Raw genomic sequence first — 114564 nt, forward strand, 5'->3', positions numbered from 1 at the left:
TCCGCCTTGAGGAAGTCGCGCAGCACTTCTTCCTGGTTGTAGGCGGCCTCAAGGGTCATGCCCACTTCAAACGGGATCATCTTCGACAGGCGGTCGGCCAGGCCGTAGGACTTGCCCTGCACCCGAGCCACATCGCGTACCACCGCCTTGGCCGCCATGGAGCCGAAGGTGATGATCTGGCTCACCGCGTTACGGCCGTACTTGTCCGCCACGTAGTCGATCACCCGGTCACGGCCGTCCATGCAGAAGTCGACGTCGAAGTCGGGCATGGAAACCCGTTCGGGATTGAGGAAGCGCTCGAAGAGCAGGTCGTAGGCGAGCGGATCGAGGTCGGTGATCTTCAGCACATAGGCCACCAGCGAGCCGGCACCCGAGCCCCGTCCCGGGCCTACCGGCACACCGTTGTTCTTGGCCCACTGGATGAAGTCCGCAACGATCAGGAAGTAGCCGGGGAAGCCCATCTGGATGATGGTGCCGAGCTCGAACTCCAGACGGTCGATGTAGAGCTGGCGCTTTTCTTCATAGTCCGGTGTGGTTTCCTTCGGCCAGAGCACGGCCAGACGCTCTTCCAGGCCCTCGTAGGACGCATGGCGCAGGTAGTCGTCGATGCTCATGCCGTTGGGCGTGGGGAAGTCGGGCAGGAAGTGTTTGCCCAACTGCACCTCGATATTGCAGCGCTTGGCGATCTCGACGGTGTTCTCCAGCGCCTCGGGGATATCGGCAAACAGCGCGGCCATCTCCTCGGGGGACTTGAGGTACTGCTGGTCGGAGAAGTTGCGCGGCCGGCGCGGATCATCGAGCACACGGCCTTCGCCGATGCAGACGCGGGTCTCGTGGGCCTCGAAATCGCCGGACTTGATGAAGCGCACGTCGTTGGTGGCCACCAGCGGGGCACCGCAACGGTCGGCCAGGGCGACGGCGGCATGCACATGCTCTTCGTCATTAACGCGCGCGGTGCGCTGCAGCTCCAGGTAGAAGCGGTCGGGGAAGACCGCCTGCCATTCGGCCAGCAAGGCCTCGGCGCCGACCTGGTCGCCGTTGAGCAAGGCCATGCCGACCTCACCTTCCTTGGCGCCGGACAGGGCAATCAGGCCTTCGGCGGCCGCTTTCACCCACTCACGCTGGATGATGACCAGGCCATTGCTCTGCCCCTCGGACCAGCCACGGGACACCAGCTCGGTCAGATTGCGATAGCCCTTGGCGTTCATCACCAGCAGGGTCATGCGGCTGAGGGGGCCATCCTCGAAGGGGCTGGCCAGCCAGACATCGGCACCACAGATGGGCTTGATGCCGCCGCCCATGGCGGCCTTGTAGAACTTCACCAGCGAGCACATGTTGCTCTGGTCGGTGATCGCCACCGCCGGCATGCCCGCTCCCGCCACGGCCTTGACCAGCGGCTTGACCCGTACCAGGCCGTCTACCAGGGAGTACTCGGAATGCAGACGCAGATGGACGAAGGAAGCGGTCATGGAAGTCCTATGCATAACGCGAAAACGACAAGGCCCGGATTGTACCGGGCCCTTGGGCAAAGCTACAGGTTTGGGGCGAGGTCGCGGATGGGCGCGACCGGAGCCGTCAGAGCTTGTTCACGACCTTGCGAGCTAGAGCCATGCAAGGCAAAGCAGGCGAGGAAGAGGACTGGGCTCGCACACGAGTTTACGAGCTGTAAATGAGCATTCTGACCGGGCTGGCGCTCCAGCCTGCTTTTAACGCAGTAGGGCCGACGCGCAGCTGGTCGTGAGCAAGCTCTCAGCGGCTGCCTTCGATGAGCTCCCGAACTGGGCCGAAAGAGCGGCGATGGATCGGGGTCGGCCCCAGGCGGCGCAAGGCTTCCAGATGGACCGCGGTGGGATAGCCCTTGTGCCCGGCGATGCCGTAGCCGGGGTATAGCGCATCCAGCTCGGCCATCTCCCGATCGCGGCTGACCTTGGCCAGGATGGAGGCAGCGGCGATGGCCGGCACCTGGCTGTCACCCTTGACCACCGGCGCGCTGGGCACCTTGAGCTTGGGGCAGCGGTTGCCGTCGATCAAGGCCAGCTTTGGCGTCACGCTGAGACCTTCCACGGCGCGCTGCATCGCCAGCATGGTGGCGTGAAGGATGTTCAGCTGGTCGATTTCTTCCACCTCAGCACGCGCAATGCACCAGGCAAGGGCCTTCTCGCGAATCTCGTCAAACAGCGCATTCCGACGAGCCTCGGAGAGCTTCTTCGAATCGTTCAGACCGAGGATCGGCCGCGCCGGGTCGAGGATCACCGCGGCGGTTACCACCGGACCACAGAGAGGGCCACGGCCGACTTCGTCGACGCCGGCGACCAGCTCTTCCACCAAGCTGAAATCCAGACCGAGCTGCATCAGGGCACTCCAACCAGTTGCAGGATGGCATCGGCCGCGACGCGCGAGGCGTCCTGGCGCAGCGCGCGATGGATAACGTCGAAGCCGTGAGTCTGCACGTCGCCATCGTCCAGCAGCGGCGACACGGCCTGAGCCAGGGCGCCTGGCGTCGCAGCGTCCTGCAGCAACTCGGGCACCAACAGGCGCTGCGCGAGGAGGTTGGGCAAAGACACGTAAGGGCTCTTCACCAGGCGCTTGAGGATTCGATAGGTGAGCGGCGCCACCTTGTAGGCCACCACCATGGGCCGCTTGTACAGCAGCGCTTCCAGGGTGGCGGTTCCGGAAGCGATCAGCACCGCATCGCAGGCCGCCAGCGCTTCGTGGGAGCGGCCGTCGAGCAACTTCAGCGGCAGGTCGCGACCGGCCAGCATCGTCTCGACCTGGACGCGCCGTTCCGGCGTGGCACAGGGCAGGACGAAACGGATACCCGGACGAATCGAGCGCAATCGCTCCGCCGCATCGAGGAAGAGCGCGCCCAGCTTGCCAACCTCACCGCCCCGGCTGCCCGGCAACAGCGCGACCACGGGAGCGTCGTCGGGCAGATCGAGTACGGCACGAGCAGCAATGCGGTCAGCTTCGAGCGGAATGGCATCGGCCAGCGGGTGACCGACAAAGCGCACAGGCACGCCCTGCTCTTCGTAGAAACGCGCTTCGAAGGGGAAGAGCGTGAGCATCAGATCGCAACCTTCGCGAATCTTCAGCACACGCTTCTGCCGCCACGCCCAGACCGAGGGACTGACGTAGTGCACGGTCTTGATGCCGGCGCGGCGCAGCTTGAGTTCGACGCCCAGGTTGAAGTCAGGGGCATCGATTCCGATGAAGACATCGGGACGCTCGTCGATCAGCGCCTGGATCAACCTTTTGCGGCGGGCGAGCAGTTCGGGGAGGCGCCCCAGCACCTCCACCAGGCCCATGACCGCCAGGCGCTCCATCGGGAAGTAGGAATTCAGGCCTTCCGCTTGCATGCGAGGGCCGCCAACGCCGATGAACTGGGTATCAGGATAGCGCGCCTTGAGCGCTTGCATCAGGGTGGAGCCGAGGATGTCGCCGGACGCCTCGCCGGCAACCAGCGCGATGCGCAGGGGACGATTCATGGGCTCAGCGGGTAATGCCGCGGGTCGAGGACTGGATGGAGTCGCGGAACACCGCCACTTCAGGGAACTGGGCAGACGTCTCGGCGAGTTCGGCCAGGGCCTGATCCACGGTCAACCCCTGGCGGTAAACCACCTTGTAGGCGCGACGCAGGGCGGCGATGGCCTCGGCACTGAAGCCACGGCGACGCATACCCTCGAAGTTCATGCTGCGGGCCTCGGCCGGATTACCGAAGACGGTGACGTAGGCCGGCACATCCTTGCCAATGGCAGTCCCCATGCCGGAGAAGCTGTGCGCCCCGATGCGGCAGAACTGATGCACGAGGGTGTAGCCGGACAGGATGGCCCAGTCATCGACATGCACGTGGCCGGCCAGCGCGGTGTTGTTCACCAGGATGCAATGATTGGCAATCACACTGTCATGACCGATATGCACATAGGCCATCAGCAGGTTGTGGTCGCCAATAGTGGTCTCAGAGCGGTCCTGCACCGTACCACGGTGAATGGTCACGCCTTCGCGGATCACATTGTGGTCGCCGATCACCAGGCGCGTGGGCTCGCCCTTGTACTTCAGGTCGGGCGTGTCCTCACCTACCGAAGAGAATTGGTAGATGTGGTTGTGCTTGCCGATACGGGTCGGGCCCTTGATGACCACATGGGGTCCGACGACTGTCCCCTCGCCGACTTCCACATCGGGCCCAATGATCGACCAGGGGCCGACCTGGACACCATCCGCCAGCTTTGCCGACGGATCGATAATGGCGCGAGGGTCAATCAAACTCATAGTTTGCGTTCCGCACAAATGATCTCGGCCGAGCAGACTTCCTTGCCATCGACGCTGGCACGGCAGTCGAACTTCCAGATACCACGTTTCACGCTGAGGAACTGCGCTTCGAGGATCAGTTGATCGCCCGGCAGAATCGGCTGGCGGAATCGCAGCTTATCGGAACCCACGAAATAGTAGAGGGTACCGTCAGCGGGTTTGACATCGAGCATCTTGAAACCGAGGATGCCAGCCGCCTGCGCCATGGCCTCGATGATCAGCACACCCGGCATGATCGGGTGCTGCGGGAAGTGGCCGTTGAAGAAAGGCTCGTTGATGCTGACATTCTTGTAGGCGCGAATGCGCTTGCCTTCAACATCCAGTTCCACCACTCGATCCACCAGGAGGAAAGGGTAGCGGTGCGGCAGATATTCGCGAATCTCGTTGATGTCCATCATGTTCCTGGAGCCTTTTGAGAGGATTGGGGATGCACGGCGCTGCGTGAATCACGCTTCTGATGAAGCATCCCCGCCCGGGGTCACTGCCGCCAGGCGTTTTTCCAGTTGCTGCAGACGACGCGCCATGTCATCCAACTGGCGAATCCGGGCAGCGCTCTTCTTCCAGTCCGCGGCAGTCTGCATCGCGGTGCCGGAGGAATAAGCGCCCGGCTCGGTAATATTGCGGGTCACCATGGTCATGCCGGTGACGAACACGTTGTCGCACACTTCAATGTGGCCAACCATGCCCACACCGCCGGCAATCATGCAATTGCGACCAATCCTGGTGCTACCGGAAATGCCGACACAGCCGGCCATGGCGGTGTTGTCACCGACCTGTACGTTGTGCGCGATCATGATCTGGTTATCCAGCTTCACGCCATTGCCGATCAGGGTATCGGACAGGGCGCCGCGGTCGATGGTGGTATTGGCCCCCACTTCCACGTCATCGCCCAGGGTAACGCCGCCGATCTGTGCGATCTTCTGCCAGACGCCCTTCTCGTTGGCGAAGCCGAAGCCTTCACCACCGATTACGGCACCCGACTGGATCACCACGCGCTTGCCGATCTTCACATCGTGATAGAGGGTGACACGCGGGGCCAGCCAGCCACCGTCACCGATGACGGTGCGTGCGCCGACCACGCAGTGAGCGCCCAGGGTCACCCCGGCACCAATCTGCGCGCCGGATTCAATCACCACATAAGCGCCGATGCTGGCGCTCGGATCGACCTTGGCATCAGCCGCAACCACGGCAGTCGGGTGAATACCCGGCTGCGCCTTGGGCTTGAGATCGAACAGGTGGGAAAGCTCGGCGTACGCGAGGTAAGGGTTCGGCACCAGCAACGCATTACCGGCGTAGCCTTCTGCGTCGGCAGGGGTCAGCAGGACAGCTGCGGCCTGCGTGCTCGCCAGGAACTTGCGGTACTGCGGGTTGGCCAGGAAAGTGAGCTGGCCGGGACCCGCCTCCTGCAAGGTGGCCAAACCGCTGATCGGCTGGTCAGCGGAGCCACGCAAGGTGGCTCCGAGACGCTCGGCCAACTGGCCGAGGGTAAAGACCGGGGCTGCCATCATTAACGCTGCTGGTTCATGCGCTCGATGACCTGGCGGGTGATGTCGTACTGCGGTTTGACGTCAACCACTGCACCACGCTCCAGCACCAGGTCAAAGCTGCCCTTCTTCAGAACTTCCTCGACGGCCTTGTCCAGCTTCGGCTTGAGCTGCTTGAGCATGTCACGGTCAGCGACGGCCTTGGCTTCGTTCAGTTCCTTGGACTGGAACTGGAAGTCGCGGGCTTTCTGCTTGAACTCGAGCTCCAGACGCTCACGCTCGGCCTGTTGCATCTTTTCGCCGTCTTTCACCAGACGGTCCTGAATACGCTTGGCGTCGCTTTCCAGGGTTTTCAGCTTGTTCAGCTGCGGGCCGAACTTCTTCTCGGCATCGACGGCGTACTTCTTGGCGGCGTCAGATTCCAGCAGGGCCATTTGGTAGTTCAGTACGGCGATTTTCATTTCCGCGAAAGCCGGAGTCGCCATCATGGCAGCGGCAACCAGAACGAATTGAGTCAACTTACGCACGATGCAACTCCTGCAACACTAACTGTTGTCTTGATGAAACGCTTAGAAAGTCTGCCCCAGGGAGAACTGGAATACCTGGGTGTCAGCATTGTCCGGCTTCTTGACTGGCATGCCCAGACTGAAGCTCAGCGGGCCCAGAGCGGTAATCCAGGTCAGCCCCACACCCACGGAGCTGGCCAGGTCGCCGGCGTTGATACTGCTGCAGTTGGACGCGGTGGACGAGCAACTGGTGTCGAACACGTTACCCACGTCCCAGAACAGCACGGTGCGCAGCTGACGCTGGTCCTTGACGAACGGCAGCGGGAACAGCAGCTCGACGCCGCCCTGCACCAGCACGTTGCCGCCGAAGGGCAGCGGATCCTGGTCCGGGTCGGCCGCGGTTCCTACGTTGCCGGTAACCGCCTGGCCACGGCTCGGAGTGCTGCGCGGGCCCAAGCTGCTGTCTTCGAAGCCGCGTACGGAGTTGAAACCGCCCGCGAAGTAGTGCTCGTAGAACGGCAACTCGGAGGTGGAGCCGTAGCTGTCGCCGTAGCCCAGCTCGGTGTGCCAGCGCAGCGCGGTGTTCTGGCTCAGCGGGGTGAACAACTGGCCACGGTAGTCGAGCTTGTAGAACGACAGGTCGCTACCCGGGATGGTGCTTTCCAGCACCAGGCTCTGGGAATGGCCGCGAGTCGCCAGCACGCCCTTGTTCAAGGTCGATTCGGACCAGCCGATGGAGCCCTTGAAGTTCAGGTAGCTGTCGCCTTCCTGCTGGATGAAGTCGAAGATCTCGTCGACGGTGTAGATACCGGTGTTGATCTTGTCCTGCTGCACGGTCAGGCCGTAGGTCAGGCGCCCAGTTTCGCTGATCGGATAACCGATGCTGACGCCGGCACCCAGGCTGTCCACCGCATAGCTGGACACGTCCACGTCGAGGTCGTCGTAGTCGGTACTGCGGTAGAAGGCGTTGTAACCCAGGCTGACGCCGTCGGCGGTCCAGTAGGGGTCTACGAAGCCGAAGTTGTAGCGAGTCTGGTACTCGGAGCGGGTCAGGCCGATGCTGACCTTGTTACCGGTACCCAGGAAGTTGTTCTGGCTGATGGAACCGCCGAGGATCAGGCCTGCGCTCTGAGCGAAGCCCACGCTGGCGGTAATGGAGCCGGACGGCTGTTCTTCCACGGTGTAGTTGACGTCCACCTGGTCGTCGGTGCCGGGCACCTGCGGGGTTTCGACGTTCACTTCCTTGAAGAAGCCGAGGCGCTCCAGACGGGTCTTGGACTGGTCGATCAGGTAGGTCGACGCCCAGCCACCTTCCATCTGGCGCATCTCACGGCGCAGCACTTCGTCTTCGGTCTTGGTGTTGCCGCGGAAGTTGATACGGTTGACGTAGGCGCGCTTGCCCGGATCGACCACGAAGGTGATGGAAACGGTGTTGTCCTCGTCGTGAGCTTCCGGCACGCCGTTGACGTTGGCGAAGGTATAACCCTCGTTACCCAGGCGGCGGGTGATCAGCTCGGAGGTGGTGGTCATCACCTTGCGCGAGAAGACCTGACCTTCCTGCACCAGCAGCAGGGACTTCACGTCGTCCTCGGGCACCTTGAGGTCACCGGAGAGTTTCACTTCACGGACGGTGTACTTCTCACCCTCGTCAACGTTGACGGTGATGTAGACGTGCTTCTTGTCCGGGGTGATGGATACCTGGGTAGAGGAGATATCCATGTTGATGTAGCCGCGATCCAGGTAGTAGGAGCGCAGGCGTTCCAGGTCACCGGACAGCTTCTCGCGGGCGTACTTGTCGTCGTTCTTGAAGAAAGACAGCCAGTTGGTGGTCTTCAGTTCGAACAGTTCGGCCAGGTCTTCATCGGGGAAGACGGTGTTGCCGACGATGTTGATGTGCTGAATGGCTGCAACCGAGCCCTCGTTGATCTTGATCTTCAGCGCCACGCGGTTGCGCGGCTGCGGAATCACTTCGGCTTCGATCTCAGCGGAGTAGCGGCCCTGGGCTACGTACTGGCGCTGCAGTTCGTTACGTACACCTTCGAGGGTCGCACGCTGGAAGATTTCGCCCTCGGACAGGCCGGATTGTTTCAGGCCTTTGAGCAAGTCTTCGGTACTGATGGCCTTGTTGCCTTCGATCTCGATACTGGAGATCGACGGACGCTCGACGACCGAGATGACCAGTACGTCGCCGTCGCGACCCAGTTGGATATCCTGGAAGAAACCGGTCTTGAAGAGTGCGCGGGTGGCCTCGACCAGACGGCGGTCATCCGCCGCTTCGCCGACGTTGAGCGGCAGGGCGCCAAATACGCTGCCGGCGGAAACCCGCTGCAGGCCGTTGACGCGGATGTCGGAGATGGTGAAGGACTCGGCGTGAACCTCGGCGATCATGAGTGCGGCAAGCACCGCAGGTATCAGCAGGCGTTTCATGAAGTCCTTTTTTTATTCCAACCGGTAATAAAGAATCTGCCGCACAAGGCGGCAGACTCGGCATTCAGTGACTCGTTACAGACGGCTCAGATCGTTTACCAGGGCGAGCAACATCACCCCCACGACCAGACTGATGCCGATCTGCACCCCCCAGGCCTGCACCCGCTCTGACAATGGACGGCCTCGCGCCAATTCGATCAGATAAAACAACAGGTGCCCCCCATCCAGGACAGGGATTGGCAAAAGATTGAGAACCCCCAGGCTTATGCTCAGGTAGGCGAGGAAGTTCAGGAAATCCCCCACCCCGGACTGGGCCGAAGCGCCCGCCACTTTAGCAATGGTTATCGGCCCGCTCAAGTTTTTTACCGAGAGCTCGCCGAGCAACATTTTCTTTAGGGAATCCAGAGTTAGCAGACTCATGGACCAGGTTCTGGCTGCTGCTTCGGTCACCGCATCGAGTGGACCGAAACTCACTTCGCGAAGCATTTCCGCCGGCCATTCGACGCCCTGGACCCCGGCACCGAGGTAACCGCTGCGGGCCACACCTTCGCCGCGAGCAGCGAGGGTCAGCTTGACCTCACGCACCAGGCCTTCGCTTTCCACGCTGAGGGTGATGTTTTCAGCCGGGCGCTTGCGCACCGTTTCCACCAACTGCTGCCAGTCGTTCAGGCCCTGGCCATCGAGGCTCAGCAGGCGATCACCAACCTTCAGGCCGGCGGCCTGGGCCGGCCCCTTCGGGTCCAGCTCGGCGAGAACCGGCGGGATGGACGGGCGCCAGGGCGTGATCCCCAGGGAGCCAATGGGGTCAGGCTCGTCGACACCCTTGAGCCAATTACTCAGTTGAAGCTGCCGAGTCTGCTCGGTACTGGCCCCCTCTTCTCGCACACCCACCAGCAGCGTGCCGCTCTCGCCGAGACGACGCACCAGCTGCAGGTTGACCTGGGACCAGCCATTGACGGCTTCGCCGTCGACCGAAACGATCTCCTCACCGGACGCAAGTCCCGCCTGGGCTGCGATGCTGTTCGGCGCGACGTTGCCGATCACCGGGCGCACCTGCTGGCTGCCAAGCATTGCCAACAGCCAGAAGAACAGCAGAGCAAGGAGGAAGTTGGCGATGGGGCCGGCCGCGACAATGGCGATGCGCTGCCCCACAGGCTTGCGATTGAAAGACTGGCCGAGCAGCTCGGCAGGCACTTCGGCCTCTCGCTCATCCAGCATCTTCACGTAACCGCCCAGCGGAATGGCGGCTACAACGAACTCGGTACCATGGCGGTCATGCCAGCGGAACAGCGGCGTGCCGAAGCCCACGGAGAAACGCAACACCTTGACCCCACAGCGCCGCGCCACCCAGAAGTGACCGAACTCGTGGAACGTCACAAGCACCCCCAAGGCAACCAGGGTGCCGATAATCATGTAAAGCGCGCTCATCGGTTTCCTCCGGGGCAAGCCGGTTGCCTAAAAGCTACCTGCGTTGCCGATACAGCATTGGAAACGGCCTCGACCTACTCACTTACGTATGTCATTTCAGCCGCTTCTGCTTTGTCTCACCTGCATTGCCGACAGGTTCTGTCGACCTCATCGCCCCTGGCGGACCAACCACTGCTGCGCCGCTGCCCGAGCACGGGCATCCGCCAGCAGCACGGAATCCAACGATTCGACCTTGATGGCCGCTTCGCGGTTCAGCACTTCGTCGATGATACTCGCGATCTCGGTGAAGCGGATGCGTCGCTCCAGGAATGCGGCCACGGCCACCTCATTGGCGGCATTGAGCATTGCCGGCGAGCTACCGCCCTCCTCCGCCGACTGCCGCGCCAAGCGCAGGCAGGGGAAACGCTCTTCGTCCGGAGCCTGAAAGTCCAGGCGCGCCACGGAGAACAGATCCAGGGGAGACACGCCGGAATCGATACGCTCAGGCCAGGCCAAGGCGTGGGCAATAGGGGTGCGCATGTCGGGATTGCCCAACTGCGCCAGAACCGAACCGTCCACATAGTCGACCAGTGAATGGATCACGCTCTGCGGATGAATCACCACCTCGACCTGGGCAGGCCGCGCATCGAACAGCCAACAGGCCTCTATCAGCTCAAGCCCCTTGTTCATCATGCTGGCCGAGTCGACGGATATCTTGCGCCCCATGGACCAGTTGGGATGGGCGCACGCCTGTTCAGGCGAAACGTCCGGCAGTCGGTCCAACGACATTTCACGGAACGGCCCGCCGGATGCAGTCAGCAGGATGCGACGCACACCCACAGGGGCAAGCCCTCGGGCGTAATCCTGGGGCAGGCACTGGAAGATTGCATTGTGCTCGCTGTCGATCGGCAGCAGCACCGCACCGCTCTTGCGCACCGCCTGCATGAACAGGGCACCGGACATCACCAGCGCTTCCTTGTTGGCCAGCAGCACTCGCTTGCCCGCTTCCACCGCGGCCAGGGTCGGCTTGAGACCGGCGGCGCCAACAATAGCAGCCATCACCACATCGGCTTGCGGATGAGCGGCAACCTCGCAAAGCCCCTGCTCACCAACCAGCACGCGAGTCTGCAGCCCGGCAGCCAGCAGTCCGCCCTGCAGATGCCGAGCGGAGTCGGCATCGGGCACCACTGCGAATTCAGGGCGATGGCGCAGGCACAGCGCCTCCAGCTCGCTCAGGCGACTGTAGCCACTAAGGGCGAAAGCCTGGTAACGCTCTGGATGGCGACCGATGACATCGAGGGTACTGAGGCCGATGGAACCGGTGGCGCCCAGGACTGTGATGCGTTGCGGCTGACTCACAGGGCACCCCAGCCAGCCGCCCAGAGCAGCGCCGCGAAGAGCGGAATTGCAGCCGTCAGGCTGTCGATTCGATCCAGTACACCACCGTGCCCCGGCAGCAGGTTGCTGCTGTCCTTGATCCCGGATTGGCGCTTGAACATGCTTTCGGTCAGGTCACCGACGACCGAAATCAGCACCACCAGGGCCGCACCGACCAGAGCCAGCATCAGCTCGGAACCGACCCAGCCACGGTAGAAACCAACGCAGGCAGTAATCAGCAGACTGGCCAGCAACCCGCCCACCAGCCCTTCCCAGCTCTTGCCGGGACTGACCTGAGGCGCCAGCTTGCGCTTGCCAAAGGCCTTGCCGGAGAAATAGGCGCCGATATCAGCCGCCCATACAAGCACCATCACCGACAGGATCAGCCAATTGGCCAGCGGCCATTGCTTGAACAGCACCAGTCCCTGCCAGGCCGGCAGCAGAATCAGCAGACCAATGATCAGTTTGCCGGGAGTGCCACCCCAATAGCGGCTGGTTTCCGGATAGCCCAGTACGAGGACAGTTGCCGCCCCCCACCAGAGCACGCCAAGCACCAGCACGAGAGGCGCCAGGGCAGGCATGAGATAAAGCCCGTAAAGCAGCGCTGCCACGATGAGGCCGTAGGCAACACGCCGAGGCTGCGACGAAAAGCCCGCCAGGCGAGCCCACTCCCAGCCGCCGAGGCTAACCACAGCACCAATGAACAGGGCGAACGCGCCACCGTCCAGCCAGAAGAACCCCGCAAGGGCGATGGGCAGCAGCACCAGGGCGGTGATGACGCGTTGTTTCAGCATTTGGCTCGTGCCTCGGCTTCCATCTGCTCGCTGGTCTTGCCAAAGCGACGCTGGCGCTTTGCGTAGTCGGTCAGCGCCTTACGCATGGCTTCGTGCTTGAAGTCAGGCCAGAAGAGATCGGAGAAATACAGCTCGGCATAGGCGATCTGCCAAAGCAGGAAGTTGCTGATGCGATGCTCGCCACCCGTGCGAATGCACAGGTCAGGCAACGGCAGGTCTCCGGTGACCAGGCAGCTTTGCAGCAACTGCGGAGAAATATCGTCGACTTGCAGATGACCGGCCTGGACTTCACGCGCCAGCCGCTGCGCAGCCTGGGTGATGTCCCACTGGCCACCGTAGTTGGCGGCGACCTGAAGGACGAATTTGTGATGGCTCGAAGTCAGCTGCTCGACCTCGCGCATGGCAGCCTGTAACTCCGGGTGGAACCGGGAACGGTCGCCAATGATGCGCAAGCGGATATCGTTCTGGTCCAGGCGCCGCGCCTCGCGGCGCAGCGCCCCGAGGAACAGCTCCATCAGGGCGCCGACCTCATCGGCCGGACGCTGCCAGTTCTCACTGGAGAAGGCGAACAGGGTGAGCACTTCGACACCCGCCTCGGCGCACACCTCGATCACCGCCCGGACTGCATCCACGCCGGCCTTGTGGCCGGCTACACCCGGCAGCAGGCGTTTCTTCGCCCAACGGTTGTTACCGTCCATGATGATCGCCACATGCCGTGGCACCGCGAGGTTGACGCCTTGCTGGGATTTGTCCATGACGATTCCGGGAGTCAGACCGCCATCAGGTCTTTTTCTTTGTTTTCCAGCGCCTTGTCGACTTCGCCAACGAACTTGTCGGTCAGCTTCTGGACATCATCGGCTGCACGACGCTCGTCGTCTTCGCTGATTTCCTTTTCCTTGACCAGATCCTTCAGCTGCGCGAGGGCATCGCGGCGGATATTGCGCACAGCAACACGGGCGTTCTCGGCCTCGGAACGCGCCTGCTTGGTGAAGCCCTTGCGGGTTTCCTCGGTCAGGGCGGGCATCGGCACGCGAATGGTGGTGCCGGCAGTAGCCGGGTTCAGGCCGAGGTCGGAGGTCATGATGGCCTTTTCCACAGCCTGGATCATGCTCTTGTCGAACACGGTCAGGGCCAGGGTGCGGGAGTCTTCGGCAATCACGTTGGCCACCTGGCGCAGCGGAGTGTCGGAGCCGTAGTAGGACACCATCACGCTGTCCAGGATGCTCGGGTGCGCACGCCCGGTGCGGATCTTGGCGAAAGCATGATCCAGCGATTCCAGGGTCTTCTTCATGCGCTCCTGCGCTTCTTGCTTGATCTCGTTGATCACTTTTCGCCCTCCTCGATCAGGGTTCCTTCGGCGCCGCCAACCACGATGTTCAGCAGGGCACCCGGTTTATTCATATTGAAGACCCGCAGGGGCATCTTCTGATCACGGCACAGACAGATGGCCGTGAGGTCCATGACACCCAGCTTGCGATCCAGCACCTCGTCATAGGTCAAGTGCTCGAACTTCTCGGCATTGGGGTCCTTGAACGGGTCGGCAGTGTACACGCCATCGACCTTGGTGGCTTTCAGCACCACGTCCGCATCCACTTCGATGGCGCGCAGGCAGGCGGCCGAGTCGGTGGTGAAGAAGGGGTTACCGGTACCAGCGGAGAAGATCACCACTTCACCGGAACTCAGGTGGCGCATGGCCTTGCGGCGGTCGTAGTGATCGGTCACGCCGACCATGGAAATGGCCGACATCACAATGGCGGGAATGTTGGAACGCTCCAGCGCGTCGCGCATGGCCAGCGCGTTCATCACGGTAGCCAGCATGCCCATGTGGTCGCCGGTCACGCGATCCATGCCAGCAGCGCTAAGGGCCGCACCACGGAACAGGTTGCCGCCGCCGATCACCAGACCGACCTGGACGCCGATGCCGACCAACTGGCCGATTTCCAGCGCCATGCGATCGAGGACTTTCGGATCGATACCGAACTCCTCGGAGCCCATCAGGGCCTCACCGCTGAGTTTGAGCAGAATGCGTTTATAGCGAGGTTGGCGACCACTCACCTGCTGAGCCATTGCGTATCTCTCCTGCGGCGCTATTTGAATTCGTGGACCCCGAAAGGCCCTATGTACTAGCGAGTCCTGAGACTGCGCAAACGGCGGTTGGTGCCCGACAACCAGATCCCGCCGTGGAAACCGCCCCGAAATGGTTCCCCAGTTTGACGAAGAGGCCGCACGCGTGAGCGGGCAGCCTCTTGCGGGGCGACAGCCGAAGCCGTCTTATTGCTTGGTAGCAGCGACCTGGGCAGCTACTTCGGCAGCGAAGTCGACTTCGACTTTCTCGATGCCTTCGCCTACTTCGTAGCGAACGAAGGAAACGATCTCGGCGCCGGCCTTTTTCGCCAGGTCACCGACCTTGACTTCCGGATCCTTGACGAAAGGCTGCTCGACCAGGCTGGCTTCAGCCAGGAACTTGGCGATACGGCCTTTGACCATGTTCTCGACGATGTTTTCCGGCTTGCCGGCGATCTTGTCGGCGTTCAGGGCCAGGAAGATTTCCTTTTCCTTGGCAACAGCTTCTTCGGAAACCTGGCTCGGGTTCAGGAACTGCGGGTTGCTGGCAGCCACGTGCATGGCGATGTCCTTGGCCAGTTCCGGGGTGCCGCCCTTCAGGTTCACGACTACACCGATGCGGTGGCCGTGCAGGTAGGCACCAACCACGTCACCTTCAACGCGGGTCAGACGACGGATATTGACGTTCTCGCCGGTCTTGGAAACCAGGGCCAGACGAGCTTCTTCGCGGGACTCGACCAGCGGAGCAGCGTCGGTCAGCTTTTCATTGAAAGCCTGGTCCAGAGACGCAGCAACGAAGGACTTGAAGTCATCCTGCAGGGCCAGGAAGTCGGTCTGGGAGTTGACTTCGATGATGACGGCAACCTTGTTGTCGTCAGCCACTTTGACAGCGATGGCACCTTCGGCGGCGATATTGCCAGCCTTCTTGGCAGCCTTGATGGCGCCGGCAGCGCGCATATCGTCAATGGCTTTCTCGATGTCGCCTTCAGCTGCGGTCAGCGCCTTCTTGCAATCCATCATGCCCAGGCCGGTACGCTCGCGCAGTTCTTTAACCAGGGCTGCAGTAATCTCTGCCATGTCGCAATCCTCTTGAACAGGTTTTCAACCATTCAGCCCGGAGTTCCGGGCATTCACAATTCGGAGGTGGCAAAAAGGGGGCCTAGCCCCCTTCTTGCGCACCGGGTAACGCTAGATGGCTGTGAACTCAGCCTTCTGCGGACTCGGAGGCAGCTTCTTCGACGAACTCGTCAGCACCGCCAGCGGCATTCTGACGGCCGCGGATTACAGCATCAGCGAAGCTGGCGAGGTACAGCTGAACGGCGCGGATTGCGTCGTCGTTACCCGGAATGACGTAGTCAACGCCTTCAGGGCTGCTGTTGGTATCGACAACACCGATGACCGGGATGCCCAGCTTGTTGGCTTCGCTGATGGCGATGCGCTCGTGATCAACGTCGATCACGAACAGAGCGTCCGGCAGGCCGCCCATATCCTTGATACCACCCAGGCTGCGCTCGAGCTTCTCGAGGTCGCGGGTACGCATCAGGGCTTCTTTCTTGGTCAGCTTGGCGAAGGTGCCGTCCTGGGACTGGGTTTCCAGCTCGCGCAGGCGCTTGATCGACTGACGGATGGTCTTGTAGTTGGTCAGCATGCCGCCCAGCCAGCGGTGATCGACGTACGGGGAGCCGCAACGAGCAGCTTCTTCACGAACGATCTTGCCAGCGGAACGCTTGGTGCCGACGAACATAACCTTGTTCTTGCCCGCAGCCAGTTTCTCAACGAAGGCCAGGGCCTCGTTGAACATCGGCAGGGTTTTTTCCAGGTTGATGATATGGATCTTGTTACGCGCGCCGAAAATGTACTTGCCCATTTTCGGGTTCCAGTAACGGGTCTGGTGACCGAAGTGCACACCGGCCTTCAGCATATCGCGCATGTTGACTTGGGACATTTCTATTCCTCGATAAATCGGGTTAGGCCTCCACGCATCCCAATATCCAACCCTTTCAGGCACCCAGGATATCGTGTCGATACGTGTGTGGGTTTGGGCCTTGCGGGCACCAGGCCCGTAAAGCGGCGCGTTTTATAGCACAAAAAGATGCCCCAAGCTACTGGAACCCTGCGTACAAGAAGTGGCCACCTCCTGCTTGCCGCTTATGGCTTGCGGCTTGAAGCTGTTAATATCAAGCCTTTTCCGTTTGCGCCCGAGACCCAATATGACCGTCACCATCAAGACGCCCGCAGAAATCGAGAAAATGCGCGTTGCCGGCCGCCTGGCCGCCGAAGTGCTGGAGATGATCGGCGAGCATGTCAAACCCGGCGTGACCACCGAGGAACTGGATCGCATCTGCCATGACTACATCGTCAATGTGCAGCAGGCCATCCCCGCCCCCCTCAACTACAAGGGCTTCCCCAAGTCGATCTGCACTTCGGTCAACCACGTGGTCTGCCATGGCATCCCCAACGAGAAGCCACTGAAGGATGGTGACATCCTCAATATCGACATCACCGTCATCAAGGACGGCTACCACGGTGACACCAGCAAGATGTTCCTGGTGGGCAAGGCGCCGGAGTGGGCCGACAAGCTCTGCCGTGTGACCCAGGAGTGCATGTACAAGGGCATCCAGCTGGTCAAACCCGGTGCGCGCCTGGGCGATATCGGCGAAGTGATCCAGAAACATGCCGAGAAACTCGGCTACTCGGTGGTCCGTGAATATTGCGGCCATGGCATCGGCGCCGTATTCCACGAAGAGCCGCAAGTCCTGCACTACGGTCGTGCCGGCACCGGCATGGAACTGAAGGAAGGCATGACCTTCACCATCGAGCCGATGATCAACCAGGGCCGCCCGGAAACCCGCCTGCTCGGCGACGGCTGGACCGCCATCACCAAGGACCGCAAGCTCTCCGCCCAGTGGGAGCACACCGTCCTGGTGACTGCCGACGGCTACGAGATCCTCACCCTGCGTGGTGACGACACCCTGCCGCGCACCGCGTCCTGACCACAGACCTGTATAAGGAAAGCCGCCCCATGCCGCAGGTGGATCCCGAGTTGTTCGACCGCGGCCAGTTCCAGGCGGAACTGGCCTTGAAGTCCAGCCCTATCGCTGCCTTCAAGAAAGCCATTCGCCAGGCCCGCGACGTGCTCGACAACCGTTTCACCAACGGCCGCGACATCCGTCGCCTGGTGGAGGACCGCGCCTGGTTCGTCGACCAGATACTGCGGGCGGCCTGGGAACGCTTCGGCTGGAGTGAGGATGCCGACATCGCCCTACTGGCGGTGGGAGGCTACGGGCGTGGCGAGCTGCACCCCTTCTCCGACATCGATCTGCTGATCCTGCTGGACAGCGCCGACCATGAGGTTTTCCGCGAACCCATCGAAGGCTTCCTCACCCTGCTCTGGGACATTGGCCTGGAAGTCGGCCAGAGCGTGCGCTCGGTAGCCGAATGCGCTGAAGAAGCGCGCGCCGACCTGACGGTGATTACCAACCTGATGGAAAGCCGCACCATCGCCGGCCCCGAGCACCTGCGCCAGCGCATGCTGGACGTCACCAGCCCCGAGCGGATGTGGCCAAGCAAGCACTTCTTCCTCGCCAAACGCCAGGAACAGAAGGCCCGCCACGCCAAGTACAACGACACCGAATACAACCTCGAGCCCAATGTGAAGGGCTCGCCCGGCGGCCTGCGGGACATCCAGACCATTCTCTGGGTCGCCCGGCGCCAGTTCGGCAGCCTGAACCTCCACGGCCTCGTGCAGCAGGGTTTCCTGGCGGAAATCGAGTGCAGCATGCTGGCCTCCAGCCAGGAATTCCTCTGGAAGGTCCGTTACGCCCTGCACATGCTGGCTGGCCGCGCCGAAGACCGGCTGCTGTTCGACCACCAGCGCAAGATCGCCAGCCTCCTCGGTTTCGAGGATGGCGACGGCAAGCTCGGCATCGAGCGGTTCATGCAGAAGTACTACCGGGTGGTGATGGGGGTCTCCGAACTGAGTGACCTGATCAACCAGCACTTCGAGGAAGTCATCCTGCGTGCCGGCGAAACCGGCCAGGCGCAACCGCTGAACAGCCGCTTCCAGCTGCGTGACGGCTACATCGAGGTTACCCACCCGAACGTGTTCAAGCGCACGCCCTTCGCGATGCTGGAAATCTTCGTGCTGATGGCCCAGCACCCGGACATCAAGGGGGTTCGTGCGGACACCATCCGCCTGCTGCGCGACAGCCGTCACCTGATCGACGAAGAGTTCCGCAAGGACATCCGCAACACCAGCCTGTTCATCGAGCTGTTCAAATCCGCCCAGGGCATCCACCGCAACCTGCGACGAATGAACCGCTACGGCATCCTCGGCCTGTACCTGCCGGAGTTCGGCCAGATCATCGGGCAGATGCAGCACGACCTGTTCCACATCTATACGGTGGACGCGCACACGCTCAACCTGATCAAGCACCTGCGCAAGCTCAAATGGCCGGAACTGGCCGAGAAATTCCCCCTGGCCAGCAAGCTCATCGACAAGTTGCCCAAGCCCGAGCTGATCTATCTGGCCGGCCTTTACCACGACATCGGCAAAGGCCGCGGTGGCGACCACTCCGAGCTGGGCGCCGTCGATGCCGAGGCCTTCTGCTCCCGCCACCAGTTGCCGGTGTGGGACTCGCGGCTGGTGGCCTGGCTGGTGCAACACCACCTGGTGATGTCCACCACCGCCCAACGCAAGGACCTCTCCGACCCGCAGGTGATCTACGACTTCGCCCGTCTGGTGGGCGACCAGACCCGCCTGGACTACCTCTACGTGCTCACCGTGGCCGACATCAACGCCACCAACCCGAGCCTGTGGAACTCCTGGCGCGCCAGCCTGCTGCGCCAGCTCTACACGGAAACCAAGCGCGCCCTGCGTCGCGGGCTGGAAAACCCGCTGGACCGCGAGGAGCAGATCCGCCAGACCCAGTCCGCCGCCATCGACATCCTGGTGCGCAACGGCATCGACCAGGACGAAGCCGAGCAACTCTGGTCGCAGCTTGGCGATGACTATTTCCTGCGCCACACCGCCAACGACGTGGCCTGGCACACCGAGGCCATCCTCCAGCACCCGGCCGGCAACGACCCGCTGGTACTGATCAAGGAAACCGCCCAGCGTGAGTTCGAAGGCGCGACCCAGATCTTCATCTACGCTCCCGACCAGCACGACTTCTTCGCCGTGACCGTGGCGGCGATGTCGCAGCTCAACCTGAACATTCACGACGCCCGGATCATCACCTCCACCAGCCAGTTCACCCTCGACACCTACATCGTGCTCGATGCGGACGGCGGGCGGATCGGCGAGAACCCCGCGCGCATCCGCGAAATCCGCGAAGGCCTGATCGACGCCCTGAAGAACCCGGACGAGTACCCGGCCATCATCCAGCGCCGCGTGCCGCGCCAGCTCAAGCACTTCGCGTTCCCGCCGCAGGTGACCATCTCCAACGATGCCCAGCGTCCAGTGACCATCCTCGAATTGATCGCGCCCGACCGCCCTGGCCTGCTGGCACGCATCGGCCGCATCTTCCTGGAATTCGACCTGTCGCTGCAGAACGCCAAGATCGCCACCCTGGGCGAGCGCGTTGAAGACGTCTTCTTCGTCACCGACGCCAATAACCAGCCTCTTTCCGACCCCGAGCTCTGCCAGCGGCTGCAGGAGGCCATCGTCTCCCAGCTGTCCCAAGCCAACGGACATAACCCGGACACAACGCGGATAAACATCTGAACCCGTAGGGTGCAATAAGGCCGCAGGCCGGATTGCACCGATTCACCCACGACCTCCCTGTTGACGCCCTACAACCATGAACGACGCCCTGAACCACCTGCAGCCCTACCCCTTCGAGAAACTCCGCGCACTGCTGGCAGGCGCCCAGCCCCCCGCGGAGAAGAAGGCCATCGCCCTGTCCATTGGCGAGCCCAAGCACCGCTCTCCGGCCTTCGTTGCCGAAGCCCTGGCGGCCAGTCTCGAGCAGTTGGCGGTGTACCCCACCACCCTGGGTATCCCGGCCCTGCGCGAAGCCATCGCCCACTGGTGCGAGCGGCGCTTCAAGGTCCCGACCGGGTGGCTCGACGCTGCCCGCCATGTGCTGCCGGTGAACGGAACCCGCGAAGCCCTGTTTGCTTTCACCCAGGCCGTGGTCAACCGTGCCGACAACGGCCTGGTGGTCAGCCCGAACCCCTTCTATCAGATCTACGAAGGTGCGGCGCTGCTGGCCGGCGCCGAACCGCACTACCTGCCGTGCCTGGCGGAGAACGGCTTCAACCCGGACTTCGATGCCGTGTCGGCGGACGTCTGGCAACGCTGCCAGATCCTTTTCCTCTGCTCCCCGGGCAACCCCACCGGCGCGCTGATCCCTGTAAATACCCTGAAGAAGCTGATCGCCCTGGCCGACGAGCACGACTTCGTGATTGCCGCCGACGAGTGCTACAGCGAGCTCTACTTCGACGAGCAGAACCCGCCGGCCGGCCTGCTCACTGCCTGCGCCGAGCTGGGCCGCGCCGACTTCAAGCGCTGCGTGGTGTTCCATAGCCTGTCCAAGCGCTCCAACCTGCCGGGCCTGCGTTCCGGCTTCGTCGCCGGCGACGCCGACATCCTCAAGTCCTTCCTGCTGTATCGCACCTACCACGGCTGCGCCATGCCGATTCAGACCCAACTGGCCAGCGTGACGGCCTGGAACGACGAAGTCCACGTCCGCGCCAACCGCGCCCTGTACCGCGAGAAATTCGACGCCATGCTGGATATCCTTGGCCCGGTCCTCGACGTCCAGCGCCCTGACGGCGGCTTCTACCTCTGGCCGAAGACTCCGGTGGACGACGAAACCTTCACCCGCGAACTGTTCGCCCGCGAACACGTCACCGTGGTCCCTGGCTCCTACCTGTCGCGTGCCGTGAATGGCTTCAACCCCGGCGCGGGCCGCGTGCGCCTGGCCCTGGTCGCACCGCTGGCCGAGTGCGTCGAAGCCGGTGAGCGCATCCGCGACTTCATCAAGGGCCTGTGAGATTCAAAGGAACCGGACAATGAACATCACCCTTTACGGCATCAAAGCCTGCGACACCATGAAGAAGGCCCGCACCTGGCTCGAGGAGCAAGGCGTGGCTTACAGCTTCCATGACTACAAGGCCTCGGCCATCGACCGCGCCAACCTCGAGAAATGGTGCGCCGAACACGGCTGGGAAACCGTCCTGAACCGCACCGGCACCACCTTCCGCAAGTTGGACGATGCGCAGAAAGCCAACCTGAACCAGGACAAGGCCATCGCCCTGATGCTGGCCCAACCGTCGATGATCAAGCGCCCGGTGCTGGACCTGGGTGATCGCACCCTGGTCGGCTTCAAGCCGGACCTGTACGCCGACGCACTCAAGTGACTTGCAAGGGCGCGGTGCCGGGACTGCTTCCTGGTAACCGCCCCATCTGATCAACCCCCTTCAGCAAGAGGTATCCCCATGTCCAACGCACTCTTCAGCATCGCCTTCGGCGTCGGCACTCAGAACCGCCAGGGCAACTGGCTGGAAGTCTTCTACGCCCTGCCCCTGCTCAAGCCGTCCGAGCAGTTGGTCGCCGCCGTCGCCCCGGTGATCGGATACAGCGCCGGCAACCAGGCCATCACCATCAGCAATGCCCAGGCCGCTCAACTGGCCACCGCGCTGAAGGACATCGACGCCGCCCAGGCAGCCCTGCTGACCCGCCTGGCCGAAAGCCACAAGCCGCTGGTCGCCACCCTGCTGGCCGAAGACGCCGCCCTGACGTCCACCCCGGAGGCCTACCTCAAGCTGCACCTGCTGTCCCACCGCCTGGCCAAGCCCCACGGCCTGAACCTGACCGGCATCTTCCCACTGCTGCCGAACGTGGCCTGGACCAGCCAGGGCGCCGTCGACCTCTCCGAACTCGCCGAGCGCCAGCTGGAAGCCCGCCTCAAGGGCGAGCTGCTGGAAGTCTTCTCCGTGGACAAGTTCCCGAAAATGACCGACTACGTGGTTCCGGCCGGCGTGCGTATCGCCGACACCGCCCGCGTACGCCTGGGCGCCTACGTGGGTGAAGGCACCACCGTGATGCACGAAGGCTTCATCAACTTCAACGGCGGCACCGAAGGCCCGGGCATGATCGAAGGCCGCGTTTCCGCGGGCGTCTTCGTCGGCAAGGGTTCGGACCTGGGCGGCGGCTGCTCCACCATGGGCACACTGTCCGGCGGCGGCAACATCGTCATTTCCGTGGGCGAAGGCTGCCTGATCGGCGCCAACGCCGGCATCGGCATCCCGCTGGGCGACCGCAACATCGTCGAAGCCGGCCTGTACATCACCGCTGGCACCAAAGTGGCCCTGCTGGACGACCAGAATCAACTGGTGAAAGTGGTCAAGGCGCGCGATCTGGCCGGTCAGGCCGACCTGCTGTTCCGCCGCAACTCGCAGAACGGCGCAGTCGAGTGCAAGACCAACAAGACAGCCATCGAGCTGAACGAAGCCCTGCACGCTCATAACTGAGCCAGGGTCCCGAAGCCTCGGCTTCGGGACAGCTTCCGACCAGGCCCGGATGCTCGTTTACACTCAGTAGACCGTGCATCCGGGCCTGTTCGCGTTCGAACCGGCCTTAACTCGCAACGTTTCCATTTCCATGTGCCGCAAGCAATGTCCCTGAACTCTCCCTGGCGCTCCGACTTCCCCGCCCTTTCGGCTCTCGAATCCGAGGGGCAGACCTATCTGGACAGTGCCGCCACCTCGCAGAAGCCCCAGGCCGTGCTGGACGCCCTGCTCGGTTACTACGCCAGCGGCGCGGCCAATGTGCATCGTGCCCAGCACCTGCCCGGCGAGCGCGCCACCCGCGCCTTCGAAGGCACCCGCACGCAGGCGGCGCACTGGCTGAATGCCGCCAACCCGGCGGAAATCCTCTTCACCCGAGGCACCACCGAGGCCATCAACCTGCTGGCCTACGGCCTGGAGCCGGTGTTCCAGCCCGGCGACCAGATTGTCATCAGCGCCCTGGAGCATCACGCCAACCTGCTGCCCTGGCAGCAGCTGGCCCTGCGCCGGCAGCTCGAACTGATAGTGCTGCCTCTGGATGATCGTGGCCTGATCGACATGGACCAGGCCCGGCAGTTGATCGGCCCGCGCACCCGGCTGCTGGCGGTGAGCCAGCTGTCCAACGTCCTCGGCCGCTGGCAACCACTGACCGAACTCCTGCCCCTGGCGCGCGCCCAGGGCGCCCTTACCGTGGTGGACGGTGCTCAGGGTGCCGTGCATGGCCGCCATGACGTGCAGGCGATGGGTTGCGACTTCTACGCCTTCTCCAGCCACAAGCTCTACGGTCCGGATGGCGTTGGCGTGCTGTACGGCCGCAGCGAGGCCCTGGCGCGTCTCGCTCACTGGCAATTCGGCGGCGAGATGGTCCACACCGCTGCGTACCAAAGTGCCGACTTTCATGGCGCCCCGCTGGGCTTCGAAGCCGGCACGCCGGCCATCGCCTCGGTGATAGGCCTTGGGGCGGCCCTGGCATATCTGGACAGCCTGGACCTGGCCGCCGTCGCCGGGCACGAAGCCGCACTCCACGCCAAGCTGCTGGCTGGTCTGGCCGCGCGCGACGGTGTGCGCCTGGTCGGCGCCCCCGAACTGGCCCTGGCCAGCTTCAGTGTCGACGGAGTGCACAACGCCGACCTGGCCCATCTGCTGACCGAACAGGGCATTGCCGTGCGCGCCGGCCACCACTGCGCCATGCCGCTGATGCACAGCCTTGGCCTGCAGGGCGCCATTCGCGTGTCCCTTGGCCTCTACAACGATGGCACTGACCTGGAGCGCTTCTTCAACTCCCTGGACAAAGCCCTGGAGCTGTTGCGATGAGCCTCCCCACCCAGGCACAGGACGCCCTGGACGCCTTCGCCGCCGCCGGTGGCTGGGAACAGCGTGCGCGTCTGCTGATGCAGTGGGGCGAGCGACTGGAACCTCTGACGGACGCCGAACGTAACGACGCCAACCGGGTTCATGGCTGCGAAAGCCAGGTCTGGCTGGTCGGCGAACCTCAGGGTGCCCGCTGGCACTTCCGTACGGCCAGTGACGCCCGGCTGATCCGGGGCCTGCTGGCGGTGCTGCTGGTGAGGGTCAACGGGCTACCGGGTGATGAACTGGCCGCAATTGACCTCGCAGACTGGTTCAACCAGTTGGGACTGGGCCGGCAGTTGTCGCCATCACGCAGCAACGGCCTGAACGCCGTCCTCAAGAAAATGCGCGAGCTGGCACACGCATAAACACTGTGGGGGCGAATATATTCGCCAAGCGGGACACCGTCCCGCCGTAGGTTGGCGCTGAGCCTGCGAAGCCCAACAAGGCGCGCGCAGCCTGCCCGGAATCGTTGGGCCTCGTTCCTCGGCATCAACCTACTAAAAACCTTGGCCCACAGTACGCTCCGACGGCCGCCGCGCCCCCGCCACCAACTTATCCACAATCCGCGCTGCAGCCACCATGCCGAAGGCGGCGGTGACCATCATTACGGCGCCGAAACCGCCGGCGCAGTCCAGCTTCACGCCCTCACCGACGAAGCTCTTCTGCTGGCACACCGAGCCATCCGGTTTTGGGTAGCGCAGCTGCTCGGTGGAGAACACGCACGGCACGCTGTAGGTGCGCCCCGGCGTGCGGGAAAAGTTGTAGTCGCGGCGCAGCGTGGAGCGCACCTTGGCCGCCAGCGGGTCGTTGAAGGTCTTGTTCAGGTCGGCGACCTGGATCTGGGCCGGATCAACCTGACCACCGGCGCCACCGGTGGTGACGATCTGGATCTTGCGCCGCTTGCACCAGGCGATCAGCGCCGCCTTGGCCGCCACGCTATCGATGCAGTCGATCACCGCATCCAGTTCGGGGGTGATGTACTCAGCCATGGTTTCGCGGGTAACGAAGTCATCCACGGCATGAACTACGCACGCCGGGTTGATGGCACGAATGCGGTCGGCCATCACATCCACCTTGGCCTTACCCACGGCGCCCTCGATGGCATGGACCTGCCGATTGGTGTTGGTGATGCAGACATCGTCCAGATCGAACAGGGAGATCTCCCCTACACCGGAACGCGCCAGGGCTTCGGCCGCCCAGGAGCCCACGCCGCCGATGCCGACGACAGCCACGTGCGCCGCCTGCAAACGGGCAAGTCCTTCCAGCCCATAAAGCCGGGCAATGCCGCCGAAACGCTCGTCTGTACTCATGCCGCTCACTCCCATCGCCAACCTTTGGGCGGGCGCGCATTATAGGAAGCGCGACCTCTTGGCCCAAGTCCACAAGTGCTGAATGGTGGCCCATAGATTCGGGCGCGGTCCGCCGGGGCTATAGTCGGCCGATAACAACAAGGGAGCCGGTCATGCGCAACTTCACCTTCTACAACCCCACTCGCATCCATTTCGGCGAGGGCCAGATCACCAAACTGGCACGGGATATTCCAGCCGGCAGCCGGGTACTGGTGACCCACGGCGGTGGCAGTATCTTCCAGAACGGCGTATGGCAGCAGGTCGAACAAGCGCTGGCCGGCCACCCGGTAACCCGATTCGGCGGCATCGAACCGAATCCCCAGTTCGACACCCTGGTCAAGGCCGCACAACTGGCCAAGGCCGAGCAGTGCGATTTCATCGTTGCCGTCGGGGGCGGCTCGGTGATCGACGGCAGCAAGTTCATCGCCGCAGCGGCCTGCTACGACGGCGATCCGCTGGACCTGCTCAGCGGCACGCGCATCACGGCGGCCCTGCCCATGGGCTGCGTGCTGACCCTGGCCGCCACCGGCTCGGAGAGCAACCCGCATGGTGTAGTCACCCACGTCGCCCGCCAGGAGAAGCTCTCCTTCTCCAGTGCCCTGCTCTACCCCCGCTTTGCCATTCTCGACCCGCACACCACCTTCAGCCTGCCGCCCCGGCAGATCGGCAACGGCGTGGTGGACGCCTTCGTCCATACCATCGAGCAGTACCTGACCTACCCAGCCGACGCACCGCTGCAGGACCGTTACGCCGAAGGCCTGCTGCTGACCCTGATAGAGGAAGGCCCGAAGGCGCTGACCAACCCCGAGGATTACGCCGTTCGCGCCAACCTGATGTGGTGCGCGACCCAGGCCCTGAACGGCCTGCTCGGCTGTGGCGTGCCGCAGGACTGGTCGACCCACATGATCGGCCACGAACTCACCGCCCTGTATCACATCGACCACGCCCAGACCCTGGCCCTGGTGCTGCCGGCGCTGCTGGCCGAACGCCGCCAGGTCAAACGCGAGAAGCTGCTGCAGTACGCCGCCCGTGTCTGGGGGCTGAAGGAAGGCGACGAGGAACAGCGCATCGACGCCGCCATCCAGGCCACCCGCGACTTCTTCAAGCGCATGGGCGTGCCCACCCGTCTGTCCGAACACGGCCTGGATGCCGACGTGATCCCTCAGGTTCTGGCCCAGCTGGAACGCCACGGCATGACGGCCCTGAGCGAGCGCCACGACCTGGATCTGGCAGCCAGCGAGCGCATTCTCCTGCGCGCACTCTGAGCCCCCGACCCAACCCGAAGCGGCTTTTTGCCACATCGGCCGAACTTCTGGCGCCGCAGGCAAACAAACCATCTGGCGGGGACAGCCATCCGGCTTCCCCGGCTGGTCGCAATCTATACAGCTGTTGGGCGCCGGGGTAGGATTCGCGCCGACCAGCAAACCGCTGGCCCTACCCCAGGTTCCGCACGAAAAATCGCCATTGGCGGCTTTCGTCTGGAACCCAGTTCCACGATTCGGAACCCTTGACCTCTATGCCATCGCGTAAATTTGGACTCAATCTGGTGGTCTTCGTGGCGGTCGCCGCGTTGTTCACCGGTATCTGGGCGCTTTACAACCGCCCGGTCACCGCGCCGGACTGGCCGGAACAGATCTCCGGCTACTCCTTCTCGCCCTTCCGCGCGGACCAGAACCCGCAAACGAACCGCTATCCCACCGACGAGCAGATCCGCCAGGATCTCGAACTGGTGAGCAAGCAGACCGACAATATCCGCACCTACTCGGTGGACGGCAGCCTGGCCGACATCCCGCGCCTGGCCGAAGAGTTCGGCCTGCGGGTGACCCTGGGTGTCTGGATCAGCCCGGACGAAGAGCGCAACGAGCGCGAGATCGCCAAGGCTATCGAAATCGCCAACGCCTCCCGCAGCGTAGTCCGCGTGGTGGTAGGTAACGAAGCCCTGTTCCGCCGCGAGATCAGCCGCAAGGACCTGATGGTCTACCTGGACCGTGTCCGCGCCGCCGTGAAGGTACCCGTCACCACCTCCGAGCAGTGGCACATCTGGCTGAAATACCCGGAGCTGGCCAAGCACGTCGACCTCGTAGCCGCTCACGTGCTGCCGTACTGGGAGTTCGTGCCGATGGAGGACTCCACCGAGTTCGTCCTGGAGCGCGCCAAGGACCTGAAGAAGGCCTTCCCGAAGAAGCCCCTGCTGCTCTCCGAAGTGGGCTGGCCGAGCAACGGCCGGATGCGCGGCGGCGCGGATGCATCCCAGGCCGATCAGGCGATCTACCTGCGTACCCTGGTCAACACCCTCAACGCCAAGGGTTACAACTACTTCGTGATCGAAGCCTTCGACCAGCCATGGAAGGCGAGTGACGAGGGCTCGGTGGGCGCCTATTGGGGCGTCTACAACCTCGATCGCCAGCCCAAGTTCGCCTTCGAAGGCCCGGTAATCGCGATCCCGCAGTGGCGAATGCTCGCCGTGGCCTCGGTGGTCATGGCCCTGCTGGCCCTGGCCCTGACGCTGATCGATGGCAGCGCCCTGCGCCAGCGTGGCCGCACCTTCCTGACCTTCGTCGCCTTTGCCGGTGGCTCGGTACTGGTCTGGATCGCCTACGACTACAGCCAGCAGTACAGCACCTGGTTCAGCCTGACCGTCGGCCTGCTACTGGGTGTCGGCGCGCTGGGGGTGTTCATCGTGCTGCTGACCGAAGCCCATGAGCTGGCCGAGGCCGTCTGGGTGCGCAAGCGCCGCCGCCCCTTCCTGCCGGTGCTGGCCGACAGCGCGTTCCGCCCGAAGGTGTCGGTGCACGTGCCCTGCTACAACGAGCCGCCGGAGATGGTCAAACAGACCCTCGATGCCCTGGCCAACCTCGACTATCCGGACTACGAAGTCCTGATCATCGACAACAACACCAAGGACCCGACCGTCTGGGAACCGGTGCGCGACTACTGCGAGCAACTGGGCCCGCGCTTCAAATTCTTCCACGTTGCCCCCCTGGAGGGTTTCAAGGGCGGCGCACTGAACTACATCCTGCCCTACACCGCGCCGGATGCCGAAGTGGTCGCCGTGATCGACTCCGACTACTGCGTGGATCGCAACTGGCTGAAGCACATGGTCCCGCACTTCGCCGACCCGGATATCGCTGTGGTGCAGTCGCCCCAGGACTACCGTGACGGCAATGAGAACACCTTCAAGCGGCTCTGCTACGCGGAATACAAGGGCTTCTTCCACATTGGCATGGTCACCCGCAACGACCGCAACGCCATCATCCAGCACGGCACCATGACCATGATCCGTCGCAGCGTGATGGACGAGCTGAAGTGGGCCGACTGGACCATCTGCGAAGACGCCGAACTGGGCCTGCGCGTGTTCAAGAGCGGCTATGCCGCAGCTTACGCGCACCAGAGCTTCGGTCGTGGTCTGATGCCGGACACCTTCATCGATTACAAGAAGCAACGCTTCCGCTGGGCCTACGGCGCCATCCAGATCATGAAGGGGCACGCTCGCAGCCTGTTCCTGGGCAAGGAATCCAAGCTCAAGCGTGGCCAGCGCTACCACTTCATCGCCGGCTGGCTGCCCTGGGTGGCCGACGGCCTGAATATCTTCTTCACCGCCGGTGCCTTGCTCTGGTCGGCAGCGATGATCATCGTGCCGCAACGAGTCGATCCGCCACTGCTGATCTTCGCCATCCCGCCGCTGGCGCTGTTCTTCTTCAAGGTGGCCAAGATCGTGTTCCTGTACCAGCGAGCGGTGGGGGTCAACCTGAAGGATGCCTTCTGTGCTGCGGTTGCGGGGCTCGCGCTCTCGCACACCATCGCCAAGGCCGTGCTCTATGGCTTCTTCACCAAGAGCATTCCGTTCTTCCGCACGCCGAAGATGCGCAGCAACCACGGCCTGCTGATGGCCCTGGCCGAAGCCCGCGAAGAAGTCTTCATCATGCTGCTGCTGTGGGGCGCGGCCATCGGCATCGCCATCGTCCAGGGCATGCCCAGCCCGGACGTGAAGTTCTGGGTCGCCATGCTGCTGGTGCAGTCGCTGCCCTACCTGGCGGCGCTGATCATGGCCCTGCTCTCCTCCCTGCCCAAGGGTCAGGAAGAGGAGCAAGACGAGGTCGCCACCGCCTGACGGCGAGCGAAACCCTTAAACGGCGGCCTATGGCCGCCGTTCTTGTTTTAAGATATCGGCCTTTTCATCCCTTGCGTTGCCGCGCTGCCCTCCGGAGCCTTTCATGTCGTCCCTGTCCCCCACCCTCGAACTTGCCTGCGACCTTATTCGCCGACCGTCTGTCACCCCGGTCGACGAAGGTTGCCAGGACCTGATGATGCGTCGCCTGGAAGCCGCCGGCTTCCGTATCGAGCGCATGCGCATCGAGGATGTGGAAAACTTCTGGGCCATCCGTGGCGGTGAAGGCCCGGTACTCTGCTTCGCCGGCCACACGGATGTGGTTCCCACTGGCCCGGTGCAAGCCTGGCAGCACCAGCCGTTCGATGCCCTGATCGATGAGCAGGGCATGCTCTGCGGCCGCGGCGCGGCCGACATGAAAGGCAGCCTCGCGGCCATGGTGGTAGCGGTCGAGCGCTTCATCGCCGAGCACCCGCAGCACAAAGGCGCCATCGCCTTCCTAATCACCAGTGACGAAGAGGGCCCCGCCCATCACGGCACCAAGGCCGTGGTCGAGCGACTGGCCGCCCGTGGTGAGCGCCTGGACTGGTGCATCGTCGGCGAGCCGTCGAGTACCTCCCTAGTGGGTGACGTGGTGAAGAACGGTCGTCGCGGCTCCCTGGGCGGCAAGCTGACCGTGCGCGGCGTGCAAGGCCACGTGGCCTACCCGCACCTGGCGAAGAACCCCATCCACCTGGCCGCACCAGCCCTGGCCGAACTGGCCGCCGAGCACTGGGATGACGGCAACACGTTCTTCCCGCCGACCAGCTTCCAGGTCTCCAACCTCAACTCCGGCACCGGCGCCACCAACGTGATCCCCGGTGAACTGGTGGCGGTGTTCAATTTCCGCTTCTCGACCGAATCCACCGTGGAAGGCCTGCAGCGCCGCGTCGAGACGGTCCTCGACAAGCACGGGCTGGACTATCACCTGGAATGGGCCTTGTCCGGCCTGCCCTTCCTCACCGAACCGGGCGAATTGCTGGACGCGGTGTCCGCCAGCATCAAGGCCATCACCGGCCGCGACACGACACCCTCCACCAGCGGCGGCACGTCCGATGGCCGTTTCATCGCCACCATGGGCACCCAGGTGGTCGAGTTGGGCCCGGTGAATGCCACCATCCACCAGGTGAACGAGCGGGTACTGGCCAGCGACCTCGACCTGCTGACCGATATCTATCAACAGACCCTGGTCCGCCTGCTCGCCCAATGAAGCTCATCTGCCCCCTTTGCCAGGGCGCCCTGAGCACCCGCGACCAGGGCCTGGTGTGCCCGGCCAACCACAGCTTCGACCGCGCGCGCCAGGGCTACTACAACCTGCTGCCGGTGCAGCACAAGAAGAGCCGCGACCCAGGCGACAACGCCACCATGGTCGAGGCTCGTCGGCGCTTCCTCGACGGGGGGCACTATGCGCCGCTGGCTTCCCGCCTGGCGGCCCTCGCCGCGGAGCGCGATCCGGAAACCTGGCTGGATATCGGCTGCGGCGAAGGCTATTACACCGGCCAACTGGGCATGGCGCTGCCGGCAACCGACGGCTACGCCCTCGACATCTCCCGCGAGGCGGTGAAGCGAGCCTGCCGCCGCGCCCAGCAGCTTCACTGGATGGTCGCGAGCATGGCACGCGTGCCCCTGGCCGATGGCAGTTGCGATCTGCTGGCCAGCGTCTTCAGCCCGCTGGACTGGCAGGAAGCCCTGCGCCTGCTGGCGCCCGGCGGCGGCCTGCTGCGCATGGGGCCGACCCGCGAGCACCTGCTGGAACTGCGCGAGAAGCTGTACGACGAAGTCCGCGACTACGACGACCAGAAGCACCTGGCACAGATTCCCGACGGCATGCGCCTGGCCCACAGCGAAACCCTGAGCTATCGCCTGAATCTGGCCGATGCAGACGCCCGCACCGACCTGCTGGCCATGACACCCCATGGCTGGCGCGCCAGCGCCGAGCGTCGCGCCGCGGTGATCGCCGAAGCGTTCGAAGTGACGGTATCCATTCGCTACGATTGGATCGAGAGAATCTAGAGAGCCCTCCCCATGCGCCAACCCGATATCGAGATCTACCTCAAGGACGCCGACCAGGAAGCCGTCACCCAGTGGCTCAACGAGGCGCTGGGCCCCTGCACGCCCTGGCAACAGAAAGGGCAGACCTTCAAGTGCCTGGCCGGGGATATTCCCGTCACCTGGCTGCCCAAGGCCGTGGGCAAGTGGCACAGCCTCTACCTGGAGAGCGACGCATCGCCCTGGCAGGATGATCTGGGCTGCGCCCGCGCGGCCTTTGCGGCCCTCGGGGTAGAAATTCGCTGCGCACCGGGCGGCTGGCAGGAAGCACAGGGCGAGGAGGACGCCGATCGCTGGATCAAGGTGAACGCGGAAGGCGAAGAGGAATTCATCTGGCGCACGGACTGACGGGGCAGCCCGGCTTCGTCGCGCTGGAGCGCAGGAACCGTAGAAAGCAAAAGGCCCGTCAGTGACGGGCCTTTTGCTTTGGAGTCTCAGACCTTGGCGACGTCTTCCGCCTGCAGGCCTTTCTGACCCTGGATCACGGAAAACTCTACCTTCTGGCCTTCCAGCAGAGAGCGGTGGCCCTCGCCGCGGATAGCGCGGTAGTGAACGAATACATCAGGACCGCTTTCGCGCTGAATGAAACCATAGCCCTTGGCGTCATTGAACCACTTGACGGTTCCGACCTCACGATCAGCCATTACTGCTCTCTCCAACTCGCAATTTTATTGTGTGCCCCCTTTAGTGGGGGTTTCGACAGTGCGGTAAAGACGTTCTTCTTGTTATATCCAACCCCGGCCGAATCAAGCTTGGAGCGGGTATTCGAATGGCGTTCTTTTTATGACCGCGACCGGAGTATACGACAAGAGTTCGCGCTGAAAAGCACTTTTTTATGACCGTGCAGAACGGCCGTGCCACGCGGGCTGGACGCCCTTTTTTGGTTCTTTTGGCGTACAAAATGGGGCATAAGGAAAGGCGGACATGAACGAGCTTTTGTCCATTATTCCGCCTTCCTTCAATAACTTGCGCTATTTGGCAGCAAGTACATCCTCGAGCTTCTTGGCCAATGCCTGATATTGGAATGGCTCCAATCGATAGGCCCAATCCAGTTTGCCGGGCACCTGCTCATCGCCAAGTTTCCGCTTGTCCTTGAGCACCAGCCAGGGCTGCTCGCCCTGCCCATAGACCTGGCCACGCAACTCCCCGCCGCCAAAGGTGGAGAGGCTGAACTCCAGCAGCGGCTTGCCCTTGAACTTCACCTGCGCCAGGGGCGCATTGTCGGCGAACTCCAGAGCGGAAAAGAGCGTCGCCATGCCGTTCGCCGCCGCCTCATGAGCCAGGCGACGGCCCTTGGGCATTTGCCTGGGCTTGAGGTTGGGCTCTTCCGCAGAATCCCGGTAGACGGTCAGGCGAGTGCCATTCGGATACGCCACCTCCACTTGCCGGATGCTGGTGAAGGGGACCTCGACGATCCGACGATCCTGCCAGTTGAGCTCAGTGGCCGGCATGGGCAGCAGTTGATCGATCAACCAGACCTGGTTGTCCCCATAGAGCCGCACCAATTGCCCGCTGCCCTGTTGCGCCGACCTGCCCACCAGCAGCTCCAGAGGTGCATCGCTGCCGCGTAGCAACGTGATGCGCGTGCCCTGCTCGTCCGGATTGCCTTTGTCAGCCAGGCCAACCCGTCCGTGCAATGCGGGATTGGCCGTCTTGGCTTCCACCTTGCGCGCTTCTGACAACGCCCTCAGGAGGCTCGCCACAGACTGTCCCGCTGCCGGATAGTCGGCCTTGGCCGGCAATACCCAGACGTCCCCCCTGCGCTCCAGGCGCAGGTCGGGCTGCTCGGGGCGCCGCACGTCCAGCGCGGTCACCGCGGCCAGCTTGCCTTGCAGGTCGGGCAGCAGCAGCTCGCGACTGACGCTGGTCTGCTGCGGCTGCGGCCGCGAGCGTTCCTGCTGGATGAAATAGGCGCCCCCCAGGCCAGCAGCAAGCAGGCCGAGCATGATCAGGCTTTTGCGTCCCATACAGTCCTCCTCAAGCCTTGCGTCGACGGCGCCAGAACCACAGCACCAGCACACCCAGTGTCAGCACCAGCGGCACCAGGACGATGTTGATGAGTTTCAGGGTCCGCCCAAGGTCCTCGATGCTGGCATTGAGCTGGAATCGCACCTCGCGCAGTTCCTTGCGGATACGCACCTTTTCCTGGATGAACCGTTGCAGCGCAGCCTGTTGCTCCGGGGTCAGCTCCAGGGCCTTTGCCGGGTCCTGGTTCTGCTGCAACGCAGCCAGTTGCTGCTCGGTGTCAGTCAGTCGTTGCTGGAGCTCCTGCTCCTGCTCACGGAACTTCACCTCGGCATCGCGCTGGAGCTTTTCCACCACCTCGAATGGACGACTGAACCGGCCACGGGACCGAACGCTGATGAGCGCCTCGGAGCCGGCCAGGTTATCCAGGGCGTTGATGGCGAAGCCGGAGTTGTCGGCCCAGGGCTGTGGCACACGCTGGCCGAAGAAGTCCTGCACCTGCACCCACATGCGGTCGCTCAGCATGTCGGTATCGGCGACCGCGATCACATTGATGTTCGCCGCCGACTTGAGTCCATCCTTGCGACCTTCGATGCCGTTGGGGAAGGCCGACTCCGCAGGACCGCTGATGCGCGCAGCGATGGTATAGCGTTCACCGGTAGGCTTGAGCTCGCGGATCAGTTCCTCGGGGTCGGCGAGCATGCCGAAGCGCTGCACGTCGAAGGGCATGGAGTACTCGGAACTCTGGATCAGCGGCACGAAGCGGGTCCTGGCGCCATCCAGCGGTTTGAGGATACCGGCGGTGGCGACGGTGATGTTCTCCAGGCCCGCGGTGCTGATATCCCCCTGGTCAAAGCTGCCCCTGGGCAGGTTGAGCCAGGCCGCGTGACGAGCAGGTGGCTTGTCCGGCCCCATGCTCACCGACATGGCGTTGGCGCCGTCACCCAACACCTTGCCCGGCACCATCTGTACGCCCCAGGCCTTGAACAGGTTGTCCAGGTCGGAGGACTTGTCGCCGCCCGGCTCGCCTGGCAGTTCCATGCCGTTGTCGGCTTCACTCCAGGGGTCGACGAAGGCCAGCAGCTTGCCACCACGCAGGACGAACTGGTCGATGGCGTACCGGGTCTGTTCCGACAGGTCCTTCGGGTGCACCAGCAGCAGCACCGAGACTCGCTCGGGAATCTGGTCGATGTCGCGCTTCAGGCTCTCGATCTGGAACAGTTGGCGAACTTCCTCCATCACCATCCAGGACGGTGTTGGCTGGCGGCTTGCCATGTCGAAGCCGCCGTTGAGGGGCAGCCCGGAGAGTACGCCCACCACGGGGCGTTCCGGCTTGGCCAGGCCCTGCACCAGGCGGCTGATCTCGTATTCGAGGAACTCCTCCTGGTCCAGCGGGAAGAACGGAATGATCTGCGTGTCGTCGACGCCATTGGTGCCGGCCAGGCCGAAGTACACCTGGTCTCCGCCTTGCTGCAGCGGAACGGCCTGCAGGCCGAACTCGGCAGCCTTGTCCTCGTTTTCGGAGAAGGGTTCGGGGTCGATGATGTGCAGCTTGATCTTGCCGTCGGCAGCCCGCTCGTATGCTTTCAGCATCTCTTCGACACGTCGCGCGTAGTTGCGCAGCACCATCAGGTCCTTGGCGGTCTTGTCGGAGTAGAAGAAGTACAGGTTGATGGGCTCATCGATCTCGCGAAGGATCTTCTTCGTCCCGTCGGAAATGGTGTAGAGCTTCTGGTCGGTCAGGTCGACCCGCGCGTTGGTGAGGGTCAGCCCGGCGAGCATGTTGAACGCCAGGAAGGCCAGGGCGATCAACAGCAGCCCGGCACTGGAATACATCAGTCTTTTCATGTTCAGTCGGCCTTTTTCAGATCGACCACCACAGCGGTGGCAGCCAGCCAGGCGGCGATCAGGGTGACGAAGTAGAGCAGGTCACGCAGGTCGATCACGCCCTTGCTGATGGCATCGAAACGGGTCAGGAAGCTCATCGAGGCCACGGCATCCAGCAGCCATTGGGGCGCCCAGGTGCTGAAGGCGTCCAGCACCAGCGGAAAGCCGCTGACGATGAACAGGAAGCACACGCTGACAGCGAGGATGAAGGCGATCACCTGGTTCTTCGCCAGCGCCGACATGCAGGAGCCAATGGCAAGGAAGGCTCCAGCCAGCAACCAGCTGCCGATGTAGCCGGTGATGATGGCGCCATTGTCCGGCTCGCCCAGGTAGTTGACCGTGATGACCATCGGGAAGGTCAGCAGCAGCGCCAGCCCGGCGAAGGCCCAGGCGGCGAGGAACTTGCCGGTGACCGCCTCGAAGCGGGTGATCGGCAGGGTCATCAACAGCTCGATGGAGCCGGACTTGCGCTCTTCGGCCCAGAGGCGCATGGCGATGGCCGGCACCAGGAACAGGTACAGCCAGGGGTGGAAGTTGAAGAAGGGCGCGAGGCTCGCCTGGCCGCTTTCGTAGAAGCCGCCCAGATAGAAGGTGAAGACCCCGGACAGCACCAGGAAGATCACGATGAACACGTACGCCAGCGGAGTGGCGAAGTAACTCGCCAGTTCGCGCTTGAAAATCACCGGCAACTGTTTCATGCCGCTTCTCCCCGGGTCAGTCGGCGGAATACTTCGTCGAGTCGACCGCGCTCCACATCCAGTTCCTTCACCTTCCAGCCCCGCGCATGAATCAATTGGTTCACCTGCGGGAAGATCACCTCACCCGGCTTAGCGAGGATGGTCAGGCCGCCAGGGATGCCGTTTTCCTCGATCCCGGCCACGCCCGGCAGGACCGCCAGGGCCAGCATGTCCAGCGGCTCGTCGGCGACCAGGGTGACTGCCTGGTGGTAGCGCGAGCGGCTTTCCAGCTCGAAGGGCGTGCCGTCGGCCACCACCTTCCCGGAAGCGATCACCACCGCGCGGGTACAGACCGCCGCGACCTCCTCGAGGATGTGGGTGGAGATGATCACGATCTTGTCGCGGGCCAGGCTCTGGATCAGTTGGCGAACCTGGTGCTTCTGGTTCGGGTCGAGGCCATCGGTGGGCTCGTCGAGGATCAGCACGCGGGGATCGTGGAGGATCGCCTGGGCAAGGCCGACGCGGCGCTTGAAGCCCTTGGAGAGCGTCTCGATGGACTGGCCGAGGACGTTCTCCAGTTCCACCTGGGCCGCCGCGTGCGCCACCCGCTCCTTCTTCAGCGCGCCGCGCAAGCCACGGATCTCGGCAATGAACTCGAGGAAGCCGCGCACCGTCATGTCGCCGTAGCAGGGGGCACCCTCCGGCAAATAGCCGATCTCCCGCTGGGCCCTGAGGGTCTGGGTCTGTATATCGAAGCCGAAGATGCTCGCGGTGCCGGATGTCGGCGCCAGGAAGCCGGTCAGCATCTTCATGGTGGTGGACTTGCCCGCGCCGTTGGGGCCAAGGAACCCCAGCACCTCGCCAGGTGCGACACACAAAGACAGGTTATCCACAGCGGTGTGCTGCGCAAAACGCTTGGTCAGACTGGTTATCTCGATCATGGCCTCTAGTCCCGTAGGGAGCAGCCCCTGGCCATGCTGGCCACAGGGGCCCTGCAAAAACGCTGCCGGACTATAAGGAGTCCGCCGACGCCATTGCAAGACAGACACCGAAGCGAAAAGTTGCAGGAAAATTCATCGGAAAACGACCGTCCACGCCTTTTTGCGACCCAACGGCGAATGCGGCAAACTAGCCGCCCCGAGCAATCGCTCGTTTCACAGCCTTTCCGCGCCATGACCCGCTCCCCCTTCCGCCGACTTGCCTTCGGCACCCTGCGTCGCCTGCTTTATCTCTGGGTGCGCTCGGAAACCATCAACCAGTCCGCCTTCACGCTGAAGCTCGACCGCAGCAAACCGGTGCTCTACGTGCTGCAGCAACCTTCGGCCAGCGACCTGGCGGTGGTGGATCGGGAGTGCACCAAAGCCGGTCTGCCGCGTCCGGTGCTTCCGGTCGCGGTGGGCGGCCTGCTGGAGCCGGCAGCCTTCTTCCACCTGACGCCCGAGCCGGGCTGGCTGGGTGGCCAGGACAAACGCGGCGCATCCCCGACCCTGGTACGGGTATTGGGTGCCATCCAGCAACACGCCGTGGAAGACGCGCAGATCATCCCGGTGACGGTGTTCTGGGGCCAATCCCCCGACCGCGAGACCAGCCCCTGGAAGCTGCTTTTCGCGGACAGCTGGGCAGTGACCGGCCGGCTGCGCAAGCTGGTCAGCATCCTCATCCTCGGGCGCAAGACCCGTGTGCAGTTCTCCGCCCCCATCCACCTGCGCGAGCTGGTGGACCAGGACAAGGGCCCGGAGCGCACCCTGCGCATGGTCAATCGCATCCTGCGGGTCCACTTCCGCAACCAGAAGACCGCCGTCATCGGTCCCGATCTGTCGCACCGCCGCAACCTGGTCAAGGGCCTGGTACGCGGCCCGCTGGTGCGCCAGGCCATCGCCGAAGAGGCCGAGCGCGACAAGGTCAGCCTGGCCGCCGCCGAGGCACAGGCCCTGAAGTACGGCAACGAGATCGCCTCCGACTTCGCCTACACCGCCATTCGCTTCCTCGAAGTGGTGCTGTCCTGGTTCTGGAACAAGCTCTACGAGGGCATCAAGGTCAACCACATCGAGCAGGTGCAGGAGAGCGTCCATGGCCACGAGGTCATCTACGTGCCCTGCCACCGCAGCCATATCGACTACCTGTTGCTGTCCTACCTGCTGTTCCGCAATGGCCTGACACCGCCGCACATCGCCGCCGGCATCAACCTCAACATGCCGGTGATCGGCGGCCTGCTGCGCCGCGGTGGCGCCTTCTTCATGCGCCGCACCTTCAAGGGCAACCCGCTGTACACCGCGGTCTTCAACGAGTACCTGCACACGCTGTTCAGCCGCGGCTTCCCGGTGGAGTACTTCGTCGAGGGCGGACGCTCGCGCACCGGGCGCATGCTGCATCCGAAAACCGGCATGCTCGCCATCACCCTGCGCAGCTTCCTGCGCTCATCGCGCCTGCCCATCGTCTTCGTGCCGGTGTACATCGGCTACGAGCGCGTGCTGGAAGGCCGCACCTACCTGGGTGAACTGCGCGGAGCGAGCAAGAAGAAGGAATCCATCTTCGATCTGTTCAAGGTCGTCAGCGCCCTGAAGCTGCGCTTCGGCTCGGTGGCGGTGAACTTCGGCGAACCGATCAAGCTGGCCGAATTCCTCGACCAGCAACAGCCGGATTGGCGTGTCCAGGAACTGGGCCCACAGTTCCGCCCGGCCTGGCTCAACGACACGACCAACCAGTTGGCCGTGCGCATCGCCCGCCACCTCAACGACGCGGCGGCGATCAACCCGGTCAATCTGGTGGCCCTGGCGCTGCTGTCCACCAGCCGTCTGGCCCTGGACGAACGCGCCCTCACGCGTGTGCTCGACCTCTACCTGACCCTGCTCCGCGCCGTCCCCTATTCGCCTCACGCCACCCTGCCGGAAGGCGACGGCCAGGCGCTGATCCAGTACGTGCAGAGCATGAACCTGCTGGCCGAGCAGAAGGACCCCTTGGGCAAGATCCTCTATCTGGATGAGCAGAACGCCGTCCTCATGACCTACTACCGCAACAATGTGCTCCATGTGTTCGCGTTGCCGGCGCTGCTGGCCTGCTTCTTCCAGAGCAGCGCGCGCATGAGCCGGGAGCAGATCCTGCGTTACACCCGCGCGCTCTATCCCTATCTGCAAGCGGAACTGTTCATCCGCTGGGACGCCAACGAGCTGGAAGGCGTGGTCGACCAGTGGCTGGCGGCCTTCGTCGAGCAGGGTTTGCTCAAGGTAGAGGGGGACGTCTACGTGCGCCCGGCGCCCAGCTCGCGGGAGTTCGTCCTGCTGACCCTGCTGGCCCGCGCCATCGTCCAGACCCTGCAACGCTTCTACATGGCCATCGCCCTGTTGCTGAACGTGGGCCAGAACCAGCTGAGCGCCGAGGAACTAGAAGACCTCTGCACCGTCATGGCCCAGCGCCTGTCGATCCTCCACGGTCTCAATGCCCCGGAATTCTTCGACAAGAGCCTGTTCCGCCACTTCATCCAGACCCTGCTGGACCAACGCGTGCTGCGCCGGGACGAAACCGGCAAGCTGAGCTACCACGAGTTGCTCGGCGAACTGGCCGAAGGCGCCGCCAAGCGTGTCCTGCCGGCGGAAATTCGCCTGTCCATCCGTCAAGTGGCATTCGATCGCCAGATCGAGCCCGAGGCGAACGCTCCGGCCGAAGCCAGCTGACTGCGCTTTCCAACGCCGGGCATGCATGGCCCGGCGTCGGTCCGCAGCACCGTTCAAGACCATTCACACAGCACAAGCAGACGGCTCCCGACAGGCTTGCCCCAGCCCCCTCCGTACCATTCGGCGCTGCACTAACTCGGCCATCCGAGTGCATCTCCTGCCCCGAATACGGAAGACTCACCCCATGCTGCTGAGAACCATCACCGTCGAGAACGACGCACAGGAAGTGGTCAACGCCGCCATCCTGTGCAGCTTCGCCATCCCTCTCATCGACCGCAACATCGTCGTCTACACCCTCAACGAAGAAGGCCGCCACGGCACCTCCAAGGTGTACGTGGCCAGCGCCGTACCGCTGGAGAATGGCTATCGGCTGGCGTGCCTGGAGTCCGAGCAGGAGTGGCGCTACGCCGTGCAGGTACTGAAGCAGATCACCAGGGAGGACGAGCTGTGAGTGAATCAAGCAAACTGGATTTCCACTTCATCGACCTCAAGGGCGAGCTCACTGGCGAACAGCAGAAGCCCGCCTGCGCAACAGAACACCGCAGCCTGTCGATCAACAAGAGCGCCGTGCTCACGCTGATCGCCACCCGCGAAAGTCCCAACATCGGCGCCCCACTCCCCTCCAGCAGCCCGCCGCTGCAATCCGAACCGCCTCACGCGGAAGAACCGCCCGCCCGCATCGACAGCCGCGCCCTGGGGGTGGACTTCAGCCTGCCCCAATCCGCAATCTCAGCAGAGGCCGAGGAAAGTGTCGAACCGCTGCCGGAGGCAAACCACGAGCAAGAGCCGTCCGAGCCAGCTCCACCGCCGGAAGAAACCGAACAGACGCCCGTGCAGGACATTGCCTCGCCCGTTACCGTTCCAGAACCCAGGGCGGACCTGGACGACGCACTGGAAACCAGGGACCTGCAGCGGCTCAGCGCGGAAGTCGCAGCACAGGCACCAGCGTTGCCGGACAGCGAACCGCCTACCCTGAGCGACCCCGTGGTTGAAATACGCCCGGTCGAAGAGCACGAGCCACCCAGCGCCCTCCCTACCCTCGGCGCCGACACCGACGGCGTCCTCAGCGATGTGCAGCACACCCTCGACGCCCTGGCGGAAATGGCCAAGGGCCTGACCTTGCAGAAGCTGGAGGCCGTGAAACAGCAGGAGACTCTGGACCAGCGCAAATCGCAACTCTACGAAAAGGAACGCCTCCTCGCCGACAAGGAAGAACAGCTGCGGCTGCTGGAAACCCGCCTGACCCGCGAAGTCTCCAACCTTGAGCGCAACGCCGAAGACAATGCCCGCGCCCTGGCCGAGCGCAGCGCAGCGCTCAAGGCTCTTGCCGAGAATGTCGAGGCCCGTGATCGCAGTACCGCCAAGCTCGCTGAATCCCTGCGCCTGGAAAAGCAGCGCAATGACGAACTGGCCGAGTCCCTGCTGCGCCGCACCGAATCCTTGGACGAACGCGAGGCCTCGTTGAACCGTAAGGACGACGACCTGGCCGAGAAGCTCAAGCAACTGGTCGGAGCCAAGGACCGATTCCGCAACCTCGTCAAAACCTTCAACGAAACGGTGCAGTTCAACAACACCCTCAATGCCATCTCCAGCACGGCGATGGACGATTGATACCCTGACCCCACCTGTGCATCGCCCCCGCTTCGGGGGCGATTTCAGTTCATCCGCCTTGATTCGGAGACGTGGCCTGCAGGATGTTTCGTTGGCCGGTGCCCCCGCCGTGGAGCTGACTCGCCAGCAGGGGCCGATCGAGGGCCAGGTGCCTTTGAACTTTCGTCTCGACTACGACCCGACCAAGGTCCAGTCCAACCACCGTTATGCCGTCAGCGCGCGCATCGAGCTGGATGGCAAGCTGATGTTCATCAGTACCGAGCAGCACTCGGTTAAACTCGACGGCTCCAACCCACAGCCTCTGGGCATAAAAGTCGACCCTGTCCGCTGAGTTTCTGACCAGCCAATCGCCACAAGGATGCAGCCATGATTCGCTTCACCACCCTCTGTGCCGGCCTCGCCCTGTCGGCCAGCGCCTTCGCCCTGTCTATCGCCGACCTCAGCCAGACGGATGCCAGCGGCGGCCTCAAAGACGCCCTGACCCAGGGGGCCAAGGTTGCCGTGCAGCAGCTGGGCACGCCTGGTGGCTTCACCAATAACCCGGACGTGCGCATTGAGTTGCCGGGTAACCTGGGCAAGGCCGCCAAGACCATGAAAATGATGGGCATGGGCGCCCAGGTCGAACAGCTGGAAGCCAGCATGAACAAGGCCGCCGAGGCCGCCGTGCCCCAGGCGCAGGCACTGCTGGTGGATGCGGTGAAGAAGATGACCGTGCAGGACGCCAAGGGCATACTCAGCGGTCCGGATGATGCCGCCACCCAATACCTGAACAAATCCAGCCGTGAACAACTGCGCGCCAAGTTCCTGCCCATCGTCAAGCAGGCAACCGACAAGGTCGGCCTGGCGCAGCAGTACAACAGCTTCGCTGGCCAGGCCGCGAGCTTCGGCGTGGTCGATGCCAAGAGCGCCAGCATCGAGAGCTACGTGACCGAAGAGGCGCTGGACGGCCTGTTCAAGATGATCGCCGAGCAGGAAGCCAGCATCCGCCAGAACCCGGCCGGCGCCGCTACCAGCCTGGCGAAGAAGGTGTTTGGGGCGCTTTGAGGGTTGCACGTCATCAAGAGCCCGGCTTGATGCCGGGTTTTTTGTGGATGTTTGGCAGGTCCCGGTGGATGAGCTTCACACCGGATTGGTAATCCGGTGTGAAGGGGCTTGGAGTTCTGTTGTACAGCTCGCTGCCGAGCGGGCTTTGGGTTTCGGTTTCGCCCCCCCCGTCGAGCCTCTTTTGGCAGTCGTCGGAATGCCGCACCACCCAAAAGAAATCAAAAGGGCTTGCCCCTGCATCCGGGCCCGTCTTCGCCGGGGCGCCCTCGCTCCATCGTTGCGCCGGGGGCCCGGCCCCACCTTCTCTACTCGATTTCAGACCCGTACGGGCTTCAGGTTCTCTCCAGACTCGCCAGCACCGTCACCCCTCTCCTCTTCAGGGAGAGGGGCCGGGGGTGAGGGAGGTATCTAGCCGCGCAGAGCCAAGCAAGGGCAATCACACAAAATTGCCAATCCGGTCCGAACCAGCCTCCCGCTCAAGTCCCGCCTTACCCTCCCAATACCTCCACCCGCCCATCCCCCAACGCCTCATCCAGCCCCTGGTGAAACCACCTCAGCGCCTGCTCGAACCGCCCATGCCACAGCCGATCACTGGCGCCGGCCTGAATGCCCGCCTGTACCCGCGCCGCCATGGCGAAGTCCTCTTCCAGGGCCGAATAGAGAATCGTGTTGTTCTTCTCGAAATAGCGCTGTGCCTTCTCCGTCACCGGTTCCTCCGGCAACAGGGTATGGCCGAGCACACGAGTGGCCCGCGGGCCATCGGGGAACACCGTGGAAAAGTCGATATGGTCAGGCTCCACCAGCACCAGGGTATTGGGCCAGAGGAAGTACAGCAGGTTGCCGTGACGGCGCAGGTTCCAGTCGCGCTCAGGCTGATCGAGGATATCGCGCAGGTTGCGCTTCACGTAGTAATTGCGGATATGCCGGCCGAAGCGCTCGAACAGGCCCAGGTTGGGCCAGAACAAGTGGTCGATGGTGGCCTGGTGTGCGCGGGCGACGTGGTAGTTCTCCAGAAAGGTGTCGATGGTCAGCTTCCAGTTCACCGGCCGGCGGATGTCCCGAGGATCGAAGATCACGTGGTCGCCCAGGGCAAAGCTGTCGAAGTCGGCCAGGATCTGCTCGCCGAAGAACGCCTCCATATCCAGTGCCGGCCCCGATGAGTGACGTGCCCAGACGGCGCCGAAGCGCTCGGCCACCGGCACTTCCGTGAGGTTCAGGCAAGCCCGGTCGATGCCCTCGAAGCCATAGCCATGGAGAATGCCGCGCAACTGGCCATCTGGATTGTAGGACCAGGCGTGATAGGGGCACACGAACACCCGATTGGGCCCGGCGGCATCGCCCACCAGTTGGGTGCCACGGTGTTTGCAGACGTTGAGGAAAGCCCGAAGCCGGCCCTGCTCGTTGCGGGTCAGCAGCAACGGCGCCAACAGGTCACGGGTGATGAAGTGGCCCGGGGATATCTCGCTGGAACGGGCAACCAGCAGCGGCTCGCGGCGCAATACCTCGTCCCGCTCGCGGCGGTAGCGCTGCTCGTCCAGGTAGACCTCCACCGGCAGCGCCGACGGCTCTTCGACGCAATCGGATATGCCCTGCTCCACCAGGGCAAGGGTTCGCTTGAGTAGTTCCACCTGGGTCGCGTGCTGCATGGCCACCTCTGCTTGTGGTCAAGTCGGCTGGAGTGGCGCCAGGGCGCCACGGATGAAATGCCAGAGCTGGCGGGACAACTGCTCCGCCGCCGGCCGCGGCGAGCGGCCGAGGGCTTCCAGCAGCGCCTGATGCATGCCGCCGAGGATCATCGCCGACACCAACTCCGGGTCGAGGCTGGCGTTCAACTGGCCGGCGGCCTGGCCGCGGCGGATGTTGTCGGCACCCTGGCGCACATTCTCGGCGATGCGCTGGGCTTCCAGCGCCGCCACTTCCGGTTCCCGCGCCAGGCTCACCAGCAACAGTGGAGCCAGGGGTTCGGCGTAGACGAACTGCACTGCGAGCCTGACCCGCTGCTCCTCGCGGCTGCACCAGTCCTCGGCGCCTGGCAGCGGGTCCACCGCCATCACCTCGGCCTGGTAGCGATCGTGGAAATCCTCGGCCACCGCCGCAAGCAGGCCCGCGCGAGAATTGAAGTAGCGGTAGATCAGGCCGACCGAGACTCCCGCCCGCTCCGCCACCCGCCCCACCTCCAGGCCGCCACCCTGTTCCAGCAGTTCTGCTCGGGCGGCATCCAGCAGGCTGGTACGGGTTCGCAGGGCTTTGGCGGAAAGATCGGACATGCAAGCACTCGACAAACTGATAGACAACAAAAGTGAATTCAGTTTACTTATTTATCTCGACGCGCCAAGCCCTCGACCAACAAAAACAATGGAGTGCTTCCCCATGACCGAGTCCACCGTCCATTACGCTGTTGACGGCCGCATCGCCACACTCACCCTGAACCGTCCGGAGCGCCTGAACGCCATCGACGACCGCATGCCGGCCGACCTCGAAGCGGCCGTGCTGCGCGCCAACGCCGATAACGCTGTCCATGTGATCGTACTCACCGGCGCCGGGCGCGGATTTTGCAGCGGCTACGACCTCAAGTTCTTCGCCGAGAATCCACGCGGCATCTATGGCAGCCAGGAAATGCCCTGGGACCCGATGGTCGACTACGTGCTGATGAAGAAGAACACCGAGCACTTCATGAGCCTGTTCCGCAGTTACAAACCGGTGATCGCCAAGGTCCATGGCCCGGCGGTGGCCGGCGGCAGCGACATCGCCCTGTGTTGTGATCTGATCCTCATGGCCGACGAGGCGGTGATCGGCTACCCGCCGGCGCGGGTCTGGGGCTGCCCCACCACCGCCATGTGGGTCTACCGCCTGGGCCCGGAGAAGGCCAAGCGCATGCTCCTCACCGGCGACTTGATCGATGGCCGCGAGGCCCAGCGCCTCGGCCTGGTCTACCAGAGCGTGCCCCAGGCCGAACTGGATGCGGCCGTACAGACGCTTGCTGCCCGCATGCAGGGCATCCCGAAGAACCAGCTGATGATGCAGAAGCTGATGATCAACCAGGCCTTTCACAACATGGGCCTGGAAACCACCCAGATGTTCGCCACGCTTTTCGACGGCATCACTCGCCACAGCCCGGAAGGCGTGCGCTTCAAGGCCCGCTGCGAGGAAGTGGGATTCGCCCAGGCGGTCAAGGAGCGCGACTCCGGCCAGCCGATCCCCTGAGTGAGTCGCAACCCGTCCAACCGAGTACAGGAGGTGTTCGATGACGACACAGCAACCGCCAGCCGATCTGCCCAGCATCCCTGCCCTGCTCGCCTGGCGGATTACTCACACGCCGGACTGGCCCGCCGCCCAGGTGCGTGACACCGACAGCTGGCGAACCCTGGACTGGGGCGAGGTCGCCCGCCGCAGTGAGACGTTGGCCCAGGCCCTGATCGCAGCCGGGGTGCAGCCCGGCGACCGGGTGGCGATCTGGAGTCGGACCCGCCTGGAATGGAGCCTGCTGGATTTCGCCGTGCTCTGTGTCGGCGCCGTCAGCGTGGGGCTCTACCCGAGCCTGAGCCCGGCCCAGGCCATCCAGCAACTGCAGCGCGCCGACTGCCGCCTGTTGTTCGTCGAGCACTCCGCCTGGGCCCTGGCGCTGGATATACAGGGCCTGCGGGTCATCTGCCTCGACCCGCCCGCAGCGGGCAGCGGCCACCAGGGGCTCGACGCCTTCCTCGTCCAGGCCGGGGACATCCCGACCCAGCAGGTCAGGCAACGCTGGCAGGCGCTGGACCGCGATGCCCTGGCCAACCTGGTCTTCACCTCGGGGACCACCGGCGAGCCGAAGGCGGCGATGCTCAGCCACGGCAACCTGCTCGCCTCCATCAGCGCCTATACCCTGCCGATGCCACGCTACAGGAGCCTGGCGTTTCTGCCGATGGCCCACGTCGGCGAACGGGTGATCGGCCAGTACCAGCGCCTGTGGTGCGGTGCCCAGGCCGCCTATGTGCCGGACATCAACGACGTGCCCCAGGCGATCCTCGAAGTGGAGCCGGACTTCTTCGGCAGCGTGCCACGCCTGTACGAGAAATTGCATGCGGCGGTCATGGCCCAGCGCGAAGCGATGTCGCCCGGCAGGCGGCGGCTGCTGGCCTGGGCATTGCGCGCCGGTTTCCGCCACGCCCGCCACGAAGGCAACGGCATTGGCGGCCTGAAACTGCTGCTGGCCCGGCGACTGGTGCTGGACAAGCTGCGCCAGCGCCTGTTCGGCTCGCGCATCCGCGTGCTGGTGAGCGGCGGCGCTCCCCTGGACGCGGGCCTGGTGGAGTTCTTCTCCGCCCTGGGTCTGCCGCTGTGCGAAGGCTGGGGCATGTCCGAATCCACCGCCTTCCTCACCTCCAACGAGGCTGGCACGCGCAAGGCCGGTGCGGTTGGCCGCGCCCTGTCCGGCGTCGAGTTGCGCATCGACGAGGACGGCGAAGTGTTGGTGCGTGGTCCGCTGGTGTTCAAGGGTTACTTCCGGCAGCCGGAGAGGACCGCCGAAACCTTCACCACCGACGGCTGGCTGCGCACCGGCGACCTCGGCCGGCTCGACGACGAGGGCTACCTCTGGCTAACCGGGCGCAAGAAGGAGCTGATCATCACCGCCGGCGGCAAGAACATCGCACCATCGCCCATCGAGGCGCGCCTCAAGCAGCACCCGCTGGTGGAACAGGCCCTGGTGCATGGCGACCGGCGCAAGCATCTCAGCGCCCTGCTCGCCCTGGATCCGCAGCGCCTGGAGGCCTGGGCGCAGAACCGGCGATTGCCCGGCAAGGTGGATGACTGGCCAGGCTCCCCCACTCTGATGACGGAGTTGCAGGCCCATGTCGACAGCGTGAACGCCGATCTGTCACAGGTCGAGCGGATCAAGGCCTGGACGCTGCTTCCGCGCCTGCTCAGCCAGGAAAAGGACGAACTCACGCCGACGCAGAAGCTCAAGCGTCCAGTGGTGGAGCGCAACTTCGCGGCCTTGCTGGATAGCCTGTACGACTAGACGGGACGCCCGGCCGAGACACCGACGGGTTGCTGTCTGCATGACGGCGAGACGGTCTGCCGCAAAAAAGCATGAAAAAGGCCCCCGAAGGGGCCTTTGTGATCAGTGACTGGGCTGGGCGTCGGGGGCCAGCGCTGGCTTCAGCTGCTCCGCCTCCACCGGTTTGACCCGGAACCACGCGGCATACAGCGCCGGCAGGAACAGCAGGGTCAGGGCGGTGGCGACGATCAGGCCGCCCATGATGGCCACGGCCATCGGGCCGAAGAACACGCTGCGCGACAACGGGATCATTGCCAGCACCGCCGCCAGGGCAGTCAGCACGATGGGTCGGAAACGTCGCACCGTGGCTTCGATGATGGCGTGCCAGCGATCCAGGCCATGGGCGATGTCCTGCTCGATCTGGTCGACCAGTATCACCGAGTTGCGCATGATCATCCCCGCCAAGGCGATGGTGCCGAGCATGGCGACGAAGCCGAAGGGCTGGCGGAACACCAGGAGGAACAGGGTTACGCCGATCAGCCCCAAGGGCGCGGTGAGGAACACCATGGCCGAGCGCGAGAAACTCTTCAGCTGCAGCATCAGCAGGGTCAGCACGACCACGACGAACAGCGGCATGCCGGCGTTCACCGAGCGCTGCCCACGGGAAGAGTCTTCCACCGTGCCGCCGACCTCCAGCAGGTAGCCGTCCGGCAGCTCGGCACGGATCGGGTCCAGTGTCGGCGAGATGTCCTTGACCAGGCTGGCCGGCAGCGACTTGTCGTAGATGTCGGCACGCACGGTGACGGTGGGCAGGCGGTTGCGGTGCCAGATGATGCCCTCCTCGAAACCGTATTCCAGGGTGGCGATCTGCGACAGCGGCACGCTGTGGCCGTTGTCCGTGGGCACCGCCAGGCTCGGCAGCAGGGCCAGTTCCTGGCGTTCACGCACGGTGCCGCGCAGGAGGATCTCGATCAGCTCGTTGTCTTCACGGTACTGGCTCACCGGCGCGCCGGTCAGCGAGCTCTGCAGGAAGCGCGACAGGTCGGCGGTGCTCACGCCCATGGCGCGGGCGCGGTCCTGGTCGATGTTCAGCCGCACGACCTTGCTGGGCTCCTCCCAATCCAGGTGCACGTTCACCACATGGGTGTTCTCGCGCACCTTGTCGGCCACCTTGCGCGCCAAGGCGCGGACTTCGTCGATGTGCTCGCCGGATACGCGGAACTGCACCGGGTAGCCCACCGGCGGGCCGTTCTCCAGCCGCGAAATACGGCTGCGCAGGGTGGGGAAATCATCGTTCAGAACCTGGATCAGCCAGCTGCGGACCTCCTCGCGGGACTCAATGGATTTGGCCAGCACCACGAACTGGGCGAAGCTCGCCGCAGGCAGCTGCTGGTCCAGCGGCAGGTAGAAGCGCGGCGAACCGGTGCCGACATAGGCCACATAGTTGTCCACACCCGGATGCTCGCGCAGCAGCTGCTCCAGGCGCTTCACTTCAACCTCGGTGTTGGCCAGGGACGATCCCTCACCCAGCTTGAGATCGACCATCAGCTCCAGGCGGCCGGAGGACGGGAAGAACTGCTGGGGCACGAAACGGAACATGGCGATGGAGGCGACGAACGCGGCCAGCGTCAGCAGGATCACTGTCTTGCGCCGACGCACGCACCACTCCACCACGCGGCGGACACGCTGGTAGAACGGCGTCGAATAGGGGTCGTGGCCCTTGTCGCTGCCGCCATGTTTCTGCGCATGCAACCTGGCCAGGTCCGGCAACAGGCGATCGCCCAGATAGGGCACGAACACCACGGCGGCAATCCAGGAAACCACCAGGGCGATGGTCACCACCTGGAAGATCGAGCGGGTGTATTCGCCGGTGCCGGATTGCGCGGTGGCGATGGGCAGGAAGCCAGCGGCAGTGATCAGGGTGCCGGTGAGCATCGGGAAGGCCGTGCTGCTCCAGGCGTAGCTGGCAGCCTTGAGGCGGTCGTAGCCCTGCTCCATCTTGATGGCCATCATCTCCACCGCGATGATCGCGTCGTCCACCAAAAGGCCCAGTGCCAACACCAGGGCGCCGAGGGAAATCTTGTGCAGGCCGATGCCGAGGTAGTACATCACCGCGAAGGTCATCGCCAGCACCAGCGGAATGGACAGCGCCACCACCAGGCCGGTGCGCAGGCCCAACGAGAAGAAGCTCACCAGCAGCACGATGATCAGCGCTTCAGTGAGTACGCGAACGAACTCCCCTACCCCGGTCTTCACCGCTGCCGGCTGGTCGGACACCTTGCGCAGCTGCATGCCGGCCGGCAGGTTCTGCTGCAGGCGGGCGAACTCGTTTTCCAGCGCCTGGCCAAGCACCAGGATGTCGCCGCCGGCCTTCATGGACACCGCCAGGCCGATGGCATCCTCGCCCATGAAGCGCATGCGCGGCGCCGGCGGGTCGTTGAAGCCACGGCGTACCTCGGCCACATCGCCAATGCGGAAGGTGCGGTCCGCCACGCGGATGGGGAAGTCGCGGATTTCCTTCACCGAATCGAAGCGGCCGGATACTCGCAGTTGCACCCGGTCGCTGGGGGTTTCGAAGAAACCGGCAGCCGCCACGGCGTTCTGCTCTTCCAGGGCTTGCTGCACGGCGGCGAGCGGCAGCCCCAGGGTCGCCAGCTTCACGTTGGACAGTTCGATCCAGATCTTCTCGTCCTGCAGCCCGAGCAGATCGACCTTGCCGACGTCCTTGACCCGCTGCAGCTGCAGCTGGATGCGGTCGGCGTAGTCCTTGAGCACGGCGTAGTCGAATCCTTCGCCGGTCAGCGCGTAGATGTTGCCGAAGGTCGTCCCGAACTCATCGTTGAAGAACGGCCCCTGGATACCCGGCGGCAACGTATGGCGAATGTCGCTGATCTTCTTGCGGACCTGATACCAGAGCTCGGGAATCTCGTTGGAGTGCATGGAGTCGCGAGCAATGAAGGTCACCTGCGACTCGCCAGGGCGGGAGAAGGAGATGATCTTGTCGTACTCGCCGGTCTCCATCAGCTTCTTCTCGATGCGTTCGGTGACCTGGCGGGAGACTTCTTCGGCACTGGCGCCGGGCCAGTTGGTACGCACCACCATGGCCTTGAAAGTAAAGGGCGGGTCTTCGCTCTGCCCCAGCTTGGTGTAGGAAATGGCCCCGACAATGCCCAGCAGCAACATGATGTAGAGGACGATCTGGCGGTTTTTCAGCGCCCAGGCGGACAGGTTGAAATTCACGGTGCCTTACTCCTTGGCCAGCAATTTCACCGAACGGTTGGCGCGGTCCACCGGCCGCACCTGCTGGCCTTCGCGCAGCACCTGCACGCCGGCCGCCACTACCCAGTCATCGGGCTTCAGGCCTTCAAGCACCGGAACGCGGTCCTCGCCATAAGGACCGACGCGCACCAGACGGCGTTTCAACGTCGAATCCTTGGGATCGACCACCCAGACATAGGGCTGGCCGGCTTCCGCGGTCAGGGCCGAAAGCGGCACGGAAAGCGGCACCGAACCGTTGCTGCGGATGAATACGCGGGCGCTCTGGCCCAGCTCTGCCGGGACCTTGCCATCGGCGAAGGCGACACGTGCAGCGAAGGTGCGCGACTGCGAGTCGGCAGCCGGCGCCAGTTCACGGATGCGCGCCGGGAAGCGCTGGCCGGGCAGTGACCAGAGTTCGACGGCCACCTCCTGGCCCACCTTGAAGCGGTCGATCGCATGTTCCGGCAGGCTGATCAGCACTTCACGCTCGCCGTCGGCGGCCAGGGTGAAGACTGTCTGCCCGGCGGCGACCACCTGCCCCACTTCCGCGCGGCGGCTGGCGATCACGCCGTTCTGCGAGGCACGAAGCACGGTGTAGGCCGCCTGGTTACTGGCGACGTTGAATTCGGCCTTGATCTGCTTAACCCGCGCCTCGCCCGCGCGGTACTGGTTCTCCACGTTGTCGTACTGGGAGCGGCTGATCATCTGGCGGTCCAGCAGGGTGCGGTAGCGGTCGCGTTCGGCCCGCACCAGCTTGAGGTTGGCCTCGGCAGCGGCGACCTGGGCGTGGGACGCCTCCAGTTGCAGCCGCACGTCTTCCGGGTCCAGTTCGGCCAGGGGCTGGTCCTTCTTCACCCGCGCCCCCATTTCCACCAGGCGTTTAATCACCTTGCCGCCGATGCGAAAGGCCAGCTCCGGCTCGTAACGTGCGCGCACCTCGCCCGGGAAAGTATCCACCGCATCCGCTGCCGGCTCCGGCTGCACCACCATGGCCGGACGCACCCCTTGTTGCACAGGCTCCCCGTTACCGCAGGCTGCGATCAAGAGGGAAAGGGACAGGGGCAAAGCGAGGGGCAAGGCATGGCGAAACATGATGAATGACCTTTCGCGAAGAGCAGCTGGAATATTTATACTGCTGGGTATAGTAAAAATAGCAAACTCACCAGTCCAGTATTTATATAGAAATGTCAGACAATTCATTTCCGACCAGCGGCCCAGGCCGCCCGAAAGATCCCGCGAAGAGAAAGGCAATTCTCGAAGCCGCGAAGAATCTTTTCCTGAGGAACGGCTACGACGGCAGCAGCATGGACGCCATCGCCGCCGAGGCCGGCGTGTCCAAGCTGACCGTGTACAGCCACTTCACCGACAAGGAGACGCTGTTCTCCGCCGCGGTGAAGGCCAAGTGCGAAGAGCAGCTACCGGAGCTGCTGTTCGAGCTGCCGGCCGACGCCAGTATCGAGAGCGTGCTGCTGAACATCGGCCGCAGTTTCCATCAGTTGATCAACAGCCGCGAATCCCTGGAGCTGCACCGGGTCATGGTGGCCATGGCCAACCAGGACCCGAAGCTGTCACGGATGTTCTACGAAGCGGGGCCGCTGCGGATCCAGCAGGAAATGACCGGGCTGCTGGACCAGGCCAACCAGGCCGGCAAACTGCGCATCGAGCAGCCGCTGAATGCCGCTGAGCACTTCTTCTGCCTGATCAAGGGCGGGCACAACTTCCGCCTGCTGATCGGCTGCGGCGCGGCCCTGGAAGGGGACGCCGCCGAGCAGCACGTGCGGGAAGTGGTGGAGTTGTTTGTCAGGGCGTATGCGCCCTGACTCCCTCGCTGCCGTAGGTTGGGCCGGGCGGAGTTCCGCTGAGGTACGAAGCCCAACACCTCGCTGCTGGGCCTCGCTGCGCTCGGCGCCAACGTACAGGCTCTGAACCAAAGCGCGGACAAGCTGCGGGAGGCTCAGCTTCCCAGCTTCTTCTTCGGGTAGATATCGTAGCGGCTGGACTTCCCTTCCAGTGCATAGCTCGGTTTGGCGCCTTCGATGATCGGCGCCTTGCGCGGACGCTTCACCACCACCCGATGGCTGGCCAGGGCCAGGGCGGCCTGCAGCAGCGCCGGGGCATCCTGGTCATCGCCCACCAAGGGGCGGAACAGGCGCATCTCCTTCTTCACCAGCGCGCTCTTGTCGCGGTGCGGAAACATCGGATCAAGGTAAATCACCTGAGGCGGCTCACCTTGCCAGTTGCCCATCAGCTCGATGGCGTTGCCCTGCAACAGGCGCATGCGCACAGCGATGGCCGCTGTTTCCAGGTCCTGCCCGGCACGCGCCAGGCCGTCTTCCAGCAAGGCGGCGATCAGCGGCTGGCGTTCGATCAGGGTCATTTCACAGCCCAATGTGGCAAGGACAAAGGCGTCGCGCCCGAGTCCCGCCGTGGCATCCAGCACGGTCGGACGAACGCCCGGCTGTACCCCGACCGCCTTGGCAATCATCTGTCCGCTGCCGCCGCCGAACTTGCGCCGGTGCGCTGCGGCGCCTTCGACGAAATCCACTCGCACCGGTCCCGGCGAGTCAGGGCCAAGCTGCAGCAACTGCAGGCCTTCGCCGCCCAACTGCAGGGCGAAATCCGCTTTCCCTTCACGCGTCAGCCCCAGGCGCGCAGCCCAGGCATCCAGCGCTTCGGCAAACGCCGGCTCGAGGGCCTCGGCCCTTACCCTGACAGAATCTTCACTCATGAACGCTCACGCCTGACCGGAAAAACCCGCGCATTCTGCCAGAGCCTGTAGCCAGCGTCCCGTTGGCCCGCAGCCTCCGCTCAGGACCGGAACAGGTCGTTGATGCGATCGAAGGGCATCGCCTGCCCCATGGCTGCCAGGTTGCCTGCACGAAGCCCTTCCGCTGCCTGGAAAAAGGCGCCATAAGCAACGCGCACCAGGTTGGAGCCCACGCTGACCCGCTTGACCCCCAGCTCGGCCAACTCCTCCAGCCCCAGCTTCAGGCTGGGCGACCCCACCAATACGTTTACCGGACGCGGCGCCACGGCGCGTACCACCGCATGAATCTGTTCGCGGGTGGTCAGGCCCGGTGCATAGAGCACATCGGCGCCCGCGTCCGCATAAGCCGCCAGGCGACGCAGGGTGTCGTCCAGGTCAGCACGGCCGTGGAGGAAATTCTCCGCTCGCGCCGCCAGGGTGAAGGGGAAACCGAGGCTGCGGGCCGCCTCCACTGCCGCGCGGATGCGTTCCACCGCCAGTTCCAGTGGATAGATGGGGTCGTCGGCGCGGCCGCTGGCGTCTTCAATGGAACCGCCTACCAGCCCGACAGCAGCGGCCGCACGAATGGCCGCCGCGCAGTCCTCGGGGTGATCCCCGTAGCCGTTCTCCAGGTCCGCCGCCACCGGCAGCGGCGTGGCTTCGGCTATGTCGCGGGCATTGGCCAGTGCTTCTTCACGACTCACGTTGCCTTCAGCGTCGCGGCGGCCCAAGGCAAATGCCAGGCCCGCGCTGGTGGTGGCCAGCGCGGCGAACCCCAGGTGGGCGAGCATCTTCGCCGAGCCGGCGTCCCAGGGATTGGGCAGGACGAACAGGCCGGGCGCGCGGTGCAGGGCAGCGAAGGTTTCGCCGCGTTGCGCTTGGGTGGTCATGGGCAGGCTCCGCAATCAGGGGACAGAGGCCGATAGCCTAGCCCAAGGCTCAGAGCAGGCCGAGTTGTTCGGCTGGCGGCTTCGGCAGGTCGAGAGGTGGAAGCCCTGGCAGACGCTCGCACAACGCGGCATGGAAGCGCAGGGCCTGGGCGGCCGCCAGATGGTTGTCCGGCGTGTGCAGGAAGACATTCGGCGTCAGCCCCTGCTCGATCCACCCGGCCACCTTGTCCAGCCAGGGGTCGAGGAAGCTCTGGTTGGCGTCCAGGTCAGGGCCGCCGATGAAACGCACCTGCGGGCTGGCACTGAACGCGGTGGGTCGCACGGGCACTCGTGGCTTCTTCGACTGCGCATGGAGCACCGCCGGGTCCTGCGAACGCACGCTGAACAGCGCCCGGGAATCCAGGCAGATGCGCTCCACGCCGCGCTCATGGAGCAGGCGGTTGAGCGCGCGTTCCGCCTCCCCCTTGTCGAAGAAGGCCCGGTTGCGCACTTCCACGGCAATAGGTTGGTGATTGAATTCGTCCAGCCAGCAGGCCAGCTCGGCCAGTCGGCTCGGCCCGAACGTCGCAGGCAGTTGCAGCCAGAGCGGGGCCAGGCGCGCGCCCAAGGGCGCCAAGAGCTGGAGGAACGCATCGGTGGCGAGGAACTGCTCGCGCAGGTCACCTTCGTGGCTGATGTCCCGAGGCAGCTTGGCGCAGAAGCGGAAGTGCTCCGGCATGGTCTGCGCCCAGCGCTGCAGGGTGTCGGCGGAAGGCCGGGCGTAGAAGGTGGTGTTGCCTTCTACCGCATTGAACACCTGGACGTAGTGGCCGAGGGTATCAGCCGGGCGCAGCTCGGCGGGATAGAAGCTGCCGCGCCAGGCCGGCTCGTTCCAGGACGGGCAGCCCAAGTGGTAGGGCAACATCAGGCGTAGAGGTCGAGGCCGAGAACTTCGGGGGCGTCGGACTCGGTAGCCAGCAGGGCGGTGGAGCTGTAGCTGGCAATAGCCTGGGCGGCGCGGTTGCTGATGGTGCGGTGTTGGGTCAGGTCCTGCGGGCGAACCGGCAGACTGTCTCCGGAGCTATTGCTGGCTTGAACACGACGGGGCTGGGGGGCCTGCTCGAAACCCTGGGTCGTGGAGGGTGCGCTGGGCTGCTCACGGCGCGCCTCCTCCTCGCGCTGGATCTCGCGCAAAGGCGTGACCGCGCTGCCCTGACGGGGGCTGCGCTCCAGCGGATAGGAAGAGGTGAAGCCGTCAATGCGCATCGGTTACTGCTCGGCAGTGCTGGCGTTTCGAGATGAGTGCCACAGTGGACTCTAGCCACCCTGCCCCGGCTTGGCAATCCGGGGCACAAGGGCCGATTGGGGCAATTCTACTGCGTCGCCTTGGGCGTGGCGACGTTGTCGCGCAGGTAGACCGGCTGAGCCTGATCGGCCGGCAGGCCTTCGCCCCGCGCCCAGGCGAAACGCGCCAGGGTCAGCAGGTCTTCGGCGTGTGGCAACAGGGCCGGAGACTGACCGCTGACCTGCACTGGAATGCGCGCGGCGAAAGTCCCCCAGCCCGTGCCGGCGCCATACCAGTCGCCACTGGCGTCACGCGGCAGCATGGCCTGCTCGGGCGGCAGCACCGCTTCCACGCCGGCCAGACGCATCTCACCGGCCTCCAGGCGGTAGCAGCCCCAGTAGACCTCGTCCATGCGCGCATCGATGGCCGCGGCTACCTGGGTGGCGCCCTGCTCGCGGTGGGAGCGCTGGGCCAGCACGGCCAGGTCGGAGATCGGCAGCACCGGACGATCCAGGGCAAAGGCCAGCCCCTGGACGACGCCGATGGCAATGCGCACGCCGGTAAAGGCGCCCGGACCGCGGCCGAAGGCGATGGCATCCACTGCCGCCAGCGGCAGGCCGGCCTCGCCCAGCAGGGTCTGGATCATCGGCAACAGGCGCTGGGCGTGCAGGCGCGGGATCACCTCGTAATGGCTGAGCACCTTGCCGTCATGCAGCAAGGCAACGGAGCAGGCTTCGGTGGCGGTATCCAGGGCCAGCAGAGTGGTCATCGAGAAGTCCAGGCGCGGAAAAAGGCGGGCATTATAAACGCCAACGGCCCGCAAGCGGGCCGTTGGTCAGATACGGGCTGCGTCTCAGCTGAGGGCGGCCAGTACCTTGCCGGTGATGTCTTCCACCGAGCCAACGCCGGCGATGGCGCTGTATTTCGGGGTGCCTTCAGCGGCGGAGAGTTTCTGGTAGAAGTCCACCAGCGGCTTGGTCTGCGAATGGTAGACGGACAGGCGCTTGCGCACGGTGTCTTCCTTGTCGTCATCGCGCTGGATCAGGTCTTCGCCGGTTTCGTCGTCTTTGCCGGCAACCTTCGGCGGGTTGTGCTCGGTGTGGTAGACGCGGCCGGAAGCCGGGTGTACGCGACGGCCGGCGATGCGGCTGACAATTTCCTCGTCGTCCACGGCGATCTCGACCACGTGGTCGATGCTCACGCCAGCTTCCTTCATGGCTTCAGCCTGAGGGATGGTGCGCGGGAAGCCGTCGAAGAGGAAACCATTGGCGCAATCGGGCTGGGCAATGCGTTCCTTGACCAGGTTGATGATCAGGTCGTCAGAAACCAGGCCACCGGCATCCATCACGCTCTTGGCCTGCAGGCCGAGCTCGGTGCCGGCCTTGACCGCTGCGCGCAGCATGTCGCCAGTGGAAATTTGCGGAATGCCGAACTTCTTGGTGATGAAGCCGGCTTGAGTACCTTTGCCGGCACCAGGGGCCCCCAGCAGAATCACGCGCATCGATGTGCTCCTCAAAGATTTTGTTTTCAGATCGGTCGGATTCGCCTCATGGGGCCAATCTCAGAATAGGTTTTTCGGCGTCGCTGTCGGGCCAAAAGGACGTTCAAGATACACAGCGCCCCTATAGCGCACAAGACGCCGGAAGTTGGAGGAAAACCGGCCTCAACCGGTGTTCCGCAAGCCTGCGGCAATGCCCGCCACACTCACCAGAAGGGCCTGTTCCAACGGGCCTTCGGTGTGCTGCTCGCAACGTCTGGACCGGGCCAGGAGCTCCGTCTGCAGCAGGTGCAGCGGGTCCAGGTAGGTGTTGCGCACGCTGATGGCTTCGCGGGTCTCAGGGCTCTGCGCCAGAAGCTCGGACTGACCGGTCAAAGCCAGTACCGAGGCGCACGCCTGCGACAATAGGTCGCGCAATTGCGCACCCAGTGATTCCAGCTCTTCAGGCACCAGTCGCTCGTCGTACAGCGCCGCGATGTTGGAATCGGCCTTGGCCAGGACCATCTCCAGCATGTCGATGCGGGTAGCGAAGAACGGCCAGCGCTCTCGCATCCGCGCCAGCAGCGGTGTTTCCCCGCGCCGCTGGGCGTTGGCCAGGGCCGTCTCCCAGCCCAGCCAGGCCGGCAGCATCAGGCGGGTCTGGGTCCAGGCGAAGATCCAGGGAATCGCCCGCAGGCTCTCCACCCCGCCAGCGCGGCGCTTGGCCGGGCGGCTGCCCAGGGGCAGGCGGCCGAGTTCCTGTTCCGGCGTCGCCTGTCGGAAGTAGTCGACGAACTGCGGGTGTTCACGCACCACCGCGCGATAGGCGGCAACGCCGTCACCAGCCAGCCGGTCCATCGCCGCACGCCAGGCCGGCTCGGGCTCCGGCGGCGGCAGCAGGGTGGCTTCCAGCACCGCCGCCAGGTAGGTGTTGAGGTTCTGCTCGGCGATGCCGGGCAGGCCGAATTTGAAGCGGATCATCTCGCCCTGTTCAGTGGTGCGGAAACGCCCCGCCACCGACCCCGGCGGCTGCGACAGGATGGCCGCATGGGCCGGACCGCCGCCGCGCCCGACAGTGCCCCCGCGGCCATGGAACAGCAGCAATTCGACCTGGTGCGCACGGCATATTTCCACCAGCCGCTCCTGCGCACGGTATTGCGCCCAGGCGGCTGCCACGGTGCCGGCATCCTTAGCCGAGTCGGAATAGCCGATCATCACTTCCTGCGGGCCGTGCAACCGCGCGCGGTAGCCGGGCAGGCCGAGCAGGCGGTCGATCGCCGGGCCTGCGTTGTCCAGATCCGCCAGGGTTTCAAAGAGTGGCACCACGCGAATCGGCCGTTGCAACCCGGCCTCCTTGAGCAGCAGTTGCACCGCCAGCACGTCCGAGGGCGCTCCCGCCATGGAGATCACATAGGAACCGAGTGACGCAGCCGGTGCGTTGGCCACCACCCGGCAGGTGGCAAGGACTTCTGCGGTGTCGGCGGAGGGCCGGTAATGGGACGGCAGCAGCGGACGGCGGTTGTCCAGTTCGCGCTGGAGGAAGGCCAGACGGCCCTCTTCATCCCATTCAGCGTAGTTGCCCAGCCCCAGGTAATCGGTGATCTCATCCAGCGCGGCGGCATGACGGGCAGCGTCCTGGCGAATATCCAGGCGTACCAGGAACAGGCCGAAGGTAGCCGCACGGCGCAGGCAGTCGAGCAGTGCCCCGTCAGCGACCACGCCCATTCCGCAGGCGTGCAGCGAGTGGTAGCAGAGCTCCAGGGGTTCCAGCAGCTGGGTGTTCTCGTGCAGCACGTCGGGGCCTGGGGGGCGTTCGGCCTCCAGCGCGGCCTCGGCCCAGGCACGGGTGGCCCGCAGGCGGTCACGCAGCTGCTTGAGCACCGCGCGGTAGGGCTCCGGATGAACGCCCACTCGCACGCGCAACTCGTCGCTGGCCTGCTGCATCGAAAGCTCGGCGGCCAGGTGATCGACATCGCGCAAATAGAGGTCAGCGGCCATCCAGCGCGCCAGCAGCAGCACCTGCCGACTGACGGTAGCCGTGACATTTGGGTTGCCGTCGCGGTCGCCGCCCATCCAGGAGGCGAAGCGCAGGGGCGCGGCCGTGAGCGGCAAGTACAGGCCGGTCGCGGCGTGCAACACCTGATCGACGTGCCGCAAGACGTTGGGCAGGGCGTGCCAGAGGGAATGCTCGATCACCGCGAAGCCCCATTTGGCCTCGTCCACCGGCGTCGGCCGGATACGACGGATTTCTTCGGTGTGCCAGGCTTCGGCAATCAATCGCAGCAAACGCTGGCGAACCCGCTCGCGCTCGGTGTCATTGAGATCGCCGTGGTCCTGGGCGGCCAGTTGCGCGGCCATGGCGTCGTACTTCTGGATCAGCGTGCGACGGGTGACTTCGGTGGGGTGGGCGGTCAGTACCAGTTCGATGTCCAGCCGCCCCAGGTGCCGAGCCAGCTGTTCCGGACCGTGACCGGCAGCGAGCAGACGCTGCAGCAGGTCGCCCAGCACATGCTCTTCGAAAGGCTGCGGTTCATCCGGGCCACGCCGGCGTATGCGGTGGTACTGCTCGGCGATGTTGGCCAGGTTGAGGAACTGATTGAAGGCACGGGCCACAGGTAGCAGTTCATCGTCGGTGAGCCCGTCGAGCGTCTCGTTGAGCTGGCGTTCGCCCTGCGCGGAACCCTGGCGGGCAGCCTTGGCACCCTTGCGGATGCGCTCGATCTTGTCGACGAAGGCCTCGCCCAATTGGGTGCGAATGGTGTCGCCGAGCAACTCGCCGAGCAGGTGGACATCCTCACGCAGTCGCGCGTCGATTTCGGCCATGACCCTTCCTCCATGCCTGTGTACGGCCTTCAGATTGCCCAGAGCGCCATGCAGATACAAGGGCGCGACGAACGGCGTCTCCGCGCGCGCCTGCGAGCTAGTCTGAACAATAGCCGCCATCACGAATGACGACTCCCGGGCGGCAGAGATCGCCCGGCGCTCAAAGCCACCCACCACCATGTGGGAAGAGGATGAGGTGTCTATGAAGATCCGAGAACTGGTCAGCCATTGGGAGCAGAACGCCAAGGGTCGCCTGACCCGCAGCGAATACAGCGTTCACCTGGATCTGGAGTCCGCCGCGCGGCTGGCGGCGCTCTCCGAGATGTACCCCAAACGCAGCGTCGAGGAACTGATCGGCGAACTGGTGGGCTCCGCCCTGGAGGAGCTGGAAGCCAGTTTCCCCTACGTCAGGGGCAGCCAGGTGGTCGCCACCGATGAGCAGGGCGACCCGCTCTATGAAGACATCGGGCCGACGCCGCGTTTCCTGGCCCTTTCACGCCGCTATCTACAGCAGCTGAGCGAGCAGCGCGACAGCACCAACCATTGAGCCGTCGCGGTCCGCTCAACCTCGCCGATGCACGCCTGGAACGTGCAGATGGCCTGTGTGTGCACATTCTTCGCTGGCCACGGGCGGCGGCCCGGGCTGCTCCAGTTCGCGAAGGATGCCGCAGGCCTCGCTGGCGCCCTCCCCACTGCAGCGCGCGCGCAGATCCTTGAGCTGGTCGCGCAGCGACTGCAGCTCGGCGATGCGCACCTCCACATGGTGCAGGTGCTCTTCGATCAGCCGGTTGGCGGTACCGCACTCGGCCTCGGGGCGGTCGCGCAGCGCCAGCAAGGCACGGATTTCTTCCTGGGTCATGTCCAGCGAGCGGCAGTGACGGATGAAGGACAGCCGCTCCACATGGGCCACGTCATACTGCCGGTAGTTGCCTGCACTGCGCGCGGGCGCTGGCAGGAGGCCCTCGCGCTCGTAATAGCGGATGGTTTCCACCGGGCAACCGGTAAGAGTGGCCAGTTCACCTATTTTCATTGCCTGCCTCCGCTTGACTCTGTAGTTGCTACAGGGTGTGCAATGGCGCTCGAAGCGTCAAACAGGAATTGACCCATGAGCCACCCTTGCTGCCACGACCATGACCACGCGCCCCGCTCCGCCACACCGGAGCTGGCCACCATCACCGCCACTGCCGAGCCGCGCTGGAGCCACCTGCGCATCGATGCCATGGACTGCCCCACCGAAGAGCGCCTGATCCGCGATGCCCTGGGCAAGGTGCCGGCCATTGAAGCCCTGGAGTTCAACCTGATGCAGCGCCTGCTGCGTGTGCGCCACCGTTTCGACGACGTGGAACCCCTGCAGCGCCTGATTGAAAGCCTGGGCATGCAGGCCGTGCCGCTGGCCGAAGGCGCTCCCGCCAGCACGCCGGCTCAGGCGAAGAAGCCCTGGTGGCCGCTGGCGCTCGCCGGTGTTGCCGCAATGGCGGCGGAAGCCTGCGAGTGGTTCGCCCTGGCGCCGGAATGGGCGATAGCCGGCCTGGCGGTCCTCGCCATCCTCGGCGCCGGGCTGCCCACTTACCGCAAGGGCTGGATCGCCCTGAAGAACCGCAACCTGAACATCAACGCGCTGATGAGCATCGCCGTCACCGGTGCCCTGTTGATCGGCCAGTGGCCCGAGGCGGCGATGGTCAGCGTGCTGTTCGCCATGGCCGAGCTGATCGAGGCCCGCTCGCTGGAGCGGGCGCGGGACGCCATTCGGGGCCTGCTGCAACTGGCCCCCGAGCAGGCCACGGTGTTCGAGAATGGCCAGTGGCGCGAACGCCCGGCCCGCGACGTGCAGCCCGGAGTCCGCCTGCGGGTGCGCCCCGGCGAACGCATCGCCCTGGACGGCGAAGTGCTGAGCGGTCGTTCCAGCGTCAACCAGGCGCCCATCACCGGCGAGAGCCTGCCGGTGGAGAAAGACTTGGGCGACCTGCTGTTCGCCGGCACCATCAATGGCGAAGGCGAACTGGAATACCGCGCCACCCGCACCGCCGACGACAGCACCCTGGCGCGTATCATCCACGCCGTGGAAGCCGCCCAGGGCTCGCGGGCGCCGACGCAACGCTTCGTCGACCAGTTCTCGCGCATCTATACCCCGGTGGTGATCCTCATTGCCATCCTTACCGCCCTGTTGCCCCCTCTGCTGTTCGACGGTATCTGGCTGGACTGGCTGTATCGCGCCCTGGTCCTGCTGGTGATCGCCTGCCCCTGCGCCCTGGTGATTTCCACACCGGTAACCATTGTCAGCGGCCTGGCCGCGGCAGCCCGTAGCGGCATCCTGATCAAGGGCGGGGTGTTCCTCGAGCTCGGCCGCAAGCTGGCCTGGGTGGCCCTGGACAAGACCGGCACCCTGACCGAGGGCCGTCCTCGCCAGACCGATGTCGAACTGCTGCTGGCGAGCGGAGGTGATCCCCGAGCCCTGGCCGCCAGCCTGGCGGCCCGTTCGGACCACCCGGTCTCCCAGGCCGTGGCGCGCGCCGCCGAAGCCGACGGCATCGCCCTCTACGCGGTGGATAACCTGGCCGCCTTGCCCGGCCGCGGCGTGACCGGCCAGATCGAGGGCCGCCGTTATCACCTGGGTAATCACCGCCTGGTAGAAGAATTCGGCCTCTGCTCACCGCCGCTGGAGGCGCGCCTGGACGCCCTGGAGGCACAGGGCAAGACGGTGGTGGCCCTGTGCAGCGAGAACGCCGTGCTGGCGCTGTTCGCCGTCGCCGACACGGTGCGTGACAGCAGCCGCGAAGCCATCGGCCAACTCCATGCGCTAGGGGTAAAGACCCTGATGCTCTCCGGTGACAACCCGCACACCGTGCAGGCCATCGCCCGCCAGGTGGGTGTGGACGATGCCCGTGGCAACCTGCTGCCGGAAGACAAACTCGCGGAAATCGGCCTGCGTCAGGCGGGCGGCGTGCCGGTGGGCATGGTGGGCGACGGCATCAACGACGCCCCGGCCCTGGCCCGCGCCGACATCGGCTTCGCCATGGGCGCCGCCGGAACCGATACCGCCATAGAGACCGCTGGCGTGGCGCTGATGGACGACGACCTGCGCAAGCTGCCGCAATTCATCCGCCTGTCCCGCCGCACCCACCGCGTGCTGATGCAGAACATCAGCCTGGCGCTGGGAATCAAAGCAGTGTTCCTGGCCCTGACACTGATGGGCGAAGGCACGCTGTGGATGGCGGTATTCGCCGATATGGGCGCCAGCCTGCTGGTGGTGTTCAACGGGTTGCGCTTGCTGTCGCCGAAATCGTTGTAGGTTGGGCTGAGGTACGAAGCCCAACGCCTCGGCGTCTGGCTCGGGCACAACCGTTGGGCTTCGCTGCGCTCAGCGCCAACCTACGAAAGTGCTTCCTGATAGAGCCGCACGATGTCCGCGCCGAAGGCCACCAGCAGCACCTCCTGCAAGCTGCTGCCTTCCGGCCTCGGCCGCTTCAGCTCGGCCACGGCGATCCGCGCCGCTGCGTCCAGCGGATAGCCATACACGCCACAACTGATCGCCGGAAAGGCGATGCTGGCCAGCCCCTCGGCTTCAGCCAGGGCCAGGCTGTTGCGGTAGCAGTTGGCGAGCAGTTCCGGCTCGCGGTGGTTGCCGCCGTGCCAGACCGGCCCGACGGCGTGGATCACGAAGCGCGCCGGCAGGCGGAAGCCCGGCGTGATGCGCGCCTCGCCCGTGGGGCAACCGCCGAGGGTGCGGCAGTGGGCCAGGAGTTCCGGGCCAGCGGCGCGGTGGATGGCACCGTCGACGCCCCCACCACCGAGCAGCGAGCTGTTGGCGGCATTGACGATGGCGTCGACGTTCAGGGCGGTGATATCGCCCTGCCAGATTCGAATGTCCATGAGACTCACCTCCATACCGGAGGCTAGCCCCTTATTTGACCTCTTGCGGGGTTTCCTGGCCCATGCAGCGCACGGCCTTGCGCTTGTTGTCCACCAGCACGCCGGTCAGGCCTTTCTGCTGGGTATCGAAGAGAACGAGCACGCCATCGATGCACTGGGCGACCTGCGGCGCCGGCTCCAGGGAAACCTTGTAGTCCTCACCGGGGACCGTCTTGAGCATGGTGAAGTCGGACAGCAGCAGGGCATCCTCGGGTTTGGCGAAGTGCAGGTAGCCGTAGAACCAGAGCACCATCACGGTGCCGACAATGCTGCCGATGCCGGTGAGGATCAGCGGGATAGGGTTGCGTTCGCTCATTGGGGACTCTCTGTATTCGGGACTTCGGCCAGCCGGCGCAATCCGACGAAGCCTTTCGGGTCTTCGAGGTAAAGCAGCATGACCTGCCGCCAGGTTGGATCGGCGAAGGTCTGCACGTGGCCGCCACGGACCGGCTGGAACACCCGCGGCGGGGGCGCAGCTTGATACAAGCGCACGCCGTTGGAAAGGGGCACCACCGGATCGTCGATGCTGTGGTAGATCAGCATGGGCAATCCTTTCAGTGCGCCGATGGCGCGAATGGCGCTGTCACCGTCCGGCACCAGCCAGGACAGCGGCACCTGCAGCGGCCAAGTGATCCAAGCGTTGGAGAGGCTGTACTGGGCGACTTCGCGGTAGCTGGCGGGTACACCATCGAGGACCAACGCCTTGAGTGCCGCACGCCGCTCGGGATGCTCCGCGAGGTAATGCACCGCCAGCGCGCCACCAATGCTCTGGCCAAGCATCACGACCGGTTTGTGCTGCACCTCCGGCGCCTGGTCGAGCCAGGCGAAGGCGGCGTCCATGTCCTGGTAGATCGCCGGTAAGCTGGGCGAACCCTCGGAGCGCCCGTAGCCCCGATAATCCAGCAACAGCACCTGGTAGCCTTGGGCCGGCAGCCACCAGCTGCCACCGAGATGGCTGGCGACATTGCCGCCGTTGCCATGCAGGTGCAGCACCGTCCCCTTCACCTCCACGCCCGGCTTGGCCGGCAGCCACCAGGCATGCAGGCGCGTACCGTCGGCCGCGCTCAGACTGATGTCGCGGTACTCCAGCCTGGCCTTTTCCGGGGTGAAGGACAGGTGACGGTCGGGGTAGAAGAGCAACGAACTGCAGCCTTGCAGGAGCAGAGCAAGGAGGATCAGCAGAGTGCGGGAAGCGGGCATGTGTATTTCCTTCCTGAAACATCACAGGCCAGCCCTGCGGGCTGGTTGGCGAATGAATTCGCCCCTTCTATGAAGATCTCGGTGTCAAGGCCTGTTCCTCCGATTCATGACTTGGGGCACGCATCAAGGCAGCGGGGCATGCTGCTCGTGAGACCTAGCGTCTCACCACCTTCTATCCGCTGGTCACGAGGACCAACACGATCCTGCTTGCGCGTTGCGCTCAGGCATACCCCTTTGCACCACACCCTTTCTACAAGATCGGTCATCGCGCTGATGACCCGGGCGAATTACGGGCGTGTTGACTGCGTAACTCTTTCGTCGCGGCTCGCTGGCTGAGTGGTGGTGTCAGGGCACGGCTTTCAGTGTTGCACCCGCCGGCAGCTCACCGCGCTCCAGGTAGCGCCACAAGGCGATCACCAGGCGTCGCGCCAGGGCCACGATCGCTACCCGTCGACTGCGACGGCAATCACCGCCGGCCTTCTTGGCGAACCAGTGGCTGAGGGCGCTGTTCGGCTGGTAGTGCAGCCATAGCCAGGCCTGTTCGACCAGCAGCGCGCGGACCCGGGGATTACCCTGCTTGCTGATGCCCTGGTCGACCCGCAGCGTGCCGCTGTCGTAGGGCGAGGGCACCAGGCCAACGCAGGCCCCCAACTGACGGCGGTTGCGAAACTGCCGCCAGAACAGCTCGAGTACCAGTTGCCGGGCGCCGACGGTGCCGATGCCGCGCAACTGGCTCAGTCGCGCCACTTGTTCGGCCTGGCGGGTGCCGAAGCGCTGCGCGTGTTCGTGCTCCAGCCGCCGCAGCTGGGTCCGGGCCTCCTGCCAGCGTTGCAGCTCCCGCTGCAGGCGGGCCTGCAGCGCCGCCCCCAGCGCCTGGCCAGCCCAGTCCTGCAGCGTGCCCTCGGCCAGTTGTTGGCGGCCGGCACGATCCAGCCGGGTCCAGCAGCCCACCGTCGCCAGCAGCTTCTCGATCCGGTTGCGGTGCTGCTGCAGCTCGCGCTGCAACTGCTGGCGCTCGCGCCCCCAGTGCCGGCGATCCTCGTCCTCGACGCTGGGCGGGCACACCACCTGAAAACGCCGCTGCTCGCCACGCAGCCAGGCCAGCAGGGCCTCCACCAGGCGCAAGGCGTCCAGCCGGTCAGTCTTGGCCAGACGCCTCCGCCGCGCCATCAGCAGGCTCGCTGGATCGATCACCAGGACCTCCAGCGCACGCGCCTGCAAGGCGCGCTGTAGCCAGAAGCCATCCTGGCCCGCTTCATACACCACGACCACTCTGGCGGACGCTGGCAACGCCCAGAGCGCGCGCGTCTCCGCGATCGTTTGCACCACCTGCTCCAGGCGCGCCAGGGGTTGCGGTGCGTCGACTGTCTTCAGCCGGGGGGCGCGCCGGGCATCACTCAGCGCCACTTTCCAACTGGCCCTGGCCAACTCCAGCGCCACTGCCAAGACCGGTTCGTTCGCACTATGCTGTTCAACGTAGGCCGTTCGCATGTCGATTCCTCCTCTGGGCCAAACCTTCTATCCCCCGGATTAAGAATCGGCGTGCGGGCGGCCTTTGCATAGGATCTACAGGGTTCCTGCCGTCTTGCCGGGAAAAACCCCGGCAGGCAGTCAGAGAATATTCGCGTAATCCGCCTCGATGCGCTCCAGGCTCAGGTGGTTGAGGAAGTTGGAGAAGCACATCCAGGCCGACAGCGCGTTGAGGTCGCGGAACTGCGGCGGCAGGTACTTGGGCGGCACCACCAGGCCCTCGTCCACCAGCTGGCGCAGGGTTCGGGTGTCTTCCAGGGTGGTCTTGCCACAGAACAGCAGCGGGATCTGCTCCAGCTTGCCTTTGCGTACGGCCAGCTGGATGTAGTTGTAGATCAGGATGAAGCCCTTCAGGTAGGACAGGTCCTTGGTGAACGGCAGCCCGCCCGGCAGCGAGCCACGGAAGGCGCGGCTGGCGCTGCCGTAGCTCTCCTCCATGCTGTAACCCTGCTCACGGTAGAAGTGATAGACCTCAAGGAAGTCGGCCCCCTCCTCCGCCATGTGGATGGCGCGGGTGCGGTTGGTCAGCCGGCGCAGGCGGGTCGGGTAGGAGGCGAAGGCAATCACTTCCATCAGGATCGCCAGGCCTTCCTGGGTGACGGTGGAAGACGGCGGGCCCTTGGAGAGGAAGGTGCAGATCGGCTGGTTCTGGCCATTCAGGGTGGTTCCCACGTGCACCAGGCCTTCGTGGACTTCCAGCGCGCGCACGTCGCGCTCGTTGAACAGGGCATCGGCGCGGATCTTGATGTAGTCGGCACCGGCCGCGGCGTCGGCGACGATGCCGTCGGACTCGATCACGCGAATGGTGTCATCGCCGAAGACCGCGCCCAGCCGGCTTTGCAGCAGGTCCACGGCATCCTTGGCGGTGAGGGTCTTGGCCTCGTCCTTGAGGTCGCCGCGATAGGCGATGTTGTTCAGGTAGTCGGAGAGCATCAGGCCGAGGTCGGCCAGGGTCGGGTCGCCTGCGTGGAAGGCATCGGAGGCGGCGCCGTAGAGTTCCTGGGAAATCAGGCCGAAATCCGCGGTGCCGCGCGCTTCGAGCATGCGGATGACCATGCGGTACTCCTTGCACATGCGCCGCATGATCTGCCCCACCGGGTTGAACTGGCCCAGGTGGCGCGTGATATCGCGCTCGATGTTCTGGAACTCCAGCTTCTTCTCGACCGAGTCGAAGGCCAGCGGGCGGCTCTCGTAGTAGGCGCGGTCCACCGGGGGCATGGCCTTGCCCTTGTGCTTGAGAAAACCCTGGCGGACGCTGTCGTCCCACTTCACGGCGTCCAGCACGCGGATCGGCGTCTGCGCCAGGACGATGCGGTCGGACAACGCGCGGATGGTCTTCTGGTAGTCGTCGGGCAACTTGCGGCGGCTCATCGGCGACTCACTCCTCGGCTGAGCGCTGGTAACGCGCCACTTCAACAAAGACATCGGAGTTGGCCGGGTCATCCAGCCAGCCGAAGACGACGTCCAGCGGGCTGGTGATGAGTACGCCATCGCCCTCCGGCATTTCCACGGCCCGGCCCTGGAACTTGCCGTCCTGCACTTCCTGCTCGATGCGCTCGACGTCCAGGTTGTAGACCACCAGTTCATTGTCGGTGGTCAGCTCGAAGCCGACGATGGCGAAATTGGCGCCGAGCTTCTTCGGCAGGCCCGCGGACAGGTACCAGCGACGGCCATGGCGGGCGACAGTGAAGCCGAACTCTTCCATCGCCTCCAGATTGTCCTTGCTGCCTTCAAAGCTACGCGCCTTGTAGATGTTGGAGCCGGAGCGGCTGATCTCCAGATACTGCCGCTCGCCCCACTCGTCCTTGCGGGTCCAGTCCCCAAGAAGGGGAATGGGGGCCGGCTCATTGGCCGGAATCGGATCCTTGAAGGTGACCAGGCAGCCGCCCAACAGCAGGAAGGACAGGGCAACCACGGCACGCCAGACGTTCATCTCGCTCTCCTTGTGATAACGAAAAACCCCGCTGAAGCGGGGTTTGATCTACGCGCTCAGAGTCCCATCACCAGATACAGGTAGCGTTTCAGGACGGCTCGCATCTCGTCGATGTCGAGGTTTTCCACCCCATCGAGAAGGCCCTGATATTCCATCCGCAGAATGATAGCCGTCAATACCTTGGCGTCTTCGGCGGGCTCTGCCGAGCCCAGTACCTGGAAGAAATGCTCCGCGCCCTGCGAGAGTATCCTGCGATGTGCGTCAGCCAGATTACGCAGACCGGCATTGAGCAGCGCTTCCTGGCGGAAGGCGTGTTCGGCCAGGAGTTGATCGCGGTTCTCCTCCAGCTGGCTGCGCACGTACTGGATGGCCAGTTCGACGATCTGTTCGGTCATTTTCCGGCGCGAGTCGCCGTCGCGGCTGAGCACGGCAGCAATGGCCTGCAGGTCGTCCTCCACGCTGGCCCAGAAAGCTGCCATCACCGCCGAGCTGCGCTCCACGAACTGGGCGAAGGTGTCGGTGATGAGGTCGTTGATGTCCTTGAAGTAGTAGGTGGTGGCCGAGAGCGGCACCTGGGCCTCGGCGGCCACTGCACGATGGCGCACGGCACGCACGCCGTCGCGGACGATGATGCGCATCGCGGCATCGAGAATCGCCTGGCGACGCTGTTCGCTGCCCTGGCGGCTGGCCTTGCGGCCCTGGTACTTCACGCTTTCGGCTACCGCGCTGGCCAAGCGGGCGGCACTGTCACTACGGGACGACTGGTTCAAGACGGGAAACCCTCCGAACTCACACAAGGTGAAAGTGTTGACCATTTATCCGGCTAATCAATGCAGGAGCAGGCAAGAAAAAGGCTCTGTCGACCCTGAAGAGCGCTTTTCAGGAGTGGTGCTGGCGGCAAAAGGTTCAATTGCCGGACTCCAGCCAAGAAAAAACCGCCCGAAGGCGGTTTCTTTCTTACTCCTGCATCAAGCCTGGGGCCGCATGTGCGGGAACAGGATGACGTCACGAATAGACGGCGAATTGGTGAGCAACATCACAAGGCGGTCGATACCGATGCCTTCGCCAGCGGTGGGCGGCATGCCGTATTCCAGGGCGTTGACGAAGTCGGCGTCGTAATGCATCGCCTCATCGTCACCGGCGTCCTTCTCCCTGACCTGCAGCATGAAGCGCTCGGCCTGGTCCTCGGCATCGTTCAACTCGGAATAGGCGTTGGCGATCTCGCGGCCACCGATGAACAGCTCGAAGCGGTCGGTAACGCTCGGGTCCTGGTCGTTGCGGCGCGCCAGCGGCGACACTTCGAACGGGTACTGGGTGATGAAGTGCGGCTGCTCCAGCTTGTGCTCCACCAGTTCCTCGAAAATCATCACCTGCAGCTTGCCCAGGCCTTCGTGGCCAAGAACCTTGGCGCCGGCCTTCTTGGCGATCGCACGGGCCGTCTCGACATCCTTGAGGTCGGCGGCGCTGATCTCCGGGTTGTACTTGAGGATGGCGTCGAACACGGACAGGCGGACGAACGGCTCGCCGAAGTGGAAGACCTTGTCGCCGTAAGGCACGTCGGTGGTGCCGAGCACCGCCTGGGCCAACTCGCGGAACAGCTCCTCGGTCAGGTCCATGTTGTCTTCGTAGTCGGCATAGGCCTGGTAGAACTCGAGCATGGTGAACTCGGGGTTGTGCCGGGTCGAAACGCCTTCGTTACGGAAGTTGCGGTTGATCTCGAAGACCTTCTCGAAACCACCAACCACCAGGCGCTTGAGGTACAGCTCCGGCGCGATACGCAGGAACATGGCCATGTCCAGCGCATTGTGATGGGTCGCGAACGGTTTGGCCGCCGCACCACCGGGAATGGTCTGCAGCATCGGGGTTTCCACTTCGAGGAAACCACGCTCGGACAGGAAGCGACGGATGTGGGCAATGACCTGCGAACGCACGCGGAAGGTATTGCGGGTTTCCTCGTTGACGATCAGGTCGACGTAGCGCTGGCGATAACGCTGCTCGGTGTCGGTCAGACCGTGGTGCTTGTCCGGCAACGGGCGCAGCGACTTGGTCAGCAGGCGCACGCTGGTCATTTCGACGTACAGGTCGCCCTTGCCGGAACGGGCCAGGGTGCCTTCGGCGCCGATGATGTCGCCCAGGTCCCAGGTCTTGATCTCAGCCAGGGTCTCTTCCGGCAGGGTCTTGCGGTTGACATAGACCTGCAGGCGGCCGCTGCTGTCCTGCAGGACGATGAAGGAACCACGGTTGAGCATGATGCGACCGGCGACCTTGACCGGGATGGCGGCTGCTTCCAGCTCTTCCTTGGTCTTGTCGGCATACTGCTTCTGCAGGTCCGCGAAGTAGTCGTCGCGGCGGAAGTCATTGGGGAAGGCGATGGCCCTGGCTTCGCGCACAGCGGCAAGTTTTTCCTTGCGCTGGGCGATCAGCTTGTTTTCTTCCTGTTGCAGTTCGTGCTGGTCGAGTTGTAGGTCGCTCATGGTCGTTCTATCTGCCTGGCGTCTATTTCAATTGGGTAACCGTAGGAGCCGGCTTGCTCGCGAAGTTCTCGATGCGGTTCGCGAGCAAGCTTGCTCCTACAAAAGTGCGGCGCGTCAAAGCCCCTGTTTCAGGCTGGCTTCCAGGTACTCGTCCAGGTCGCCGTCCAGCACCTTGTCGCAGTCGCTGCGTTCCACGCCGGTGCGCAGGTCCTTGATCCGCGACTGGTCGAGTACGTAGGAGCGAATCTGGTGGCCCCAGCCGATGTCGGACTTGGTGTCTTCCAGGGCCTGGGACGCGGCGGTGCGTTTCTGCATTTCCTGCTCGTACAACTTGGCCCGCAGCATTTTCATGGCGGTGTCCTTGTTGGCGTGCTGGGAGCGTTCGTTCTGGCACGCCACCACGGTGTTGGTCGGCACGTGGGTGATACGCACCGCGGAGTCGGTGGTGTTCACGTGCTGACCGCCCGCGCCGGAGGAGCGGTAGGTATCGATGCGCAGGTCCGCCGGGTTGATCTCGATCTCGATGTTGTCATCGATCTCGGGCGAGACGAACACGGCAGTGAACGAGGTGTGGCGACGGTTGCCCGAGTCGAACGGGCTCTTGCGCACCAGGCGGTGCACGCCGATCTCGGTGCGCAGCCAGCCGAAGGCGTACTCGCCCTTCACATGGACGGTGGCGCCCTTGATGCCGGCGACTTCGCCTTCGGACAGTTCGATGATGGTGGCGTCGAAGCCGCGCTTGTCGGCCCAGCGCAGGTACATGCGCAACAGCATGTTGGCCCAGTCCTGGGCTTCGGTGCCGCCGGAGCCGGCCTGGATGTCCAGGTAGGCGTTGTTCATGTCCATCTCGCCGCTGAACATACGGCGGAACTCCAGCTTCTCGAGGATCTCGCGCAGGCGTTCGACTTCGCTGGCGACGTCGTTCACCGCGCCTTCGTCGTTCTCCTCAACGGCCATGTCCAGCAGGTCGCGGGAGTCGGCCAGGCCGCCCTGGAGGTCGTCCAGGGTTTCGACGATCTGCGCCAGCTGGGCGCGCTCACGGCCAAGATTCTGGGCGTATTCGGGGTTGTTCCAGACGTTGGGATCTTCGAGTTCGCGGTTTACTTCGACGAGACGATCATGCTTTTGATCGTAGTCAAAGATACCCCCGAATAGACAGGGTGCGATCGGAGAGGTCCTTGATGCTGTTCAGGATCGGGTTGATTTCCATGGCTGGAAGCGCTCGCTGGCAAAACTTTCGGAAAAGCCGGCGAGTATACCCGAGTCACTGAATGCCGGCAGCATCCCAGCCGCGATTTGCCCCGATCCGGCGACGCACGGGCCAACCCGGCGGCGCCGATCGCAGACAGTCGCTCAGTGCCTGGCGGCAGGCACCGCCAGGGCCACCTGGTTGCGGCCATTGTTCTTCGCCTGGTAGAGCCCCTGGTCGGCCGTGTCCACCAGCAGCAGGGAGGGCTGGCCGGTCTTGGGGACCAGGGTGGCCACGCCAATGCTGACGCTCAGCACCGAACCGGCCACCGGCTTGTCGTGGGGAATGGCCAGCGCCTCGATGCTGCGCCGAACCTTCTCGGCCAGCAGTCGCGCCCCGCCGCTGGCCGTGCCCGGCAGCACCATGGCGAACTCCTCGCCGCCGTAGCGCGCCGCCAGATCGGTAGCACGGCTGCCGGATGCACGGATGGCCTCGGCCACACGGCGCAAGGCCTCGTCGCCGGCCACATGGCCGAAACTGTCGTTGTAGCCCTTGAAGTGGTCCACATCGATCATCAGCAGCGAAAGCTCGCTCTGCTCACGCAGGGCACGTCGCCACTCCATGTCCAGGTACTCGTCGAAGTGCCGACGGTTGGACAGGCCGGTCAGGCCGTCGGAGTTCATCAGGCGCTGCAGCACCAGATTGGTTTCCAGCAGCTGTTGCTGGCTTTCACGCAGGGCGCGGTGGGCCTCGTCGCGCTGCAGCAGCGTGACGTAGGAGCGCGAGTGGTAGCGGATACGCGCCACCAGCTCGATCGCATCGGGCAGCTTGACCAGATAGTCGTTGGCCCCTGCGGAGAAGGCCGCGCTTTTCACCGTGGGCTCTTCCTTGGTCGACAGGACGATGATCGGCACATCGTGCAGGGCTGGCACCGCCCGGTACTTGGCCAGGAGGCTCAAGCCATCGACGCCGGGCATCACCAGGTCCTGGAGGATGACCGTAGGCTTGAGCTGCAGGGCCAGCGAGACCGCCTGCAGCGGGTCGGCGCAGAAATGGAAGTCGATGCCCGGCTCGGTTATCAGCGCTCGACGAACCGTTTCACCGATCATGGCCTGGTCATCGACCAGCAAGACCATGACCGAAGGCTCCACCGGAGTCATGTCCACAGGGCTTCGATAGGGGTATTGCATAACGCTCTCCGGGCCCTTTGGCCTGAGGTGAAATTCATCCAAATGCCTCCACCAGCCGGGGCGCGATGCGCTCCAGGGCGAGTATTTCCACTGCCGCGCCAATGGCGGCGGCGGCCTTGGGCATTCCGTAGACGGCGCAGCTGGCCTGGTCCTGGGCGATGGTCAGGAAACCCCGGCCACGCATGCGTTTGAGGCCTTCCGCGCCGTCCCGGCCCATGCCGGTGAGCAGCACGCCGACGGCCTCGCCTTTCCAGTGCTCCACCAGGCTGTCGAAAAACACGTCGATGGACGGACGGTATACATGGCTGGTGGGTTCGGCGGTATAGGCCAACGTGCCATTGTTCATCAGTCGCAGGTGATTGTTGGTGCCCGCCAGCAGGATCGCCCCTGGCTGCGGCGGCTCGCCCTCCCGCGCCAGGCGCACCGGCAAGCGGGACTCCCGCGCCAGCCATTCGGCCATGCCGGCCGCGAAGACTTCGTCCACGTGCTGGACGAGCACCACCGCGGCGGAAAAATGCTCCGGCAGCTGCTTCAGCAACTGCGCCAGAGACGCCGGTCCTCCGGCCGAGGCCCCGATGGCCACCAGGCGCTGGCCACCGCTGCGCGAAGGGCGCGGATCGGCGGTACCCCGGCCACGGAGGTCGCGCTGGCCTATCAGCCAGCCGATGTTCTGGATCTTGCGCAACAGCAGCGCGGCTTCCTGCGCCTGGCCACTGCCGAGCCCCGGGGTATTCACCGCATCCAGGGCGCCGTGACCCATGGCTTCGAACACCCGGTGCACGTTCTGCTCGATATCCACCGTGACGATGAGAATGGCGCAGGGGCTGCGCGCCATGATCTGGCGGGTGGCTTCGACGCCGTCCATCACCGGCATCAGGAGGTCCATCAGCACCACATCCGGCACATCGCGACCGCAGAACTCGACCGCCTCTGAACCGTTGGCTGCAATCCAGGCAATCTGGTGCGCCGGCTCCAGCGCCAGTGCCCGACGCAACGCCTCCACTGCCAGGGGCATATCGTTGACTATCCCTATCCTCATCCTTGAGCCTCCCCGATCAGCATGACCACCGCCTCCAGCAACGCTTCGTCGTGGAAGCTGGCCTTCGCCAGATAATAGTCGGCGCCAGCATCCAGGCCACGACGCCGGTCCTCTTCACGATCCTTGTAGGACACCACCATCACCGGCAGCGATTGCAGCCGGTTGTCGCGACGGACCAGGGTGACCAGCTCGATACCGTCCATGCGCGGCATGTCGATGTCAGTGATCAGCAGGTCGAAATGTTCCGAGCGCAGGGCGTTCCAGCCGTCCATGCCGTCCACCGCCACGGCCACGTCGTAGCCGCGACTGGCCAGCAGCTTGCGCTCCAGCTCGCGCACGGTGAGCGAGTCGTCTACCACCAGCACGCGCTTGCGCTGGACGCCGGCGCCCTGTCGGCCGCTGCGGTCGACCTTCTCCAGGCGGCCGCTGCCGAGCAGCTTGCCGACGGAGTTGAGCAGGTCCTCGACGTCGAGGATCAGCACCGGCCGGCCATCGTCGAGCAAGGCCCCTGCGGACAGGTCCTGGACCTTGCCCAGGCGTGGGTCCAGCGGCATCACCACCAGGGTGCGCTCGCCAATGAAACGTTCAACGGCCAGGCCGTAGCAGGTATCGCGTTCGCTGATCAGCACCACCGGAATGCCGGCCTCGTCGCGATGGCCCTCGGCGCACTGGAGGATCTGGCTGGCCGAAACCAGGCCAACGTGCCGCCCTTCGTGCCAGAAATGCTGGCGGCCTTCGAGCTGGACAATATCTTCGTGCTGCAACCGGGTCATGCGTTCGATGTGGGCCAGCGGGAACGCATAGGCTTCGCCCCCCACTTCCACCACCAGGCTGCGCACCACCGACAGGGTCAGCGGCACCTCCAGGTGGAAGCAGGCGCCCTGCCCACTCCGCTGCTCCATGCGCACGCCGCCGCGCAACTGGCGCATCATGTGCTGCACCGCATCCAGGCCAACGCCGCGTCCGGACACCTCGGTGACCCGGTCACGCATGCTGAACCCCGGCAGGAAGAGGAATGCCAGCAGCTCCTCCTCGACCATTCGTGCGGCGGTTTCGGAGCTGGCGAACTCGCGGGCAACGATGGCATCGCGAAGACGCTCCAGATCCACACCGGCGCCATCGTCGGACAACTCCAGCAGCAACATCCCCGCGTGGTGGCGAGCATGCAGGCGGATCACGCCTTCCTCCGGCTTGCCCTGGCGCGCACGCACCTGCGGGCTCTCGATGCCGTGGTCCACGGCGTTGCGCAGCAGGTGAGTCAGGGGCGCTTCCAGGCGCTCCAGCACATCGCGGTCGACCTGGGTAGTTTCACCGCTGACGTCCAGACGCACCGGCTTGCCAAGGGAACGACCGAGGTCACGGACCATCCGCGCCTGGCCGGCCAGTACATCGGCAAAGGGCCGCATGCGCGAGGCCAGGGCGGCGTCATAGAGCAACTGGGCGCGCTGTCCGCCCTGCCAGCCGAACTCGTCGAAGTCTGCCATGTAGCCCGCGAGCATCTGCTGGCATTCGCCGAGCAATTGCCGCGCCTCGCCCAGCATGGCCTGGGCCTGTGGGTCGAGGGAGCCGTCCAGCACCGATTCGCGGGCCACGTCCAGGGCACGGCTGGCGCTGGCCTGGAGGCGCTTCAGGCGAGACAGCGCGTCGGTCAGCGGCTTGATGCGCTGGAACTCCACCAGCGACTTGCTGGAAATATCCAGCAGCAGGTCGAGCCGCTCGGCACTGACCCGCAGAACCCGGTCGCGGGTCTCGGCAGCGCCGTCGGCGACGACGGGCACCTCCAATTCACGCGGCATCGGCTCCGGCAATGGCGCCGCCGGAGTGATCGGGACGGGAATGACCGGTTCAATGAGTTCCAGGGTCGAGTGCGGCGGCGCGCTGGGCTGACCCTGAAGCCGGGCGATCAGCGCGTCGATGGCCGACTGGCCGGCACTGTCTGCCCATTCGGCATCGCCGCCAATACGCAGCAGCAGGTCGGAACCCTGCAACAGCGCGTCGATGTTGTCCGGCTGCAGGCGCAGGTAGCCCTGGCGGGCAGCCTCCAGCAAATCCTCCATCACATGAGCCACACGCACCCCGGCGTCCAGCCCGACGATACGCGCCGCCCCCTTGAGGGAGTGAGCCGCGCGCATGCAGGCCTCCAACTGATCGGCCTGGGTGGGGTTGCGCTCCAGCACCAGCAGTCCGGTATTGAGCACCTGGGTCTGGGCTTCCGCCTCAAGGCGGAACAGTTCCAGCAAGGAGGCATCGCGCATCTGGTCCGGGGTCATGCCAGGCTCCTTGCCATCGCCTGCACCAGCAGGCCTTCGTCCAGCAGCGTGATGCTGCGGCCACGCCACTGCACCACGCCCGAGGCGAACTGGCGCGCGGCCAGATCGGGGGTGCGGCCGGGTTCCAGGACCGCGTCCAGGGGAATGTCATGAATCCCGTCAACCTCATCCACCGGCGCTACCAGCGGCCCGCCCTGGCTGGCGAGGATCAGCAGCCTCGGCACCACACGACGTTCCCCGGCCGTTCCGCTGCCCTTTTCCAGCCCCAGCAATTCGCTGAGAGAAAGACAGGCCACCAGGGCGCCACGCACGTTGGTCACGCCCAGCAACGCCAGGGAGCGCTGATGCGGCAGGGTATGAATGGGGCTGATGGCAGCCACTTCCACCAGGCAACGGGTGGCCAGCCCCAGCCACTCCTCGCCCAGACGGAACACCAGGGTGGAGCGCCACTCACGGTCGTCGTCCTCGACCTCCGCGGCAGGGGCGGCGGCAATGTCTTCGCGGACCAGGGCGTAGCGATCGAGCAACAGGGTGGCGGCCGCCGCATGCGCCTCGCAATTACGGCAGTGCACATGGGTTGCCAGGCGCTCGCAGGACTTGTCGCCGTGCACGCCGATGCGGTTCCAGCAATCATCCACCGCCAGCAGTTGGCCGCTGGCGATCAGGGGCAGGTGGTTATCGGCCATGGTTATTCACTCCCCGATTGGCGCGCTGCTGCAGACGCTCCGCACCGGCGCGGTCGCCACGGGCCGCGAGCAGCGCGGCCAGGTGGGCCAGTGCTTCGGCGTGCAGCGGCACCAGGTAGAGCGCCTTGCGGTAATAGTCCTGGGCCTCATCGGCCTTACCAGCTACATCGCTGAGCAGGCCGAGCCAGTAGAAAGCATCGGCCGAGGGGCCGTGGGCGGCGAGAAACGCCTCGCACGCCACCCGCGCTTCGTTGCTGCGGCCGCTGTTGGCCAGACCAGCGATTTCCGCCAGGGCCGCGTCTCGACTTTCCTTCGCAGCGGGTGCCTTCGGCGCTTCCGGCTTCGGCAGCGGCGCGCGCGGACGTGCCAGGGCCCGTCTGGGCAGTGGCATTGGAATAACCGGCGTCGGCGCCTGGGCACGCGCCTTGTGCGGTTTCGCCGACGGCTGCGGCGGTGTGTGACGGAACACGAACGCCTGTGGATATCCCAGCGGCTGCATGCCCTGCTGGCTGAGCAGGCTGGCCTCCGCCGGGCCGATGAACATAGCGCCATCCCGGAGCATCAGGCGCTTTAGCACCTCCACCACGGCGCCCTGGGTCGCCCGGTCGAAATAGATCAGCAGGTTGCGACAGAAGACGAAATCGTAGGGCGGCTGCCCGGCGAGCACGCCGGGGTCCAGCAGGTTGCCCTGCATGAAGCGCACCCTGGACGCCACCTGCTGGGCCAGCGCGAACCCCTCGCCGGTCGGAATGAAATGTCGCTCGCGATAGCCGAGGTCGTCGCCGCGGAAGGAGTTGCGCCCATACCAACCCTGGCGCGCCCGCTCCAACACCCGCTCGCTGATGTCCATCGCGTCGACCTGGAACAGGCCCGGCGCCAGGCCGGCATCCAGCAGCGCCATGACGATGGAGTAGGGTTCCTCTCCCGTCGAACAGGGCAGGCTGAGAATTCGCAATGGGCGGCCGCCAGCCAGGCTCGGCAGGCGCTCGAACGCCAGGCGCCCGAGCGCTGCGAAGGATTCGGGATAACGGAAGAACCAGGTTTCCGGCACCACCACCGCTTCCACCAGCGCCTGTTGCTCGACCGGCGAGACGTTGAGGGTGGTCCAGTAGGCGTCTTCGTCACGACTGCCGCAGGCGTTCATCCGCTGGCGTACCGCGCGTTCGATCACCACCCGGCCGACGGACTCGGCCTCCAGGCCGATGCGATGCTTCAACAGGGCTTCGAAGCGCTCGATCATGCCGCGCCCTCCGCAGCCGGGAACAGCAGGGCCCGGACGTCTTCCGGCAGCAGGTCCTCCACACGGATGCACTGCACCAGGCCATCGCGCCCCTGGTAGACCGGCCCCAGGTAACGCGCACCGCCCTGCTCCAGGCCGTAGTCACGAAACTCATCCGGGCGGCAACGCAAGGTGTCGGTGGCCTGTTCGAGTATCAGCCCCAGCCAGCGCGAACGGCCATCCAGCGGGTAATTCACCAGCACCAGCCGGGTGCTGGTCCGTACCTGGGCGCGATGGCCGAGGGCGAGTACGCCCAGGTCCAGCACCGGCACCAGCACGCCGCGATGGGCAAACACGCCGGCGACCCAGGCGGGCGCCTCGGGCACCTGTTTGACGTGTTGCAGCGGCAGCACTTCCACCACGTCCTGGACATCCAGCGCATAGCGGTCGCCGCCCATGCGGAACTGCAGGTAGAGCCTGCCCCTGACCGTACGAGCCGGGGCGTGGGTTCGACTCGGGCACATGGCGCCGACTCAGACCTTGAAGCGGCTGACGCCGGTTCGCAGGCCGTTGGCCACCAGGTTCAGTTCGTCGATGGCGGAGCTGGCCTGACGCAGGGAGTCCACCGTCTGCCCGGTGGCCTCGCCCAGTTGCACCAGGGCCTGGTTGATCTGCTCGGCGCCGGTGGCCTGGGCTTGCATGCCCTCGTTGACCATCTGCACGCGCGGCGCCAGCGCCTGCACCTGCTGGATGATCTGCGACAGCTGCTCGCCTACCTGCCCTACTTCGGCAATACCGCGACGGACTTCCTCGGAGAACTTGTCCATGCCCATGACCCCGGCGGATACCGCCGACTGGATCTCGCGCACCATCTGCTCGATGTCATAGGTCGCCACGGCGGTCTGGTCGGCCAGGCGGCGCACTTCGGTGGCGACCACGGCGAAACCGCGACCGTACTCGCCCGCCTTTTCCGCCTCGATGGCGGCATTCAGGGACAGCAGGTTGGTCTGGTCGGCCACCTTGACGATGGTAGTGACCACCTGGTTGATGTTACCGGCCTTCTCATTGAGGATCGCCAGCTTGGCGTTAACCAGCTCGGCGGCCCCCATCACCTGGTGCATGGTGTCTTCCATGCGCGCCAGGCCCAGTTGGCCGGAGCCAGCGAGGATGGAGGTCTGCTCGGCGGTGCCGGAAACTTCCGTCATGGTCCGCACCAGGTCGCGAGAAGTCGCGGCGATCTCCCGCGAGGTGGCGCCGATTTCCGTGGTAGTGGCGGCAGTCTCGGTGGCGGTGGCCTGCTGCTGCTTGGACGTAGCGGCAATCTCGGTGACCGAGGTGGTCATCTGCACCGCCGAGCGCTGCGCCTGGGCCACCAGTGTCTTGAGTTCCTCGGCCATGCTGTTGAAGCCGGTCTCGATGACATTGAATTCGTCCTTGCGCTTGAGGTCCAGCCGAGTCGACAGATCACCGCCGCCCATGGCCTTCAGGCTCTCTACTACGTCGCCCACCGGGCGGGTGATGGCGCGCATCAGCTGCCACCCGGATGCGGCGGCTACGGCCATGACCAGCAAGATCGACAGCAACATGGTGATCTCGGCGGCCCACACTGCGGCAATGATCCTGTTCGCCGCGTTATCGCCAATCGCCTTGTTCAAGTCGATCAACTGATTAAGCCGGGCACGGCCCTCCTGCCAGCGCTCGGACACCTCCCCGGTGAACAGCTCGGCAGCCTGCTCACGCTGGTTCTTCTGAAGGAGAGCGAGCAATTGCCCATGCAGCTCCAGATAGCTCTCCCGTACCTTCTTGAATTCGTTGGTGAGGGCACGATCCTCGGCTTCGACGATCGTCTTCTCATAGGCAGCGAGCATCTGCTCCAGATCCTGGCTGCTTTTATCGAAACGCTTGCGGTCAGCCTCCGACAGGCCTTGGCCCTGGTGCTCGCGCTGATCGTCGTGAACACCGAACAAAGCCTGGGTGCTGAGCATGTGATCCACCCAGTTTCCACGTACCTTGGTGATGAAGTAGGTGCCGGGCATCGCATCATTCAGCACCCGACTGGCGCTCTCTTCTATCGTCATGAAGCGGATGTAGGAAGTGACTGCCATTATCAACATGATGGCGATGATCACCGCAAAACTCGCCTGGATACGCACGCGTACAGTCCAGTTCTTCACATTATTCCCCAGTTACCTGTGGCCGGATTCGTGGCGACCCTTGGCCGATGGCGGCGACTCTAGTGGCAAGGCCAGACACTAGCAAGCGCTTGGAAACGCACTTTTCCGTCGCCAGAAAGCCGACGGCGCGGCCTTGGGGAGTTTGGCAGAAAGTTGCCGGTTTGCAGGGAGGGAATGACGCGAGCAGGCGCTGTGCGATTTCACTCGCGAAGCAGGGCTGTCCCAGCAAACTTCCAGCACCGGGCGCCAATCCATTCATCAAAGGGCCGCGCAGCGGCGCAACCAATACGTTCTGATGCCGCCCGCCCCGGGCAACGAAATCTTAACGAACGTCTGACGGTGCTTTTACATCTACCTGCTTAGGCTCGCACTCATTCGCAATAGCCAACGGAGTCCGTCATGCACCGTCATCGGGCTAATCGATGTCTCGCGTACGTTCACGATCAAGCCACGCTGCGGCCAATAGGCCGTCACCGGCAATTTCCATCCAAGAGGCTGCAGGGGCAGACGCATGCTCGATTCCAACATGGCAAAGACAGACGCACTCCAGAACAAGGTCCCACTCGTGACTCTGGTTTTCTGGATCATCAAGATCCTGTCGACCACCGTGGGCGAAACCGGCGCCGACTTCCTGATCTTCAAGCTGCACTTTGGCTTGCCGCTGACCTCGTTGATCATGGGCGCGATACTGGTTGTAGTGATGCTGCTGCAACTGCGTTCCGAACGTTATATCCCCCGGATCTACTGGTTGGCGGTGGTGCAGATGAGCATTTTCGGCACCCTGATTACCGATAGCCTGGTCGACACCTATGGGGTTGCCTTGACGACCACCACGACCGTCTTCGCCGTGCTGCTGGTGCTGACCTTCAAGGTATGGCATTCCCGCGAAGGGACCTTGTCGATCCGCAGCATCTTCCGTGGAAGTCGCGAGTACTTCTACTGGTCGGCAATTCTCATGACCTTTGCCCTCGGCACCGCCGCTGGCGACCTGTTGTCGGAGGAGCTGCGCCTGGGCTACGCCGTCTCGGCATTGATCTTTGCCCTCTGCATCGGCCTGGTGGCCGCCGCACACTTCGTGTTCCGCCTGAATGGGGTCGCGACGTTCTGGATCGCCTACGTCCTGACGCGGCCGTTCGGTGCTTCCGTTGGTGACTGGCTTTCGCACTCCGTGCGCAAGGGGGGACTAGGCCTCGGCACGGTGGGCACCAGCGAAGTCTTTGCCGTGATCATCGTGGCGCTGGTGGGCTATCTGGGCTGGAAGGAACGTCGTCCGGGCGGGACAGGCCTGGCGACCTGAACGCAGGCGGCATGCGCTCAGGGAGCGGACGCCTCATAAAGGCAATGAACCTCAATCATCCGGCAATCGCGTAAAGGGAGCTTTCCATGCCAATCAAGACAGAACTGGAACGCGGGCTCTGGGGCCTGGCGCTGCTCGCCTTGTTGCTGCTTTTGTGTCTGTGGGGAAATGGAGACATTCCTTTCCTGAGCGTCAATGAAGCCCGGCGGGCGGTGACCGTTCGTGAGATGTATGAGGCCGGCAACTGGTTGACCCCCCATATGAATGGGGATCTTTACCTGGCCAAGCCTCCTCTCTTCTATTGGCTGGCGCTGCTCCCGGTACATCTTTCAGCGGGCGTTTCCGAGTGGGCCATGCGCCTGCCCTCGGCGCTTTTCGCACTCGCCGTGATTGCCGGCGTTTATGTCGCCGGCACCAGGCTCGGTGGCAGAAGCGTCGGCATCTTCGCAAGCCTGTTCCTGGGAGCAAACGCGGGATTCAGCCTCTTTGCCAGGCGGGCTGAAATAGAAATGACCCTGACCGCCTTTTGCTTCCTGTCATTGCTCGCCGCATGGTTCTACCTGTTTCACGACGGCCGCCGCCGCTGGGCCATTCTCAGCTACGCCCTGCTTGGCTGCAGCCTGTTGACCAAAGGCCCGGTCAGCCTGCTTCTGGTAACCGTGCCGATTCTCGCGTTTGCCTTGATCCAACCCCATGCACGCACAAAGGCGCTCCTCTGCGACGGCCTGGGCTGGCTGATCGCGCTTTCGATCGGTGCATCCTGGTATGTCGCCGTGACCCTGCAGGAAGGCGTGGGTATCTGGGAGTCGATTTTCCAGCAGGACATCGTCAGCAAGGTCAGTGGCAACAATGGCGAAGTCTGGTACGCCTACCTCGGTTATCTGGCGGGTGACTTCTTCCCCTTCTGGCTGCTCCTTCTCGTACGCCCTCGACAGCTCTGGCGAAGCACCGGAGCCAATAGTCAGCTGAAACTGATGAGCTGCGTCGTCCTCGTTCCGCTGATCATCTTTTCCCTGTTCAGCGACAAGCACGCCAAATACCTCTTGCCGATCTACCCGGCCGTTGCGCTGCTGCTGGCCTTCCACTGGGTGGAATTGCTCGGTGCCTGGCAGGGCTGGAAACGCCGCGCCATGGTCTGGCTGCCCCCCTTCATGCTGTTTTGCTTCGTTGCTTTCTTCATGTTTCTGGAGCCCAGGGTCTTCGCCTATCGGGTCCAGGCCCTGCCCGAGATCAGCCACGCGACCAGCGCCAATCCGAAGCCCCCCCTGTACAGCCTCGGCGAGCCGGATATGCGCCTGGTGTACTACGCGGGCCGCACGGTCAAGGCGCTGACGGCGGATGCCATCCGGTCGGATGCAGGGAAAGATGGCCAGCTCTTTGTCGACGGCCCCATACCGCCATCCCTGCTGCCTCTGGAGAAATGCGTCACCCAGCACTTCGAGCCCTTCCTGAAGCACCGCAAGGAAGCCTGGCTGATTGGACTGGGGGAAACGTGCCACAACGAGCTACCCCGCATCCATTGACGGCCCTAGCGCCCTCGCCGCCAGCGCATCGGACGATGCTTCCCGGGGCTGATCGGCACACCCAGCACGATGGATCGGCGTGGGGGGTCAAAAGCAAGTCCACGCTCTACGAACGTGGACGTTTACTCGCGATGGGCGGCAGGGATTCAGGCGCAAGCGGCCCCGGCTTAACACGTTTGCAATGCAACCATGACGCTTTTTTCATGTTCTCAGGCCCACTATCTGCTCAAACGCTCCCTGCCAGCGCAGGGATGCTGCAGCAGACTCGGATCGGCGCTGTATCGATTGTTTCTACAGCACCACTACCTGATGCCTTGCCTCAATTGAAAAAGCCGCGACGTGGTCAAATTGAGCCTCACATCCTTGCCTGAAAAGCGCGTAAACATCCTTCGATCAATCAGTCAGAAAAGGTATGAGCTACTCCTGTTCGCAGCTTCGATCTACGCCACCGCACTCGCCGCACAGGAAATCCTCCATGAGCGAAGCATTCCCGACTTGGCGCGTGCCGGCAGCGAAAGCAGTGAAATCCTGCTCAAGCACTGGAAGCAGGGCAACGTCGTGGTGCTCGTACGCCACGTCGAACGCTGCGATCACTCCGATGCCCCCTGCCTGAACGACGCAAACGGCATAACGGAAAGGGCTGTCGAAGTCGCCCAGCGACTTGGCAGTGATTTCAAGTCGATGGGGCTGGAGGAGACAGACATCTACTCCAGCTCATTGACGAGGGCGGTGCAGACATCGGCTTACATGTTCAACGCGGACGTCCCCAGACTGGACTGGCTATTCGACTGCAAGGAAGGTTTTCGCAACCAGATCGCGCAGCAGAAAAGAGCGCATAGGAACCTGATTCTCGTTACCCATAGCGAGTGCATGAATCGATTGGAAGAGAGTCTTGAACTCCCCTCCTATCGAACACCAAAGTACGGCGCATCGTTGTTCCTGAAACTTGCCGACCCGCAGATGGAACCCGAGATGGTCGGCATCTTGAATGCCTCGGACTGGAGCGACCTATTGTCCGAACTCGATGGGCGCCGCTTTCCCACCCACAGTTTCCGGCAATAGCGAGCGGGTGACACGAATCCCCGCCCCTGCCCTTCCCGACCTGTTCCCCGCCAGGCTCCATTCCGTTCCTACGACAACGCCAGCTCCTGCCGAACCTGCCGCTCCAGCTCCGCCTTGAGCCCCGGGTCGAGCCGTAACTGGCGCGCCAGCTCTTCCAGGTAGGCGCGTTCCATGAAGTGCTCCTCGTCCACCATCAGCACACTGACCAGGTACATCTCGGCGGCCATTTCCGGGGTCGCGGCGGCGCGGGCCACCTCCTCCGGGTCGAGCGGCTTGTTCAGTTCGGCGTCCAGCCAGCGGCGCACGTCAGCGTCCTGGGTCAGTTTGGCCAACTCCTCCTCTATCAGCTGACGCTCACGGGCATCCACATGGCCATCGGCCTTGGCCGCCGCCACCAGCGCCTTGAGGATGGCCTGGCTGTGCAGCTCGGCCTGGGGCGCAGGCAGGCGATCGAGGGTTTGTGGTTCGCTTTGCGGCGCACCGGCCTGCTGGGCCTGCCAGTTGCCATAGGCCTTGTAGGCCAGAACGCCCAGTGCGGCCAGGCCGCCATAGGTCAGCGCCTTGCCGCCCAGCTTGCGGGCGCTCTTGTTGCCCAGCAAAAGGCCGAGTGCGCCCGCCGCAAGCGCCCCGCCACCGGCGCCCTTGAGCAGGCTGCCGAGGTCGCCGGAGCCGGACTTCCCGCCCGAAAAACCGCCGGATTTGCCGGCGGTTTTCTGTTGCAGGAGGTCTTGGCCGGATTTGAGCAGTTGGTCGAGCAGTCCGCGGGTGTTCATGGAAACCTCCAGGTCAGTCCGAATTCACAGATCGACCGACTCTAGCCGGAGGGACTCCTAACAGCAGTTCACAGAGTGCTTCGAGATATTGCTGCGGGTCCGCAGGGTGGCGAATTTCCACGCAACCATCTAAAAAAGCGAAACGTTCGTTCAAATTTCGATAAACCCTAATCTCCGGCAGCCATCCAGACGCGAATCACGCCCATGATGACCCTCCGCCAGATCCGCCATTTCATCGCCGTCGCCGAGACCGGTTCCATCTCCGCCGCCGCCCAGGCGGTGTTCATTTCCCAATCCACCCTGACCCTGGCCATCCAGCAGCTGGAGGAGGAAATCGGCGTCAACCTGTTCAACCGCCACGCCAAGGGCATGTCGCTGACCCACCAGGGCCACCAGTTCCTGCGCCAGGCGCACCTGATCCTGGCCACGGTGGAGAACGCCAAGCGCAGCCTGCAACAGAGCACCGACCAGGTGGCCGGCAGCCTCACCATCGGCGTGACCAGCCTGGTGGCCGGTTACTACCTGGCCGACCTCATCACCCGTTTCCAGCGCGCCTACCCCAACGTGAAAACCCGTGTGGTCGAGGACGAGCGCCCCTACATCGAGCACCTGCTGGTCAGCGGCGAGATCGACGTGGGCGTGCTAATCCTCTCCAACCTGGAAGACCGCCATGCCCTGCAGACCGAAGTGCTCACCCACTCGCCCCACCGCCTCTGGCTGCCGGCCCAGCACCCCTTGCTGGAGCGCGACAGCATCGCCCTGGCGGACGTGGCCGGCGAGCCGCTGATCCAGCTCAACGCCGACGAGATGGGCCTGCACACCCAGCGCATCTGGTCCCGCGCCGGACTGACGCCCCAGGTCACCCTGCGTACCGCCTCGGTGGAAGCGGTCCGAAGCCTCGTAGCGGCAGGCCTCGGACTGTCGATCCAGCCCGACATGACCTACCGCCCCTGGTCGCTGGAGGGCGACATCATCGAAGCCCGCCCGCTGGTGGACCTGGGCGCCCCACTGGACGTGGGCCTGGCCTGGCGCCGTGGCACAGCGCGCCCGGCACTGGTGGACCCGTTCCTCACCGTGGCGCGCGAACAGCCGAACAGCCGCAAGCTTTCGATTTAATCGAACGCCGCTTTCAATATTTAGAATTTGTCGACCTCAAGCCCGGCCTCTAGTCTCTCGACCTCATAAGCAGAGCCATGCCGGGCCCACCCAGGGAGCACCGGGATGACTGAAGAACAAAAAACCGAGAAGAAACGAGCCAGCAAGATGACCGGCGCCGCCAGCACCCCGACCCTGCACACCGAACTGCTGCTCGACGGCCAGCTCCTCATCGGCGAAGGGTTAGCCGAACCGATCATCAACCCCGCCAGCGGGGAGGTCCTGGTGGCCATCGCCGAAGCTTCCATCGAGCAGGTGGAAGCTGCCGTCGCCGCCGCCCACCGCGCCTTTACCAGCTGGTCGCGTACCACCCCCGCGCAACGCGCCGCCGCGCTGCTGGCCATCGCCGACGCCATCGAAAAGCGTGCTGACCACCTCTCCCGCCTCGAAGCCCTGAACTGCGGCAAGCCGCTGCACCTGGCGCGCCAGGACGACATCCCGGCCACCGCCGATGTCTTCCGCTTCTTCGCGGGCGCCGTGCGATGCCAGCAAGGCCAGCTCGCCGGCGAATACATTCCGGGCCACACCAGCCTGGTGCGCCGTGACCCGGTAGGCGTGGTGGCCTCCATCGCGCCCTGGAACTACCCGCTGATGATGGCGGCCTGGAAGATCGCCCCGGCCCTGGCCGCCGGCAACACGCTGATCTTCAAGCCCTCCGAACACACCCCGCTGTCCATCCTGGCGCTGGTGCCGGCCCTGGCCGAAATCCTCCCACCGGGGGTGATCAACATTCTCTGCGGCGGCGGCGACAGCGTCGGCAGCCAACTGGTTGGCCATCCACGGGTGCGCATGGTGTCGCTGACTGGCGATATCGTCACCGGCCAGAAAATCCTCCAGAGCGCCGCCCGCACCCTGAAGCGCACCCACCTGGAACTGGGCGGCAAGGCGCCGGTGATCGTCTGCAACGATGCCGATATCGATGCCGTGGTCCAGGGCGTGCGCACCCATGGCTACTACAACGCCGGCCAGGACTGCACCGCCGCCTGCCGCATCTACGCCCAGGCCGGCATCCACGACCGCCTGGTGAGCGAACTGGGCGAAGCCGTGGCCGGCCTGCGCTTCGCCCGCAAGCGCGACCAGGACAATGAAATCGGCCCGCTGATCAGCTCACGCCAGCGCGACCGCGTGGCCAGCTTCGTCGAGCGCGCCCTGGGCCAGCCTCACATCGAGCGGGTCACCGGCGCCGCCGTGCACTCCGGCGCGGGCTTCTACTACCAGCCCACCCTGCTGGCCGGCTGCAAGCAGCAGGACGAGATCGTCCAGCGCGAAGTCTTCGGCCCGGTGGTCACCGTCACCCGCTTCGACGACTTGGCCCAGGCCGTGGACTGGGCCAACGACTCCGAATACGGCCTGGCCTCCTCCGTCTGGACCCAGAACCTGGACAAGGCCATGCAGGTGGCCGCGCGCCTGCAGTACGGCTGCACCTGGATCAACACCCATTTCATGCTGGCCAGCGAGATGCCCCACGGCGGGCTCAAGCGCTCCGGCTACGGCAAGGACCTGTCCAGTGATTCGCTCCAGGACTACAGCGTGGTGCGACACATCATGGCCCGCCACGGGAATGATTTCTAAGAGAGATAAAAGGCCCTGAAGGCCGGCTGTACCTGCTTCAACTGCCCCGACCAATAACGAAAAAGAGGGAACAACATGTCCGTGCGCAAAACCGCCCTGCTCAGCGCAGTGGCCACCGCCGTTCTGGCCAGCACCAGCCTGCAGGCCGCCGAAGCCCTGAAACAAGTCGGCGCCGGCGAGGGCCAGCTCGACATCATCGCCTGGCCCGGATACATCGAACGCGGCGAGTCGGACAAGAACTACGACTGGGTCACCCAGTTCGAGCAGGACACCGGTTGCAAGGTCAATGTGAAGACCGCCGCCACCTCCGACGAAATGGTCAGCCTGATGGCCAAGGGTGGCTACGACCTGGTCACCGCCTCTGGAGATGCGTCCCTGCGCTTGATCTACGGCAAGCGCGTGCAGCCGATCAACCCGGAACTGATCCCCAACCTGAAGAACCTCGACCCGCGCCTGAAGGACGCGCCCTGGTTCACCGTCCAGGGGCAGCAATACGGCACCCCCTACCAGTGGGGCCCGAACCTGCTGATGTACAACACCAAGGCCTTTACCCAGGCGCCGGACAGCTGGAGCGCTGTGTTCGAGCCCCAGAACCTGGCCGACGGCAAGGCCAACAAGGGCCGCGTGCAGGCCTACGACGGCCCGATCTACATCGCCGACGCCGCCCTCTACCTGAAATCCGCCAAGCCGGAACTGGGCATCCAGGACCCGTACCAGCTGACCGAAGCGCAATACACCGCCGTACTCGACCTTCTGCGCCAGCAGCATGGGCTGGTACACCGCTACTGGCACGACGCGACGGTGCAGATGAGTGACTTCAAGAACGAAGGCGTGGCCGCCTCCAGCACCTGGGGCTACATGGCCAACACCCTGAAAGCCGAAGGCCAACCGGTTGCCACCGTGTTCCCGAAAGAAGGGGTCACCGGCTGGGCCGACACCACCATGCTGCACGTCGAGGCCAAGCACCCGAGCTGTGCCTACAAGTGGATGAACTGGTCGCTGGAGCCCAAGGTCCAGGGCGACGTTTCCGCTTGGTTCGGCGCCCTGCCCGCCGTTCCCGCCGGCTGCAAGGCCAGCGCCCTGCTCGGCGCCGAGGGTTGCGCCACCAACGGCTATGACCAGTTTGACAAGATAGCCTTCTGGAAAACCCCGCAGGCTGAGGGCGGCAAGTACGTCCCCTATAGCCGCTGGACCCAGGACTACATCGCGATCATGGGCGGAAGGTAATCCCTCAACGCCAATCTCTCCCGTGAAGTCTCCCCTCTCCCTCCGGGAGAGGGAGCTTGGCCGTGCCACCCGATATTCCCAGCAGGGCTTCCGTTGCGAGGCTCCGCCCAAGTCATGCCTTTTTCGCGTCACCGGAGCCCCTCACCATGACTCTTGCTGTCCAGTTCACTCAGGTTTCCCGCCAGTTCGGCGAGGTCAAGGCCGTCGACCGGGTATCCATCGATATCAAGGACGGCGAGTTCTTCTCGATGCTCGGCCCTTCGGGCTCGGGCAAGACCACCTGCCTGCGCCTGATCGCCGGCTTCGAGCAGCCCAGCTCCGGTTCCATCCGCATCCACGGCGAAGAAGCCGCCGGCCTGCCGCCCTACGAGCGCGATGTGAACACCGTATTCCAGGACTACGCCCTGTTCCCCCACATGAATGTGCGCGACAACGTCGCCTACGGCCTCAAGGTGAAGGGCGTGGCAAAGGCCGAGCGTCTGGCCCGTGCCGAGGAAGCACTGGGCATGGTCGCCCTGGCCGGCTACGGCGACCGCAAGCCGGCGCAGCTTTCCGGTGGCCAGCGCCAGCGCGTGGCCCTGGCCCGTGCCCTGGTCAACCGCCCCCGCGTGCTGCTGCTGGACGAACCTCTCGGCGCACTGGACCTCAAGCTGCGCGAGCAGATGCAGAGCGAGCTGAAGAAGCTGCAGCGCCAGCTCGGCATCACCTTCATCTTCGTCACCCACGATCAGGGTGAAGCGCTGTCCATGTCCGACCGCGTGGCCGTGTTCAACAAGGGTCGCATCGAGCAGGTGGACACCCCGCGCAACCTCTACATGAAACCGGCCACGCCCTTCGTCGCCGAGTTCGTCGGCACCTCCAACGTGCTGCGCGGCGACCTGGCCCGCCAACTCTCCGGCGCCGAAAAACCCTTCTCCATCCGTCCCGAGCACATCCGCTTCGCCCAGGGCGAGGTCGGCAGCCACGAAGTGGAAATCAGCGGCCTGCTCCACGACATCCAGTACCAGGGTGCCGCCACCCGCTACGAAATCCGCCTGGATAACGGCCAGAACCTCTGTGTCAGCCTGGCCAACAGCCAGTGGCAGGACACCGCACCGCTGCACCAGCAGGGCCAGGTGGTCACCGCCCGCTGGGCGCGCGATGCCATGGTCCAGCTGACCGAGGGTGCGTGACATGGAACTGACCCTCAACGCCGAGCGGCCACGCGCCGCCAATGGCCTGATGCGCAGGTTCTCGGGCCTGCTCTATCGCCGTCCGACCCTGTACCTCTCGCTGCTGCTGGTACCGCCACTGCTGTGGTTCGGCGCCATCTACCTCGGCTCGCTGCTGACGCTGCTCTGGCAGGGTTTCTACACCTTCGACGACTTCACCATGACGGTGTCGACGGACCTGACCCTGGTCAACTTCGGCGCGCTGTTCCAGGCCGCCAACTTCGACATCATCCTGCGCACGCTGAGCATGGCCATCGCCGTGTCCATCGCCAGTGCCGCCCTGGCCTTCCCCATCGCCTACTACATGGCGCGCTACACCACGGGCAAGACCAAGGCGTTCTTCTACATCGCCGTGATGATGCCCATGTGGGCCAGCTACATCGTCAAGGCCTACGCCTGGACCCTGCTGCTGGCCAAGGGCGGCGTGGTGATGTGGTTCGTCCAGGCGCTGCACCTGGAGCCGCTGCTGGAACTGCTGCTGGGCGTACCCGGCGTCGGCGGCAGCACCCTGTCCACCTCGCACCTGGGGCGCTTCCTGGTGTTCGTGTACATCTGGCTGCCGTTCATGATCCTGCCGATCCAGGCCTCCCTGGAACGCCTGCCGCCGTCGCTGTTGCAGGCCTCGGCCGACCTCGGCGCGCACCCGCGCCAGACCTTCATGCAGGTGATCCTGCCGCTGTCGGTACCGGGCATCGCCGCCGGTTCGATCTTCACCTTCAGCCTGACCCTGGGCGACTTCATCGTGCCGCAGCTGGTGGGCCCGCCCGGCTACTTCATCGGCAGCATGGTCTACGCCCAACAGGGCGCCATCGGCAACATGCCCATGGCCGCCGCCTTCACTCTGGTGCCGATCGTGCTGATCGCCGTGTACCTGTCCATCGTCAAACGTCTGGGGGCCTTCGATGCACTCTGAGAAAGCTTCATGGGGTCTCAAGGCCGCCGCCTGGGGCGGGCTGGCGTTCCTGCACATCCCGATCCTGATCATCTTCCTGTACGCCTTCAACACCGAAGACGCCGCCTTCAGCTTCCCGCCGCAGGGCTTCACCCTGCACTGGTTCAGCGTCGCCTTCGGCCGCGCCGACGTGCTGGAAGCGATCAAGCTGTCGGCTCAGGTGGCCACAATCGCCACGCTGATCGCCGTGGTGCTCGGCACCCTGGCTGCGGCCGCGCTGTACCGTCGAAGCTTCTTCGGCAAGGAAGGCATCTCGCTGATGCTGATCCTGCCCATCGCCCTGCCCGGCATCATCACCGGCATCGCCTTGCTCTCGGCATTCAAGGGACTGGGCATCGAGCCGGGCCTGCTGACCATCGTCATCGGTCACGCCACCTTCTGCGTGGTGATCGTCCACAACAACGTGATCGCGCGCTTCCGCCGCACCTCCCACAGCCTCATCGAAGCCTCGATGGACCTGGGCGCGGACGGCTGGCAGACCTTCCGCCACATCATCCTGCCGAACCTGGGCTCGGCCCTGCTGGCGGGTGGCATGCTGGCGTTCGCGCTGTCGTTCGATGAGATCATCGTCACCACCTTCACCGCCGGCCACGAACGCACGCTGCCGATCTGGCTGCTCAACCAGCTCAGCCGCCCGCGCGACGTCCCGGTAACCAACGTGGTGGCCATGCTGGTCATGCTGGTGACCATGCTGCCCATCCTCGCCGCTTACTACCTGACCAAGGGTGGCGAGAGCGTGGCGGGTAGCGGGAAGTAAAGGATTCTCTCGGACTGCTCCCCTCTCCTCTTCAGGGAGAGGGGCCGGGGGAGAGGGCAACCAAGCTCAGTCCAAGCACCGCCGTGTACCCGAACCCAGTAACCCTCTCCCTAGCCCTCTCCTAGCCGGTCGCCCCTGAAGGGAGAGGGAACAAACGCGAGGAAGCGCCCATGCAAACCAAACTCCTGATCAACGGCCAGCTCGTCGCCGGTGAAGGCCCCGGCCTCGCCGTGCTCAACCCATCCCTGGGCAGCGCCCTGATGGAAATCGCCGAGGCCAGCCCGGCCCAGGTCGATGCCGCCGTGCGCGCCGCCGACGCCGCCTTCCCGGCCTGGTCGCAGACTTCGCCCAAGGACCGCGCCACCCTGCTGCTGAAACTCGCCGACCGCATCGATGCCCACGCCGAAGAACTGGCGCGCCTGGAATCGCAGAACTGCGGCAAGCCCTTCACCGCTGCGCTGAACGACGAACTGCCAGCCGTTGCCGACGTGTTCCGCTTCTTCGCCGGTGCCAGCCGCTGCATGAACGGCTCCGCCGCCGGCGAATACCTGCCCGGCCACACCTCGATGATCCGCCGCGACCCGGTGGGCGTGGTCGCCTCCATCGCGCCGTGGAACTACCCGCTGATGATGGCCGCCTGGAAACTCGGCCCGGCGCTCGCCGCCGGCAACACCGTGGTGCTGAAACCCTCCGAGCAGACCCCGCTGACCGCCCTGAAGCTCGCCGAATTCATCAATGAGATCTTCCCCGCCGGCGTGGTGAACCTGGTCTTCGGCCGCGGCCCGAGCGTCGGCGAGCCGCTGACCACCCACCCGAAGGTGCGCATGGTCTCCCTCACCGGCTCGGTCGCCACCGGCTCACGGATCATCGCCGGCACCGCCGACAGCGTGAAACGCATGCACATGGAACTGGGCGGCAAGGCCCCGGTGATTATCTTCGACGACGCCGACATCGACGCCGCCGTGGAAGGCATCCGCACCTTCGGCTTCTACAACGCCGGCCAGGACTGCACCGCCGCCTGCCGCATCTACGCGCAGAAAGGCATCTACGAGCGCTTCGTGGCCAAGCTCGGCGAGGCCGTCGGCAGCCTCAAGACCGGTCTGCAGGACGACCCGGCCACCGAGCTCGGCCCGCTGATCACCGAACAGCACCTGGAGCGCGTCGAAGGCTTCGTCCAGCGCGCCAGCGCCGTGCCGCACATCACCGTGGTCACCGGCGGTGCCCGTGTCGACGGCCCGGGCTTCTTCTTCCAGCCGACCGTACTCGCCGGCGCCCGCCAGGACGACGAGATCGTCCGCCGCGAAGTGTTCGGCCCGGTGGTTTCGGTCACCGCGTTCGACGATGAGGAACAGGTGCTGGCGTGGGCCAACGATTCCGACTACGGCCTGGCCTCCTCCCTCTGGACCTCGGACGTCGGCCGCGCCCACCGCCTGTCCGCGCGCCTGCAGTATGGCTGCACCTGGGTCAACACTCATTTCATGCTGGTCAGCGAAATGCCCCACGGCGGCGTCAAGCACTCCGGCTACGGCAAGGACATGTCCATGTATGGGTTGGAGGACTACACCGCCATTCGCCATGTGATGTTCAAGCACTGATCCGGCCGCCGCTCGCTTGCCCGGGCGTTGTTGAGAAGAGCGTCGAAATGCTCATGTACAACAGTACATTCCGCGTTCTCCGCCCTTCTCGCCTAGCCCGTGCGGCGTGAGCGACGCCCGGATTCGTGCCCGTAAGCGTTTTGTGGGGGCGAATTCATTCGCGATCCGGGCCGACTGGTCCGGCCGCAATAGTCGGGGGCAGCTGCGCTGCCCTTCGCGACTGAAGTCGCTCCTACAGGGGTTGAAGCCCCACAGGTTGTACCCGCACAAACCACCAGGAGAACGAGCAATGCGTAATACCTTGCGTAATTTCAGCTTCATCCTGTTTTGCGCCATGGCCGGAATGGCCCAGGCGGCCGACGATGCCAAGGCGATAGTCGACGGCTACATGGCTGCCTGGAATGCCCACGACGCCGACAAGGCCGCCAGCTTCCTGGCCGAGGACGCAGAGTACTTCGACGCCACCGTCGGCACGCCACAGAAGGGTCGGGCGGCCGCTCGCGACAACGTGATCAAGGTCTTCGTCGGCGCCGTGCCGGACCTGAAATGGAAGATGACCAGCGAGCCCATCGTCAGCGCCGATGGCATCGCCTTCCAGTGGGAGTTCGCCGGCACCAACAGCGGTGCCTGGAGTGCCGAAACCCCGGCCACCAACAAGCCGCTCAAGTTCGAAGGGGTGAGCTTCATCCGCGTCAAGAACGGCAAGATCACCTACCAGGGCGACTACTACGATGCCCTCGGTTTCAACAAGCAGCTCGGCTGGTAAGGCCCTCCCCCTAGGGGGGCTTTCGTAGGGTGCGCCGTGCGCGCCAAGAACCGCCGTGGGCGCTATCGGTGCGCACGGCACACCCTACCCGCAGGCGATACCTGCCGCTTCCGCCAGCCCCTTCTCTCTCAGCCAGTCCGGATTGAACAAGCGTCCGGCATACAACCCGCCCCGATCACAGAGCAGCGTCACTACCCGGTGTCCCGGCCCCAATTGGCGAGCCACCTGCACGGCGGCGGCAAGGTTGATGCCGGAAGAACCGCCGACGAACAACCCCTCCTCCCGCAGCAGGTGATAGACCATGGCCACGCAGGCCGGGTCGTCCACCTGCACGGCATCGTCTATCGGCGTGCCTTCGAGGTTGGCGGTGATGCGCGTGGTGCCGATGCCTTCGGTGATGGAACTGCCCTCGGCCATCAGCTCGCCGCGCTTGACCCAGTTGTACAGGGCGCTGCCCATGGGGTCGGCCAGGACGATGCGGATGCTAGGGTCACGCTGCTTGAGGTAGCGCGCCACGCCGGCCAGGGTGCCGCCAGTGCCCGTGGCGCACACGAAGGCATCCAGCCGGCCGTCGGTATCGGCCCAGAGTTCCGGGCCGGTGGTTTCGAAGTGGGCCTGGCGGTTGGCGGTGTTGTCGAACTGGTTGGCCCAGATGGCACCGGGCAGCTCGGTGGCCAGGCGCCCGGCGATCTTCTGGTAGTTGTCCGGGTCCTTGTAGGGCTTGGGCGGCACCGGGCGCACTTCGGCGCCCAGGGTGCGGAGCAGGTCGAGCTTTTCCGGGGACTGGTTGTCGGGAATCACGATGATGCAACGGTAGCCCCGTGCCGCGCAGATATGCGCCAGGCCGATGCCGGTATTGCCGGCGGTGCCCTCCACCACCGTGCCGCCGGGGTACAGCATGCCCTGGCGTTCAGCGTCTTCGAGGATGAAGCGGGCGGCGCGGTCCTTGACCGAGCCACCGGGGTTGAGGAATTCGGCCTTGGCCAGGATGTCGCAGCCGGTCTCGGCGCAGAGGCTGTCGAGGCGCAGAAGGGGCGTGTTGCCGACGCTGCCAATGAAACCTTCGCGAATCGCCATGCCTCACCTCCTGCCGGTGCATGGGGACGAACAGTTTCAGTCTAGCTGCGCGCTAGCGGGACCGATCCAGCTCGAACTGGTGCTTGATGACATCCGAGACGGCTGCCGTCATGGCCGCCGTGGAAACCCCGAACATCAGGATGCCGTTGGCGGCTTCCAGCGGCCCCAGCAGCCGCCACTGCTCAGTCATGACGATATCGCCGTAGCCCAGCGTGGCGAAGTTCACTCCCGAGTGGTAAAGCGCCGTGGCGAAGCTGTCGAACTCCCCCAGCATCAGGAACAGCGCCCCCCAGACGCCCATCTGGACGAAATTGCCCAGCAACATCACCAGCATCACGACCGACAACAGCAGCGTGACGCGCCAGGCGGACAGGTGAACGCTTCCGCCCCTCGCATAGCGGACGTACGGCTTCAGGCTGAAGGCCACGAACAAGGCCTGCATGACCAGGCAAAGCACCATCACAGGAATTCCGACCAGCAGATTGATCAGCATGGAAGCCACCTCTAAAAGGGCGTCACGGCGCTGCCAGCGGAAGCGTCGGCGGTCGATCAGGTAAACCGCCGCGCAGGCCACGCAGCTGGTCCACCTCACCGGGGGCGTATTTCACTATCACCGGGAAGCGCTGCGCCGGGCGTAGCCGGTCGCGGTAGGCTCTATCAGCTGCTGCAAGCGGGCGTCCTGCACGCGCACGTCGTTCTTGATCAGGCCGTCGTCTCATCGTCCGCAGTCGTGTCCTTCGGCTGGTCTTCCACCCAGTGCCAGAACAGCATGTAGCCGACGGCCAGTATGACCGGGCCGATGAACAGCCCGATGATGCCGCTGGTGACCATCCCACCCAGGGCACCAATCAGCACCACCGGCATCGGTACGTTGACGCCACGCCCCAGCAGCATGGGTTTGAGGATGTTATCGGACATGCCGGCGACGAAGATGTAGATGGAGAAAATGATGGCACCTACGGTGGCGCCCTCGGTGGCGAGGACGAAACCGATGACCGGAATCGTGATCAGCAGCACGGGCAGTTGCATGATGCCGAGCAGCAGCACCACGAGCGCCAGTAGACCGGCGCCCGGGATGCCCATGACCACGAAGCCGACGCCGACCAGCAGCATCTGGATGAAAGCGATACCGACCACGCCCTGGGCCACGGCACGGATGGTGGCCGTGCAGAGCTGAGCGATCTGCGGGCCCCGGTCCGGTCCGGAAATGCGCGTGGCGATCTGCACGGCGCTGCGAGTGCCGTTGGCGCCATAGGCCATCAGAAGGCCGGCCACGATCAGCGCAGCAATGAACAGCAGGAAGCCCGCCCCCACGCCGGCCAGTTTACCGAGCAGGGTGAGTCCCACTCCGCGCAGGTGCGGCATGAGCGTCTTGAGCAGACTGGTAAGGTCGGCAGAGGCCTGCTGCCAGAAGTCGTACAGCGGCTGGCCGATCAGGGGCCAGCCGGCGATTGATTCGTTAGGCGCCGGGATATGCCACTCGCCCCCCTTGATCAGCTCAAGCGCCCCTTGCACGGACTCGGCCATCGACACGCCCAGCAAGTAGACCGGCACCATCAACAGCCCCACCGATACCAGCACGATCAGGGTCGCCACATACCCATCGCGCAGGCCCAGCCGGTTCTTGAGCATGCCGTGCAGCGGGTAGAAGGTGACCGCCAGGATCAGCGCCCAGAGCATCAGGTTGAGGAACGGATAGAACACCTGGTAGCAGGAGATGGCCAGGATGGTGATGAGCCCTGCGCGTATCAGGACATCGAGCAGGCCGCGAGACAGCATCCGTTCCGAAGCGGTAGTCGGTAGCATCGAAATCTCCTTTTGCTCAATAGCGCAAGCCAGACCAAACGATTATCCGGCCAAACCACACCCGTGACGCTGATGGTCATGTCTACCGCAATCCAGGAGCTGATATCCGCATCAAGCGGGGAAGGACATGGCGTCGACGTCGCACTACCGATGCTGTCGGTTACCAGCATAGTCGCTGCGCGACAGACGGCCTGCCCTTCCCAGCGAGGCCATATGCGGCACTCGCGAGCCGTTCACTCGCCGATGTCTTCGTTCCACAACTCCGGCCGGGCCTTGATGAAGTCTTCCATCAGCTTCACGCATTCAGCGTCCTGCAAGACCTCCAGTTGCACGCCGCGCGAACGCAGCAGTTCCTCTTCGCCAAGGAAGGTACGGTTCTCGCCGATCACCACCCTGGAAATGCCATAGAGCAGGATGGCGCCGCTGCACATGGAACAGGGCGACAGCGTGGTGTAGAGCACCGCCTCGCGGTAGACGCTGGCGGGCTGGCGGCCGGCGTTCTCGAAGGCGTCCATCTCGCCGTGCTTGATGGCGCTGTCTTCCTGGACGCGACGGTTGTGGCCGCGACCGATAATGCGGTCCTTGTGGACAATCACCGAGCCGATGGGAATCCCGCCCTCGGCCAGGCCCTGACGGGCTTCTTCGATGGCGGCTTGCATGAAGGGGTCCATGGTCGTTCCTTGTTTTCCTGTGGGTAGCGTGAACGGTTTACGCGACAGGTGGCTGCTCCTGCAAGGCCTGCTTCGCCAGCCAGATCTGGTAGGCGTTGATTCCCGCCCGCACCGAACTGAACACCAGCGGCGGCTTCAGCTCACCCAGCTCGCCAGAGCGTTGCAGCAGGTCGAACGCCGGGCCGAAGAGCCGGGCGAAACCGAAGTAGACGCCTCGGGCGGCAAGGCTCTGCTGTACCTCGCGCAGGGTGGCGAGACCGGTGAGGTCGAGGTTGATCATGGTTTCAGCATTGAGCAGCACCGCGCGGGGATGATCCATCTGCTCGACCTGATGGAGTAGACGCTGCTTGAAGTAATCGGCATTGAAGAACAGCAACGGCGCGTCGAAACGGTAGATCAGCAGCCCCGGCAGCGTTGAGGCCTGTGGATAACGCCCGAGCTCCACCTGGCCGTCCACGTCCGCCAACCAGCCAAGCACCGCATCGCTGGGGCGGTAGGTGAGGTACAGCAGGCGCAGCAGGGCCAGGGCGATAGCGACGAAGATGCCGGGCAGCACGCCGACGCCCAGCACACCCACCGTGGTCAGCAGGCACAGGCCGCACTCGAAGCGGCTCAGGCGCCAGAACGCCTTGAGTGCATGGATGTCGATCAACCCCCAGCCGGCCAGCATCAGCACCGCCCCCAAGGCGGCAATCGGGACCCAGGCCAGCGGCCCATGAAGAAACACCAGCACCGCGACAATCACCAGTGCCACCACCACGCTAACCATCTGCGTCTTGCCGCCCACCAGGTCGTTCACCGCCGTGCGCGAGTCCGCACCGCTGATGACGAACGACTGGGATACCCCGGCGCCGACGTTGGCCAGGCCCAGGGCGATGAATTCGTGGTTGGCGTCGATGGCGTAACCGTGACGGGCGGCGAAGCTGCGGGCGGTGAGCATGGCACTGCAGAAGCTGACGATGGTGATACCGGTGGCATCGCGCAGCAGGCTGAGCAGCTCCTGATAGCTGGCGCGAGGCCAGCCCAGCTCAGGCAACCCGGCCGGGACGGCGCCCAACAATGCCACGCCGTGGCGGTCGAGCCCGAGCCAGGCGGCCGCCACCGAAGCCAGCACGATGGCAACCAGCGAGACCGGCAGCTGTGGCCAGCGCCGGGGCAGGACGATCATCAGCAGCAGGGTTGCAGCACCCAGGGCCAGGGTCGGCAAATGGGTGCTGGCCAGGTTGCGGATCATCGCCAACAGCCCGGCGATGAAACCGCTGGTCTCGCTCTGGTAGCCCAGCAGCTTGCCCAGTTGCCCGGCCAGCAGGCTGAGGCCGATGCCGTTCAGATACCCCACCAGGATCGGCCTCGACAGGAAGCTGGCAATGAAGCCGGCACGGATGAAGCCAGCGAGGATGGACAGCATGCCGACCATCACGGCAACGATCATCGACAGGTGCACCAACCGCTGCGGATCGCCCGCCGCCAGCGGCGTGATGGCCGCCGCCACCATGGCCGCAGTGGCGGCATCGGGGCCGACCATCAACTGCCGGGAGCCTCCCACCAGCGCGTAGATCAACATCGGCAGGATGCAGGCATAGAGCCCGACCTGGGCGGGAAAACCGATGATCTGCGCATAGGCGATGGCGGTGGGAATCTGCACCGCAGCCACCGACAGGCCGGCGGCGATGTCGGTGCGCAGCCATTCGCGGCGGTAGTGGAAGCGGCTGGCGCGGGCACGCAGCCAAGAGATGGGGTGCATCGGAGTCGTCCAGGGTTCGACCTCAGAAGCTTAGGACGACACTGCCGGGAACGCCCCGCTCTCTTGGCAGCGCACGCAGGCCTCGCGGGTTACTGATCCTTCTCGCAGTTGATCATCCAGGGCACCCCGAACTGGTCCATCAGCATGCCGAAGCGCGCGGCCCAGAAGGTTTGCGCCAGCGGCATCTGCACCTGGCCGCCCTCGGCCAGGGCATTGAACACCCGTTCGGCTTCATTGATCCGGTCGACGTTGATCGAGATGCAGATGCCGCTGATGCCCTCGAACGGCGCCTGGGGCGGGCAGTCCGAGCCCATGATCACCTGGTCACCTACGGCCAGGCGGGCGTGCATGATCTTGTCGCGGAAGTCCTCCGGCACATCATCGCAGGCCGGACTTTCGGCGAAGGTGAGAAAGGCCTCCAGGGTGCCGTTGAGCACCTTGGCATAGAACTGGAAGGCCGGGCCGCACTGGCCGTCGAACGTGAGGTAGGGATCGATTTTCATGAAGGTCTCCTGTCCGTGGTGGAGGGCGGTCACTGCTGCCGGGCTTTCTCGAATACGCGCTGTTCCTGCTCGCGCAATTCGGAGGTGAACTCCGCACCGAAGTCCTCGGCCTCGAAGACCTGGCGGATTTCGATTTCGGAATCGGAAAGCATGGGGTTGGGGCAACGCTTGACCCACTCGATGCACTCTTCCAGGGAATTGACCTTGAACAGCCAGAAACCGGCGATCAGTTCCTTGGTTTCGGCGAAGGGGCCGTCGATGACGGTGCGGTCCTTGCCCTTGAACGCCACGCGCGCGCCTTTGGCGCTGGGGTGCAGGCCCTCACCGGCGAGCAGGATGCCGGCGTTGACCAGCTCCTCGTTGTACTGGCCCATGGCCGTGAGCAGTTCCGTGCTCGGCATGATGCCGGCTTCCGATTCCCTGGTTGCTTTGACAATCACCATGAAGCGCATTGTTGTTCTCCTGTTGAGTGGCATGAACGCCAGCCTGCGGCCCTTGCCTGCTGACTGTGCTTGTTAGTCGAAGGGGAAACGACGAGATCGACAACAGGCCCAAAATTTTTCAGGTGCGCAGGACTGAATCAGCGTAGACCCGGATCGGAGGTTTGCGCGGATGGGGTGACGGGTGAACGAGTGGCGGCGATTTCAATCGCCAGGACGGCCGCAGGCACTTAGCCCACCGTAGGGGGCACCATGCGCACCGATTCAGAAGGCAGCCCCGCCACAGCGGCAAAATGCCGGTGCGCGCAGCGCACCCTACCCGTTGAGCGAGGGGAATGGGGCGGGAAGCCCACCCCTTCCGAAAGCCAAGCGGAATTGTTGCAGAGGGTCTTCAGCGCGGGGCGATGTGAGCGACCATCAGTTGCACGCTTTCCTGGCCGCGGTATTCGTTGACGTCCAGCTTGTAGGCCAGTTCGGCCCAGCGGACGCTGGCATTGGGCCATTGCTCGCGGTCGATGTTGAAGGCGATACCGTCCAGTTGCACCGCGCCGCATTCGCTTTTCAGCACCAGCTTCAGGTGGCGCTCCCCGACCAGGCGCTGCTGGACGATCTGGAACACGCCGTGGAACAGCGGCTCTGGGAAATGCTGGCCCCAGGGGCCGGCCAGGCGCAGCGCACGGGCCAGTTCCAGGTGGAATTCCTCGATGCTCAGTTGGCCGTCGGAAAGCAGGCGGCCGGTGAGGTCGTCTTCGGAGAGCTGGCGGCGGGTTTCGAAGTCGAAGGCGGCGGCGAAGGCGCCAAAGTTTTCCACAGGCAGGGACAAGCCGGCTGCCATGGCGTGGCCACCGAATTTGCTGATCAGCCCCGGATGGCGCGCGGCGACGGCGTCCAGCGCATCGCGGATATGGAAACCCGGCACCGAACGGGCGGAGCCCTTGAGCAGGCCGTCACCGGCGTCGGCGAAGGCGATGGTCGGGCGGTGGTAACGCTCTTTGAGACGCGAAGCGAGGATGCCGATTACACCCTGGTGCCAGTCCGGCTCGAAGACGCAGAGGCCGAAGGGCATGTCCTCGATGGGCAGGTTCTTCAGCTGGGCCAATGCCTCGCGCTGCATGCCCTGCTCGATGGCCTTGCGGTCCTGGTTGAGCTGGTCCAGCTGCACGGCCATGTCGCGGGCCAGGGCTTCGTCTTCGCAGAGCAGGCATTCGATACCCAGGCTCATGTCGTCCAGGCGGCCGGCAGCGTTGAGGCGCGGACCGAGGATGAAGCCGAGGTCGGTGGAGGTGATGCGTCCTGCCGGACGTCCGGCGACTTCGAGGATCGCCTTGAGGCCGGGACGAGCACGGCCTGCGCGGATGCGGGCCAGGCCCTGGTGCACGAGGATGCGGTTGTTGGCGTCCAGGGGCACCACGTCGGCCACGCTACCCAGGGCCACCAGGTCCAGCAGTTCGCCCAGGTTCGGCTCCTTGAGGCTGGCGCGGGCGAACCAGTCCAGCTCGCGCAGGCGCGCACGCAGGGCCAGCAGGACGTAAAAGATCACGCCGACACCGGCCAGGGACTTGCTGGGGAAGTCGCAACCGGGCTGGTTGGGGTTGACGATGGCATCCGCCGCCGGCAGCTCCGGCCCCGGCAAGTGGTGGTCGGTGACCAGCACCTTGAGTCCGGCGGCCTTGGCCGCGTCCACGCCTTCGACGCTGGAGATGCCGTTATCCACAGTCACCAGCAGGTCCGGCTTGCGCTCCAGGGCGACGGCGACGATCTCCGGAGTCAGGCCGTAGCCGTACTCGAAGCGGTTGGGGACCAGGTAGTCGACGTGGAAGGCGCCGAGCATGCGCAGGCCAAGCACGCCGACCGTGCTAGCGGTGGCGCCGTCGGCGTCGAAGTCGCCGACATAGAGGATGCGCTGGCGCTTTTCCAGGGCCTCCACCAGCAGCGCCACGGCGCCCTCGATGCCCTTGAGCCGCTGGTAGGGGATCAGCCGCGCCAGGCTCTTGTCCAGTTCCGCCGCGGACTGGACGCCACGGGAGGCATAAAGACGGGCCAACAAGGGCGGCAGGTCGCCCAGGTCAGGCATGACGTCGGGCAGGGCGCGGTGTTCGATACGCATGAAAGGTCCAATCTTTGAATCGACTTCCCCTCTCCCTCCCGGGAAAGGGCCTTGGGGCGAGGGCCTGGCCCCTACCCCCGGAAATCCTCCGGACTTCCGATCAACGCTCCCCAGCCAGCCACTCCAGGGGAATTTCATGCTGGCCGCGCTCATCGGTGATGAACAGCGAGCCGTCGCTGAACATCACGCTCCAGCTGACCGAGCGCGGCAGGTCGCGGGCCAGTTCTTCCAGGGCTTCCTGGCCGACGGCCACGACATTGATGTTCTTCAGGCTGCGCACGCCGTCGAGGACCTTGGTCTGCCAGACGCGCAGGTTGCCGTAGGCCACCAGGCTGAAACGCTCGGTACGACGCGAGCACCAGGTGATGCGCTCGGCGTCCGGCTGGCCCACTTCGATCCAGTGCAGGACGCGGTCGTCCAGGCTCTTTTCCCACAGCGCCGGCTCATCCACATCCGACAGGCCACGACCGAAAGCCAGTTGCTCGTGGTACCAGAGCGCATAGGCGATCAGTCGCACGGCCAGGCGCTCCTCGGTTTCCGAGGGGTGCTTGGCGACGGTGAAACGCAGGTTCTCGTAGATGCTGCGGTCCAGGTCGGTGAGGTTGAGTTCGACTTTGTAGGGGGTCGCTTGGAGGGCCATGGCGGGCTTCTTGGTTAGTCGCGGAGGGCGGCAAGTCTACCCTGATTCCACGGCCGTGGCTGAGCCTTCCAGCTAATCGGCGGGGTAGCGCTGGATGCGGTTGCGCCCCTTGTCCTTGGCGGTATAGAGGGCATCGTCGGCCAGGGAAAGCAGGCGGAACAGGTCGTAGCCGGCTTCCTTCGAGCTGACGATACCGATGCTGACGCTGAGGGCTCCCGGCTCCTGGAACGGCAGCTCGGCGAATTCCCGGCGAATGCGTTCGGCCACCTGGGCGCCGGCCTCGTCGTCGGCATCGGCCAGCAGGCAGGCGAACTCCTCGCCACCGATCCGGCCGAACACGTCCTGTTTGCGCATGCTGCCGACGGCAATGCGGGTGAAGGCCACCAGGGCCTCGTCGCCGGTAGCGTGGCCATAGCTGTCGTTGAGGCGCTTGAAGTGGTCGAGGTCGCAGAGCAGCAGGGCTGCCGGTTCGCCCCGATGCTCGCAGCTTTCCAGCAGGTACTCGCCTGTGGTCATGAAGGCGCGGCGATTGCCGACGCCGGTGAGCGGGTCGCAATAAGCGGCGGCACGGAATTTCAGCTCAGCGCGCTCCTTGACCATGGCCAGGGTGACGAAGGCGATGCCGATGGCGTAGAGAAGGGTCTCGAACACCAGCAGGGAAAAGAAGCTGGTGCCCTGGCCGCTGCTGGCGATCGCCATGTCGGACGGCATGCCACGATCGACGACGATGCGCACGCTGTAGAAGACCATGTGGAACAGGGTCAGGGCCAGGGCCGGCAGGTAGGCCACTTCCAGGCTCTTGCGGCTGTGCCAGAGCTCATGGGCGCCAAGGCCGCAATAGCCGACGGTGATCAGCGAACTGACCGCCACCCGCACCGTCAGGGAGTCGTAGAACGCCGGATTGAGGCACAGGACCGACCAGATCACCGCGCCGGCGCAGATGCCTGGAAGATGCGGCTGGCGCCCGGCGAACACGCGCATGGCCGTCCAGTTCATGGCCGCGCAGAACTGCAGCACCACGTTGCCCAGTACCAGGGACACGAAGTCCATGCCCACGCCACGCAGGCTGACCAGCACGGTCCCCAGGGCACCGAGCAACAGCATGGCGGCCAGGTAGCCCAGGGTCGGTTCGCGGCGACCACGGCGCCAGGCATGCAGCGTAAGCAGGCCCACCAGTACGAGGACGTAGATGTCCACCAATACCAGGGTGGGGACGTTCAATTGCATGGGCCCTCCTCCCGGCGCGAACGGGGCGACAAGCGGCAGAAGATGGCAGGGCGTGTTGGCATGGTGGCCAGCATGTGCGAAGCGGGTTCCTGCCAAGCACTTTAAGTCGGCGCGGAAGGGGGCGCCAGCGCCAAACCGGACTGTTCGCGACAGGCCCCAGGGAGTAGAGTCGCCGCCATCGTCTGGCCCATGGATATCCCGATGAACGCCCCCGCCAAACCCCTCGCCGGCCTCAAGGTGATCGAACTCGGCACACTGATCGCCGGCCCCTTCGCGTCGCGCCTGTGCGCAGAGTTCGGCGCCGAGGTCATCAAGATCGAATCCCCCGATGGCGGCGACCCGCTGCGCAAATGGCGCAAACTCTATGAAGGCACTTCGCTCTGGTGGTTCGTGCAGGCGCGCAACAAGAAGTCGCTGACGTTGAACCTCAAGCACCCCGAGGGCCAGGAAGTCCTCAAGAAGCTGCTGGCCGAGGCGGACATCCTGATCGAGAACTTCCGCCCCGGCGTGCTGGAGAAACTGGGCGTGGGCTGGGACGTGATCCACGCCCTGAACCCGAAGCTGGTGATGGTGCGCCTGTCCGGCTTCGGCCAGAGTGGCCCCTACAAGGACCAGCCGGGCTTCGGTGCGGTGGGTGAGTCCATGGGCGGGCTGCGCTATATCACCGGTTTCGAGGACCGCCCGCCAGTACGGACCGGCATTTCCATCGGCGACTCCATCGCCGCCCTTTGGGGCGTGATCGGCGCGCTGATGGCGCTGCGCCACCGGGAAGTGAACGGCGGCCAGGGCCAGGTGGTGGACGTAGCGCTCTACGAGGCGGTGTTCGCCATGATGGAAAGCATGGTGCCGGAGTTCGATGTGTTCGGTTTCATCCGCGAACGCACCGGCAACATCATGCCCGGCATCACCCCCTCCTCCATCCACACCGCCGCCGACGGCCGCCATGTGCAGATCGGCGCGAACGGTGATGCCATCTTCAAGCGCTTCATGTTCGCCATTGACCGCGACGATCTGGCCAATGATCCGACGCTTGCCAGCAACGACGGGCGCGATGCGCGCCGCGATGAGCTCTACGGGGTGATCGACCGCTGGGTGGGCTCACTGCCACTGGACGAGGTATTGGCCGCGCTGAACCGCGCGGAGGTGCCGGCCAGCCGCATCTTCTCCGCCGAGGATATGTTCGCCGACCCGCAGTTCCTGGCCCGCGAGATGTTCCTCTCGGCGAAGCTGCCGGACGGCAAGCCGTTCAAGATGCCGGGCATCGTGCCCAAGCTCTCCGACACGCCCGGCTCCAGCGAATGGATCGGCCCGGAGCTGGGCGAGCACAACGCCGAGGTGCTGGCCTCCCTGGGCTACAGCGCCGAGCAGGTGGCGGCGTTGAGGGGGGATGGGGCGATTTGACGTCAAGCGGGACGGCTTTTCTGTAGGGGCGAATTCATTCGCCAAGCAGGCCGAAGGTCTGCCCCGCGAGGCCGAAGAGGCATGCTGCGCATCCCTTGGCGAATGAATTCGCCCCTACAAGCAATCTCCTTACACGAACAAAAAAAGGCCGGCCCCTTTCGGGAGCCGGCCTTTTCGTTCTGGCGCCTGACTTACAGCGGCTTGCCGCGGTTGCCATGCTGGCTGACGAAGGCCTGGATCTGCTTCAGGTCGTTCGGCAGCACGGTGCAGCGTTCCTCGCGCTGGAACAGATCGGCGAGGTGCGGCGGCAACGCCGGGGCCTGGCCAACGCCGGCCTTTTCCACCGCCTCGGGGAACTTGACCGGGTGCGCGGTGCCGAGGGTGACCATGGGGGTGGCCAGGCTGCGACGGCACTCGCGGGCGGCACGCACTCCGATGGCGGTGTGCGGGTCCAGCAGCTCGCCACACTCCTTGTGGACCTCGGCGATGGTTTCGCAGGTGGCTGCGTCATCCACGGCCAGGGAATCGAAAAGTTTACGCGCTTCGGTCCAGCGGTCTTCCTCGACGCTGAAGCCGCCACCTTGCTTGAAGGTGTCCATCAGGTTGGCGATGGCGCCACCGTTGCGGCCGTGCAGGTCGAACAGCAGGCGCTCGAAGTTGGACGAAACCATGATGTCCATCGACGGCGACAGGGTCGGGTGCAGGGTGTCCTTGACGTACTGGTTGCCGCTCATGAAGCGGTGCAGGATGTCGTTGCGGTTGGTGGCGACGATCAGCTGGCTGATCGGCAGGCCCATGTTGCGCGCCAGGTAGCCGGCGAAGATGTCGCCGAAGTTGCCGGTGGGCACGGAGAAGGCCACGGAACGGGCCGGACCGCCGAGCTGCAGGGCTGCGTGGAAGTAGTAGACGATCTGGGCCATGATCCGCGCCCAGTTGATCGAGTTGACCGCCACCAGACGGGTGCCCTTGAGGAAGCCCTGGTCCGCGAAGCTGGCCTTGACCATCTCCTGGCAGTCGTCGAAGTTGCCCTCGACCGCGATGTTATGGATGTTGTCGCCGAGGATGGTGGTCATCTGGCGACGCTGCACCTCGGACACGCGGTTATGCGGGTGCATGATGAAGATGTCGACATGCTCGCAGGCCTTGCAGCCTTCGATGGCAGCCGAACCGGTGTCGCCGGAAGTGGCGCCCATGATCACCACGCGCTCGCCACGCTTGCTCAGCACATGGTCGAGCAGGCGACCCAGCAGTTGCAGGGCGAAGTCCTTGAATGCCAGGGTCGGGCCGTGGAACAGCTCCAGCACCCACTCATTGCCGTTCAACTGGCGCAGCGGCGCCACGGCGTTGTGGGCGAAGACGCCGTAGGTCTCTTCGAGGATCTTCTTGAAGTCCGCGTCGGAAATGCTGCCGGCGACGAAGGGGCGCATCACACGGAAGGCCAGTTCGTGGTACGGCAGGCCGGCCCAGGAGGCGATCTCTTCCTGGGTGAAGCGCGGCAGGTTTTCCGGGACGTAGAGGCCGCCGTCGCTGGCCAGGCCAGCCAGCAGCACGTCTTCGAAGTTCAGGGCCGGAGCCTGGCCGCGGGTACTGATATAGCGCATGTCTTAAAACCTTGGTTTCGAGCGGCCGGGGCTGGCGCGTCGCTCCGGGGGATCGCCCCTCGCGGCCGCGCTCTGGTCCGGCGGCTGCTTAGTTCAGTTGCTCGACGCGGATGCGCACTACGCTGCCTACCACGTCTTCCAGAGCTTCCAGCGCGGCGATGGCGTCGTTGACGCGCGCCTCGACGACCCGGTGGGTAACCAGGATCATCGGCACCAGGCCGTCCTGCTCTTCGACTTCTTTCTGCATGATGGATTCGATATTGATGCCGCGCTCCGACAGGATGGTCGCGACCTGCGCCAGCACGCCCGGATGGTCCTTGGCCTGGATGCGCAGGTAGTAGGCGCTCTCGCAGGCTTCGATCGGCAGGATCGGGTGGTCGGACAGCGAGTCCGGCTGGAAGGCCAGGTGCGGCACATGGTTTTCCGGGTCGGTGGTCAGCGCGCGGACCACGTCCACCACGTCGGCGACCACGGCAGAGGCGGTGGCCTCCATGCCGGCACCAGCGCCGTAGTAGAGGGTACTGCCGGCGGCGTCGCCGTTGACCATCACGGCGTTCATCACGCCGTTGACGTTGGCGATCAGGCGGTCGGCCGGGATCAGGGTCGGATGCACGCGCAGCTCGAAGCCGCTGTCGGTACGGCGCGCCACGCCCAGGTGCTTGATGCGGTAGCCCAGTGCCTCGGCATAGTTGACGTCGGCGCTGGTCAGTTTCGAGATGCCTTCGGTGTAGGCCTTGTCGAACTGCAGCGGGATGCCGAAGGCGATGGACGCGAGGATGGTCAGCTTATGGGCGGCGTCGATGCCTTCGACGTCGAAGGTCGGGTCGGCTTCGGCGTATCCCAGGGCCTGGGCTTCCTTCAGCACGTCTTCGAAGGCGCGGCCTTTCTCACGCATTTCGGTGAGGATGAAGTTGCCGGTGCCGTTGATGATGCCGGCCAGCCAGTTGATGCGGTTGGCGGAGAGGCCTTCGCGGATGGCCTTGATCACCGGGATACCACCGGCGACAGCGGCTTCGAAGGCGACCATGACGCCCTTCTCGCGAGCCTTGGCGAAGATTTCGTTGCCGTGCACGGCGATCAGCGCCTTGTTGGCGGTCACCACGTGCTTGCCGTTCTCGATGGCCTTCAGAACCAGCTCACGCGCCTGGGTGTAGCCACCGATCAGTTCAATGACGATGTCGATTTCCGGGTTGTTGACCACGTCGAAGATGTCGGCGGTGATGGGGGTAGCGCCGGTTTCACACTTCGGGTTGGGACGACGAGCGGCAATCTGGGCAACCTCGATTCCACGCCCGGCACGGCGGGCAATCTCCTCGGCGTTGCGTTTGAGTACGTTGAAGGTGCCGCCACCGACGGTCCCAAGGCCACAGATGCCTACTTTTACCGGCTTCACGCTGAACTCCCCATCATCACTGCGAAAACGGCCGGGGGTGCCCCGGCCGAGGAAAAGAGCCGCACTTTACGAAGCGGCTGAATATTGGTCAATCAAGGCAGGCGCCCGGATTACTTGGCCTCCAGGGCCAACTTTGCAAGCTGTGGAGCGGGCTGATACCCCGGAATCATCTGGCCGTTGCCCAGCACGATGGCCGGGGTGCCGTTGACGCCGATCAGTTGGCCCAGTTCGAATTGCTTGGCCACCGGGTTGTCGCAGGTTGCGGCCGGCAGCTCCTCGCGGGATTTGGCCTTGTTCATGGCGGCCTGACGATCCTTGCTGCACCAGACGCTGACCAGGCTGTTGTAGCCGTGGCTGCCGATGCCCTGGCGCGGGAAGGCGACGTAGCGCACTTCGATACCGCGACGGTTCAGCTCGGGCACTTCGCTGTGCAGTTTCTGGCAATAGCCACAGTCGGTGTCGGTGAACACGGTGATGTGGGCCTTGGCCGGGTCCTTGGGCGCAAACACGACCATCTCGCTGGTGGGGATGGCGTTGATTTCCTTGGCGATGGAGCGGCTCTCGGCCTGCTCGGTGAGGTTCACCGGCTTGCCGTTCTGCACGTGGTAGAGGTAGCCCTGCATCAGGTACTGGCCGTTAGCGCTGGTGTAGAGCATCCGGCCGCCCTTGAGCTGGACCTGGTAGATGCCGGTCATCGGGCTTTCGCCGATGGATTCGATGGGCAGGCCGAGCTGCAGCGCATCAAGGGTTTTGCGGATGGCCTGGTCCGGGTCGGCGGCGAGGCTGAGGGTGCTGGCGAGGCCGAGGGCCAGGCCGGCGATGAGACGGGTCACGCGCATGGGTACTCCTGTCGAGCGGCGGACGTGCGGAAATCGCTCAAGCCTACCACAGAAGCCCTGGCGCGCAGACGACAGACGCCCGGCGGAAACTGTAGGCAGCCGGCCGGCACTGCGTCGGCCTCATCCACGAGGGTGATGCCGTGCGTGCAGCTCCTGCAGGCGGGCGCGGGCGATGTGGGTGTAGATCTGGGTGGTGGACAGGTCACTGTGGCCAAGCAGCATCTGCACCACCCGCAGGTCGGCACCATGGTTGAGCAGGTGGGTGGCGAACGCGTGGCGCAGGGTGTGTGGCGAGAGGGACTTGCTGATCCCGGCCACCTGGGCCTGGTGTTTGATCCTGTACCAGAAGGTCTGGCGGGTCATCTGCTCGCCACGCAGGCTGGGAAACAGCACATCGCTGGGTTTGCCATCGAGGAGGGACGGGCGGGCCTCCCGTTGATAGCGTTCGAGCCAGGCGATGGCTTCCTCGCCCAGAGGCACCAGACGCTCCTTGCTGCCCTTGCCGAAGACCCTGAGCACGCCCTGGCGCAGGTTGACCTGCTCCAGGGTCAGGCTTACCAGCTCGGTGACCCGCAGGCCGCAGGCGTAGAGCACCTCGAGCATGGCGCGGTCACGCAGGCCGATGGGGTCATCCAGCTCCGGGGCTTCCAGCAAAGCCTCCACATCCGCCTCGGAGAGCGACTTGGGCAACGGCCGCCCCAGTTGCGGCAGGTCCACCTGCAGGGTCGGGTCCTCGAGGATCAGGTTTTCCCGCAGCAGGAAACGGTAGAAGCCCCGCAGCCCGGAAAGGAAGCGTGCGGTGGAGCGGGCCTTGTAGCCCTGCTCCAGGCGCCAGGCAAGGTGATCGAGGATCAGGTCGCGCCCAGCCTTGTCGAGGGCGATGCCGCGCTCGTCGAGCCAGCTGTTGAAATGCGCCAGGTCGCTGCGATAGGCGGAGCGGGTGTGTTCGGACAAGCCTTTTTCCAGCCAGAGGGCATCGAGGAAGCGGTCGATCAGTACGTGGTCTAGCGTGGGCATGAAGGGCTGCCTTGTCTGTACGAGGCGCTAGTCTTCCATAGGGCTGTATCCGATTCATCCCCGAGAAGGACTTCCGATGAGCGAACACCACATCCTGCTAGGCCTGGGCGGTATTGGCGCAAACACACTGACAGACGGCATGGCCAGCCTATCCTTAGTCTGGTGACAGGGTCGTGCTGGCCGTGGATGATTCCATCTTGCTATCACCCACCACGGGTACCGGAACATGGCCAACCAAGTGAACTCCCGCCTGGGGCAGATCCTCATCAACCGGGGTCTGATTACCTCCCAGCAACTGGACGCCGCGATCAAGATGCAGCTCACCAGCAGGATGCGTCTGGGTGAAGTACTGATAGCGCAAGGCCTGCTGACCCAGAAGCAACTGACCAAGGCCCTGAAGAAGCAGAGCAACCTGCGTCTGGCGGCGACGCTCGTGGCGGCGTTGATGAGCCCCTTCCAAGTGGCCAGTGCCGACATCCAGCGCCTGCAACCGCCCGCGAGCATCAGTCGCCAGGAAACCCCGCAGGGGCTGCGTCCGCTGAGCGACATGGAGATGAGCAATGTCAGCGCCCAAGGGCTGGATGAGGTGCTACAGGGCTTGTTCCTGCAAGCGGAAAGCGGCGATGGCCTGGGCGCGGTCAAGCAACTGGCGAGGCTGGTGATGCCGGTGCTGGACAGCCTGGATTCGGAAACCTCAATGAAAGATGTGGTCTATGACACCCGCAATCTGACCTCGGCGGTCAATCCCGACGGCTCGGTGAACCTGCGCCTACCCAGCTCTATCGGTGAGCTGCGCTTCGAGAATATCCGCGTGGCCGGCGCCCCACAGAACCAGAGTTTCGGCAGCCTGACGCTGAACAACATCGACCTGTCGCAGGCTTCGCTGAAGATCAGCATGCGCCACTGACCTTCCCCCGGAAACGCAAGAAGGCACCCGAGGGTGCCTTCTTCATTCATGCAGCGGTGGCTGCCAGGGGAAATTCCGGCAGGACTTGCACTGGGCGCTTTTCGTCGTCGATCGCGACGAAGCTGAACAGGCCACTGATAGCCTTCTCGCGGGAGGCGCTGTACATGTCCTCGACGAACACGCCGACCTCCACCTTGAGGCTGGTATTGCCCACCTTCACCACGCGTCCTACCAACTCGACGATGGTTCCTGCCGGGATGGGATGCTTGAAGTCGATCCGGTCGCTGGAAACCGTCACCAGCGGCAGACGGCAGAAGCGCGTCGCGGTGATGAAGGACACCTCATCCATCCAGGCCAGGGCGGTACCGCCGAACAGCGTGTTGTGATGGTTGGTGCTGGGCGGGAATACCGCCTTGGTTACCCGGCTCTCGGACAGCTCGGTCCGACGGGCGATTTCTTGATCTCTCGGGGTCATGCCACTACTACCTGAATCGAACCCTTGTGGCTGCCACGCGTGCGGCGATGCTTGTCGTTCTTGTGTGCTGCCGGACAGGCAGGAATATCCCGACTGGCCATCCCAGCGGGGGGCGAATTATCCCCGCGCACAGGCAAGAAAAAACCCGCCGAGGCGAACCAGGGCGGGTTTTTCGAGGAAAGCTGCGTCGATTAGACCAGCTTTTCCTTGATACGAGCTGCCTTGCCGGACAGGTCGCGGAGGTAGTACAGCTTGGCCTTGCGCACGTCGCCGCGACGCTTGACGGACAGGCTGTCAACCAGCGGGGAGTAGGTCTGGAAGGTACGCTCAACGCCTACGCCGTTGGAGATCTTGCGCACGGTGAAAGCGCTGTTCAGGCCGCGGTTACGCTTGGCGATGACCACACCTTCGAAGGCCTGCAGACGAGCACGGTCGCCTTCCTTCACTTTAACTTGAACGATTACGGTGTCGCCCGGGGCGAAGGCCGGAATCACTTTGCTCATTTGTTCAGCTTCGATCTGCTGAATGATCTTGTTGGTCATCGCTATGCTCCTAAGACAGGCCTTCTGGGCGTGCCATCGATACGTTAACTATCGTTCCGCTGGCGGATGTATTCCTCCAGCAGCTTTTTCTCTTCTCCAGAAAGCGAGCGGCAATCCAGAAGATCAGCCCGACGTTCCCAGGTGCGCCCAAGCGCCTGCTGCAAACGCCATCGCCGGATGTGTTCGTGGTTGCCGCTGAGCAGCACCTCGGGAACACGCTTGCCTGCATACAGCTCCGGACGGGTGTAATGCGGGCAATCGAGCAGGCCATCCGTAAAGGAGTCCTCCTCGGCGGAGTCCGCGTGGCCCAACGCACCGGGCAGCAACCGCGTCACCGCATCGATCAGTACCATGGCCGGCAGCTCACCGCCGGACAGGACGTAGTCACCGATCGACCATTCCTCATCGACGTGCTCCTCAATGAAGCGTTCGTCGATGCCTTCGTAGCGTCCAGCGATAAGGATCAATGCATCCTCGTTCGCCAGCTCGCGCACGGCTGCCTGCTTGAGCTGGCGCCCCTGCGGCGAGAGGTAGATCACCTTCGCTCGCTCCCCCGTCGCTGCCTTGGCTGCCGCCAGGGCCCGTTCCAGGGGCTGGATCTTCATCACCATGCCAGGACCACCGCCGAAGGGCCGATCATCCACCGTCTGGTGGCGGTCTTCGGTGAAGCTCCGCGGATTCCAGCAATTGAGCTTGAGCAGCCCTTGCTTCACCGCACGGCTGGTGATGCCGTACTCGCTGATGGCAGCGAACATCTCGGGAAATATGCTGATGACTCCGACCTGCATGCTTTTCATGTCAGGCCCTCAGAAATCAACGTCCCATTCCACCTGCATCTCACCGGCGTCCAGATCAATCGACAACACACACTGCTCCGTGTAGGGCAGAAGGCGTTCGCGATCATCAAGGCTGCCAGCACAGGGCTTGACCACCATCACATCGTTGGCGCCGGTCTCCAGGAGGTGATCGATGCGGCCGAGCAGGTGCCCGTCCTGGTTGATCACGTTGAGACCTTCCAACTGGTGCCAGTAGAACTCGTCCGCTTCAAGCTCCGGCAGTTCACTGGAGGGAACACAGATTTCAAAACCTGCGTAGGTACGAGCGACCTCGCGGTCGTCCAACCCCTTCAGCCTTACTACCAGGACCTTGCCATGGACGCGTCCGCTAGCAACTTCGACCTGCTTCACCTCGTTGTCACGCCTGAGCGTCCAACGGTGGTAATCAAGCACGTTATCCAGCGGATCGGTGAAGGAGTAGACCTTCACCTCGCCACGTACGCCATGCACCGAGAAAATCTTGCCGAGAACGATGAATTCATCGGCGGGAGCCGGCGTCGTGCTCATAAAGATGCTTAGGCAGCAGCCTTGGCAGCTTCCTTCAGCAGCTGAGCAACGCGCTCAG

104 protein-coding genes and 1 pseudogene (2 of these 105 running past the window's edge) are annotated in these 114564 nt (G+C 64.4%); 35 read left to right on the plus strand and 70 right to left on the minus strand.

Annotated elements, in window-relative coordinates; genetic code table 11:
- The 16 genes from dnaE to rpsB form a co-directional block, all read right to left on the minus strand.
- Nucleotides 1-1469, minus strand: the 5' end (the start) of a protein-coding gene (dnaE, locus tag THL1_RS22565) for a DNA polymerase III subunit alpha (protein ID WP_069085313.1). 2056 nt of this gene lie to the left of the window's left edge; 1469 of the gene's 3525 nt are visible here — the first part of the coding sequence; the start codon lies at nt 1467-1469; its stop codon lies off the left edge, out of view.
- 280 nt (nt 1470-1749) lie between these two features.
- Nucleotides 1750-2352, minus strand: a complete 603-nt coding sequence (rnhB, locus tag THL1_RS22570) for a ribonuclease HII (RefSeq protein ID WP_069085314.1) — start codon at nt 2350-2352, stop codon at nt 1750-1752.
- Nucleotides 2352-3485: a lipid-A-disaccharide synthase gene (gene lpxB / locus THL1_RS22575; RefSeq protein WP_069085315.1), complete on the minus strand. Its 1134-nt coding sequence runs from the start codon at nt 3483-3485 to the stop codon at nt 2352-2354. Before lpxB ends, rnhB begins: the two co-directional genes overlap by 1 nt.
- 4 nt (nt 3486-3489) lie before the next feature.
- The gene (gene lpxA / locus THL1_RS22580) at nt 3490-4266 is read right to left on the minus strand and encodes an acyl-ACP--UDP-N-acetylglucosamine O-acyltransferase (protein ID WP_069085316.1); all 777 of its coding nucleotides are present in this window, start codon (nt 4264-4266) and stop codon (nt 3490-3492) included.
- A complete protein-coding gene (gene fabZ, locus THL1_RS22585) occupies nt 4263-4703 on the minus strand; it encodes a 3-hydroxyacyl-ACP dehydratase FabZ (RefSeq protein ID WP_069085317.1) in 441 nt (146 codons plus the stop codon). Before fabZ ends, lpxA begins: the two co-directional genes overlap by 4 nt.
- A 48-nt stretch (nt 4704-4751) precedes the next feature.
- Entirely contained in the window at nt 4752-5813 is a 1062-nt protein-coding gene (gene lpxD / locus THL1_RS22590) for a UDP-3-O-(3-hydroxymyristoyl)glucosamine N-acyltransferase (RefSeq protein ID WP_069085318.1), read from the minus strand.
- Nucleotides 5813-6316, minus strand: a complete 504-nt coding sequence (locus THL1_RS22595) for an OmpH family outer membrane protein (protein ID WP_069085319.1) — start codon at nt 6314-6316, stop codon at nt 5813-5815. Before THL1_RS22595 ends, lpxD begins: the two co-directional genes overlap by 1 nt.
- Before the next feature lie 42 nt (nt 6317-6358).
- The gene (gene bamA, locus THL1_RS22600) at nt 6359-8722 is read right to left on the minus strand and encodes an outer membrane protein assembly factor BamA (protein ID WP_069085320.1); all 2364 of its coding nucleotides are present in this window, start codon (nt 8720-8722) and stop codon (nt 6359-6361) included.
- A 75-nt stretch (nt 8723-8797) separates the two neighbouring features.
- Nucleotides 8798-10150, minus strand: a complete 1353-nt coding sequence (gene rseP, locus THL1_RS22605) for a sigma E protease regulator RseP (protein WP_069085321.1) — start codon at nt 10148-10150, stop codon at nt 8798-8800.
- 147 nt (nt 10151-10297) lie between these two features.
- Nucleotides 10298-11488, minus strand: a complete 1191-nt coding sequence (gene ispC, locus THL1_RS22610) for a 1-deoxy-D-xylulose-5-phosphate reductoisomerase (RefSeq protein WP_069085322.1) — start codon at nt 11486-11488, stop codon at nt 10298-10300.
- Nucleotides 11485-12300, minus strand: coding sequence for a phosphatidate cytidylyltransferase (locus THL1_RS22615; protein ID WP_069085323.1), 816 nt, complete (start codon nt 12298-12300; stop codon nt 11485-11487). Before THL1_RS22615 ends, ispC begins: the two co-directional genes overlap by 4 nt.
- Nucleotides 12294-13055 (minus strand): polyprenyl diphosphate synthase, encoded by a 762-nt coding sequence (gene uppS, locus THL1_RS22620; protein WP_069085324.1) that lies wholly within the window; start codon nt 13053-13055, stop codon nt 12294-12296. Before uppS ends, THL1_RS22615 begins: the two co-directional genes overlap by 7 nt.
- 14 nt (nt 13056-13069) lie before the next feature.
- On the minus strand, nt 13070-13627 hold the full coding sequence (gene frr / locus THL1_RS22625; RefSeq protein ID WP_069085325.1) for a ribosome recycling factor: 558 nt from the start codon (nt 13625-13627) through the stop codon (nt 13070-13072).
- Entirely contained in the window at nt 13624-14367 is a 744-nt protein-coding gene (gene pyrH / locus THL1_RS22630; RefSeq protein ID WP_069085326.1) for a UMP kinase, read from the minus strand. Before pyrH ends, frr begins: the two co-directional genes overlap by 4 nt.
- 204 nt (nt 14368-14571) lie before the next feature.
- Complete coding sequence (tsf, locus tag THL1_RS22635; protein WP_069085327.1) at nt 14572-15441, minus strand: translation elongation factor Ts; 870 nt, start codon at nt 15439-15441, stop codon at nt 14572-14574.
- A gap of 127 nt (nt 15442-15568) precedes the next feature.
- Nucleotides 15569-16309: a 30S ribosomal protein S2 gene (gene rpsB, locus THL1_RS22640; RefSeq protein ID WP_069085328.1), complete on the minus strand. Its 741-nt coding sequence runs from the start codon at nt 16307-16309 to the stop codon at nt 15569-15571.
- A 265-nt stretch (nt 16310-16574) separates the two neighbouring features.
- Between rpsB and map the strand changes: the two genes are divergently transcribed.
- The 7 genes from map (at nt 16575) to THL1_RS22675 (ending at nt 24596) form a co-directional block, all read left to right on the plus strand.
- Entirely contained in the window at nt 16575-17357 is a 783-nt protein-coding gene (gene map / locus THL1_RS22645) for a type I methionyl aminopeptidase (RefSeq protein WP_069085329.1), read from the plus strand.
- 29 nt (nt 17358-17386) lie between these two features.
- The gene (locus tag THL1_RS22650) at nt 17387-20089 is read left to right on the plus strand and encodes a [protein-PII] uridylyltransferase (protein ID WP_069085330.1); all 2703 of its coding nucleotides are present in this window, start codon (nt 17387-17389) and stop codon (nt 20087-20089) included.
- Nucleotides 20090-20165: 76 nt separating this feature from the next.
- Entirely contained in the window at nt 20166-21362 is a 1197-nt protein-coding gene (gene dapC / locus THL1_RS22655) for a succinyldiaminopimelate transaminase (protein WP_069085331.1), read from the plus strand.
- A gap of 19 nt (nt 21363-21381) precedes the next feature.
- On the plus strand, nt 21382-21729 hold the full coding sequence (locus THL1_RS22660; protein WP_069085332.1) for an ArsC family reductase: 348 nt from the start codon (nt 21382-21384) through the stop codon (nt 21727-21729).
- A gap of 78 nt (nt 21730-21807) precedes the next feature.
- Nucleotides 21808-22842 carry a 2,3,4,5-tetrahydropyridine-2,6-dicarboxylate N-succinyltransferase gene (gene dapD, locus THL1_RS22665; protein WP_069085333.1) on the plus strand — a complete coding sequence of 345 codons (1035 nt, stop codon included), beginning with the start codon at nt 21808-21810 and terminating at the stop codon, nt 22840-22842.
- A gap of 144 nt (nt 22843-22986) precedes the next feature.
- Nucleotides 22987-24192 (plus strand): aminotransferase class V-fold PLP-dependent enzyme, encoded by a 1206-nt coding sequence (locus tag THL1_RS22670; protein WP_069085334.1) that lies wholly within the window; start codon nt 22987-22989, stop codon nt 24190-24192.
- Nucleotides 24189-24596 (plus strand): SufE family protein, encoded by a 408-nt coding sequence (locus THL1_RS22675; protein WP_069085335.1) that lies wholly within the window; start codon nt 24189-24191, stop codon nt 24594-24596. Before THL1_RS22670 ends, THL1_RS22675 begins: the two co-directional genes overlap by 4 nt.
- A gap of 132 nt (nt 24597-24728) precedes the next feature.
- Here the strand turns inward: THL1_RS22675 and tcdA are convergent, their stop codons facing one another.
- On the minus strand, nt 24729-25541 hold the full coding sequence (tcdA, locus tag THL1_RS22680) for a tRNA cyclic N6-threonylcarbamoyladenosine(37) synthase TcdA (protein ID WP_069085336.1): 813 nt from the start codon (nt 25539-25541) through the stop codon (nt 24729-24731).
- A gap of 152 nt (nt 25542-25693) precedes the next feature.
- On the opposite strand from tcdA, the gene THL1_RS22685 reads away from it, so the two are divergent.
- The 5 genes from THL1_RS22685 to THL1_RS22705 all read left to right on the plus strand — a co-directional run bounded on the left by THL1_RS22685 (nt 25694) and on the right by THL1_RS22705 (nt 32124).
- Nucleotides 25694-26845 carry an iron-containing alcohol dehydrogenase gene (locus THL1_RS22685; protein WP_069085337.1) on the plus strand — a complete coding sequence of 384 codons (1152 nt, stop codon included), beginning with the start codon at nt 25694-25696 and terminating at the stop codon, nt 26843-26845.
- Between the two features lie 251 nt (nt 26846-27096).
- Nucleotides 27097-29691 (plus strand): glycosyltransferase, encoded by a 2595-nt coding sequence (locus THL1_RS22690; protein WP_069085338.1) that lies wholly within the window; start codon nt 27097-27099, stop codon nt 29689-29691.
- A gap of 103 nt (nt 29692-29794) precedes the next feature.
- Nucleotides 29795-30937: a succinyl-diaminopimelate desuccinylase gene (gene dapE, locus THL1_RS22695; protein WP_069085339.1), complete on the plus strand. Its 1143-nt coding sequence runs from the start codon at nt 29795-29797 to the stop codon at nt 30935-30937.
- Nucleotides 30934-31740, plus strand: coding sequence for a putative RNA methyltransferase (locus tag THL1_RS22700; RefSeq protein ID WP_069085340.1), 807 nt, complete (start codon nt 30934-30936; stop codon nt 31738-31740). The genes dapE and THL1_RS22700 overlap by 4 nt, the downstream gene beginning before the upstream one ends.
- Nucleotides 31741-31752: 12 nt before the next feature.
- A complete protein-coding gene (locus tag THL1_RS22705; protein WP_069085341.1) occupies nt 31753-32124 on the plus strand; it encodes a hypothetical protein in 372 nt (123 codons plus the stop codon).
- Nucleotides 32125-32210: 86 nt separating this feature from the next.
- On the opposite strand, the gene THL1_RS22710 is transcribed toward THL1_RS22705, so the two are convergent.
- The 5 genes from THL1_RS22710 to THL1_RS22730 all read right to left on the minus strand — a co-directional run bounded on the left by THL1_RS22710 (nt 32211) and on the right by THL1_RS22730 (nt 37246).
- Nucleotides 32211-32420 (minus strand): cold-shock protein, encoded by a 210-nt coding sequence (locus THL1_RS22710; protein WP_016494409.1) that lies wholly within the window; start codon nt 32418-32420, stop codon nt 32211-32213.
- Between the two features lie 327 nt (nt 32421-32747).
- Complete coding sequence (locus tag THL1_RS22715; protein WP_069085342.1) at nt 32748-33743, minus strand: DUF4340 domain-containing protein; 996 nt, start codon at nt 33741-33743, stop codon at nt 32748-32750.
- 10 nt (nt 33744-33753) lie between these two features.
- Nucleotides 33754-35589 carry a GldG family protein gene (locus THL1_RS22720; protein ID WP_069085343.1) on the minus strand — a complete coding sequence of 612 codons (1836 nt, stop codon included), beginning with the start codon at nt 35587-35589 and terminating at the stop codon, nt 33754-33756.
- Nucleotides 35590-35591: 2 nt separating this feature from the next.
- Entirely contained in the window at nt 35592-36326 is a 735-nt protein-coding gene (locus THL1_RS22725; RefSeq protein WP_069085344.1) for an ABC transporter permease subunit, read from the minus strand.
- Complete coding sequence (locus THL1_RS22730; RefSeq protein WP_069085345.1) at nt 36323-37246, minus strand: ABC transporter ATP-binding protein; 924 nt, start codon at nt 37244-37246, stop codon at nt 36323-36325. Before THL1_RS22730 ends, THL1_RS22725 begins: the two co-directional genes overlap by 4 nt.
- A 231-nt stretch (nt 37247-37477) precedes the next feature.
- On the opposite strand from THL1_RS22730, the gene plsB reads away from it, so the two are divergent.
- The 5 genes and pseudogenes from plsB (at nt 37478) to THL1_RS22755 (ending at nt 42631) form a co-directional block, all read left to right on the plus strand.
- Nucleotides 37478-39976, plus strand: coding sequence for a glycerol-3-phosphate 1-O-acyltransferase PlsB (plsB, locus tag THL1_RS22735; RefSeq protein ID WP_069085346.1), 2499 nt, complete (start codon nt 37478-37480; stop codon nt 39974-39976).
- Nucleotides 39977-40160: 184 nt separating this feature from the next.
- Nucleotides 40161-40427 carry a hypothetical protein gene (locus THL1_RS22740; RefSeq protein WP_069085347.1) on the plus strand — a complete coding sequence of 89 codons (267 nt, stop codon included), beginning with the start codon at nt 40161-40163 and terminating at the stop codon, nt 40425-40427.
- The gene (locus THL1_RS22745; protein WP_069085348.1) at nt 40424-41587 is read left to right on the plus strand and encodes a hypothetical protein; all 1164 of its coding nucleotides are present in this window, start codon (nt 40424-40426) and stop codon (nt 41585-41587) included. Before THL1_RS22740 ends, THL1_RS22745 begins: the two co-directional genes overlap by 4 nt.
- A 76-nt stretch (nt 41588-41663) precedes the next feature.
- Nucleotides 41664-41918: pseudogene (locus tag THL1_RS22750) on the plus strand (YbaY family lipoprotein); the annotation flags it as partial.
- Nucleotides 41919-41953: 35 nt separating this feature from the next.
- Nucleotides 41954-42631: a DUF4197 domain-containing protein gene (locus THL1_RS22755; protein WP_069085350.1), complete on the plus strand. Its 678-nt coding sequence runs from the start codon at nt 41954-41956 to the stop codon at nt 42629-42631.
- 488 nt (nt 42632-43119) lie between these two features.
- On the opposite strand, the gene THL1_RS22760 is transcribed toward THL1_RS22755, so the two are convergent.
- Both THL1_RS22760 and THL1_RS22765 read right to left on the minus strand, forming a co-directional pair.
- Nucleotides 43120-44277, minus strand: coding sequence for an aromatic ring-hydroxylating oxygenase subunit alpha (locus THL1_RS22760; protein WP_069085351.1), 1158 nt, complete (start codon nt 44275-44277; stop codon nt 43120-43122).
- A gap of 18 nt (nt 44278-44295) precedes the next feature.
- Nucleotides 44296-44898 carry a TetR/AcrR family transcriptional regulator gene (locus THL1_RS22765; RefSeq protein ID WP_069085352.1) on the minus strand — a complete coding sequence of 201 codons (603 nt, stop codon included), beginning with the start codon at nt 44896-44898 and terminating at the stop codon, nt 44296-44298.
- 103 nt (nt 44899-45001) lie between these two features.
- Between THL1_RS22765 and THL1_RS22770 the strand changes: the two genes are divergently transcribed.
- Both THL1_RS22770 and THL1_RS22775 read left to right on the plus strand, forming a co-directional pair.
- On the plus strand, nt 45002-45835 hold the full coding sequence (locus THL1_RS22770) for a crotonase/enoyl-CoA hydratase family protein (protein ID WP_069085353.1): 834 nt from the start codon (nt 45002-45004) through the stop codon (nt 45833-45835).
- 40 nt (nt 45836-45875) lie between these two features.
- The gene (locus THL1_RS22775; RefSeq protein WP_069085354.1) at nt 45876-47633 is read left to right on the plus strand and encodes an AMP-dependent synthetase/ligase; all 1758 of its coding nucleotides are present in this window, start codon (nt 45876-45878) and stop codon (nt 47631-47633) included.
- A gap of 102 nt (nt 47634-47735) precedes the next feature.
- Here the strand turns inward: THL1_RS22775 and THL1_RS22780 are convergent, their stop codons facing one another.
- Together THL1_RS22780 and THL1_RS22785 are read right to left on the minus strand one after the other, a co-directional pair.
- Nucleotides 47736-50852: an efflux RND transporter permease subunit gene (locus tag THL1_RS22780; RefSeq protein WP_069085355.1), complete on the minus strand. Its 3117-nt coding sequence runs from the start codon at nt 50850-50852 to the stop codon at nt 47736-47738.
- Between the two features lie 6 nt (nt 50853-50858).
- Nucleotides 50859-51962 (minus strand): efflux RND transporter periplasmic adaptor subunit, encoded by a 1104-nt coding sequence (locus THL1_RS22785; RefSeq protein WP_069085356.1) that lies wholly within the window; start codon nt 51960-51962, stop codon nt 50859-50861.
- Between the two features lie 92 nt (nt 51963-52054).
- On the opposite strand from THL1_RS22785, the gene THL1_RS22790 reads away from it, so the two are divergent.
- A complete protein-coding gene (locus THL1_RS22790; RefSeq protein ID WP_069085357.1) occupies nt 52055-52690 on the plus strand; it encodes a TetR/AcrR family transcriptional regulator in 636 nt (211 codons plus the stop codon).
- Nucleotides 52691-52824: 134 nt separating this feature from the next.
- Here THL1_RS22790 and THL1_RS22795 read toward each other — a convergent pair whose 3' ends face one another.
- The 7 genes from THL1_RS22795 to ppc all read right to left on the minus strand — a co-directional run bounded on the left by THL1_RS22795 (nt 52825) and on the right by ppc (nt 60070).
- Nucleotides 52825-53598 (minus strand): class I SAM-dependent methyltransferase, encoded by a 774-nt coding sequence (locus THL1_RS22795; protein WP_069085358.1) that lies wholly within the window; start codon nt 53596-53598, stop codon nt 52825-52827.
- An 80-nt stretch (nt 53599-53678) separates the two neighbouring features.
- A complete protein-coding gene (locus THL1_RS22800; RefSeq protein WP_069085359.1) occupies nt 53679-54506 on the minus strand; it encodes an isocitrate lyase/PEP mutase family protein in 828 nt (275 codons plus the stop codon).
- A 49-nt stretch (nt 54507-54555) separates the two neighbouring features.
- Nucleotides 54556-55410, minus strand: coding sequence for a DUF72 domain-containing protein (locus THL1_RS22805; RefSeq protein WP_069085360.1), 855 nt, complete (start codon nt 55408-55410; stop codon nt 54556-54558).
- A complete protein-coding gene (locus tag THL1_RS22810) occupies nt 55410-55751 on the minus strand; it encodes a hypothetical protein (protein WP_069085361.1) in 342 nt (113 codons plus the stop codon). Before THL1_RS22810 ends, THL1_RS22805 begins: the two co-directional genes overlap by 1 nt.
- 107 nt (nt 55752-55858) lie before the next feature.
- Nucleotides 55859-56539 (minus strand): tRNA (adenosine(37)-N6)-threonylcarbamoyltransferase complex dimerization subunit type 1 TsaB, encoded by a 681-nt coding sequence (gene tsaB / locus THL1_RS22815; protein WP_069085362.1) that lies wholly within the window; start codon nt 56537-56539, stop codon nt 55859-55861.
- 84 nt (nt 56540-56623) lie between these two features.
- On the minus strand, nt 56624-57271 hold the full coding sequence (gene adk / locus THL1_RS22820; RefSeq protein ID WP_069085363.1) for an adenylate kinase: 648 nt from the start codon (nt 57269-57271) through the stop codon (nt 56624-56626).
- Between the two features lie 162 nt (nt 57272-57433).
- Nucleotides 57434-60070: a phosphoenolpyruvate carboxylase gene (gene ppc, locus THL1_RS22825; protein WP_069085364.1), complete on the minus strand. Its 2637-nt coding sequence runs from the start codon at nt 60068-60070 to the stop codon at nt 57434-57436.
- A gap of 202 nt (nt 60071-60272) precedes the next feature.
- Here ppc and THL1_RS22830 point away from each other — a divergent pair, with 202 nt between their 5' ends.
- Nucleotides 60273-60617, plus strand: coding sequence for a pilin assembly protein (locus tag THL1_RS22830; protein ID WP_069085365.1), 345 nt, complete (start codon nt 60273-60275; stop codon nt 60615-60617).
- Nucleotides 60618-60632: 15 nt separating this feature from the next.
- Here the strand turns inward: THL1_RS22830 and cadR are convergent, their stop codons facing one another.
- Nucleotides 60633-61100, minus strand: a complete 468-nt coding sequence (gene cadR, locus THL1_RS22835) for a Cd(II)/Pb(II)-responsive transcriptional regulator (protein ID WP_069085366.1) — start codon at nt 61098-61100, stop codon at nt 60633-60635.
- 75 nt (nt 61101-61175) lie between these two features.
- Between cadR and THL1_RS22840 the strand changes: the two genes are divergently transcribed.
- A complete protein-coding gene (locus tag THL1_RS22840) occupies nt 61176-63359 on the plus strand; it encodes a heavy metal translocating P-type ATPase (RefSeq protein ID WP_069085367.1) in 2184 nt (727 codons plus the stop codon).
- A gap of 80 nt (nt 63360-63439) precedes the next feature.
- Here THL1_RS22840 and THL1_RS22845 read toward each other — a convergent pair whose 3' ends face one another.
- The 16 genes from THL1_RS22845 to THL1_RS22920 form a co-directional block, all read right to left on the minus strand.
- Nucleotides 63440-63940 (minus strand): O-acetyl-ADP-ribose deacetylase, encoded by a 501-nt coding sequence (locus tag THL1_RS22845; protein ID WP_069085368.1) that lies wholly within the window; start codon nt 63938-63940, stop codon nt 63440-63442.
- A 31-nt stretch (nt 63941-63971) separates the two neighbouring features.
- Nucleotides 63972-64295, minus strand: coding sequence for a hypothetical protein (locus THL1_RS22850; protein WP_069085369.1), 324 nt, complete (start codon nt 64293-64295; stop codon nt 63972-63974).
- Nucleotides 64292-65179, minus strand: a complete 888-nt coding sequence (locus THL1_RS22855) for an alpha/beta hydrolase (RefSeq protein ID WP_069085370.1) — start codon at nt 65177-65179, stop codon at nt 64292-64294. Before THL1_RS22855 ends, THL1_RS22850 begins: the two co-directional genes overlap by 4 nt.
- Nucleotides 65180-65524: 345 nt before the next feature.
- On the minus strand, nt 65525-66670 hold the full coding sequence (locus THL1_RS22860) for an IS110 family transposase (RefSeq protein ID WP_069082015.1): 1146 nt from the start codon (nt 66668-66670) through the stop codon (nt 65525-65527).
- A gap of 120 nt (nt 66671-66790) precedes the next feature.
- The gene (locus THL1_RS22865) at nt 66791-68080 is read right to left on the minus strand and encodes a flavohemoglobin expression-modulating QEGLA motif protein (RefSeq protein WP_069085371.1); all 1290 of its coding nucleotides are present in this window, start codon (nt 68078-68080) and stop codon (nt 66791-66793) included.
- A 7-nt stretch (nt 68081-68087) separates the two neighbouring features.
- Nucleotides 68088-68642, minus strand: coding sequence for a hypothetical protein (locus THL1_RS22870; protein ID WP_069085372.1), 555 nt, complete (start codon nt 68640-68642; stop codon nt 68088-68090).
- Between the two features lie 56 nt (nt 68643-68698).
- The gene (locus tag THL1_RS22875) at nt 68699-69412 is read right to left on the minus strand and encodes a TetR/AcrR family transcriptional regulator (protein ID WP_069086610.1); all 714 of its coding nucleotides are present in this window, start codon (nt 69410-69412) and stop codon (nt 68699-68701) included.
- Nucleotides 69413-69610: 198 nt separating this feature from the next.
- On the minus strand, nt 69611-71116 hold the full coding sequence (gene lysS / locus THL1_RS22880; protein WP_069085373.1) for a lysine--tRNA ligase: 1506 nt from the start codon (nt 71114-71116) through the stop codon (nt 69611-69613).
- A 114-nt stretch (nt 71117-71230) separates the two neighbouring features.
- A protein-coding gene (prfB, locus tag THL1_RS29890; protein ID WP_145928371.1) for a peptide chain release factor 2 occupies nt 71231-72326 on the minus strand; the annotation gives its coding sequence in 2 pieces (ribosomal slippage) (nt 71231-72253 and nt 72255-72326; 1095 coding nt in all).
- Between the two features lie 143 nt (nt 72327-72469).
- Nucleotides 72470-73495: a response regulator gene (locus THL1_RS22890; protein ID WP_069085375.1), complete on the minus strand. Its 1026-nt coding sequence runs from the start codon at nt 73493-73495 to the stop codon at nt 72470-72472.
- Nucleotides 73496-73529: 34 nt separating this feature from the next.
- Nucleotides 73530-74534 carry a chemotaxis response regulator protein-glutamate methylesterase gene (locus THL1_RS22895; protein ID WP_069085376.1) on the minus strand — a complete coding sequence of 335 codons (1005 nt, stop codon included), beginning with the start codon at nt 74532-74534 and terminating at the stop codon, nt 73530-73532.
- Complete coding sequence (locus tag THL1_RS22900) at nt 74531-76804, minus strand: hybrid sensor histidine kinase/response regulator (protein ID WP_069085377.1); 2274 nt, start codon at nt 76802-76804, stop codon at nt 74531-74533. The genes THL1_RS22895 and THL1_RS22900 overlap by 4 nt, the downstream gene beginning before the upstream one ends.
- Nucleotides 76801-77490, minus strand: a complete 690-nt coding sequence (locus THL1_RS22905; protein ID WP_069085378.1) for a chemotaxis protein CheW — start codon at nt 77488-77490, stop codon at nt 76801-76803. The genes THL1_RS22900 and THL1_RS22905 overlap by 4 nt, the downstream gene beginning before the upstream one ends.
- Nucleotides 77480-78730: a CheR family methyltransferase gene (locus tag THL1_RS22910; protein ID WP_069085379.1), complete on the minus strand. Its 1251-nt coding sequence runs from the start codon at nt 78728-78730 to the stop codon at nt 77480-77482. The genes THL1_RS22905 and THL1_RS22910 overlap by 11 nt, the downstream gene beginning before the upstream one ends.
- Nucleotides 78727-79233 carry a chemotaxis protein CheW gene (locus THL1_RS22915; protein ID WP_069085380.1) on the minus strand — a complete coding sequence of 169 codons (507 nt, stop codon included), beginning with the start codon at nt 79231-79233 and terminating at the stop codon, nt 78727-78729. The genes THL1_RS22910 and THL1_RS22915 overlap by 4 nt, the downstream gene beginning before the upstream one ends.
- Before the next feature lie 9 nt (nt 79234-79242).
- The gene (locus THL1_RS22920) at nt 79243-80883 is read right to left on the minus strand and encodes a methyl-accepting chemotaxis protein (RefSeq protein ID WP_069085381.1); all 1641 of its coding nucleotides are present in this window, start codon (nt 80881-80883) and stop codon (nt 79243-79245) included.
- Between the two features lie 565 nt (nt 80884-81448).
- Here THL1_RS22920 and THL1_RS22925 point away from each other — a divergent pair.
- The 3 genes from THL1_RS22925 to THL1_RS22935 all read left to right on the plus strand — a co-directional run bounded on the left by THL1_RS22925 (nt 81449) and on the right by THL1_RS22935 (nt 84765).
- On the plus strand, nt 81449-82180 hold the full coding sequence (locus tag THL1_RS22925; protein ID WP_335721003.1) for a hypothetical protein: 732 nt from the start codon (nt 81449-81451) through the stop codon (nt 82178-82180).
- Nucleotides 82181-82266: 86 nt separating this feature from the next.
- Entirely contained in the window at nt 82267-83703 is a 1437-nt protein-coding gene (locus THL1_RS22930; protein WP_069085382.1) for an ArnT family glycosyltransferase, read from the plus strand.
- 339 nt (nt 83704-84042) lie between these two features.
- Nucleotides 84043-84765 (plus strand): hypothetical protein, encoded by a 723-nt coding sequence (locus tag THL1_RS22935; protein ID WP_083245995.1) that lies wholly within the window; start codon nt 84043-84045, stop codon nt 84763-84765.
- A gap of 68 nt (nt 84766-84833) precedes the next feature.
- On the opposite strand, the gene THL1_RS22940 is transcribed toward THL1_RS22935, so the two are convergent.
- Complete coding sequence (locus THL1_RS22940; RefSeq protein ID WP_069085383.1) at nt 84834-85538, minus strand: tellurite resistance TerB family protein; 705 nt, start codon at nt 85536-85538, stop codon at nt 84834-84836.
- 204 nt (nt 85539-85742) lie between these two features.
- Between THL1_RS22940 and THL1_RS22945 the strand changes: the two genes are divergently transcribed.
- The 8 genes from THL1_RS22945 to THL1_RS22980 all read left to right on the plus strand — a co-directional run bounded on the left by THL1_RS22945 (nt 85743) and on the right by THL1_RS22980 (nt 94773).
- Nucleotides 85743-86654, plus strand: coding sequence for a LysR family transcriptional regulator (locus tag THL1_RS22945; protein WP_069085384.1), 912 nt, complete (start codon nt 85743-85745; stop codon nt 86652-86654).
- Nucleotides 86655-86759: 105 nt separating this feature from the next.
- Nucleotides 86760-88265, plus strand: a complete 1506-nt coding sequence (locus THL1_RS22950) for a gamma-aminobutyraldehyde dehydrogenase (RefSeq protein WP_177343849.1) — start codon at nt 86760-86762, stop codon at nt 88263-88265.
- Nucleotides 88266-88340: 75 nt separating this feature from the next.
- Nucleotides 88341-89492 carry a putative ABC transporter substrate-binding protein YdcS gene (ydcS, locus tag THL1_RS22955; RefSeq protein WP_069085385.1) on the plus strand — a complete coding sequence of 384 codons (1152 nt, stop codon included), beginning with the start codon at nt 88341-88343 and terminating at the stop codon, nt 89490-89492.
- Nucleotides 89493-89638: 146 nt separating this feature from the next.
- Nucleotides 89639-90664 carry an ABC transporter ATP-binding protein gene (locus THL1_RS22960; RefSeq protein ID WP_069085386.1) on the plus strand — a complete coding sequence of 342 codons (1026 nt, stop codon included), beginning with the start codon at nt 89639-89641 and terminating at the stop codon, nt 90662-90664.
- Between the two features lies 1 nt (nt 90665).
- Nucleotides 90666-91616, plus strand: a complete 951-nt coding sequence (locus THL1_RS22965; RefSeq protein WP_069085387.1) for an ABC transporter permease — start codon at nt 90666-90668, stop codon at nt 91614-91616.
- Nucleotides 91606-92412 (plus strand): ABC transporter permease, encoded by an 807-nt coding sequence (locus THL1_RS22970; RefSeq protein WP_069085388.1) that lies wholly within the window; start codon nt 91606-91608, stop codon nt 92410-92412. The genes THL1_RS22965 and THL1_RS22970 overlap by 11 nt, the downstream gene beginning before the upstream one ends.
- Nucleotides 92413-92582: 170 nt before the next feature.
- Complete coding sequence (locus THL1_RS22975; protein WP_069085389.1) at nt 92583-94007, plus strand: gamma-aminobutyraldehyde dehydrogenase; 1425 nt, start codon at nt 92583-92585, stop codon at nt 94005-94007.
- 289 nt (nt 94008-94296) lie between these two features.
- Nucleotides 94297-94773, plus strand: coding sequence for an ester cyclase (locus tag THL1_RS22980; protein ID WP_069085390.1), 477 nt, complete (start codon nt 94297-94299; stop codon nt 94771-94773).
- Between the two features lie 84 nt (nt 94774-94857).
- On the opposite strand, the gene THL1_RS22985 is transcribed toward THL1_RS22980, so the two are convergent.
- The 10 genes from THL1_RS22985 to THL1_RS23030 all read right to left on the minus strand — a co-directional run bounded on the left by THL1_RS22985 (nt 94858) and on the right by THL1_RS23030 (nt 104988).
- Nucleotides 94858-95850, minus strand: coding sequence for a cysteine synthase A (locus THL1_RS22985; RefSeq protein ID WP_069085391.1), 993 nt, complete (start codon nt 95848-95850; stop codon nt 94858-94860).
- A 52-nt stretch (nt 95851-95902) separates the two neighbouring features.
- Entirely contained in the window at nt 95903-96343 is a 441-nt protein-coding gene (locus THL1_RS22990) for a potassium channel family protein (RefSeq protein WP_069086613.1), read from the minus strand.
- A gap of 209 nt (nt 96344-96552) precedes the next feature.
- Nucleotides 96553-97656 carry an AI-2E family transporter gene (locus THL1_RS22995; RefSeq protein WP_069085392.1) on the minus strand — a complete coding sequence of 368 codons (1104 nt, stop codon included), beginning with the start codon at nt 97654-97656 and terminating at the stop codon, nt 96553-96555.
- A gap of 233 nt (nt 97657-97889) precedes the next feature.
- Nucleotides 97890-98327, minus strand: a complete 438-nt coding sequence (locus THL1_RS23000; RefSeq protein WP_069085393.1) for a nucleoside deaminase — start codon at nt 98325-98327, stop codon at nt 97890-97892.
- Nucleotides 98328-98364: 37 nt separating this feature from the next.
- Nucleotides 98365-100071, minus strand: a complete 1707-nt coding sequence (locus THL1_RS23005) for a SulP family inorganic anion transporter (RefSeq protein ID WP_069085394.1) — start codon at nt 100069-100071, stop codon at nt 98365-98367.
- Between the two features lie 89 nt (nt 100072-100160).
- On the minus strand, nt 100161-100574 hold the full coding sequence (locus THL1_RS23010) for a VOC family protein (RefSeq protein ID WP_069085395.1): 414 nt from the start codon (nt 100572-100574) through the stop codon (nt 100161-100163).
- Between the two features lie 29 nt (nt 100575-100603).
- Complete coding sequence (locus THL1_RS23015; RefSeq protein ID WP_069085396.1) at nt 100604-101026, minus strand: YciI family protein; 423 nt, start codon at nt 101024-101026, stop codon at nt 100604-100606.
- 379 nt (nt 101027-101405) lie between these two features.
- A complete protein-coding gene (recJ, locus tag THL1_RS23020; protein WP_069085397.1) occupies nt 101406-103121 on the minus strand; it encodes a single-stranded-DNA-specific exonuclease RecJ in 1716 nt (571 codons plus the stop codon).
- Nucleotides 103122-103221: 100 nt separating this feature from the next.
- Nucleotides 103222-103761: a YaeQ family protein gene (locus tag THL1_RS23025; protein WP_069085398.1), complete on the minus strand. Its 540-nt coding sequence runs from the start codon at nt 103759-103761 to the stop codon at nt 103222-103224.
- 72 nt (nt 103762-103833) lie between these two features.
- Nucleotides 103834-104988 (minus strand): GGDEF domain-containing protein, encoded by a 1155-nt coding sequence (locus THL1_RS23030; RefSeq protein ID WP_069085399.1) that lies wholly within the window; start codon nt 104986-104988, stop codon nt 103834-103836.
- A 201-nt stretch (nt 104989-105189) separates the two neighbouring features.
- On the opposite strand from THL1_RS23030, the gene THL1_RS23035 reads away from it, so the two are divergent.
- Entirely contained in the window at nt 105190-106389 is a 1200-nt protein-coding gene (locus THL1_RS23035) for a CaiB/BaiF CoA transferase family protein (protein ID WP_069085400.1), read from the plus strand.
- 191 nt (nt 106390-106580) lie between these two features.
- Here the strand turns inward: THL1_RS23035 and thrC are convergent, their stop codons facing one another.
- From thrC to xerD, 4 genes are all read right to left on the minus strand, one after another.
- A complete protein-coding gene (gene thrC, locus THL1_RS23040) occupies nt 106581-107990 on the minus strand; it encodes a threonine synthase (RefSeq protein ID WP_069085401.1) in 1410 nt (469 codons plus the stop codon).
- A gap of 88 nt (nt 107991-108078) precedes the next feature.
- A complete protein-coding gene (locus tag THL1_RS23045; protein ID WP_069085402.1) occupies nt 108079-109383 on the minus strand; it encodes a homoserine dehydrogenase in 1305 nt (434 codons plus the stop codon).
- A 110-nt stretch (nt 109384-109493) separates the two neighbouring features.
- Complete coding sequence (locus THL1_RS23050) at nt 109494-110222, minus strand: DsbC family protein (protein ID WP_069085403.1); 729 nt, start codon at nt 110220-110222, stop codon at nt 109494-109496.
- A 120-nt stretch (nt 110223-110342) separates the two neighbouring features.
- The gene (xerD, locus tag THL1_RS23055) at nt 110343-111239 is read right to left on the minus strand and encodes a site-specific tyrosine recombinase XerD (protein WP_069085404.1); all 897 of its coding nucleotides are present in this window, start codon (nt 111237-111239) and stop codon (nt 110343-110345) included.
- A 226-nt stretch (nt 111240-111465) separates the two neighbouring features.
- Here xerD and THL1_RS23060 point away from each other — a divergent pair, with 226 nt between their 5' ends.
- Complete coding sequence (locus THL1_RS23060; RefSeq protein WP_069085405.1) at nt 111466-112146, plus strand: hypothetical protein; 681 nt, start codon at nt 111466-111468, stop codon at nt 112144-112146.
- A gap of 46 nt (nt 112147-112192) precedes the next feature.
- On the opposite strand, the gene THL1_RS23065 is transcribed toward THL1_RS23060, so the two are convergent.
- The 5 genes from THL1_RS23065 to rpsP all read right to left on the minus strand — a co-directional run.
- Complete coding sequence (locus THL1_RS23065) at nt 112193-112621, minus strand: acyl-CoA thioesterase (RefSeq protein WP_069085406.1); 429 nt, start codon at nt 112619-112621, stop codon at nt 112193-112195.
- A gap of 191 nt (nt 112622-112812) precedes the next feature.
- A complete protein-coding gene (gene rplS / locus THL1_RS23070; protein WP_069085407.1) occupies nt 112813-113163 on the minus strand; it encodes a 50S ribosomal protein L19 in 351 nt (116 codons plus the stop codon).
- Nucleotides 113164-113207: 44 nt separating this feature from the next.
- Nucleotides 113208-113960, minus strand: a complete 753-nt coding sequence (gene trmD, locus THL1_RS23075; RefSeq protein WP_069085408.1) for a tRNA (guanosine(37)-N1)-methyltransferase TrmD — start codon at nt 113958-113960, stop codon at nt 113208-113210.
- 9 nt (nt 113961-113969) lie between these two features.
- Nucleotides 113970-114506 (minus strand): ribosome maturation factor RimM, encoded by a 537-nt coding sequence (rimM, locus tag THL1_RS23080; protein ID WP_069085409.1) that lies wholly within the window; start codon nt 114504-114506, stop codon nt 113970-113972.
- An 8-nt stretch (nt 114507-114514) separates the two neighbouring features.
- Nucleotides 114515-114564: the 3' end of a 30S ribosomal protein S16 gene (rpsP, locus tag THL1_RS23085; protein ID WP_069085410.1), read on the minus strand. Its footprint extends 202 nt past the window's final position; the window shows 50 of its 252 coding nt (coding positions 203-252); its start codon lies off the right edge, out of view; the stop codon is at nt 114515-114517.

Source organism: Pseudomonas sp. TCU-HL1 (genome assembly GCF_001708505.1).
In the GTDB taxonomy this organism is placed as follows: Bacteria; Pseudomonadota; Gammaproteobacteria; order Pseudomonadales; family Pseudomonadaceae; genus Metapseudomonas.

Bases quoted from the DNA above. Each gene is read 5' to 3' on its own strand.
- rnhB (WP_069085314.1), bottom strand. From the start codon at position 2,352: ATGCAGCTCGGTCTGGATTTCAGCTTGGTGGAAGAGCTGGTCGCCGGC.
- lpxB (WP_069085315.1), bottom strand. From the start codon at position 3,485: ATGAATCGTCCCCTGCGCATCGCGCTGGTTGCCGGCGAGGCGTCCGGC.
- lpxA (WP_069085316.1), bottom strand. From the start codon at position 4,266: ATGAGTTTGATTGACCCTCGCGCCATTATCGATCCGTCGGCAAAGCTG.
- fabZ (WP_069085317.1), bottom strand. From the start codon at position 4,703: ATGATGGACATCAACGAGATTCGCGAATATCTGCCGCACCGCTACCCT.
- lpxD (WP_069085318.1), bottom strand. From the start codon at position 5,813: ATGATGGCAGCCCCGGTCTTTACCCTCGGCCAGTTGGCCGAGCGTCTC.
- bamA (WP_069085320.1), bottom strand. From the start codon at position 8,722: ATGAAACGCCTGCTGATACCTGCGGTGCTTGCCGCACTCATGATCGCC.
- rseP (WP_069085321.1), bottom strand. From the start codon at position 10,150: ATGAGCGCGCTTTACATGATTATCGGCACCCTGGTTGCCTTGGGGGTG.
- THL1_RS22615 (WP_069085323.1), bottom strand. From the start codon at position 12,300: ATGCTGAAACAACGCGTCATCACCGCCCTGGTGCTGCTGCCCATCGCC.
- uppS (WP_069085324.1), bottom strand. From the start codon at position 13,055: ATGGACAAATCCCAGCAAGGCGTCAACCTCGCGGTGCCACGGCATGTG.
- pyrH (WP_069085326.1), bottom strand. From the start codon at position 14,367: ATGGCTCAGCAGGTGAGTGGTCGCCAACCTCGCTATAAACGCATTCTG.
- tsf (WP_069085327.1), bottom strand. From the start codon at position 15,441: ATGGCAGAGATTACTGCAGCCCTGGTTAAAGAACTGCGCGAGCGTACC.
- rpsB (WP_069085328.1), bottom strand. From the start codon at position 16,309: ATGTCCCAAGTCAACATGCGCGATATGCTGAAGGCCGGTGTGCACTTC.
- map (WP_069085329.1), top strand. From the start codon at position 16,575: ATGACCGTCACCATCAAGACGCCCGCAGAAATCGAGAAAATGCGCGTT.
- THL1_RS22650 (WP_069085330.1), top strand. From the start codon at position 17,387: ATGCCGCAGGTGGATCCCGAGTTGTTCGACCGCGGCCAGTTCCAGGCG.
- dapC (WP_069085331.1), top strand. From the start codon at position 20,166: ATGAACGACGCCCTGAACCACCTGCAGCCCTACCCCTTCGAGAAACTC.
- THL1_RS22660 (WP_069085332.1), top strand. From the start codon at position 21,382: ATGAACATCACCCTTTACGGCATCAAAGCCTGCGACACCATGAAGAAG.
- dapD (WP_069085333.1), top strand. From the start codon at position 21,808: ATGTCCAACGCACTCTTCAGCATCGCCTTCGGCGTCGGCACTCAGAAC.
- THL1_RS22670 (WP_069085334.1), top strand. From the start codon at position 22,987: ATGTCCCTGAACTCTCCCTGGCGCTCCGACTTCCCCGCCCTTTCGGCT.
- THL1_RS22675 (WP_069085335.1), top strand. From the start codon at position 24,189: ATGAGCCTCCCCACCCAGGCACAGGACGCCCTGGACGCCTTCGCCGCC.
- tcdA (WP_069085336.1), bottom strand. From the start codon at position 25,541: ATGAGTACAGACGAGCGTTTCGGCGGCATTGCCCGGCTTTATGGGCTG.
- THL1_RS22685 (WP_069085337.1), top strand. From the start codon at position 25,694: ATGCGCAACTTCACCTTCTACAACCCCACTCGCATCCATTTCGGCGAG.
- THL1_RS22690 (WP_069085338.1), top strand. From the start codon at position 27,097: ATGCCATCGCGTAAATTTGGACTCAATCTGGTGGTCTTCGTGGCGGTC.
- dapE (WP_069085339.1), top strand. From the start codon at position 29,795: ATGTCGTCCCTGTCCCCCACCCTCGAACTTGCCTGCGACCTTATTCGC.
- THL1_RS22700 (WP_069085340.1), top strand. From the start codon at position 30,934: ATGAAGCTCATCTGCCCCCTTTGCCAGGGCGCCCTGAGCACCCGCGAC.
- THL1_RS22705 (WP_069085341.1), top strand. From the start codon at position 31,753: ATGCGCCAACCCGATATCGAGATCTACCTCAAGGACGCCGACCAGGAA.
- THL1_RS22710 (WP_016494409.1), bottom strand. From the start codon at position 32,420: ATGGCTGATCGTGAGGTCGGAACCGTCAAGTGGTTCAATGACGCCAAG.
- THL1_RS22715 (WP_069085342.1), bottom strand. From the start codon at position 33,743: ATGGGACGCAAAAGCCTGATCATGCTCGGCCTGCTTGCTGCTGGCCTG.
- THL1_RS22720 (WP_069085343.1), bottom strand. From the start codon at position 35,589: ATGAAAAGACTGATGTATTCCAGTGCCGGGCTGCTGTTGATCGCCCTG.
- THL1_RS22725 (WP_069085344.1), bottom strand. From the start codon at position 36,326: ATGAAACAGTTGCCGGTGATTTTCAAGCGCGAACTGGCGAGTTACTTC.
- THL1_RS22730 (WP_069085345.1), bottom strand. From the start codon at position 37,246: ATGATCGAGATAACCAGTCTGACCAAGCGTTTTGCGCAGCACACCGCT.
- plsB (WP_069085346.1), top strand. From the start codon at position 37,478: ATGACCCGCTCCCCCTTCCGCCGACTTGCCTTCGGCACCCTGCGTCGC.
- THL1_RS22740 (WP_069085347.1), top strand. From the start codon at position 40,161: ATGCTGCTGAGAACCATCACCGTCGAGAACGACGCACAGGAAGTGGTC.
- THL1_RS22755 (WP_069085350.1), top strand. From the start codon at position 41,954: ATGATTCGCTTCACCACCCTCTGTGCCGGCCTCGCCCTGTCGGCCAGC.
- THL1_RS22760 (WP_069085351.1), bottom strand. From the start codon at position 44,277: ATGCAGCACGCGACCCAGGTGGAACTACTCAAGCGAACCCTTGCCCTG.
- THL1_RS22765 (WP_069085352.1), bottom strand. From the start codon at position 44,898: ATGTCCGATCTTTCCGCCAAAGCCCTGCGAACCCGTACCAGCCTGCTG.
- THL1_RS22770 (WP_069085353.1), top strand. From the start codon at position 45,002: ATGACCGAGTCCACCGTCCATTACGCTGTTGACGGCCGCATCGCCACA.
- THL1_RS22775 (WP_069085354.1), top strand. From the start codon at position 45,876: ATGACGACACAGCAACCGCCAGCCGATCTGCCCAGCATCCCTGCCCTG.
- THL1_RS22785 (WP_069085356.1), bottom strand. From the start codon at position 51,962: ATGTTTCGCCATGCCTTGCCCCTCGCTTTGCCCCTGTCCCTTTCCCTC.
- THL1_RS22790 (WP_069085357.1), top strand. From the start codon at position 52,055: ATGTCAGACAATTCATTTCCGACCAGCGGCCCAGGCCGCCCGAAAGAT.
- THL1_RS22795 (WP_069085358.1), bottom strand. From the start codon at position 53,598: ATGAGTGAAGATTCTGTCAGGGTAAGGGCCGAGGCCCTCGAGCCGGCG.
- THL1_RS22800 (WP_069085359.1), bottom strand. From the start codon at position 54,506: ATGACCACCCAAGCGCAACGCGGCGAAACCTTCGCTGCCCTGCACCGC.
- THL1_RS22805 (WP_069085360.1), bottom strand. From the start codon at position 55,410: ATGTTGCCCTACCACTTGGGCTGCCCGTCCTGGAACGAGCCGGCCTGG.
- THL1_RS22810 (WP_069085361.1), bottom strand. From the start codon at position 55,751: ATGCGCATTGACGGCTTCACCTCTTCCTATCCGCTGGAGCGCAGCCCC.
- tsaB (WP_069085362.1), bottom strand. From the start codon at position 56,539: ATGACCACTCTGCTGGCCCTGGATACCGCCACCGAAGCCTGCTCCGTT.
- adk (WP_069085363.1), bottom strand. From the start codon at position 57,271: ATGCGCGTGATTCTGCTGGGGGCCCCTGGTGCCGGCAAAGGTACTCAA.
- ppc (WP_069085364.1), bottom strand. From the start codon at position 60,070: ATGGCCGAAATCGACGCGCGACTGCGTGAGGATGTCCACCTGCTCGGC.
- THL1_RS22830 (WP_069085365.1), top strand. From the start codon at position 60,273: ATGAAGATCCGAGAACTGGTCAGCCATTGGGAGCAGAACGCCAAGGGT.
- cadR (WP_069085366.1), bottom strand. From the start codon at position 61,100: ATGAAAATAGGTGAACTGGCCACTCTTACCGGTTGCCCGGTGGAAACC.
- THL1_RS22840 (WP_069085367.1), top strand. From the start codon at position 61,176: ATGAGCCACCCTTGCTGCCACGACCATGACCACGCGCCCCGCTCCGCC.
- THL1_RS22845 (WP_069085368.1), bottom strand. From the start codon at position 63,940: ATGGACATTCGAATCTGGCAGGGCGATATCACCGCCCTGAACGTCGAC.
- THL1_RS22850 (WP_069085369.1), bottom strand. From the start codon at position 64,295: ATGAGCGAACGCAACCCTATCCCGCTGATCCTCACCGGCATCGGCAGC.
- THL1_RS22855 (WP_069085370.1), bottom strand. From the start codon at position 65,179: ATGCCCGCTTCCCGCACTCTGCTGATCCTCCTTGCTCTGCTCCTGCAA.
- THL1_RS22860 (WP_069082015.1), bottom strand. From the start codon at position 66,670: ATGCGAACGGCCTACGTTGAACAGCATAGTGCGAACGAACCGGTCTTG.
- THL1_RS22865 (WP_069085371.1), bottom strand. From the start codon at position 68,080: ATGAGCCGCCGCAAGTTGCCCGACGACTACCAGAAGACCATCCGCGCG.
- THL1_RS22870 (WP_069085372.1), bottom strand. From the start codon at position 68,642: ATGAACGTCTGGCGTGCCGTGGTTGCCCTGTCCTTCCTGCTGTTGGGC.
- lysS (WP_069085373.1), bottom strand. From the start codon at position 71,116: ATGAGCGACCTACAACTCGACCAGCACGAACTGCAACAGGAAGAAAAC.
- THL1_RS22890 (WP_069085375.1), bottom strand. From the start codon at position 73,495: ATGCAATACCCCTATCGAAGCCCTGTGGACATGACTCCGGTGGAGCCT.
- THL1_RS22895 (WP_069085376.1), bottom strand. From the start codon at position 74,534: ATGAGGATAGGGATAGTCAACGATATGCCCCTGGCAGTGGAGGCGTTG.
- THL1_RS22900 (WP_069085377.1), bottom strand. From the start codon at position 76,804: ATGACCCCGGACCAGATGCGCGATGCCTCCTTGCTGGAACTGTTCCGC.
- THL1_RS22905 (WP_069085378.1), bottom strand. From the start codon at position 77,490: ATGGCCGATAACCACCTGCCCCTGATCGCCAGCGGCCAACTGCTGGCG.
- THL1_RS22910 (WP_069085379.1), bottom strand. From the start codon at position 78,730: ATGATCGAGCGCTTCGAAGCCCTGTTGAAGCATCGCATCGGCCTGGAG.
- THL1_RS22915 (WP_069085380.1), bottom strand. From the start codon at position 79,233: ATGTGCCCGAGTCGAACCCACGCCCCGGCTCGTACGGTCAGGGGCAGG.
- THL1_RS22930 (WP_069085382.1), top strand. From the start codon at position 82,267: ATGCCAATCAAGACAGAACTGGAACGCGGGCTCTGGGGCCTGGCGCTG.
- THL1_RS22940 (WP_069085383.1), bottom strand. From the start codon at position 85,538: ATGAACACCCGCGGACTGCTCGACCAACTGCTCAAATCCGGCCAAGAC.
- THL1_RS22945 (WP_069085384.1), top strand. From the start codon at position 85,743: ATGATGACCCTCCGCCAGATCCGCCATTTCATCGCCGTCGCCGAGACC.
- THL1_RS22950 (WP_177343849.1), top strand. From the start codon at position 86,760: ATGACTGAAGAACAAAAAACCGAGAAGAAACGAGCCAGCAAGATGACC.
- ydcS (WP_069085385.1), top strand. From the start codon at position 88,341: ATGTCCGTGCGCAAAACCGCCCTGCTCAGCGCAGTGGCCACCGCCGTT.
- THL1_RS22960 (WP_069085386.1), top strand. From the start codon at position 89,639: ATGACTCTTGCTGTCCAGTTCACTCAGGTTTCCCGCCAGTTCGGCGAG.
- THL1_RS22965 (WP_069085387.1), top strand. From the start codon at position 90,666: ATGGAACTGACCCTCAACGCCGAGCGGCCACGCGCCGCCAATGGCCTG.
- THL1_RS22970 (WP_069085388.1), top strand. From the start codon at position 91,606: ATGCACTCTGAGAAAGCTTCATGGGGTCTCAAGGCCGCCGCCTGGGGC.
- THL1_RS22975 (WP_069085389.1), top strand. From the start codon at position 92,583: ATGCAAACCAAACTCCTGATCAACGGCCAGCTCGTCGCCGGTGAAGGC.
- THL1_RS22980 (WP_069085390.1), top strand. From the start codon at position 94,297: ATGCGTAATACCTTGCGTAATTTCAGCTTCATCCTGTTTTGCGCCATG.
- THL1_RS22985 (WP_069085391.1), bottom strand. From the start codon at position 95,850: ATGGCGATTCGCGAAGGTTTCATTGGCAGCGTCGGCAACACGCCCCTT.
- THL1_RS22990 (WP_069086613.1), bottom strand. From the start codon at position 96,343: ATGCTGATCAATCTGCTGGTCGGAATTCCTGTGATGGTGCTTTGCCTG.
- THL1_RS22995 (WP_069085392.1), bottom strand. From the start codon at position 97,656: ATGCTACCGACTACCGCTTCGGAACGGATGCTGTCTCGCGGCCTGCTC.
- THL1_RS23000 (WP_069085393.1), bottom strand. From the start codon at position 98,327: ATGGACCCCTTCATGCAAGCCGCCATCGAAGAAGCCCGTCAGGGCCTG.
- THL1_RS23005 (WP_069085394.1), bottom strand. From the start codon at position 100,071: ATGCACCCCATCTCTTGGCTGCGTGCCCGCGCCAGCCGCTTCCACTAC.
- THL1_RS23010 (WP_069085395.1), bottom strand. From the start codon at position 100,574: ATGAAAATCGATCCCTACCTCACGTTCGACGGCCAGTGCGGCCCGGCC.
- THL1_RS23015 (WP_069085396.1), bottom strand. From the start codon at position 101,026: ATGCGCTTCATGGTGATTGTCAAAGCAACCAGGGAATCGGAAGCCGGC.
- recJ (WP_069085397.1), bottom strand. From the start codon at position 103,121: ATGCGTATCGAACACCGCGCCCTGCCCGACGTCATGCCTGACCTGGGC.
- THL1_RS23025 (WP_069085398.1), bottom strand. From the start codon at position 103,761: ATGGCCCTCCAAGCGACCCCCTACAAAGTCGAACTCAACCTCACCGAC.
- THL1_RS23030 (WP_069085399.1), bottom strand. From the start codon at position 104,988: ATGCAATTGAACGTCCCCACCCTGGTATTGGTGGACATCTACGTCCTC.
- THL1_RS23035 (WP_069085400.1), top strand. From the start codon at position 105,190: ATGAACGCCCCCGCCAAACCCCTCGCCGGCCTCAAGGTGATCGAACTC.
- thrC (WP_069085401.1), bottom strand. From the start codon at position 107,990: ATGCGCTATATCAGTACCCGCGGCCAGGCTCCGGCCCTGAACTTCGAA.
- THL1_RS23050 (WP_069085403.1), bottom strand. From the start codon at position 110,222: ATGCGCGTGACCCGTCTCATCGCCGGCCTGGCCCTCGGCCTCGCCAGC.
- xerD (WP_069085404.1), bottom strand. From the start codon at position 111,239: ATGCCCACGCTAGACCACGTACTGATCGACCGCTTCCTCGATGCCCTC.
- THL1_RS23060 (WP_069085405.1), top strand. From the start codon at position 111,466: ATGGCCAACCAAGTGAACTCCCGCCTGGGGCAGATCCTCATCAACCGG.
- THL1_RS23065 (WP_069085406.1), bottom strand. From the start codon at position 112,621: ATGACCCCGAGAGATCAAGAAATCGCCCGTCGGACCGAGCTGTCCGAG.
- rplS (WP_069085407.1), bottom strand. From the start codon at position 113,163: ATGACCAACAAGATCATTCAGCAGATCGAAGCTGAACAAATGAGCAAA.
- trmD (WP_069085408.1), bottom strand. From the start codon at position 113,960: ATGAAAAGCATGCAGGTCGGAGTCATCAGCATATTTCCCGAGATGTTC.
- rimM (WP_069085409.1), bottom strand. From the start codon at position 114,506: ATGAGCACGACGCCGGCTCCCGCCGATGAATTCATCGTTCTCGGCAAG.